Below are 115343 nucleotides of genomic sequence, written 5' to 3'. Positions count from 1 at the left end.
AATCATCCAAGCATTGGAGCAACGTATTTACAGCACGCGCCATCTCCTTGACTTCATCGTTGTTATCTCGAGTCCGGGCTATGGCATCGAATTCGTCCATAAACAGGACACACGGGAACGCGCTGGCATAATCGAATATTTTACGGATATTGCTTCCGGTTTCCCCCAAATGACTGTGAATGATCGCGTCCAAGCGAACCAAGACAAGTGGAAGCTCAAGGACCTTAGCCATGTAAAAAGCCGTTAACGTCTTACCTGTTCCGGGAGGTCCGTACATGACAATCTTGTTTGGAACCGGCACGCCATGCTGTTCAAACTCCTCCCTCATCCCTAAAATTTCAATAAATTCTTTCACAATTCTTTGATTGACTTCTGACAAAATGAGATGCTTTGCCTTTTTGGCACAGTCTTTGGGTGAATATAGATTTGCCATGTCAATTCCCTTCGCACGGGGAAGACGCTGGCTCGCATTACTTTTACTCATGAATGGCTGCTGCTCCTTCAGTGTATATAATCAGTTATGCAATCCAAGGCAATGGATTCTCAAAGCGCGCCCAATTCAAGCTCATTTCCACATCGGTAAGCAGACACTGATCCAACGCAGCCTCAATATGCTCTCGGTCCATATCGATCCCGATCATCACCAACTCGGTTTGCCGGTCTCCCCAATGGGTGTCCCATTTCACCCGTACATCCTCCTCGGTTCGTAAAATCTCCTCTCTTTCGGCTGCAGGAAGCGCGGCAACCCAATATCCGGCGGGTCCAAACTGAATCGAAGGGCCAGCTTGGCTTAAGCTTGCCGCAACATCTCCATCTGCAGCCAACCACACCAGTCCTTTGGCTCGAACAACCTGTTCAGGCCATTCCCCCATGAATTCAGCCAACCGGGATGGATGAAAGGGCCTTCTGCGGCGATACACGAAGGAGCTGATTCCATACTCTTCGGTCTCCGGGACATGCGCTTCTTTTTGCAATTCCTGGATCCATCCGGCTGACAAACTTACACGTTCAAAATCAAACAATCCCGTATTCAAGATCTCCGACGGATCGACCTGTCCATGCAGGGTACGAATGATCTTGGCGCTTGGCTGCAGCTTTCGAAGGACAGCTTCAAGCTTGTTCAATTCCGCGTCATCCACGAGATCACATTTATTTAGGAGCAGTACATCGCAGGTTTCGATCTGATCGATCAGCAAATCCACGACATCACGATCATCTTCGCTTCCCGCGCCCTGATTGCGGTCCAGAAGGCTCTGACCGGATGCGAAATCCTGCCAGAATCGATTCGCGTCCACGACGGTGACCAAACAATCGAGCTTGGCCAGATTCGTTAAATCGATCCCTGTCTCTTCGTCGGCATATGTAAATGTCTGAGCGACCGGGATCGGTTCGCTGATGCCTGTGGATTCAATCAGAATGTAATCAAACCGTTGTTCGCTCGCGAGTTTTTCGATTTCCTTCATTAAATCATCTCGCAGCGTGCAGCATATGCATCCGTTGGACATCTCAACCAGCTTCTCTTCCGTGCGGGATAAGGACGCCTCTCCCTTAACCAGTGCTGCATCAATGTTAATCTCGCTCATGTCATTTACAATGACAGCGACCTTCAGGCCTTGCCGGTTATTCAGTACGTGATTTAATACCGTCGTTTTTCCCGAGCCGAGATACCCGCTGAGTACCGTTACGGGGATTTGTTGTTGTGTCATTGCATTCTTCTCCTTGTGACTTGATATAGGACTTAAAATAGACTAATCCATCTTATTCGTAATGATTACGATTTATGACAACCCTAATATAATTGCTTTTATTCAAAATGTCAAACGTCCATATTTCGATACGGCACGTCGTTAGGATCACAAATCATCTTGGCTCCAAAAAAACCACAGGAATAGACCAAAGATGGTCATGGATCCCTGGTCTACCAGCCCTTGATTTTAAAAGCGTTGAGCAATTCCTCATCCTTCACGATGAACGACTGAATGGGGCAGGAATATGGGCGTTCCCGCCACAGGATCCTTCAACACCGTAGCGTGTATTCCGAACACTTCCTGCAGCACAGCTTCAGTCAGCACTCGATCCGGCGTACCATCCCGTACAATCCGCCCGTCCTTTAGAACAACCATGCGATCCGCGTATCTCGCCGCCTGATTCAAATCATGAAGCACAACAATGATCGTAGTCCCCCTCTCCTGGTTCAGCCTCCTAACGAGCTCCAGTATCTCCAACTGATGTCGAACATCCAGAAATGTCGTGGGCTCATCCAGCATTAACACGGGAGTCGACTGCGCGATCGCCATGGCAATCCACGCTCGCTGCCTTTCTCCCCCCGAGAGAGAATCCAGCGGCCGCTGCTCGAAAGCTTGCATACCGGTAACTTCAAGCGCTTCTTCGATCGCAGCATGATCCTGCTTTTTCAACATCCGCAGCGGACCTACATGAGGATACCGTCCCTGCTCTACCAGCTCTCTGACCGTAATGGCCATCGGAACCTCCGGTGACTGAGGGAGTATCGCCATCTTCCTTGCCAAGGACCTCGGAGATTCTTTTGCAATGGCATGCCCATCCAGATATACACACCCTTTCTGCGGCATAAGCAGCCGTGCCATGGTTTTAAGCAGCGTGGATTTGCCGGATCCGTTGGTGCCCAAGAGCGCAGTCACACCACCCGATAGGATATCCATAGACAGCTCTTTGAGGATGGGTTTGTCGTTATATCGCAGCTCTATGTTCTGAGCTTCCAGCAAGGGTTTTTGGGATTGATCTTCTTTCATCTTCGTCTCTGTCTCCTTGTTCGTTGAAACATTCAATGTGATTTTCTTTTTTGCTTAATGAGATACAGAAAAAAAGGAGCCCCCATAAAGGCGGTAACTGCCCCTACCGGAAGGGAAACTTGCGAGCTTAAACCGAATACATGCAGCTCGAACGATACGGCCTGGGCAATGACATCGGCGCCGAGCAGCAGCACGCCTGTGACAACCGTACTGAAAGGGAATAATCTTCTTGCATCTTGGCCTACCAGTCTCCTTGCAATATGAGGACCGATAAGACCAATAAATCCGATCGCGCCAACAGCTGCAACCGCTCCTGCGGTCAGCACTGCCGCCAGGATGAGCATCATCCATCTCATTCGACGAACAGACACGCCCAGACTAACCGCCGTAGACTGCCCCGATTGCAACGCATTCGCAGCTCCAGCGCTAAGAAGACCGAGAGGGATGATGACTAATGCCCAAGGCCAAAGCATATCCCAATGCACCCATACCCGGCCATTAAGGGAGCCGATCATCCATAACAAGATGCTGCCGACCGCTTCCGTATGCCGGAGCAGGATCAATGAGGTGCAAGATTGCAATACGCTGCCCGTTAGTATTCCGACTAACGCAAGCCTGGTGATATCCATTCCCTTACCTAGACTTAATGTGTTTACAAAGAGGACGGTGCCGATACCGCCCATCCATGCAACCAAAGGAAGATACCTTGTCGCATCCCCTAAACCGTCAGCAAATGTGATCCAAATGACGATCATCAACACCGAGCCTGCCGATACGCCGAGTAATCCCGGCTCTGCCAACGGGTTGCGGGTTATGGACTGAAGAATTGCTCCTGCCAAGCCCAGCATGGCGCCCGCTACAAGCGCAATCAAAGTCCTTGGCAATCGAAGCTGCCATATGATTTGTCGATGGTGTTCCTCTTCTTGTACGTTCGCCAAAGCACGCAGAATATGCTGCGGTGAAATCACCACTTTGCCAAATGCGATATGCATGACACACAGAATCAGGACAAGCAGCAAGGCTGCCAGGAGTCCGATCTTATATGTCATCTCATAGGGATTGCGATTACGGATCAGCTTGTTCATTCTGAAGGCCGCCCCCCAAGCTTACGCAAAAATAATGCGATAATAACAGGTCCGCCGATTAGAGTCGTCCAAAGCCCGACAGGCACTTCCCTGGGCATAAACATGGTTCGTGCCAGGATATCGGCCGTTGTTAACAGGACGGCTCCGAGCATTGCCGAGAATGGAAGAACGAACTTTGCGTCATATTGCTGTGATAAGCTCCGTATCAGGTGTGGAGCGATCAAGGCAATATAGCCAATAGGTCCGCACTGGGATACAACCGCTGCCGTCATCGCGCAGCATACGATGAGCAGATAAATACGCACCCGCATGACATGAAGTCCCAGCCCTTCGGCCGTCTCGCTCCCCAAGCGCAGTACGTTCAACGATCTGGCGAAGCTTAAGGAAAGGGGAATCGTAACGAGCGCCCAAGGCAACAGATGACCGACATGAGTCCAATTGCGGTTCGCCAAATTCCCCATCAGAAACGTAAACAAGAGGCTCGCACTATTGGATGACCCCATCGTAATCACCCATACCACCAATCCGTTCATGATCGCAGTGACAGCAGCGCCGATAAGGATAATATGTATGCCTCCATTTCTTCCTCCGGCTGCCAAAATAACCACAGCCCCGCCTATAAGTCCTCCAAGAAGGGCAAACCATGGCTGCATGCCATAGGAGACGGGAACATGTAAAACCGTAACAAGAGCCATCATAAACGAAGCTCCCGAAGAAACACCTAACAACTCCGGACCTGCTAATGAATTTCGAAGTCCATCTTGCAGAAGAACGCCGCATAACCCCAGCATCGCTCCGGCCATGCATCCTAATACGATTCGGGGAAGCCTGATCTCCAGAACGGACACCCTCTCGAGTTCGGTTCCCCCGTTAAAGAACAGCAGCTGCTGCAAGCTTGACCAGGACATTTCCGGGTAGCCATGCTTCATGCCTATTGATATCACAGCAGCCATCATGAAAAACAATGCAAAAAAAAGGGGCGCTCCCCCTATTTTTGCTCTCTTGATTATGGTGGGATCGGTACGCTGCAAAGCTATTCCACCGCTTTCTTATAAAGCTCGGGATACATGTGGCTCATCGCTTCGTCTAAAATGATGCCGAGCGACCGCGTTCCCCTGCCGCTGGCCCATACGGATGTACGCATCTCATGAACCTGTCCATTCTTCACCGCGCGGAGTCTGGACCACAGCGGGTTCGTCTTGAATTGCTCGGATAATGGCTGTGAGTCGGGGCTGAACGTGAAAGTTTCGACAAAAATATAATCCGGATCGTTCTCAAGCATCTTTTCCAACGAGTAAGCCATCCCCCCTGCTTGGTGGCCGCCGTCAGCCTCGGGTGCGGGCCATGGGTATTGCGTGACTTCCGCCAGCATCGAGCCCACAAGCGACCCGGCCGTATCGATACCGAAATTTACATCAGACCCGTACATCACCAATGCGGTCTTATCCTTCGGACTGTGTTCCTTGTAGTAATTGAATTTATCCAGAAGGTGCTTCTCGGCCGCTTCGGCTTCCGCTATTCGCCCTGTCAGCTGGCCCATATGCTGCAGGAACTCGATCGATTCTTGCATACTCCTAGGCTGGACGATGTATAACGGAGCAATGCCGTCTAAGCCTTCCCGCAATCCTTCATGGGTTCCTTCCAATCCAATGACAAGATCCGGTCCCGCCAACGAAATATCCTCCAAATTGGGTTCAAAGAAGCTTCCTCCGATTTTTCCGAGGCTTGCTGCTTCCTCACCATAAAACTCCGGTTCTGGCGCAAGTCCTCCCGCAGTTACCGCAGCAGGTTTCAATCCCAGCTCAACCAGGGCATCTACGCAGATCTCTGTTAAACACGCCACCTTCTCCACCGGCAGGGCAACGGAGATCTCCGTTCCGGTTACATCCTTGAATGTCGATTTGGAGCTTGTTCCTTCCTCATTTGACGCCGCCTCTTCAGCACTTGGCGTTGCTCCATCAGCATTTGGCGCTGCCCCTCCAGCATTTAGCGTTGCTCCATCAGCATTTGGCGCTGCTCCTCCAGCGTTTGGCACTGCCTCTTCAGCATTTGAATTCGTCCTGCCGGTTGCGGTCTCAGTCCCTGTTTCTTGAGGAACACTGTCGCAACCAGAAATGAGTGCTGCAATTATCAAAAATACGATACCTAGACGTTTGCGCATATGGTACATCCCCTTACCTATAGTTGTAATAATTACGAATTAGATGCATGAAAATCACTGAACTGCCCATGAAAATGATATGTATTCCCTCTTAATCACATTGATCTCCACCACCTAAAATACATTATCGAGGTAATTAAATTGTAATTATTACTATTAAATTCGAAAGAAATATAGCATGCCGCCATGAAATAGTCAACATATTTTTCCAAGAAGATTTGTCGCGGAATTAGACAAAAATCCCGATCGCTTACATACAAAAAAGCCGCGGCAACGCGGCCTCTTGGACTAATATGCTATTGTCTTCTCACCGTTACCGATCCCTCGCCTCTATTAAAACTTCCTTCAATTCTCCATTCTTCCGACCCGCCGACATCAGTGGCATGCTGATCCCGTTGTCCTTATTGATCTTGCAGTTTCTTTCCAATGGGGTCATCGGACAGATTTACCAGAATCGATAAATCGTTAATTAATTTGATCTTAACAAAAGAGTCATTCGCCGAATGGTTGATCCCTGACACATGTACGCTTCCTTTACTTCTCGGGTCATCGGGATTATAAATAAAGGAAACTTCATAATCGGAAGCCCCTTTTTTGTACACATAGTTATACACGTATTCATCTGTGTCATTACTGAATGAATGAACAAAAAACTGCCCCTCTTTCCCGCTTTGTCTAGCTTTAGCCAACCAATCACGGACCTGCTCACTATGCTCAGGTTCAACTTGATTTAACTCGTAAGAAAAAACCTTAGACATCCTATTGTCCAGATCAGGCACGTTGGCTTCTTTACCTGAACATCCCGTCATCAACAGCATCAGCAAAATGAAACCTATAATGTATTTCATCGCTCTCCCTTTCATCCTTTGATTCCAATTGTTTTCTCGAAGTCGCATCTTGGTGCAAAAACAGCCCGCCCCCAACGTAGATTAGCTCATCTAATGTCCGGGGTCGTGCCTTTCCAGCACGGAACCATTCACCTGAATGTAAAAAGTATTGAACCCACCATAGCTTTAATGGTGTTCATTTCGTTCAGTGCCGTTCAAACCTAAACACCGCCCAGCTCATACTTAAACCTCAACTCGGACAGGAGCAGGTTCCCTCAAGTTTCTCCGCTCATTCTACCATACTATAACGGATCTTGGGGAAATTACCATTCAGTAGCGATCGGAGGCACCATCCGCATGCGGAGTGATGAGCTACCTTCACACATCGGGGCCAGCACTTGCACGCTCCACTAAGCAACCTCCACTCAGCGAAGCCTGCACTTGCACGCTCCACCGAGCAATCTCCACTCATCAAGGCTAGCACTTGCACGCCCCGCTGAGCTACCTTCACGCATCGGAGCCCCACCAACAGCACAGCAAAAAGCCGCTCAGGACGTATACACCTGAGCGGCTTTCCCCCTTCCCCCCACTGATAGGGGTGAAGGGCCGCTTCCACCAACGGTTAGGTCTCGAACGGTAAGACTTCAACGGAGCAGGCGGAATGGGGCTGGAGAAACGTGAGTGGTCGCCTTTGTCTCCGGATTTCAGCCATTTCCCAAACCCATTTAAAGAAATACGGAGACAACAGCGATCGGAGGCACCATCCGCATGCGGAGTGATGAGCTACCTTCATACATCGAAGCCTGCACCCGCACTTCCCACTGAGCACCCCTAACACTTCGAAGCTGCACCTACACGCTCCGTTTGAGCATCCTTCAATAGTTCAGAGCCTGCACCTGCACACATCGTAGCCCAACCACCAGCGCAGCAAAAAGCCGCTCAGGACGTATACACCTGAGCGGCTTTCCCCCTTCCCCCCACTGATAGAGGTGAAGGGCCGCTTCCACCAACGGTTTGGCCTCGAACGGTAAGACTTCAACGGAGCAGGCGGAATGGGGCTGGAGAAACGAAGTGGTCGCCTTTGTCTCCGAATTTCACCCATTTCCCAAACTCATTTCAAGAAATACGGAGACAACAGTGATCGGAGGCACCATCCGCATGCGAAGTGATGAATTACCTTCACACTTCGAAGCTGCACCTGCGCGCACACTGAGCAACCTCCACTTATCGAAGCCCTGCACTTGCACGTGCTACGCCGAACAACCTTCACGCTTAACCCGCAATCTTCTTCCCACGCTCAAGCCGGACAATTTGCTCTTCACCACTGTCAGCCAGCTCACGGAACTGGTCGATCGTCTCCCGCATCTTCGGAAGGGCCTGCTGCTTAAAGGTGCTGATGGCCTCCATCGCCTCAAATGTATCGGCAAACGCCTTCTTCAGCACATCCACCGAAACACTGCTGTTAATGGCTTGTTTCTGGATGGCCACTCCTTGGGATTTCAACATCTTCGCCGTACCTTCGATGAAGGTGTTCGTCGTCTTATTCAGCGCTTCAATCTTCTCTAGCACAATCTTCTGATTGTACAGGGCGCTCGCGACCGTGACCGCGACACGCAATGCCGACACGGTAACCGTCTTCGCCCGATCTACCCCGCGAATCAGCTCCTTATTGTTGCGGATCAGAACCTCAAAGGCCAAATAGCCCTGTTGATTCACCGCAAGCATCTGCTGCATATCCATCAAACGCTGACGCAGAGGGAAGAGGACCTCTTCCGAGATAAAACGAATCTTCTCCGGATCGCCGCCGCGCTCCTGCTCCAAAGTCAGCTCCTGCTCAATCCGCTGGTCCATGAACATTCCGAGCTGAATCTCCTTCTGAAGCTGTTTCGTAAGATCGCGAAGGAACTGCTGTTCAATCTCAAGCGTCGTGTTATCGTTTTTGAGGGTTGCCTTGCCTTTATCCAAGGTTTCTACGATTTCCGAAATGACTTCATCCGCTTTCTTGAATTTCACAAAGTAGGCACGAACCGGATTAAAGAGCTTTCCGAGAAAGCCTGTTTTGAGAAAATCTATCCCGCTGGGATCCAGATCCTTCAGATGGAGATGAAGCTCCGTGAGTCCCTTGGCTACAGGCCCGCCTTCATCGCCGGCCTTCGACAGCTTACCGACGGTTACTTTGAGCAAGGAGTTTTTGTCAGAGGACTGGCGCATCGTGCCCATCCCGAAAGAATCGATACTGGTCAGAATACCTCGGCGCTGTTCAAGCGAGTCCAGGTCAATGTCCATCAAGGACTTTACATTGGTCTCGGCCTGCGTCATCAGCTGCTTCATTTCTTCATCGACAGGAGCGACTTGTTCCTCCAGCACCGTCTTGATTTCATTTTCATTTGGTACAGTCATTGTAAAAGTCATACAAAAACCCCCTTTAACCGAATATATAATGTGTTACATTTGCACATTCAGCAATTGGCCGATCTTATAGACAACGTCGTCGGTGTCGGCATTGATGCTTGCAGCTTCATTGATGCTTGAAATCTTCTGAAGGGCTTCAATGTCCGCGTTGTAGCCGATCGTGTAAATCGGAATTTTAAACGCCTCAATCAAGCCTTGGACATCCTTTAGCTTACTGCCCCGGTTCGTATCCCCGTCGCTCAGTACGAAAATGACCGGCTTCGTATTCGGATTCGCGGCGATTTCATCCTGCAGCAGCTTCATGGCTACGACAATCCCGTCAAATGTAGCGGTGTTGCCCTCCGGAACCAGGTTCTCGGCGGCACCGACGAACAGGGACTGCTGGTTCGTGTCATACTTCCCGATCGGGAGGTTGATGGTGACATCATCCGAATAGGAGACAAGACCGATGCTGTTCTGTGAACCCAGATACTTCTGACCTTGAATCAAGGATTGCCGTAAGCGATTAATCGGTTCACCGGACATACTGCCCGACACGTCGGTTACAAACACAGCCGTAATGGAGGCTCCGCCATTTTTCTTGTCCTTCCAAAGCTTCTGCGCCCGGGAAATGGTTCCGCCGTTCACGACTTTGGCTTCCGGTTTATAGTCTGCCAGCTGGTTAAAACCGTATTTGCTCGCGCTCTTCTGATATTTATCCTGAGCGGCAAAGTCGGCAAACTTCTTCAAGATTTGTTTCTTAAGCGCCGGGGTATCCCCAAGGGCATACAGCGGGCTGTCGTGTCTTACGCCAAACGGAACGAATTCATAGGCTGACCGAAGCTCGGCTTCATTAAAGAAGGTTTGATATTCCAGAACAAAAGCATCCAATCGCCCGGATTCGGCGGCTTCCCTCATCTGCAGTGTGGTTAATGCAAGGAATGGGACGTTGGCCTGGAATTTTTCAAATCCTTCGACGGCCTTGTCACTCAGCAGATTTTTGCTGTCGAACGCGCTAAGCGCAGCGACCAGGAAATTGAGTCCGGTCGAGCTGGCAAACGGATCCGTGTAGCCCATCGACAGCTCGCTGGCTGCAATCGCTTCCGTTACCGTTTTGATGTTAACCTCGCCATACTTGCTCTTCAGCTCATCATATTTTCCTTTATCGATCACGATGCCCGGAACATTCCCGTTCAGGCTCTTCGAGATCCGTTCGGTCTTAATACCGCCCGATTTGATCATCTCCATCCACAATTCATTGGATGGCGTAAAGGCATCCGGCACGTATTTGCCGGACTTTATGTAGTCTGCCGCAGTTCCCGAGTTAATGCTTCGGATCATCACAGACACTGGCTTTCCATTTACGGTGACTTTGGCTTTATTGAAATCCGTCGCCACCTCATTCAACCATCCGTCGACACCTGACCCTGCTTTCTCGGGTGAAGAGAAGATTTCAACGAAATGAGGTGTGGAGTTTTTGACCGAGACCGGGAACTTATCGATGTCGGGCAGGGATTCCGCCACGTCCACCGGATTTAAATCAATCTGTCCTTTAATGGGCTCTGGTGTTTTGACTTTAATCTTACTGTACAGCTTATCAAGCTTCTTCGCGGCCTCCTCAGGTGTTAGCGGCTGAGCCCCGCTCCCGAGATTCGAAGTGGCACTGATTCCGAAATAGACGACTGCAAAAACGACAACTACAATTGCGGCAAGAAAACCAATGACTTTACCTCTGCCGGACATTCCATGACCCCTTTCAGTCTTTGTACAGTTTGGTTTGGCTGATCAGAGCATCGATTTCTTTCATGCAAGCCATGTTTTCAATGCTCTCTAAATCCAAGCTTCCTAGACGAGCAATCTCAAGAAGGAGCTTATCTAGCTTTAATAAAATTTCTTCATTCGTATTTAAGGATTCATTCACAAAATTAAGGTACTCATTGTAAAGCTCGATCTTCTCCTCAATGATTCGCGCTGAGAGCTTTTTGTTCTTTCGCAAATCCGCAATCGCGGCAAAATCAGAGACGCTGAACACGCCAAGCTTATTGAGAATGCTTTTGATATTCATGTAAAACAGGTTCTCGACCTCATGGATTACGGAATTGAACTTTTTATAGCTCAATTCGGACGCATCAAATCGCTGCTCCAATACCTCCAGCAGTTTCAGCTTCCGGTTTTTCATCCGGTCCAGCTGATTTAACGCAAGCTCTACATCTTGCTTAAGCACCGCAATGGAACGGTAGCGGCTCATGGCCTCCACGTAATCCTCATGCGTAACAACCTCTTTCTTCGTCTTCACAACCGGCTTCGGTTTAAACAGGTATGTATAACTTCCATAAACTAAAGCGATCAAGCTCGCTGCAAGAAAAGCAGCCCCGAAAGCAACGATCAGGGGACTCTCGGCTCTAAGAGATACCCCAAGAAAGCCTCTGGACCAAACCAATATGTTTGTGACAATGACGATTGTGATCAAGAGGAAGAACTTTTTGAACTTAGGCTCGCTCAATACCCATCACCAACTTCACGCATCGTTATAAAACCACCCTTTTGATGTCCTGTTTTGTTAGCAAATTATACCATAGACAAGCCTACTTTTCTTTGCATTTTAATCGAGAATTGGAAGAAGTAGTCACTTTTTGGGGAGAAAACTCGAATGAACCTCTCCGCATTTACCAATATTATACGGTCCTCCTGCCCGGAGGTTTCCTGTTAGTTTCGTAATGGAAGGAAATCCGTCTTAACGGTATAGAGGAACCGCAACAATCTCCCAATAAAAATATAGAGCTGCACCCACCTGATTCAGAGGGCACAGCTCTATTCCATATTTAATAAATTCAGCTATCATCAACGCCGAAGATGATTGGCAAGAGCAGCTAAGCGATAATAAGCCGGCTTCGGCCTGTGCCGCTCATCGAACAGCAGCGGCCAGTTTTTGCGCCCACGTACCGGAAAATCGCTGAGCCAGGTGTGGTCGTCCGCAGCTCCCCAGAACGTCACCGCGCTAATTACATCGCTGTATTCCTTAAGCAGCTTGAACACGGCTTCGTAGAATTCAGCCTGCTGTTCCAGCATTCCCGGTTCAGGCTCGGTCAGATCGGCCCGCTTATCTTCGAAACGGAATACCGACACATCCAGTTCCGTGAGCTGGAGCTGCAATCCTAGCGAAGCATATTTTTCGATGGCTGCCCGGATGTCATCCAAGGACGGGTTGAACAGATTCCAGTGTGCCTGCAGGCCAATGCCGTGAATAGGTACTCCCCGGTCCAGAAGAGACTTGACCAAGGTATAAATTTTATCCCGTTTGCTTGGATGGGACTCATTGTAGTCGTTGTAGAACAACAGCGCATTCGGGTCGGCAGCATGCGCGTATTCAAACGCTTTGGCGATGAATTCGTCCCCGGCGATTTCCGTCCAGCTGGAGGTACGCAGCAACTGATCGCCGTCATCGGCAATGACCTCGTTCACAACGTCCCAAGCGTAAATATCGCCCTTATATCTGCCTACTACCGTTTGGATATGCGAACGGATTCTTTCATAAAGCACGGCTTTGCTCACGAGCTGATTCTGCTTGTCGCGGAACAACCAATCGGTGGTCTGGTTATGCCACACCAGCGTATGTCCGCGGACAGCCATCCCGTGTTTGCGCGCGAAGTCCACGATTTGATCCGCTTCCTCGAAGGTGTAAAGCTCTTCCTCTGGGTGAACGCTGGCGAACTTCATTTCGTTTTCCGCCGTAATGCTGTTAAAGTGATGCGTAAGCAGACTCTCCTGCGACTTGATCGTATTACTACTGACCGCCGCACCTATATGGAAGTCTTCCGCGAATATGTCTTTAAGTGCGGACTCGGCCGGTACCGATACATTCATATCTCTTCCTCCTTACCAATCCTGGTCTCAAACCAGTCAAAGCTGGCTGAGCCCGAAGCGGGTTTCCCATTACCGCTTGCGTAGAGTCCGATAAGCACTCCGGTAAAGCACATTTTGTTTACGAAATCCTCCGGTGACAGCGGCTTGGCGGCTCCCTTGCCGAGCCGGATCCACTCAAGCCCGTCCAGCGAATAGGACAACGAATAGCCGGTTACGTCCGAGCTAATCTTTAAATATACCGAGTCCGCATGGACCGGTACTTCCGCCGCCAATTTGGATTCGCCTCTTACGGTCAGTCTGGCGCCGATCATCTTCCGCCCATCTTCCTGCTTTAGAAAAATTTCATAATGGGCGTCCTCATCCCTTCTTGCGCATATCCCCGCTTCCTCGCCATCGCGGATCGCACCGAATTCAAGCAAAGTCCTCCATTCCGCCCGGACATGTTGTTGGCGTCTGCCTACAAAAGCAACCTGACCCACGTCATTTAAGCCGGCGGACTGTCCTCTCAAGGTAAGCCAGCCTTCTCGCTCGGTTAACGACCAGCTTCCTTCCGCCGGGTTCCGAAGGAAGGTCCAGCCATGCCGGAGCTTAGGCTCATCAAAATCATCCTTGCCTTCGAACAGGGCCATCGGCCCGGACTTTATCCTCTCTGGCGTCCCCGGTAACCGTTTTACGCGCATATCGAGATTTACGGTGCCTTCATTGTTGTCGATCATCGGCCATCCCTCGTCATTCCAGGTTACAGGAGCAAGAAATGTCTCCCTGCCGAGTACGCTGTATCCCGAATCAACAAGTCGAACGCCAAGAAATACTGCCCACCAATCACCGTTCATATCATCCACGAGGTCCGCATGGCCTAAATACTGAATGGGGTGCTCGATCCCCCGGTGTGTCAGAATCGGATGCGGATACAGCTCGAACGGCCCATAGGGACTCGCGCTCCGTCCGATAATTTCCCGGTGATCCTTCGCCGTGCCGCCGGAAGCGGACATAATGTAATACATGCCGTTTATTTTGTACAAGTGGGGCCCTTCCGTCCAGGGACCGCCGTCCCCCCTCCAGATGACTACCGGCTCGGACAACGCTTTCCCGGTGGCAATGTCAATTTCGTACTGGATGGCATGGGAGTCGTAATCAGCACCCTGCTGGGCGGTCACATATACTTTGCCGTCATCGTCGAAGAACAAAGAGGGATCGATCCCGCCATACGGGACCAGGATCGGATCGGACCATGGGCCGGCCGGATCCTGGGTGGTTACGTAAAAGTTCCCAATTCCATAAACATCCGTCGTAATCATATAGAACGTTCCGTTATGGTACCTTAGCGTCGGTGCATAGATTCCGTCCGAGCTTCGCCGTGCCCTCAAATCCAGCTGGCTGTCCCGGTCCAGCACATGCCCGATTTGTTCCCAATCTGCTAAATTACGACTGCGGAAAATCGGCACGGCCGGGAAATATTCAAATGAACTGCAAACCATATAAAAGTCATCCCCTGCCCGGGCGATGCTCGGGTCTGGATAAAACCCCGGAAGAACCGGGTTCGCATAACTGATTGCATGTATCGTCATGTTCTACTCCTTAACACTGCCGACATTCAGACCGACAACAAAGTACTTTTGCATGAACGGATAAACCAGCAGAATCGGAACCGATGCCACGACCGTTACGGCAGCGCGAATTGAAATCGGCGTTACCATGTTCACCGCAGCGTCCTGCGTTATCCCGGCTCCGGCAGCCACTGCCGGGTTGCTGTTCGCGTTCATACTGGATGACAGCAGCTTCATCAGCTCATACTGCAAAGTGCTCAGCTCTTGGCGTGAGGAGGTATAGATGAATGCATCGAACCAGGAGTTCCAAGCCCCCACGGCCACGAACAGCGCAATCGTTGCCAGCACCGGTTTACACAGCGGGAAGATGATCCGAATGAAGATTTTAAAATCTCCGGCTCCATCAATTCTTGCCGATTCAACCAAGCTTTCCGGAATCGTTCCGATATACGTCCGGATAACGATCATATTGAATGCGCTGATCATCGACGGGATCACATATACCCAGAACGAATTCAGCAGGTGCAAGTCCTTCATCAGAAAATATCCAGGAATCAAACCGGCGTTAAAGTACATCGTCAGAATAAAGATCAAGGTAATCGGCTTGCGGAATACATATTCCCGACGGCTCAGCGTATACGCCAGCATCGTGGTCAAGACCAGATTCAGCAGCGTTGAAAGCACCGTTCGTGCCACGGAAATCCAGAACGCGTCATATATCGTTCCCGAAGCGAATACCGCTTTGTAATTCTGCCAAGTAAATTCCCTCGGCCAGAGATAGATTCCGCCCCGGATCGTATCATTCCCCGCATTCAGGGAAACGACGATCGTGTTCAGGAACGGATATAATGTGACAACGACAAGACCAATCATAAACAAGGTATTGAACGTATTAAAAAGGATCGGCTCTACTCTTTTTTTTCTGACGGATTTAGGCGCTGCGGCAGCAGTTGCTGGCCCAGGGCTGATTGTTTGATTTGCCATTATAGCAGCCTCTCTTCCCCTAGCCGTTTCGCGACTCCGTTTGCAATCAATAACAGCGTCACGCTAACGACCGTTTTAAATATACCGGCAGCCGTTGCTAATGAGTAATTGCCTTGGGCAAGCCCGTACTTCAGTACGAAAATGTCAATCGTTTGCGACCAGTCGACAACAAGACCGTTGCCCAGCAAGTATTGAACCTCGAAGCCTGCTTCCAAAATGTGACCGACCTGCATGATCAACAGAATGATAATCGTTGGCTTAATGCCCGGCAAAGTGACATGGAACATTTTCCGATAGCGGCTTGCCCCGTCCATATCGGCAGCCTCATAAAGCGCCGGGTCGATGGATGCCATCGCAGCCAAATATATAATCGTATTCCAGCCGACTTCTTTCCAAACATGCGACGCTCCGACGATTCCCCAGAAGTATTTGCCTTCACTGAGCCATTGGATCGGCTCCTTGATGAGATGCAGCTTCATAAGGACATCATTGATGATTCCGTCCGAAGCCAAGCTCGTCGCCACAATCCCGGTTACGATGATCCAGGATAGAAAGTGCGGAAGATAGGAGATCGTCTGTACGGTTCTTTTCCAAAATACTTTCTTGATTTCATTCAGTAATAACGCAAGAATAATTGCAGTCGTAAAGCCGAGAATCATATTGATAACACTCATTGCGAGCGTATTGCGAAGCACTTGCAGGAAACTATCATCCTTAAAAAGAAATTCAAAATGTTTAAATCCTACCCACTTCTGTTCACTAAAGTCTCTAGCCGGCTTGTAGTCCTGGAAAGCCATGGTCCATCCCCAGATGGGAACATAGGCAAACAAGATGATGTAAGCCATCAGAGGCACTGACATATAGATCAACTGTCTCTGTTCTTTGAGGACGGCCCAGGTGATTTTCTTGTTTTTCTTAGGCTTCCGGACGGCAGAGTCTTTGACAAAGGTCTCTTCCATAAGTTTGTTCTCCCCAAAACCCCATATTTCGTAAACAAGGAAGGCATGAAGCCTTCCCGTTTCCGATTCATGTACCTTCCGCTGCCTTACTTAACAGACCAAGTGTCTCTTCTCCATTGCAGCACTTCATTAATCCGATCTTCATAAGCCTTGATGTTGAGCTTGCGGATTTCAGTGACGTACTCATCCCAGACGCTGTCGAATTCTTCCGGTTTAGCTAGAATGGCTTTCGGTAAGTACTTCGTGGACAACTCATTTTGCTTCGTATTCACGATTTTCGCTTCAGATCCGTCTACCAGGTCGACAGACCATGCCGGGTACGCGATGTCGTTCTCAGGAGCCGGACTGAAGAAGTCGACATAGCTGTTGAATCCGTATTGGGCGAGGAAGTTCTTGTCATACTCTTTCATGCCTGCCAGAATTTCTTCAGGCTGGGCAGCCGCATCTGTCGCGTTGCCGTCCGAGAATAAACCTTCCATTTTTGGGGCTTGGCCGTAGAAGGAATCGGCTTTATTCGCGAGCTTCCAGGTTGCATCGGTAAACTGGTCGCGCTGCTCTTGCGTTTTCATGAATCGGCCGTCTTTAACGATGTAATCTTCCCCTTCGATCCCCCAGGCCAAGATTTTTTGCCAATCTTCTTGAATCAGCGTATCCAACAATTTGATAATTCGGATAGCCTGTTCTTCGGATGCATTGACCGTAATCCCGAACCCGTTATTGAGGTTCAGAGCCGGGCGATCTTTGTAATGATCCCGGATGCCTTCATCAAAGACAAGCGGAAGACCGACATATGTTCTTTCATCTTTCTTCTGGGTAATCAGCGCGTTTTCAGCGCTTTGGAAGTTCCAGTGCTGGTCAAACATACCAAGGACTGCGCCGCTGGAGATTTTCGCCATATACTGGTCGAAGTTTTGAGTGAACGTTTCTTTGTCGATGATGCCCAGGGCATTCATCTCGTTCAGCTTTTTATAATAGCGTTTGGCATAGTCCTTATCGGCAAAAATTTCCGCCTTGCCGTCTTTAACGACTACGCCGCCATCGTTCGGATGACCGATCAAATGCTGAGGAGCATTGAACAGCCCCCAGTTTTTCCAGTCATAGTTCAGAATTTCAAAGCCGATCGTCGGCGTACCGTCGATGGTCGGATGCTTTTCCTTGTATTGTTTAATCAAGTCAAAATATTGATCCAAGGTTTTAACCTCTGGATATCCCGCCTCTGCCAAAACGTCCTTCTGAATCCAGAAGGCTGGGCCCGAATACCAAGACGAGGTAACGTCAGCATTCGTTACGCCGTAGTTTGGTAGATTGTAAATATGACCGTCGTTCGGGTCTTTCATCATGTTCCAGTACTTCTCATAATGCTTCTTCAAGTTTGGCGCATGCTCTTCAATCAAATCCTCGAGCGGGATAAAGGCACCGGCAGCTGTCAGCTTTTGATTCGCTGTCATCATGTCCGGATAATCGCCCCCTGCGATCATAACGCCGAGCTTCTGGTCAATATCGCCAGCTAGGAACTCGAATTTGAAGGATGCCCCTGTCTTTTCCCTGATTAATTTATAAATCTTGTTGTCAGGTGTTGGTTGCTGGTCGGGCTGACCGATGAAAACCGAAATTTCAAACGGCTCCACTCCATTCGCGACATTTTCCCCGGCTTCCTGTCCGTTATTATCGTTCTTGGCGGCTCCCTTGTTGTTACCGCCGCTGCAAGCCGATAGTACGAGACCGAGCGAAAGCAGCAGCACCATGCTGAACCGGAGTACCGACTTTTTCTTTCCCCCCATTTAAAGCACCTCCGAAATGATATGGTTACTCCAAGGACTGTAAGCCCTTTCAATAACTTATCTTTATTGTAAAAGCGCTGCCAAACGCGAACTATAACACAATTAAAGCTTTTCCCCTAAAAACTTTAGTTCCTGTTTTTGTATTCATTGGGGGACATCCCCAATCGTTTTTCGAATTGTTTCAGAAATTGGCTGTAGTTCACATAGCCTACCCTTTCCGCGATTTCGCTGTTTTTATATTGGTTTAGCCGAAGCAGCCGGGTGGCCTCCTCAATCCGGAGATTATGCACCCATTCGTTAAATCCGACACCGTTCTTCTTCATGAGCAATTGCCCAAGATACACCGGGTGCAAATAAAAACGCTCGGCCAGCTTCTTGATCGTCAGTCCCTCCCGGTAATGTTCCCGGATGTATTCGTTGATCTCCTGAATGATTCCCTGCGATTTACGAGCCTGCTCCCGGCTCAGCAAATCAATGCACTCGAGGCCGAAGTTAAGCAGAAGATCCAAAAGATCGTTCAGATTCATCACCGAATCGGCCAAAGCGGATACATCATATTTCGCCAGCACATCCGAAGCCTGCTCGCCGGATTCCTCCATATACTCTTTCATTTTGTACATCAAATGAATGACGGTCTTTTTCACCGTTTCAGGGGCGAGCCGCAAGTTGCGAAACCTCTCCGCTTCCGCAGCGATCGTATCTTGATAACCGGCGGCATTTAGAAGATTGAACGCCTCCATCACGCTGTCCACCAAGCGTATCGAGGCGTAACGATATTCCAGCTTTCTGTTATCGACCGATTCGTAAGAAATGACCCCGGCATAATCGGGGTCATAGAACTTATGCTTTATCGCCTCTTCCGCGGTGCTGTAGCAGCTGGCAAGACGCAGGATCGATTGTTCCGGTGAGCCCACGGCCATAAACACCCGGTGACCGGCGAATCGGGCAGACAAGTCAGCAAGCATCCGGAGCGCGGGATCCTCCTGACCGTCATCCGGCGAATACCCGAGAACGATGCCGAAGCGGTTCTTGTCCAGGTCAATCAAAAACATGGCACTTTGCTGCTCAACCAGGGAGCTGGCGATTCCCCTCAATTCCGCGTAACTCGTTGGCTCCGTTTGAACCAGGCAGATGTTCCATGCGTCCCGGCTGGCTGACAAAGGCTCCAGACCGTCCGGTCCGTCCCTATCCGGAGCCGGACTGTGCCCTAGCAGCTGACGGATCTTTGAAACTTGCTCTTCCCGGGAAGCAATACTGCTCCATTGTTGCTTCTCGGCTTCATGCAGCAATTCACGATAAATCTCTCGCAGTACGTGAGAGGCTTCTTCCGCTTCAATCGGTTTCAATAAATAGTGCGCGATTCCGTAACGCATCGCTTTTCTCGCATACTCGAACTCGCTGTATCCGCTAACGATGGCGAAGCTGATTGCTTTGTTGCCGTTCTTCTGCCACTCCCCGATCATTTCAAGGCCGTCCATGAGCGGCATATGTACATCGGTGACCACTAAATCCGGCGCAAGGGAAGCCATCAATTTCAGCCCCTCCGCGCCGTTGGCGCATGTGCCGCATATGTCAAAGCCAAGCTCCTCCCAATTGATCCATAATTGCATGCCTTCCAAAGCTCCAGGTTCGTCATCGATCAGCAGAACTTTAAATCTCAATTCCGTTCCCCTCCTTGCTCGTAATCCTGATGATCCAACAGACTGACAGGAATCTCGAAGAACACCGTCGTTCCCTGATCCGGTTTGCTGTAAATATCAAAGCGGACGAGGTCGTTGTAATATAGCTCAAGCCTGCAATATACATTGCGGATTCCGATGCTGGTGCCGGACGTATTCTCGTTGCGCATGGAAATAAGAACCTCTCGAAGCTTTTCCGGGACCATGCCTTTGCCGTTGTCCTGTACGGATACACGAAGGTTGCCGTCTATTACCGTCGCGCTGATTTTGACCACGCCTTTCCCATCCACAGCCTGAATGCCATGCTTGCACGCATTTTCCACCAATGGTTGGATACTCATCTTCGGTATTTTATAAAGCAGCGCTTCCCGGTCGATATCAAGCTCATACTCAATCTTGTCCCTGAATCTGAATTTCTCGATCTTCAGATACATTTCGATGAACAAGATTTCTTCCTCAAGCGTGACGATGTCCGCTTTCCAGCTAAGCAATCTGCGAAGCAGTCTGGACAGGTTCTTGATGATATCCGTCACGTCGGAATAATTGTTTTTCGTACAGACGACCAATATGGCATTCAGTGTGTTAAACAAAAAATGCGGATTCATCTGACTTTGCAAAAAGTTCAGCTCTGCCCGTACCCGCTCCATCTCCAGGTTCTTCTTCTGAATTTCGAGCTTGTACACATTGTTGATCAAAGAGTTAATCTCGGCTGTCATCCTATTGAAATTCTGGATCAAGCCACCGATCTCGTCCCGGCCCTCATCCATTCGGATCAGGTCGAACTTCTCGTTGGTAACCTTCTGCATATGTCTGGACAACCGTTTAACCCGATAATTGTATGATCTGAGCATGATGTAAATAAATATAAACGAAAACAGTGTAATGACAGCTGCGATCATCCCCACATAAAGCTGCATTTCGCGCATGGCTTGGGATAAACGGGTTCCCTGCGTCACGCCAACCAGCTTCCAGCCCTTTACGTAACTTGCCGTTCCGATGGAGACGACATGTACGTCTTTGTCCTTGTCGTGATCAGCAAGCTGAAACACAGGATAAGCATCGGTGACGTCCCGCTGGTACCCGCTGTCCGCAGACATAATGATTTGGTTATGCTCATTGACCAGATAGAGATTTAAATAGTCCTGCTCGCGCAGGATGACATCGTAAATTTTGTTTAAGTCAATATCGATCCGGAGCAATTTATCATACTTGCTATATATGTCAAAATAGTCCATTTTTTCGATAACACTCAGATAAGGGACCGTAGCTGTGCGGTTATTTGCTTCAGTCGCCCTGTAAGCCGCTACCATAACAGGGGACGTCGATTGTTCCCACAGCCGATACCAGTCGCTATTCTTCGCATTGGCATCGAGCACTTGATAATTCCCGCCGGGCATGATCGTATCATTCTCCGTAAATATGCTGATTCGCTGAATCTGATTGTTGACGGGAATATAACTGGTCACCCGGTTTCGAAGCTGTTCGTCGAACGTTTCGTAAAACTGGATCGGACTTTCGTAAGTTCGGTCCAGCGTTTCATACAGCAGCTTGTCCGTATTGAGCGCATGACTGACCGCTACACCGCCGTCAATGAACTCATGAATATCTTTTCTGGCCCGCTCCAGCGAGATCTGGAGGTTTTGTTCCTCGCGGTCTTTGATGATGCCGGTCATCCGGTCCATAAACGCGATATTGATAACCGCGATCGGGAGCAGCACGCCAATCACGTAGATGAGTATGAATTTATAGTTCAGCGGTATATCGTTAATAAATGATCGGAATCTGAAACGTTTTTTCATGATTTTGGCACCGTCCCGCCGTTCAATCAGCCGGCTCCCTCTCGGTTTTCTGCTTGTACGCCGATGGCAGCACTCCTGTAAGGCATTTAAATTTGATGATAAAATAGTCCGTATTCGGATATCCGACCTGAAGCGCAATGTCCGAAATTTTCATTTGGGTGCGTCTTAGCAATCGCTTTGCTTCCTCGATTCTTTTCTCGTTAAGATAGTCGTTAAACGGCTTGCCGGTCTCTTTTTTGAACAACTGGCCCAAATAGGCGGTGTTCATGTGAAACATTTTGGCCAGATCCTGCAGCTGAAGCTTGCTGCGGAACTCCCGGTCTACATATTGAATCACGTGAAATATCGTATTGTTCTCGTTCTTGGCCTCAAGCCTTGCCAGGATATCGGCCGCCTCCAAGCAAAGTTCAAGGACATAGGTTTTCAGTGCGGAATAGTTCCCGAAACTGTCGATGGCGCCATGGCCGTCGTGAAGTTTTCTCATCAAAGCATCCGGATCCCCGTTCATTTCTCCGATCCGCCTGCAAAGACTCCACTCCAGGTCAGCCACATGGGAAATGGCCTCTTTCAAATCAAGCATGCCTTCCAACATGGAGTCCAAAGCGGCTTCAACAGCAGCATGAATCTTGTTAGTCTGGTACGCCATCACGATCTCCGTAAGCTCCTTGAATTTCTCCTTTGCGAGCTCCTGCGATTTTCCGCCTTGCCTTAAATCCCTATAATGATACACACCTTCTCTGCCTTGACAACGTTTGCATTTATTAACCTCCAACGCCTGTAAATACAGCTCTCGAATCGACTCGATCCCTTGCAGAACGCCGCTGATCGTCACGATGACCGGCTGGCTTGACGGATCCTCAAGCTCCCTGTGGAGCTGCACGCTGAGCTCATGTACCCGGCAAGAGGGGAATTCATCATCAGGCAGAATCACCCCGATCCTCCCCGCGCTGTCCTCAAAAATACGATCGGGTTCCTGCTTGAAATATTTCTTAACCCGTCCGGCCAGAGCGTCGGATGGCCCGGAAGCTTCAACCACAACGCACCGCAGCTTCGAATCCTTCTGCAGAAGAAGGGCCTTTGCAGCCTGCAGCTTAAGTGATTCGTTGTCTTCGCCTTGAATTAAACGGATCAATAGATTGTTGGTAAACAAAAATTGCATGCGGCTATGGCATTGCTCCGCTTTAAGCTCCTCTTGAATTTTCGTGCGCAGGCGTATCAGGACTGCCTCAATTTCTTCTTCGTCGAATGGCTTGAGCAAATATTCCGTGACCCGCTGCTGCATTGCGGTAAGCGCATAATCGAAATTATCGTAACCGCTCAATATGACGAACTTCGGTGGTCTTGCCAGCTTTTGGTTTGAGCGCTCGATCAGCTCCAATCCATTGATCACCGGCATATTGATATCCGTCAGAACCAGCTCCGGTTTAAGCTCTTGAATCATACTGAATGCTTCGGAGCCGCTCGAAGCCTCGCCGCATATCTGGAAACCGAAATTTCTCCAATTCACCATCGTGCGAAGCCCCTCGATTACCCACGGCTCGTCATCCACCAAAAGCACATTCATCATCGATATCGCTCCCCTGAAGTTGGACTATAATGCTAATTTGTAAGCGCACTCATGATTTAGGCTAACTTATGACAACTCAAGAACAGGGAAATCTGTATCCTCAACCTATATTAGAACTTACGTAATCGTCTATAGCCGAAATAAAGGTCATACCCGGTAAATTTTAGTTTTCGCCATCATTTAAGCGAGCCTATTGCTGCTGCATACCGAACAGTACAGGCTTCATCCTATGGAATAATTGATGCGAATCTACCTTTTCGTAATTCCATAACATGATGATTCGTAAATCACTTGCAGGGTAGTACCAGATTTCTGAGCGAAATCCCGGGGTACCTCCCCCGATCAAGCGAAAGTCCGTCCCCAAGAACCAACCATATCCATAATTGAGGTTCGGGTCAAAGCTTGTAACATAGTAGGGCGTGAACATCTTATCCATAGTTTCCGGTTGAAGCAGCTCCCCCTTAAAAAGGGCCTCGCACCACCTGTCCAAATCATGAACCGTAGAATACAGCTCTCCCGGTGCTTCAATACCGCTTAATTTATCGTTGTCGGCATTGGCGATTTTGCCGTTCTCCAACGTGTGTCCGTATGCTCGTCCAGGGGTTATCTTCCGCGGGTTATCCAAGCCGGTGGAGCTCATCTTCAGCGGGGCAAAAAACCATGTATGCAATACTTCCTCATACTTCATCCCTGTCACTGCTTCTATTATATATCCTAACATGATAAACCCCGTACTGTTGTAGCTCCAGTGTTCACCCGGATTAAACTGCTGCTTAAGGCGCGTTAAATAATCGATAAAATCTTGGTTCTCCACTTGCAATCGACTCATCTCAAAACGCAAATTAGGCACGCCATAAATATCTTGCAGCCCCGACGAGTGGCTCAATAAATGGTGAATGTTAATCTTCGGGTGAAGAACGTTGAATTTTTCAACATATTTGCCAGGATGATTTTCAAGATCGATAAGCCCTTGCTCATAGAGCTTGAGGATGGCAGCGGCAATAACCATCTTCGTTACGGATGCAATATGGAACTTCGTATCCAGCATATTGGGAACCCCTAGTTGAATGCTCGCCTGACCGAAGGATCGGCTAAACTCCTCTTTTCCCCCTCTGGTAATCAATAGGTTGCCCGATACGTAACTTTCCTTACTAAACGCTTCCACGATTTCGTCTACATTTAGCATGGAGCTCCACCTCATTTTTTATTTTCTAGTTCACATTCTCTCTTCACCATACGGATAAGCCGGTTCTTGTATCGTTTGCATCCGTTATGTACCTTACATGATCGTATCCTCGATGCTGCGCATTCTTAAATAAGTCTTCTATCGACTTATTGTTCTTGCAGTAGATACTGACGAAGCAGCTATCAACCACCAGAAGCACGAGCTGACAATCACTATTTAGAAATTCCTCATATGTTTTTACTTCTACGATGTCTTTTCCTTGAGGAAAGGCTTTCAAGTCCTGGAAGATGATATAGTATTCGTTATCCTCTAGAAGCTTTTTTAAGGTTATTCCATCCCAAATCTCCCCCGCCCCTGCAAAGAGCGTTTCCTCAAATTGACCGTCAACGATGAAATAGGCTTCCTCACCACCAACAAGCCAGTTATACTCATCGGTTTCAAAGGGCTTTAATATTTCTCCAAGGAACCTGCCATACTTATTTGGTATTTCAAAGCTAATTCCTCTTATCATGTGGCTGTTCGCTTCCTTTTGACTTTTTGTGTTGTTTAAATGCTCTAATTATGTATAAGAATAATGCTATAACAAACAATGAAACAGATAAACCAATGAATATTTGTACTATCACCCGCAATCAGCCCCCGTCATGAAATTTAAAGTTCTCGCAGAATATACGGTTCGAACGAAACTTCCTCGAGTTCATTCAACTCTTTTTGCCATTAAAATATCTGGTTTTCCCATTCCATTTGCATCCGGTATAATCCCGACAATGACATATCCCAACTTGAAATAGAAATTTGCGGGATGATCTTCACTTCGAAATTCTTTAATGAACGCAGGAACATCTGTATAGATATTCCGATTAGACAAGTTCGTTTGATTATGTTCGTCATCCGAGCCTAGCATGATCGTAACTCCGCCTCTTTGGGCAACCTGCTTTTCAAAATCCAGAACCAGCCGTTTTCCATGCCCTTTTCTTCTATGAGCTTCACGGATTACCAAGGGATGGAGCTCCCATACATTTCCGCCATATTGACTTTGACCCCCGATCCACCCAATGACTTCACCCTCATGGCTAAGTAATACACGGCTAATTCTCTCTTCTTGTAATGAATCGATTACTTCATCCCTTGCCATTTCATATGTAGACCAAGCTTCGAAGCTCTCCTGTAAAAGGCTAGCTGTTTGATGGGTCCAATCCCTGTCTTCTCTAGTTAGATCCACTATTTTCATTCACAAGTATCCTTTCATTTTAAATTCTAGCCAGCTTCGATTGGAATTTAATAATATATGAATGTTTTTGAAAAAATCCCGATAATCCCATAAATAATAATCCGCTCCGGGTGTATTGTTTTGAAACAAACAGGTTTTAATACCTAAGAGCTTTCCAGGGATAATATCAATTTCCCGATCACCGATAACAAGGTCAATTTGATTTCTCTTATGCAAATACAGGTAAGATTCCGGATCTGACTTTCTCGCGAACCCATCATCACCTGCAACAAAATCCACAAAATATTCTTCCCATCCATAATGCTTTATAATAGACTCCACTTCCCTCCGAGGCTTATGAGTCATGATAACGCTCTTATTAGCCGCTGATAGTATGTTCTCTACATGAGGAAATGGCGGGGTTTGTTCAGGCAGGAGCCGTTCTTCTCTTCTAAAAATTTCCCGAATTTGCGATTCGGATAATTTAAAGTGCTTCACAGCATGGGTGATATTTATGATCGCACATCCCCCTTATAAGTAGTGGATTTATAGAAGCGGAAGCCAAGGGCCGTCAATTCATTGTTAATTTAGGCCACTACAACCATATAGTTAGTACATCGTAACCCTTATGCCATTCAACTTTCCATTATTATACATCCCATTGGCGAAGGGTGATAGCATTGTATGCATGAGCAAGATGTGTACATGGTCGTTCCTCACGATTACGATAAAAAAAAGGATTGGTGTTTACGCTGAAGCATAATGCCCGAAAGCTGACGGTGTTGCCTGTCCGGGGATTGACGAATATAATGTCCGTATCACAGAAAAGGAAAAGGATGCCTCCATATAGCGTGAGCCTGTTCGCGCAAGCTCACTGGAGACATCCCCTCACAAAACGTATGATCATTGTATCAAATTACGAGCTGGTTGAGAAGATCCCCGGCGTTTTTTGTTAGGTGTGCAGAAATTGTTCCTAGTCCTTGTTGCATTGCGAGTTTGACGGTGATCGGGAGCCGAAAACGGAAGCTTGTACATGCTACGGGAGAAAAGAGCGTCTTGGTCATCCGAAGACTACGTTGTACGGCTTGCCGGAAGATTCATCATGAGTTACCGGACTGCATTGTGCCTTACAAGCGTTACGAATCAGAATGTGTGGAGAATGTCATTGCGTCTGAACCCACGGAAGTAGATGTTGCCGCAGACAACTCCACACTGTACCGTTGGCGGACTTGGCTTTGCTCAATGGCTACCTACTGGTTAGGGTGCCTAGAGTCCATCGCCATTCGCTTTCATCTAGATGTTGTGAAGGAACCGTCCGCACCTTCACAAACTGCACACCATAGATTCGGACGTTATGTCGGAGATGCCGATGGATGGCTAGCAAGAGTTGTCCGACCTGTTGTGAATTCAAAATTGTGGGTACATACCCGTTCTGCATTCTTGTCCGAAGCCCTCTGAGATAGACTCGTAAACGAATCTACCAAAAGAGGTGTAAACGGATGAAAGATCAGAAGAAAGCGGAACAGATCGCTGCGGATCGTGTGCAGCTCCTTGCCCCGTTGCTTACGGAAGGGCTCGACCCGGCAAAGGCGAGGGAAATCAAGCAAAGAATTTGCGAGCAAATCGGAATATCGGAGAGAACGCTGCGGCGGTATTTAGCAGCCTACCGGCAAGATGGCTTTGGCGGATTAAAGCCGAAGAGCAAAGGAAAACAACCCACAGCCCCCGCCATTCCACCGGAGGTCTTGGAGCAAGCGATCTTGCTGCGGCGGGAAGTGCCAAGTCGCAGTGTTGCCCAGATCATTCAGATCTTGGAATGGGAAGGCCGCGTTAAGCCAGGTCAAATCAAACGGAGCACGCTTCAAGAGAAGCTCACTGAACGTGGTTATAGCACAAGGCATATGCGAATGTATGCAAACTCAGGTGTAGCGGCTCGACGATTCCAACAGCCACACCGCAATCGTCTATGGCACTCGGACATAAAGTACGGTCCGTATCTGCCCATTGGACCGGACGGAGCGATGAAACAAGTGTTTCTCGTTACCTTTATCGACGACGCGACGAGGTTTGTCCTGCACGGTGAGTTTTACCCGGTCATGGACAAGACGATCATTGAAGACAGCTTCCGAAAGGCCATTCAGAAGTACGGTGTTCCGGAAGCCGTGTACTTCGACAACGGGAAGCAGTATCGAACTAAGTGGATGACGCGAACGTGCTCCAAGCTCGGCATTCGCCTTCTGTTTGCTAGGCCATACTCGCCCGAATCAACCGGGAAAGTTGAACGCTTCAACCGGGTGGTAGATTCTTTCCTTAGCGAAGCAGCACTTGAAAAACCAAAGACGCTTGACCGCCTGAATGAATTGTTCGAAGTTTGGCTTTCGGAATGCTACCAGAACAAGCCGCATTCAGCACTTGACAAACGAAGCCCTGAAACCGCCTTTCGAAGTGACAAGAAGGCGCTTCGGTTTGTGGAACTAGAGATACTCGCCAATGCATTCCTTCATTGCGAAACCCGCAAAGTCGACAAAACCGGGTGCATCAGCTTCTTGGAGCGTAAATATGAAGTGGGGCTTCCGTTCATCGGATGTACCGTGGATGTCGTGTATGACCCGGCGGACATCACCGAGCTCGTGATCGAGTACGAAGGTCACGAACCATGGAAGGTAAAGGAACTCGTAATCGGGGAACGTGTCGGGAAACGTCCTCCACTGCCGGATCAACTTCAGCCGCTGCCGGCAGATTCATCGCGGCTGTTAAGCGTTGCTGAAGTACAAAGTCGCGGGCGCCGCGCTGAGCAAGTGCCGGCCATCAGCTTCCGTAAGAAAGGCAAGGTGAATGGCAATGTTTGAGGCATTCTATGAGCTTAGCCGTTCACCGTTCTCCAGGGACATTCTGCCTAGTGAGTTATATGAGTCGGAAATTTTGGAGGAGACGCTGGGGCGGCTAGAATATGCGGCAGAACGGCAATGGTTTGCGGTCGTGACCGGTGACTGCGGAACCGGAAAGACAACAACGATTCGGCGGTTTGCCGAAGAACTGGATCCTGCGAAGTTCAAGGTGCTCTATCTGTCGGATTCAAAACTGACACCGCGGCACTTCTACAAGGGGCTGCTGGAACAACTCGGTTGTGAATCGAAGTTTTATCGCGGGGATGCGAAACGTCAGCTGCATCGAGAGATCGAGCTCATGCGGGGAATTCATGGACTGCAGCCCGTCGTGGTCGTGGATGAAAGTCATCTTTTGGACCGAGAGATGCTGGAGGAAGTTCGCTTTCTACTAAATTTCAAGATGGATGCTCAAAGCCCAATGGCCCTCATCCTCGTCGGGCAAAGTGAATTGTGGGATCGCATTAACCTACAAGCCTACGCTGCGATTCGTCAACGCATCGATCTTCAATGCAAACTTCCGCATTATGACCGGGCCCAAACAGGAGCCTACATCGAGAGACACATGACTTATGCCGGTGCGGAACGAGACATCTTCACTGACGGAGCTATTGACGACATCTATCGTTACTCTGGCGGAGCAGCTAGGCTAATTAACAAAGTATGTACTCATTGCATGCTCTACGGCGCACAGAACAAACACCGCATTATCGACGATCATATGGTTAAGCGCGTCATTCAGGGAGAATTATCATAATTCTCCCTCTCGTATATCCGGATGCGGTCAGATTAACCGTCAATAGCAGGATAACTTACACCATCAATCTCCGGACATTATGCGTTAGCAATAACACTCTACCATTACTGCAGTCATATTCAAAACCAATCCCTATCCCTTTTTCTTCCTCAATCATTTTACATTCAAGGATATGAGCATAGTCAGCAATATATATTGGGAAATCCGCCATTGGAAGAGAAATCTCAAGCAACACGTCCCCAATATATTTTCTTGTAAGCTCGTACCCCAAATCATTGTAATATTGGCTTTCGGTTAACCATGCCGGCAGAGGATCAATAAAACCTTCAACAAGATGACATCCGAATAACTCTTCCGGTGGATCAGGACAAGCTACTTCACGTCGTGCCCACAGACCTTCAGCCATGATGTTTGGGATATTTCCTTCATAAGTATAATGATAAAAGGTAAAATAGCCCTCTGTACTTACATTTAATTTTGCCTTGTCGGTAGAATAATTTAAGTCTTTTAAGGTCCTTTTTCTGTTCTGCAAAAAGGTTTGGCCCAATCTCAAAACGTTCACTCTCCTTACGAGGGGATTACAGTTTCCACGAAAAGACCCAGCCTTAGATACTCTTACTCTTATCTTAGGCTGGGTTGTTTGTTGTCTGAGCTTCTTCCATGATTATACATCTGGCAGTCAAAGGGCGATAGCCCCTTAGCGTGATTATGGTACTATGCAAGAACAGCGGTGACCCAAAAACATATGGCCGTAATCACGGATAACGGTGTAAATATGTACTTCTCTTTTTTACTTTTAGATAAAGCGTTCATTACGGAATTGATGGATAAATATACGGCAAAGAAGAAACATAGCCCTTTTGTAATTCCACTTGAGAATATGAAGGGGATAAGTCCTGCTGTTTGTAACAGGATCAATATTGCAAACCATTGAATCAATACAGAAAAGGCACACATATATCTCATGCTGGTCGGCATAATTCTATATTTACCTCCCATGGCAAACTCTCCATAGGGCAATCCTAATGCAAGAAGAATATATAATATGGATGCGATAAAAAAAGCCACACTTCCTATAACTGCTGCTATCATACGATCCCTCCAATCGCTATAATATCTATTCGCATTGAACGTTGCGTATTCACAAGACCTGGCAAATGCCAAGGTGTCTGCTATGAACGCCTCGCTCCCGCCTCTCAGAGTCCATCTGTCTGATGCCTTTTCCAATGCGTAAATTCCTTTATTTAGTACAAAGGTCAATGTGCCGTTTTAGAGACATCATGATCCACTATAACTGCATTCGTTTGTTTAAATATTTGTTTTGCTCATGTTGATTTTCCTGATCCCGGAAACCCTGACATTTGTAAAAAGAACATAATGTTCCTCCTCACAAAAAATAAATGTGTTCAGGCATTAAATAGGTATCAGATGATGCTCCGGTCTTCCTTGAAATTCTATAAAATTTCCCCTAAATATGTTTTTATGTGGGTTCCTTTACTATAAGAATTAATAAGACTTCTGATTCCTACAGGAAACAACGGTTCTTCCATTATGTTTTCAATTTCTATCCATTCAATTCCTATCTGATTCTTGTCCATTACTGCCCCATCTGTTACACCAGATTCTTTCAGAATCCCACTAAATATAAATTCAACTCTATGAATATCTTCATCTAGAAAGCATTCCCTAACAAATAGCAATTCATGGACCTCTATTTCATATCCTGTTTCCTCTGTACATTCTCTGACCAGACATTCTTTAAGCATCTCGCCAGGTTTTTGCCCTCCTCCAGGCAATAAATAAAATACTTCATTCTTTTCTTCTAGCTTGGTTACAAGTAATTTATTATTATGTATGATTAGCCTTGGATGAATTCCTTATCTTCATTGAAATCTCCCTCGGTATATTTACTAAATTATTAGAAGAATGTGTTAATAACATGTTAACTGAAGCAATCCCCTTTTCGAATCACCCATCTAATCATTTGGATCCGGATAAACGGATTAAAGGCTTATGCCTTTACTGGACCAGATCCATTATTATGGGAAATTCCGTACAATTGATTCAACCCGCTGCTCAGAATACTGGTAATCATAAGTGCAATGGTTCGTGGAGATTGCTGCATTCCAGTTTCGATCCAGTTCAGAAGAATGCTGAGATTGGAGGCAGCCAAGTAAGCAATCATATAGTCCTTCGGAACGATCGTGTCGGCCAAATCAGGTCGGATATCGAGGATTTTGGAGAGATGGTGTTCTTTCAAAAATTCCTTAATTCGAACGGCAAACGCAGGATCTCCATTAGGACCAAGGATAACCTTGAAGAAATCGGCGTGCTCGCCGTAATATTCGATAACCTTCACCATTGCGGGATCAGGTTCATTTTTGACAGCGTAGGAGAGATAGTTGTAAGGATTCAGATTCTTCATCCTCTCTGACAAGCCCGCCCATATGTCAGCCTTCACCCGTTCGAGTAAATCGATTGCATCTGTATAGTGTAAGTAGAAGGTGCTGCGGTTTAAACCGGCATTCTCCGTTATATCACTAACGGTAATACGGGAGGGTCCTTTTTCCTCCAGCACCTTTATGAGAGCTTTGTATAATAGTGCTTTTGTTCTTACCTTTCGTCGATCCATTTTCTCAGCCATACCGATCCACCTCTGATTTTTTTTGAGAAAATCTACAGTTCTTATCGCAATTATCGATTAAGCGACAGATCTGAATATTATCAATGATTGAATAGGTCATTAATTTTTTTTAATATACAATCATACAATATGTTATTCAACAGTTTGTCGATTAACTCTGATCGATTTCCTAAAAATTCATGAATTGGAGGCAAGACTGACATGGGCGTATGGGATTACTTTACACCTGAGCAACAGGAAAGACTTAGTAAGAGAATAGAACAAGTCAAAAATGAGTTGGGACTGGAGGAATTTAAGCGATTAAGAAGGGAGTCAAATGAAGTCGTCTCCAAACTAATCAAAGGATTTGAAGAGGGAGTCCCTCCCGAAAATGAAGAGATTATAGCTTTAGCCAAACGTTTAGATGAAAGTCAGGCTATATTCAATGAACGAGATCCTGAGATTGAAGGAACGATTGAACGATTTCACATTGAAAACCCCGATGAGAAAGATCATGGGATGGATTTGAAAATCTACAGATATATTGAGAAAGCGAAGTCTTACATATAATAAGAGGCCGTCATGCCTCCTCTAGAGCATCCCATCATCAGAGTAGCTCCAGTGCAGCGGTGGCTGACGACCTTTTTTTCTATATAGTCACACTCGAGTCTGTCAGTTCAAAATACCACTCTAGAAAGGAGTTAAAGCTTTTCCATTGCGGATCCAATGTACCAGCAAAAAAATCCGCCATCTGCTGGCCTAATCCTAAGCCTAACACTGCGTCAGTGCTCTTATTATAAAAAAAGCCAAACTCCCCTTCAAAGTTATCTAACGGAATATACTCTTGAGGCAGCTTTAAAACAACATGAGTTCTCTCCATGCCTAACCTATAATCCGAAGAATTGATCATAAACCAACAAATCTGATAGATTTGACGTCGTCTACTTAAGAAAGTCGGCCCATCCTCTGCATGCAAATAAAACGCTGCAAAATCTGAATCCAAATCGATCCCTAACTTTACTAATGCGTGTTCATATTCCTCTGTAGTGTCTTCAAACCACCAGTTTTTGCTTTTGCAATAATTGATCACTTTTTCTGAAAGCATCTTCACTGCTCCTTCGATAATGTTATCGTTTATAGCCAGGCTGTTCTAATGTTATAGGCGTTGGATTGTTGAGCACCCAATGAACTGCCAGCTCGCACAATCTTGCAGGTTCATCATTTCCATTTCCGCTTTGAAGCTCCCTTGCTAATGTTACTGCCTCCTGAAGTGAAGCGGGATTTAACGGTATACCCAGGCTAAAGTAATGAATCAAACTACTGAGCATTTTACGAAAATGATTATCCCAGTTTATACCGCCATTATCTAAAATTTCGTAAGACACCTTACCCGTAATCCGGATAACTTCACCTTGTACGGTTGCCGCGTGGCCCTTTGAAGGTATAAGTAAATTCCAAAGTTCATGATGCTGCGCCTGCCATCCCTTGGTTGATACGGTTATCGTAGAGACGCCGTCATGCGTCTTTCGCTTCTTTACTGGGGGAACATCAAATAACTCATATAGTCGTAGAAGTGCCTCATCGGTCTGACTCAAATATTCTTTATTAAACCCTTCTCTGTGAAATTCAAAGTCGTTTCCGATTCGCTTAATCGAATCTTTCATTTCCGGCGTTACCGTTGTTCCAGCGTTCAGCAAAAGCTCGGCAACCTCCGCCATACTGACAATATCCGCATTCCTGCACGTTGCCAAAGCCTTTTCTAGTGGATTCTGTCTCATCTTATTCTTTGCGTTAATGTTTGCACCTTTAGTAACCAACGTGTGAACCGATTTGGATTTAAATGAACCGGCGGCTGCAAATAAAGGGGTCTCGTCTTGATAATCAGCGGCTTCTATGTCTGCACCCAAATCAATAAGCAATTCAGTATTACCGTTCCAGCTCATGGCATGTTTATGTAAAGCCGTTCTTCCGTAATTGTCCCTAGCATTTAGATCAGCCCCCTGTTCCACGAGCCATCGAACCAATTCATCCGGAATATTGAAAAAGCTCAAGGCCGTTGATTTGCTGTAGCCGCCGCGGGCATCCCATTCGCATTTGGTAAATACCTCTTTTAATGCCGCTATATCGCCTGCATCGATTAGCTCGTCAAAATTTCTTGGTAAGGTTTTTTTCTTCTTGCCCAATATGCTTTCTCTCCTTACGTCAGAGTTTATATATTTTCTTCATCACCATATAAACCCTACATTTTACCATCTTTTTAATTTATGTAGTATTGTTGTATTAAATATAAGACTTCATCTTCCTTATCAAAACGCAAACCAATGCAAAATTTTAGTTATGATCATTCCTTAAAATGTTCATAACGGACATAAAACGCTCTAATATAAATGCACCCTATTCTTGCTTTTCCATCAGGCTCAATAAAATAATCAACTTGAGCTTTGTCATAATGTGGGGTCCAATCGTAGCCCCCTTCAAGATACTTTAAGATGAATGAGTCGAAGTCAAAATGTATACAAGCACAGTTACCATCATCTATTGTTCCATGCTTTCTTATGTACTCAAATAATCTGTCTTTTTCTTCCTTAGGAATGACTGCGATAAAACCATAATCGAGTCCCATCAACTATCCCCGCCTAAGTCATTTTCTGAAACAGACATTTCTCAAAAATTCTGTATTCACGAAGCGAGCCTGCCTTAGATCCCTCTATACTTCTTTTGTGAACTAACACTATTTCCAGCCGTTAATTAAGTTATTTGTTTGATTTTCCTTGTGTAGAAAAGTAGATGATCGGATTGATTATCCCCATACCTGTAATTGCTAAAAAACTATAAAATAAAGCAGGGTCTCCATTTAATCCAATCTCGTCAACAATGATCCCACTACTATATAAAAGTTGGCCAGAAACTAGAATCGAAATCGCTGACAAACTAAGGACCGTGAAACCGTTAATCATTTTATTTTTTTGTTTAAGGATTATCATTATAAAAAATAAAATTAGGGATGCAACCAAAAAAGAGATAAAAATAGGTATTAGCATAGTGAGAGTTCCAATAGTTTCAATCGATTTATGTGTGTACATTTCTTCTACCTCTCTTCCAATACATATTCTTATACTTCAATTTGCTCTACCACCAAACTTATTAATGGAAGTCAAAGCGCTTTATCGAAGCAGTATGAATCTTTGTCATAACCATTATGTTCATAAAAGGCATGGGCATCTGTGCGTTTGAATCCACTACATAAGATGATGCTTGAAATTCCTTTTCTTTTGGAATATTCCTCAACATATTTAAGTAATTTTGTTCCTATTCCTTTATTCTGAAGCCCTTCTTGCACAGCAAGGCCCTGAATGTGTAAGTAACCAAATTCATCTCCAATTGATAACGCGTGTACCGTTGAAATAAAACCAACCACTTTATTTTCAAATAATGCTACAAATGTCTTATAGTTCCCATCTCTATTCATTTTCTCTAACGTCACTGAAAAATTATCAATATTAACCTTGCGGTTTCCTAACACATTAATCCATAACGATACTACCTCAGGATAATCACTTACTTCAATTTCACGTATTAAAACTTCCATATTCACACCGCCCAAAATATTAATAATAAAGGTTGCGAAGAATAATAATATACATTCTGGCAATGGTTATATTGTAGTTGAACTAGTTTCTTGAGATCTGGTATGTAAACATTTTAATCCCGGCATCCCGTATTCACGACGTTCCACCGATTTAAGCACCACCAGGGTCCGGCCACGGCGCAAATGTATCCCCTGAGCCTGCTTCTCTGACGATCGCTACAAGCAGACCGAGGAGTCAAAAAACTCGGATGCGTGAATATAATGTTAGGCGAATTGACTTTGCTTTCTATCTAATGCACTTTATAGTCTTTCTTAAGAAATGCATATATGACATTATCAACAAACCGATTCCTCCAAAAATAATGTTCCTTCAATAACCCTTCTTCTCTAAAACCGACTTTCTCTAATACCGTTCTTGATCCCACATTCTCTGGTTCTACAAATGCTTCAATTCGGTTCAATCCTAGATCATTAAATCCATATTCAATTATCTTTTCAATTGCCTCGGTCATAAAACCTTGACGCCAATATTCTGGCGCTAATTCATATCCTATTTCAGCTTTATAATGGTTTTTCTTCCAGCCATGAAATCCACATGTTCCGATTACTCTGTTTAACGACTTCAGAGTGATACCCCAACGAATGGCTTGACTTCTTTCAAATCTTTCATTCCATCTTTGAATTAGTTCTTCTGCTTGTCTTATGTTCGTAAAACTCTCCACATCATAAAATCTCGTTACTTCATCCAATGAAAAATATTGAAACATATCTACGGAATCATTTTTTGTTATCTGTCTTAGCACAAATCTTTCTGTTTCTAATTCAGGAAACTGAGGCATAGAACTTTCTCCTTTAGTGGTTTAGGTCACATCATCTATCGTTCCTGTATTCACGGACCCAAGAGTCTACAAGGAGCAAAACGACTGGGACGTATTCCAGGAAATCCAATGGCCGAACGGTCTGAAGCGTGAATACGATGTTATCAATTGCTAATACTGTCTCTGAGATACCTGGAAATAAGATTAAAATGTTTTATAGTGTTCTTTAAAATAGTGTTTTCCATTGGTTCAACTTCTTTGATTAAACCTGTCATCACATGGTTGGCCAGAATATATTCATCTTCTGTGATTTGATTGTTAGTTATGGCTTCTTCTAACTCATCCTCATCTTTTATACAGAAATCACCACTTGGAAAGACAATTAGATCTAGATAAAGATCATCCCAGAAAGGTATACCTCGCTCATTAATCCCTACGTTCTTGGATATATCGAAATACCATTGAACGATTTCTTTTTTCTCATTGAGCATTGTTGTAACACAATAATTAGAGCCAATAGGAAAGTGTTGCATCCAGTAGTACCCATTATCAACCAGACAAACTTCTTGGCCGCCTATTCTTCTTACTAGAGGTTCCTTTACCTCGTGAATACGAATTAATGATATATGCCCTTTAAAATCCCCGTCATCGAAAAACCTGCATATATAATCCCTCTTTAAAACACGTTTCCAATCTAAACGGTCAGCATATTTTCTCTTCATCTCGCACCTCTGAATTAGTTCGTCTCATTCTTGACTTACATTAATTTCTGTTAGTGTTCCAAGCATCTATGAACCTAATTACAAGTGCATTAGCCATTTGTGTTTTCCATTAACATGATTATACATCCGCGGCATCTCACAGGTATATGTTCTTGTATTTCAATAATTTGCCAATTCAGCTTTTACATGTATGTTCCGATAAACAAATCAAACAGCCTGCCACAGCGGCAGGCTTATTTGTCTGTTTTAAGCTTTTTGTTTTCAAGTTATCTGACTACTATGAAGAATAGTTAATAATTATGCCTTCCTGCGTACCTTCATCGTAAGCAATCCACAACTCATCCCCCACCACTACACCATATACTGGTTCAATAGTCTGTTTAATGTGGTAGGTAATTCCGTCTATTTCTGCGGTAATCATGGCCAATGGCCGTTCCCCTTGCGTTCCGTCATAATGAACGGAGAGAACCTTAGCCGCACCTTGCTTGCCTTGAAGTAAACGGGTTTCTCTCTGGAAATCTTCCTTCTGCATGTTAACCGGAATGACGGCGCCCACATTCACCGACAAATTTTCAGGTACAAAGAGACTATTGGCTTTACGGATTCGGTCTGCCCCTCTAGAAATCATGACTTCCAGAAGCATCAGCTGCTTATTTTCAATAATGATCGGCATTTTCTGCACATGGATCACTTCGCCCTGAAGAGAGAGTTGGTCCGTTTCCTTTACTGTGCTCCCATTGCCGCCGTACCTAAAGATTCTCGCCATTCCCTGAATCAAAATGAGTTTCGCTCTTTCACCCGTACGATATTCAAATCCGAAAGGTTGAACGACCGGTACGGTATAATCCCGTCCTTCGGCTGTGAAGTAAAGCTTAAGGGCTTGCCCCCGGTTCACTTTCCCATGTGGTTCAATACGAGTAAGTATCGCATTTTCAATGATGACCGGTTTAGACGACTGCGCTGCATGTTTAAGATCCTCCTCTGTGATAAATACAGCTTTGTGCTTCTTTCGGTCGTAACTGATCATTACGGTGTCTCCAATTTGAATAGGACTCAGATAGGAGATGACCTGCTTGATTTCAACCTCTTTCATCCGACCTTCATCCTCGAACTGAACGATAAATCGGACCTGTGGCTGTTCATTCACATATAAGCCTGATTCCTCCATATCTATAATCCGGCCCTGAATATGCTGGCCATCTCTCATTTTTTTCATTCTTGATCCCGCCAACATGCGAGGGGCGACTGCGACGCTTAGGAATGTGAGTAGAATGATGAAGACCCAGACCGACCAGTTAATAACAATCGCTCCGCCTTGCTTATAATAATTCCAGAAACTTTGAATCGAGACTTTGTTTTCGGCTTCTGTGAGCAACCATTTCTCGACCTGATCGCTTGATAGAACCTTAGCTTCCTGGAGTTCCATCTCAACATAACCTGCCGTTCGATCTCCACCGCGATAGTAAAGGACGTCACTACCTAAATTCTTATAAAATTCAGTATCGCTATTTTTCAAATTCTCGTAGGACAGCTGCTCCAGAAGAGCAGAGGCATCTTGAAATTGTCCGGATTTCTCATTGAGAACATATCCAATAACGGATCCATTTAATTCATCTTCTACAGTAGATCCGGCAATCAGAACTTCTTCGTCATTCAACAGGAATACGGAAGCTTGATATACCGGCTTTGGCGTTGGAACCGCAGCTCCCCAATGATTCTCGTTAGCGTTATAAAATGATGCTTCTTCAGGATAGTTCCCATTTTCGCGTACCAACTTGGCGTTATTGAACCCAAAGACTTTGGCGAAGCGGGCGCCAGCCCGATCCTGTGCAGCAAACGTCCCTTCATCCTTGTTCTGAAGCAGCACGGATAAATCACCGTTTTTGTCTAAAATCCCGCTGACAAATGCCGTTCTATCGTCCTTTAAATCCACTGTAAATACGGGAACTGCCTGGTCATTCTCAAAGCTCCCGTGCACTTCATCTATTCGAACTGGTCTGGACGGAAGTTGATCCTTCTCGCCTAAATTCACTTTATTCAGCTTTCCGTCCTTCACCTGAGCTATGTACCATTCTGAATTTGGCGATTCCCCTGCTACAATGAGTCTGCCACGCCAGGCGTAAACATTTGAACTCCATGAGGGTGGAAGGTGCATCGTACCCTGAGCCAACTCTTCAACCTTGCCAGTTGAATGGAAGTAATTGATTTGCAGCCCGTATGAATCGTCGTAGGTCGGGATGATGATTCCATCTTGCTGATAAGTCGCCGGCCCCAGCCCGGCTTGGAAATTGGTATGTATCGTAGTATCTGTAATTAAGTTTTCCTTATCGGGATCAAAAAGATAAACATCATACTGCTCTCCAACCGGGTGTTTTGCCAAGCCAATTAATTTCTTCCCCTCATCCAGCATATAGATGCGCTCAAAGGAAGGTTGATACTCATCAATGTATCTCTTGTAATCATTCCACATGAACACACTTAACAAAATGACTGGAATCAAAAATACCAAATTGCCGAGAGATATCGCTCGCTTTTTATTCAATCTGTTTCTCTCCTTTTTATATGTCCGTTGTTATTTGTTATGTAAAGACCTAATAATCGCGATGGTAGATACCACATTCTTATCCTGGTTCTTATGTTATAGCCACTTATATGAAATTGTTTATAAGAAGACAACCGTATTTCTCTTTGGGCGGGAGTATGTGCATGAGTTCGGCAAACAATAAAATAACCACTGATCAAACTTCAGTGGCTTGATGAGATTCATTCTATAATTGCCTTGATTCAATTCTTTACCATACCTGCTCCCTGTGAAAGCCCTATTGTTCAGAGTTTAATAAGATTCTCTATTATTCTACAACAAATTCCATATTTAAGGTATGGAGATACTTTAAAGGCATTTGGGTGCTTCAGATAGGTTTTCCATATTCACGATGTCCATTCACCCTTATCTGCATGAGACGTGCGAACAGGAAGACCTAAGCTGACCAAACCGTTTGAATGAGTAGGTTGTCAACTATATCTACCGCCATGATAGCAACCTTCAAAATGTACTTACTGAATGTTCTTAATATAAGCCCCAAACACTAAACTTATCAGAGAACTCGATAATTACTTCAAGTCATCAGGTATATACCGAAGGACAGCGCGGCTGGCCCAATGCGTGAGTTTGTTGTTAGAAGATGCTACTGCCTTTTATGAGTTGCTTCCGAGAATCCATATCACTGCTTCTTTAAGATCCCGTGCAATGTAATTCGGCTCAGTTTCTTTCCATTTGTGTCTATACGCGTTTAAGGATCCTTCGCCCCACCCGGTTCTTACCAGTATCTTACTTGCTCCGACAGCATGTGCTGCCAGCATATCGGTATCACCGACGTCGCCTATCACTATACATCTTGTTAAGTCCAATTTATATCTCTTTGCAGCTGCGAGGAGCATTCCAGAGCTTGGCTTCCTGCAATTACAACCATCATCAGGACCATGAGGACATATAAAGGAGTCATCGAATCCAAATGAATAAAACTGTTTTCGGAATTCATCGACTGTCGCTTGTCCACGTGATATCCTATGTTGATTGGTAAATGCAAATACCTTAAGACCTGCATCTTTGAGCTTATTGATCGCTTCTTGAGCCCCTTCAAATAATGTAAAATCTCGTGGATGCATGAAATGTCCTGTACCACCAATGGTTCCATCCCGATCGATAAATACAGCTTTCCATTCTATCAACATTCATACCTCCTCGAATGATTTTAATAATACACTTTTTTGGATTTCGCCTAACCTTACTGTATTTCATGGCACGAGTCAGCCTTAAATCGCTCTTTTCTTAGGCCAGCTCGTGTGTCGTTAAAGGTATCCTCCATAATTGGGATCGGACGAATCAAGGGGCATAAGGCCTGCTGCGTGAATATCCTTTATCTCCCCTCAAATTCTCTGTCTAGTATTCCATCAATATAAACTTTATATTTTGTCTTCCTAAATCCAGCCAGTACCAACTTTCTGATTTTTTCAACCTTAACTTGGTGTTTTTCTTCATTTCCAACTTCGAATTCATAGGTTTTAATCAATTTAAATGAGAACGTTCTAAAATCATTGATTCTATCGTTTCCGTCCACTTTAATACTCAGGTTTCCTAAGAATTGATTAAATTCAAACTCCACAATATGCTTTTCTGAATGTCCAACTTCGAATGAAAATTTCATTCAGCCACCTCTTCCCTGGATATTGATTTAATCTCCGAGATTTCAAAACACGCTATTTCCTGCCTCTATTTGGAATTGTATCCCATTCTCCTTCTTGTTTCACTTCTTAGACTTTGTTAAACAGCTTTATTTATTTTTTTCATTAAGATAACTGGCAGAATAGTTCCATGGATTGCATGAATGCCGCATGCGAAAGACAGAAAAAACGATTGACATTGGAGTTTACTCCAATGCTAATCTGAAGATATGGAAAAACAATATTCTATACAAGAGGTTTCACGAATGCTTGGTATCCCGAAGGATACGCTGCGGTATTATGACCGGATTGGAGTCGTATCACCGTCTCGGGGACATAATTCTTATCGCAAGTATTCGAGGGACGATATCGTCGATTTGATGAATATTCAAATCATGCAGTATGCGGACTTTTCACTAGAAGAAATCAAGGGGAAGTTTCAGTTCCACCGAATGCAGAGTATAGATCCTGCGTATTGTGAGGAGGTCGCTGACTTCCTTGAAACCAAAAAGGCAGAAGCACTCAAGAAAATCGCACATCTTGAAAAGGTCAGTGAGTTACTCGACGTAGCAGCTAAAACACTAAGGGACTTTAACCATGAAAATGACCAGCAGCTGGCAGTGTTCGTTCGGGAGATTTACCGGGATCTTCACAAGAAGGAACCTGAAATAACTAAGGAGGATTGTGATGGACATCAAAATTAAAAATTATTATTGCTTGATTGCTGGCGTTCTTGCCATACTTTTTGCTGTTACGCACGCATGGAACGGGCAATCCGTTGTACTGCCGACGCTCTTGGTAAATGATTTAGCCTTGAATGCACGGATAACATTTACGTATATCTGGCACATTATCACCGCTGAAAATCTGGCTTTCGGCATAGTATTCATTATCCTGTCATTTCAAAGCGAGAAATCGAAGATCCGGTTTGCTGCGTGGATTTTGGCGTCACTTCTACTCATTCGTCTGATGGTCATTCTCGGCGTAACGGCATTTTATGATGCTTCGGAACTTACGAATACGTTAATCGATTCTATTGCCATCTTAATCTATGCCGCTTTCATCATACTGAGCACGAGAATAAAGAAAAAAGAGTAAAGGGTAAGAAGGTTAATATTTGGATCTAGACCCATGCAAACAAGATAATTTAAGTAATGCTGTATCTTGTTTGACTTACTGAAACTTAAGTTGTACTTATCGGTCTTACAATGCTCTTTCCGGAGATTTCATCTAACGTTTCTTGTTTTCACGACGTCCATCTCCCTTATATGGCTCTTATCATAGGGAGATGGATGTTTTCGGGTGATTTTGATTCCTTGCTTATTCACTCCCACCAGCCCGAGAGCCACTAGGTTCAAAGCATGAATATGTTGGTTATCTTATGGATCGGCCTTCTTCGAATTATCTAAATTCACTAATAACTTTTATTTGTTGAATAATTTCCATGGTACTATTGGAGTCCTTAATGTCAAATAGATAATTCGCTTCATCCTTACTAGGTTGTATTACTGTCGAATTTTCTTGTCTCTCCAATACTTCCAAAAAGCTCGCAGCACTTCTAAATATAGCTTTACTTCTTTGAGTTTGTAGTACACGTTCTTTCAGTAAATCAGTTGGTAGATCAAAGTAAACGATAATGCTTTCAAATCCCTTGTCCTGAAAGTGTCGGAGTACATTTGCTCTTCCAGGTTTATTTAAATTGGAATTACTCAAGATAATGTGGAAATCGCTTTCCTCAATAGCGTACTTAACAATCGCATTAGTTACAGAGAACTTTAAAGTGTTAGGACCCTCTATAGGGCGAAGTTTCTTATAATGGCTATTAATAAATTCAGCATGATTATCTTGATCAATAACAACGGCTTGTTGTAATACAGATTCTAATTCTTTAGCAAAAGTGGTCTTTCCACTATGCGTTTTTCCAACCGTCATGATTACCAGGCGCCTCATAAAATACTCTCCAATCAATGATCTGATGAACACTATAATGTTTTTGCCAATCTTTCAGATAACTTCTTTGAATCAACTTTCAAGACTGTCATTGGGTGTCAATTTATTTTTAAAATAAATCTAAAATACAATAGAGTATGTAGGTTCACCATACGTAAGAGTGTTTTCTGAAGTAAATCCAAGCTTTGTATAAAATTTTATTCCGGCATCATTGTTAGGATGCACTGTTAATCTAATGCGATGACAATTAGGATGAAATTCTTTAATGAAATTAATTAGCGCGTTTATCGTTTCTGCTCCTATTCCCTTTCTTTGAAACCTTTGATCAATAAAAAAATGAAAGAGCCAATAATCTTCTTTACTAGCAGGTGTATAGTGCAAATTGAAGAAGCCTACCATTTGATTTTGTTTGTAGACCCCATAAGGTTCTACTATCCTACCATCCGGTCTGATATAAGCCTTCGCAAGAGCAATTGCAGCGGGAGGTGTTACCGAAGCAACAAATCTTTGTTGTTCCACACTTACAGTTAGTTCAATAGCTTCTCTCCAGTTCTCAGAAGTAATCTTTTTTAGTATGACTTGAGACATGACTGTTTTCCTCCAATAATAAAACCACAGTTGGGTTATTCATGTTATCGTTGCGCTGATTTCCGATAACCTAAAAACCTTAGATCAAGATTCCAACTCTATTTTTCACTTTGGTATAAAAACTCAACTTCACCATCTAGCAAATATCGATATTCAAATAATTGCATTGTTCGTTCCCTAATTCTCTCCCGTATAACCCTGCCTAGGCTTACCGATCCTTGTGATCCAAGGTTACCATTATTAATAAATGTCTTCTCTACAAATTTTGTTTCCCTTGAGTGATACTGTAACCATTCTTTTTGCGATTCAATTAGTGCTTTTCTTGGTTCTTTATCCAACTTAGAAAGAAGCTTCTTATATATTTGATTCAACTCTTTATCCCAAATCTCTGCATATTTGCTTTCCAACGCCCCCCATCCCAATGTTGTAATCTCTTTGGAACTTTGAAATTCATTAAATTCCACTTCATAATCATGATCTATAGGATTTCGAAGCATTTCATCATAAAATTCCCCAGTCAATTCATAGTTCCCAATGCTCATGGATAACACTTCATTGTTAGCAGGATCTGATCGACCTTCAGATATTTCTTTTGATTCTGTTTCATTACCTGTACTCACCACATCGGAAGGCAGTTCAGAATTCTTTATTGATTTAGTTTCGCTGTTCACGGTAGTCGATTGACTAATATTCTGACAAGATGAAAACACGATCGTAATAAAAAATATTAAGAGTATCTTACTCTTCATAACGATCTCCTTAAATATTATCCATAATATTTACCGGTAATGGCGCATAACGTCCCTGTGTTCACGCCCCCATACCGACATAAGTGACCGTAGAGAACGGCAGCGATGCGGTTAGTTGGTGCAGGGAAACCCGATAGACTTAAGGCGCGAATGCGCTGGGTCCTACGGAGTTTGCCTCGTGGGGTTGTGCGCTGAGGCTACCGCTCTGATTCCACTTCTCGCGAAACAAGGGCAAAGCCCTCAGTGTAGATACATTGTTAGACGAAGTTACTGCCTTTTTAGGATCATCATACACAAAAATATATTTATAATTCTTTATTCGATTTGTCATAAGCATGTATTTCAATACTTTCACCGCTATCATTCTTAGTATGAACATACCATAACTTCTTACCGTTAATTTCTTTACCCTCGAAATAAAAATCTAAAGGAATTAACCTTGCCTGAATGTTATTAACCTCGATCCTATCAACTTGTTCAGTTGCTAATCCAAATACGAAATCACCACCTCTAATATATCCATTAATCGGTTTTGAAATTTTATGATATATATTTAATCCACTGCCAGTACTTAAGGAATCAAATCTCCAACCAAACAATCCTTTAGATAATTGAACAGCCACAATATTATCCGAATTAGTTATATAAAAATAATCCGCATGATTATTTACTTGCGAACTGGCGAATATTTCTTTTACAGTGACCCCTTCCTGGTTTTCTGTTTGATGATAAATAGCTTCTAATGGAGTCGAAAAAGATCTTTGATTATCTTCATATAAAAAAATAATCCCTACCAAAGCAATAATAACTGCTGCTCCAATTATTCTATTTCTCATAATCTCTCCCAAAGTAAATAGGATTTGCAAAAATTTCGTTAACGTTTTTGTGTTCCTAATGTGAGTCTCCTTAGAAAGCTCTTATCTTAGGGACTCGATGTGTCTGTCAGGAGTCGCTTCCTCATGGTTTAAAAAAGATCTTTCCAGAAATCAAAAAATAATAAAGTGATACTTACTAAAATAGTAATTATCCCTCCCAACTTAACTGCTTTCGGATTTTTTGTACCTTGAACATGAAGCTTCATAAAGAGATCTGGATAAGTAATTTGAATTATTCCAGAAATAAGTCCTAAGATAGCAATCAAAGAAAGTGGTCCCACATTATTCCCCCAGGAAATTAAGATTCGTCTAATTCCTAGTCTATAATTAGAAGTTAACACAGTTTATAAGGTTACAGATCTATATAGTTTCTATATCTTTCATGCATGCAATCATTTCATACTAATCATTCCACATTCTTGTTACTTCTTTTAGTTCCAAGCCCTCGAATTGCATTTTATAAATATCTGGTTTCTTTAATTGATTCAAAAATTCTAATCCAAAATTTGGATCGAAATGATTCATCATCAAAGTCATTACCAGACCATGAGTCCCGATTACTATTTTCTTTTCTCTATGTTCTTTTAAAATGGCATTTACAACTGAGATTGCTCTTTTCTGACAATCAGCATTAGACTCTCCACCCGGCAAGGTATATTCAGGGTCATCAAAACTCTCTCTGATACTAGACATTAACTCTGCATTTTCAATAAAATCTGCTGCAAAATGACGCTCTCTAAGATCTTCAAATACTTTGATATCTATGTTTAGGTGCTTTGCCAATCCCTCAACACTAAGAATTGCCCGAGTATAAGGACTTGATATAATCATGTCTATTCCTTCACCTTTAAGTATCTTCGTTACTTTTTCAATATCGACCTTTCCTTTTGAGGTAAGCCCTCTTATTCTTTCATCTCCTTCATTGTAAGGTGATTCTCCATGTCTAACCATATAGACAGTTGTTTTCATCCAGGCCTCCTTTAGTTGCTTGCTTACATTAAAGATATGATTCCGATTTTCCATAACGTTCCTGCACTCACGAACCTCCGAAGGAGATTATCCGCGGTACCCGCTTACCTAAGATCCCGCCTGCCGACCAAGGGCCGTAAGGGCCGGCAATGTATCCGATGTCTAAACCTTCTTTGATATACTTACATATCGGTCTTTCCTGGTTTCCATCCAGTAACTTGACTCCATTTGCTGGCCCTGCTCATGATTTCCCAAATTATTGGTTCCTTGCCTTCTACATATCGATCCCGCTCATTACGATATTGTCCCATCAAATCATATTTCACTGCTGCATATTTTCTGCAATCATCTTCATTAGTCCGAAGGTAATCCCTAAATAATAGTGAACATTGTTCAGACCAACTTCCAAATTCTCTTATATGGATATGAATTCGTTTTCTTCCAAGCTTCTCACGGAAATATCGTTTTGTTAGGTCAGGATTATCATACCTATAGACAAATCCTATGTTCTCAAGCTTAGTTTTGTATATCTCTATCGGTTCGAATGATCGGACCGAAATCTGAATATCAATTATAAGTTTTGCATCTAATCCTTCAATAGAAGTTGAGCCGATATGATCTATTCGAATAGCTAGCTTGCCAAGTGCTTGTCGAATCTCAAAACCAATACTTTTAAACTCTTGTTTCCAAGAAGAATCATACGGTACTACAATAATCGGATCTGACATAATAACCTCCGATAAGATTTGTGTACTAGTTCCGCGTAGTGCAGGGTTGTCCACCTGATTCACTTCCTTGATAAACCCCGGGCGAACCCAGGAACGAAGGTGCCGCAGCGTAAATACGGTGTTAGACGTAGTTAATGCTCCTTTGCGGCTCTCCTCAAATAAGGGTTGATAATTTAATTTTTCACTAAGCTTTTACCAAGCCTTTCATCCACTTGATTCGTTTATGTATTTTCCAGGTTCACTTCTTTTTCCAATTGTGTTATCATACTTTTAAAGAAGCCGAGTGCGGCAAACACTCGGCTTGACAATTGGCTTGGATGGGAGTCCCCTTCTGAGTCGAATAGGAACAAAAACCCACCTGGGCGCTAACCTTTGGGTGGGTTTTTACTTTTTCTTGTTGTTGGAATTGATGTATGTTAATAGGGCAATGATAAACGATCCAAATAGAAACATGATCGTCAGTGCATCCTTAACTTCCATGGCTTCACCTCCTTTCGAAGGGAAACCATGCCCACCCAAGATTCAATTGTCCTTCCTATTGTACCATCATCTCCCAATAGGGTGAAGAACAATTGTTCGATATTTTTATGGTTTAGATATCGTTAATTTCTGATAACGTTTCCGTGTTCACGACCTCCCACTACCTTAAGGTCCGAAGGACCGGCCCCGATGCGGTTAGGTGGTGCGGATGTATCGCCTGAATCAACTTCCCTGTTTTATCTCCTGGCTACCGTTGCGGCTTGTCCGGCCGATGCGTGAACATATTGTTATGTGATGTTCGGGCTATCTTCGAGTTTTCTTACTAATTCTATTATTGGTTTTGTATAGTTATCGAATATTTTATTATCATCAATTGATAACCATTTGATCTCTATAATATCGTCGTTGTCCTTATTGCTTTTATCGAGGTGTATTCTGCCTTCAATATCTGTCACTAGATATGTATATTCCCCCTCTTGGTGTTGGATTAATTTTAATGCTTTTACATCGAGTCCAGTTTCTTCTTTGACTTCTCTAATACAAGCCTCATCAGGGGTTTCACCTTCTTCGATTCCCCCACCAGGAAAATTCCAGACGATAGCCCCTCTTTGCACAAATTGACGGACCATCAGTATGTATTTGTCTTTAATAATGATTGCCTGAGCTATGATTAGGATCATCTCCAGAGTTTTTTCTCTTACTAGTCCGAATTTCACATAATGTTTCCGCATTCCTGACGTTCAAGCAGCTTAAGTGACCAAAGGGAACGGGTCGTCAGACTTAGCTGGTTGAATGTATCGCCTGATTAACCCCCTTGGAAATCCTTCTTAGCGATCAAGGACGAATGTTCGTAGTAGGAATGCAGTGTTATCCGGAGTACTCGAATTCTCGTCTAATCTATAGAGTTTTTTTATTTGCTCGAATTACTAACAGAGCTTCCCTCAAGTTATCTGCTACATCTCTTCTATTTAGCAATTCAAAACTAACCCTATCTACAATTAATTCGTAATCTAATGCATCACAAAGCATGTTGATTCGCCCATAGCCTGGTGCCATGGGAATAGCATTACTCTTACCAGGCGCTGCGTGTTTAGCCATATTAATTCTATATAATTCAACCATTCGATATACCGGTTCTAATTGACCCCAACAATATTCAACCTCATCCCTGAATGACTGATCATCTCGATATTTCTCAAGTTGTTTCCTTCGATCTTGTAAAGTTACGTTCATATCATCATCAGAATTTAGCGATTTTAATTTAAGATCAATCCCTCCGTTTTTGTGAAGCTTAGAGAATTCGTACCTTCTGTCTCGCCATAAACGTAAAACTTCATATAATGCGAAAATCCACATCTGAGAGAATGCTCCTACAGTCATGGCTTCAAATGATGGGGTTCTCTCTTTCTTAATATACGTTTCCAGTAATCTATACTCATATTGAGTAATGTCAGGATCAGTAATACCGATATTCATCGCTTGCATTCCAAGAAATAATCATCTCTGTAAAAAGGGAGGACTCTAAAATCATTAGATATAATTGAAAAATCAATCTCTTCAAGTCCTAAATAGTCTCCACCATGCCTAATAATTACTTCTTTCATTAAAGATCACTCCTTCGATTATGTATTTCTATTCTAAATTTGATTTTCGAATATTTCGGATCACGTTCTTGTGTTCCTGACGTCGATTCCCCTTAGATAGCTCTTAACTGAGGAAAATCGATGTGTCTGCCTGATTAAGCTTCCTTGAATTCCATCGGGCAGACCGAGCGGCGTAAGCCGCGAAGCTGGAACAAATTGTTATCCGATGCCCCCTGCTTATTTGAGTCGATACATACTATTTACGATTATTTATTATTTTTGAATAATGATTTGATAATAATTTCTGCACATTCTTCTGGCGTATTCAAACTCGTATCGACTGAGCAGCTATAGCGAATGTTTTTTGACATTATTTTATTTTGCTCATCTGATTGATCTTCTCTTCTGTCACCACGTTCTATACTTCTCTTACGACAAAGATCTAAAGGACAATACACCTCAACTATATCTAAAGGATACCCATTAAAAATATCTTTGACCTTATCGTAATGTGGATTTAACTCAGGTCTTTCAATAAGTATCCCATCGATTAAAACATTCTTTCCACTATCCGAATATAATCTTGCTGTGTAATACATCATTATTATTACTTCACTTAAGTACTTCCAGTAGTCTTTCCGCAGATGTTTATCACCAATCGTATTTTCAAAAAGATCATTGGCAACAACATAAAAAAATGGTTCAGAGTAAGTTTGCATAGCTTCTACTATTGAAGTTTTACCTGAACTTGTTACGCCATTCAAAAATATAATTCTCCCTTTATCCATATTTGTCATCTTCCTTTGTTATGTTTTATAAGATTTCGGGGGTTTCGGATAACGTTCCCGTATTCACAAACTCGAAAGGCTTAAGTAAGCGTAGCAAACGGGTCGATAGACTTAGCCTTGCAGGGTTGATTGCCTGGTTCCGCTTCCTCGCCCCTTTATCTTCGGGCAATCCAAGGGCCGAATGGCATGCAGCGTGAATATCTTGTTAACTGAAGTCCTATCTTCTTGAGAATACTCTGGAATAATTTCCATTTCTCCTTTGCTTAGCTATATCTAATAAATTTCATAAATTCCTTTCCAAAATCAGTTATATAGAGTATATTAAGTCCTTCTTGCCCAGCTTCTTTATAAGTATTGCCAATCATTTTTGTGTCTACAAGTAGAGATTTGGATATTAAATCACATATATAAAACTCATATCTACCATGAACTTCAATAGTGCTTAAGTAACTTGCTTCTCTCCTAATTAATTTAATAATTCTCTCTTTATACGATGCACTTGTTAATATACTTGTAGCACTGTCAGAACCATCTCCAATATCCATACTTCCCTCTCTTCCGGTATTTTCATATAGAGTCAATATTTTTAGTTCTATATAGTCTAATCTGGTTACAAGATCTAAATATGTTTCTTTGAAATCAGATTGATAATCCATTGTTATTCCTGAAATCAATATTGTTATTGCTAACGCATAATGTCCGGAGATTGATGGTGTAAGTTATCCTGCTATTGACGGTTAATCTGACCGCATCCGGATATACGAGAGGGAGAATTATGATAATTCTCCCTGAATGACGCGCTTAACCATATGATCGTCGATAATGCGGTGTTTGTTCTGTGCGCCGTAGAGCATGCAATGAGTACATACTTTGTTAATTAGCCTAGCTGCTCCGCCAGAGTAACGATAGATGTCGTCAATAGCTCCGTCAGTGAAGATGTCTCGTTCCGCACCGGCATAAGTCATGTGTCTCTCGATGTAGGCTCCTGTTTGGGCCCGGTCATAATGCGGAAGTTTGCATTGAAGATCGATGCGTTGACGAATCGCAGCGTAGGCTTGTAGGTTAATGCGATCCCACAATTCACTTTGCCCGACGAGGATGAGGGCCATTGGGCTTTGAGCATCCATCTTGAAATTTAGTAGAAAGCGAACTTCCTCCAGCATCTCTCGGTCCAAAAGATGACTTTCATCCACGACCACGACGGGCTGCAGTCCATGAATTCCCCGCATGAGCTCGATCTCTCGATGCAGCTGACGTTTCGCATCCCCGCGATAAAACTTCGATTCACAACCGAGTTGTTCCAGCAGCCCCTTGTAGAAGTGCCGCGGTGTCAGTTTTGAATCCGACAGATAGAGCACCTTGAACTTCGCAGGATCCAGTTCTTCGGCAAACCGCCGAATCGTTGTTGTCTTTCCGGTTCCGCAGTCACCGGTCACGACCGCAAACCATTGCCGTTCTGCCGCATATTCTAGCCGCCCCAGCGTCTCCTCCAAAATTTCCGACTCATATAACTCACTAGGCAGAATGTCCCTGGAGAACGGTGAACGGCTAAGCTCATAGAATGCCTCAAACATTGCCATTCACCTTGCCTTTCTTACGGAAGCTGATGGCCGGCACTTGCTCAGCGCGGCGCCCGCGACTTTGTACTTCAGCAACGCTTAACAGCCGCGATGAATCTGCCGGCAGCGGCTGAAGTTGATCCGGCAGTGGAGGACGTTTCCCGACACGTTCCCCGATTACGAGTTCCTTTACCTTCCATGGTTCGTGACCTTCGTACTCGATCACGAGCTCGGTGATGTCCGCCGGGTCATACACGACATCCACGGTACATCCGATGAACGGAAGCCCCACTTCATATTTACGCTCCAAGAAGCTGATGCACCCGGTTTTGTCGACTTTGCGGGTTTCGCAATGAAGGAATGCATTGGCGAGTATCTCTAGTTCCACAAACCGAAGCGCCTTCTTGTCACTTCGAAAGGCGGTTTCAGGGCTTCGTTTGTCAAGTGCTGAATGCGGCTTGTTCTGGTAGCATTCCGAAAGCCAAACTTCGAACAATTCATTCAGGCGGTCAAGCGTCTTTGGTTTTTCAAGTGCTGCTTCGCTAAGGAAAGAATCTACCACCCGGTTGAAGCGTTCAACTTTCCCGGTTGATTCGGGCGAGTATGGCCTAGCAAACAGAAGGCGAATGCCGAGCTTGGAGCACGTTCGCGTCATCCACTTAGTTCGATACTGCTTCCCGTTGTCGAAGTACACGGCTTCCGGAACACCGTACTTCTGAATGGCCTTTCGGAAGCTGTCTTCAATGATCGTCTTGTCCATGACCGGGTAAAACTCACCGTGCAGGACAAACCTCGTCGCGTCGTCGATAAAGGTAACGAGAAACACTTGTTTCATCGCTCCGTCCGGTCCAATGGGCAGATACGGACCGTACTTTATGTCCGAGTGCCATAGACGATTGCGGTGTGGCTGTTGGAATCGTCGAGCCGCTACACCTGAGTTTGCATACATTCGCATATGCCTTGTGCTATAACCACGTTCAGTGAGCTTCTCTTGAAGCGTGCTCCGTTTGATTTGACCTGGCTTAACGCGGCCTTCCCATTCCAAGATCTGAATGATCTGGGCAACACTGCGACTTGGCACTTCCCGCCGCAGCAAGATCGCTTGCTCCAAGACCTCCGGTGGAATGGCGGGGGCTGTGGGTTGTTTTCCTTTGCTCTTCGGCTTTAATCCGCCAAAGCCATCTTGCCGGTAGGCTGCTAAATACCGCCGCAGCGTTCTCTCCGATATTCCGATTTGCTCGCAAATTCTTTGCTTGATTTCCCTCGCCTTTGCCGGGTCGAGCCCTTCCGTAAGCAACGGGGCAAGGAGCTGCACACGATCCGCAGCGATCTGTTCCGCTTTCTTCTGATCTTTCATCCGTTTACACCTCTTTTGGTAGATTCGTTTACGAGTCTATCTCAGAGGGCTTCGGACAAGAATGCAGAACGGGTATGTACCCACAATTTTGAATTCACAACAGGTCGGACAACTCTTGCTAGCCATCCATCGGCATCTCCGACATAACGTCCGAATCTATGGTGTGCAGTTTGTGAAGGTGCGGACGGTTCCTTCACAACATCTAGATGAAAGCGAATGGCGATGGACTCTAGGCACCCTAACCAGTAGGTAGCCATTGAGCAAAGCCAAGTCCGCCAACGGTACAGTGTGGAGTTGTCTGCGGCAACATCTACTTCCGTGGGTTCAGACGCAATGACATTCTCCACACATTCTGATTCGTAACGCTTGTAAGGCACAATGCAGTCCGGTAACTCATGATGAATCTTCCGGCAAGCCGTACAACGTAGTCTTCGGATGACCAAGACGCTCTTTTCTCCCGTAGCATGTACAAGCTTCCGTTTTCGGCTCCCGATCACCGTCAAACTCGCAATGCAACAAGGACTAGGAACAATTTCTGCACACCTAACAAAAAACGCCGGGGATCTTCTCAACCAGCTCGTAATTTGATACAATGATCATACGTTTTGTGAGGGGATGTCTCCAGTGAGCTTGCGCGAACAGGCTCACGCTATATGGAGGCATCCTTTTCCTTTTCTGTGATACGGACATTATATTCGTCAATCCCCGGACAGGCAACACCGTCAGCTTTCGGGCATTATGCTTCAGCGTAAACATCAATATGTCTCGGAAAATTCTAAGTTTATATTCACTTTTTGTATCAATAACTCGTTTGATTACTGCAAAATATATATCATTAAACTCTTCAGAACTTAAATCGTTTTCATCAATTTTAATCCCTAATGTGCTCAAATGAAGTAAAAAGTTCTCCACAAAATTGTTTATGCGTTGCTGTGCAATTCTGCTCCTATAATCGAATAAAAGCTCATTTAATGCCCCACCAACATATGGTAATGTTGACACACTTGCTTTGGCTATACTTGTAAGCATCTCTTTATGTTTATAATCCATAAAAGTACTCCCCCATATTTTATATACTTTATAGGATTTCAGTTAACGTCTTACGCACTCACGAACCTGAGAGGCTTAAGTTTCCACTGCGATAAAACGAAGTGATCGCCTCGCTGGGTCGAAGACTTCGCCTCGCAGGTGTTGCCGCTGAACTGAAGCTGCTTCCCCGAAATGCCTCCAGTGGACCGAGGGGGCGACAGCGACCGATGCGTGAATGCGTTGTTAGGCGATGCCAACCTGAAATACCCACATTATATCTTCTTTACTGGACAATATATCTTGATTTCATTCTTCTCATTATCATTTTCTATTATTGTTTTCTCATCGTATTTCTCAAAGTAATATGCCATATCATCATACGTATATCCATTCTTATGTATCCATCTTGAAGTATACTCATATGCAGTTTCTGTCTGACTAATCGGACCAACGTAGTGTGTTAATGAATAAGTTCTAGGAAGTAGATGGATATGTACCATCTCATTGGGCAATTTACTGAATGGCTCTACTTCATAGCAGCAATAGAAGTCCACGAGTCCCTGGTTCTTTTTATAGTTTGGCGGAGTTATTCCAAAGGTGACATTCGGATTCTTAACGTTTGGTATTTCTTCCCTTCTTCTCGTTAATTCAAGGAAACCTTTATTTATATTCTCTCCCAGCATAGAGATATAGGCAGTTGCTCGAATCCCAACATATGTTGTGATATCTTTTGTTTCTATGATTTCTACCTTCATTGTGACCACCTCATCGTTATTCTTCTGGCGGTTTCGCCTAACGTTCCTGTATTCACCACGCACGGGTGTGTCCGGCTGAATCTATTTCCTAGAAACTCATCTGCAGGACCGTGACTTGTCCGAAGTGTGAATGTACTGTTATATGTCGGTGTCTTGAGTTACTTGTATTAGACTTCTCTGTTTAAAAATAACTCCATCATCTCTACTTCTTTAAGAAAATGAGCTTCTATATTCTCCTCATGCTTTTCATACTCATCTAGATAATCTAGCACACCTTCAAGCATTCCAATTCTCATTAGAACAGACATATCACTAAACGAATCCTCTTCTTCTAATAAAGTTCTTCTTAGCTTCTCCAGTTCCACTTTCCTTTCAATTAGCTCTCGAAATCCTTTTAAGGATTTATCTTTATTATGTGTAAATTTTCTTCGTAGATTTATGTTTTCCAATTGCTCTTTATACTCACTGATTCTTTCAATCCTCATCTTTACAGCATGATCATATCTTAATTGATCAGGACCAAAACGAAATTGGGTTCTCCAAGCGACAAATGTTTTTTCAGGCACGTCTAATATTTTAGCTCCGTCCCATTTATCTAATCTTCTATCCACACACAAATCATACATTACTTCTTTTAAGGACTTACCATACTTGGCTTCTACTAGCTCTTTGTATTCTTTATTTGTCATCACGAGTTCCCTCCTTCAAATTCTATAATCGCATTGTCATATAACGTTTCATATTCACGACTCAGCCCATGCTGAGTGTACGGCTGATTGTCGGACCAAGGGCGTATGCCCGCAGCGTGAATATTATGTTATACGGAGTCATCTTCTTCTCGAGAAACATGCACTAATGTCCATGCATTTCTTGAAAAAGCATTATCGATAGCTATGATATTTATTAAGTTATATATCTCCATCGGGGCAGAATATAATTGCATGAATTTATTAACTTTGACAGGCAAGAAATTCTTGGTCGAGGCGTGCCATGACCACATATTTCTATCTTTAAATTCTTTCATTATATTCAATTTAGTTTCGCAAATAAATCTATACGAGTTTCCTCTCCATTCTTCTGGGAGATGAGTTAATATTTCATTCAATCCAGCAGCAATCCAAATCAGAGCTTGTTTTTCATTATTTTCTTTGTTTTCCCATAACATCTCAGCAGTTCGGTTAAAACCTACTACCGTATCCCAATCAGCACCTAGGATACCTTTATCATTTAACTTTTTTGTTCTATATTCAATTTCATTAGTCGGCCACCAATCTATTATTTCAGTTCCAATGTTAAGATTAGGATTCGATTGTGCTTGTATTTGAACTTGTTTGAAGATCGGGTCTTTAATTGATTTATAGCTATAATTTTCAACAAAATATTTCCAAGACGAGTAGACTTCTGTCCATGAAAAATTTTCAGATTTCATTTTTGATCTCCCTTTGGTAAAATGCTTTTCTATGAGATCATTTCGCATAACGTTTTGTATTGACGACGTCCTGACCTCTTAGAGTCGCTACTTATAGTTGTGAGGCTTGCCGAACACCTAATGCAGTGACGTCCCAACGGGCTTAGGGGCTGGATGTGGCCACTCGCTTCTCAGAGTGACCAGGAGCGTCAATACGTTGTTAGCCGAAGGAAGTTTTGGAAGCAGCCATTGCATTTAAGGCGTTCTCAAAATAGCTATATACTTCATCTGCAATTCCCAGAAACTCTTCAACAAGTACTTTACTATCCAAGTAACAAGCATACAGATAATCAACTAAAGCGCAGTCAATCTCACAATAGTTTAATATGGCATTCTTCATCTTAATATTGTCATCTTGCCATACACCTGTATCTTCTAAAACCAGAGAGTATAATGCACGAATTAATCTCTTAGAGTAACCATTAATATATCTAGTTTTCATTGTGTTATCACTAGCATTAGAAAGTAAACGATGTATACGATCTACTTCCTCCTTGGTCTCTGTATTTAAGTCTAAAATGAACTCTGGAGAAATAATTATCGGTGGTACTTTTTCACCAACGTCATCACCATATATGCAAACACAAATTATCTTAACCCAAAAACCCCACTCATTTGGTTTACTTAATACATCGTCAATCGAGCAAATTATCGTATCAATCTTAGTTACTAATAGATATTCCTCTAAAAGCCTGTCTTTAATATTTGACAATCTTTCGTAATCAATATCTTTGGGATTTACACATACAATAGTAAAGTCTGCATCTGACTAAAAAGGTTTAGCAGTTCCTTTTGGAATCGAGCCACACATATAAATGCTATGAATCTTACCTTTAAATTCGGTAAGTATATTATCTATATACTTATCAACAAAATCCTTATATTCACTTTGTATTATAATTCTATTAATAACTTTTTCTAATATCATTTAGACTCCTCCTAAACTAAGAACTTCTTTCGGCTAACGTTTCCGTATTCACGATGTCCCACCGACTTAAGACTGCATCAGCAGTCGGCCATGATGCGGTTAGTCGGTGCGGATGTGTCCGCTGAGTCTACTCCTCTGCCGATCACATCTCACGGACCAAGGAGCCAGCAGGCTCCGATGCGTGAATAATGTGTTACATGATGTCAATGCCCTCTCGAATTAGCCCACAAAATGATCTTTGATTAATTTCATTTCGATATTATTCCACCTGCGTCCTGCTTTATCTTGATATACATTCTCCATACGATTCATCTTTTTAAAACCAATATTCTCGTAACATCTAATTGCCGATACATTAAAATCAAATACGTTTAAATTTATTGCTTTTAATCTGAATTGTTCAAATCCAATCTTTACAATTTCTTTTAATGCCTTGCTTCCAATTCCTTTTCCTCGATTTTGCGTTTCACCAATTAAAAATCTTCCAATTGCAGCTTCTTCAAGTTCTTTATTAAACCTGCATAGTTGTATTGTTCCAACAAATTGCTCTGCCTCTTTGATCCTATAAATAAAAACATCCGATTCAATCGTATTTATTCCTTTAATGTAATGTGCCTTCAATTGTTCAATGGTTAATGGATAGGAATATGTTAAACCTGCCCATTGTACGATGAAATCTTCATCTTTTCGATTTATCCATTCTATGATCTTTGTAAAATCTTGTTCTGATAATGCTTCTAAATAAACCTTCATTGAATGATCCTCCAAAATAAGCAGCATTGATTTCATGTAACGTATCTGTATTCACGACATCGATCTCCCTTAGATAGCTCCTTTCTTAGGGAGATCGATATATGTTGTTATCCGATTTCCATCTCTTCTGCGAATACATGCCAATTTTGTTCAGTTACAATTTTTTCATTTGTTTGTATTGACTTTATAATCTTGAATAGATTCATCGTAATCAAAACTTTGATTAATCGGATAATCATTCCCAACAAACGACATGAATTTTTCTATTTCAACTAATTCAATATGATAGAGTTTCTTATTACGCATTCTATCTGAACAAAAGTAAAATCCATCAATAGCTTCTGTACCATCTATAGAAATAAGAAAAATATAACTATGTATGATTTGATTATAAAAATGATTTACTTGCATTTTTTCATTCTTGGGATTATTCAAATCAAACAAATCATCAATTTTATGCCAGTTTAGAAGCGTGACATTTTTTAGGTTTTTGTATGACTTTACTTCTAATTCAATCCTTGTAGTATGTGAGGTTAATTTACGGGCTTCTTCAAGTTTTCGGATAGAATACAGCGCAATCATTATATCTTTTTCTAATTCAACAGCTAGTTCCTCAGAAAAAGGACTTTTTCGATACTTAGTAGTAATCCTCCCCGAAAGTGCCAATAGATCTTCTTTCCAATAAGATGAATCCCAAATCATTGATGACTCTCCTCGATTTTTTTGTGGTTTAAGTGGTTTCGGATAACGTTACCGCATCTATGACGCAACCCGGCCTTAGATAGCTCTTACCTTAGGCCGGGTCGTGTGTTGTCTGAAGTTACGCCTATAAACTTGCTTCTGACAACCAAGGGGCTAATGCCCCGCAGCTTAGATGCATTGTTAAGTGATGTTACTGCCTTCTCTGTATTTACATTCTCATATTAGTTTTACAGATATATACTGTTACTTATGTATTCTAGTTATTTATAGTATTTTAATGGTATTTCATCATGTCTTATATGTTATAATTTTCTAGTACAATATACGGCTTTAAGGGCGGTCGGCTAATCTCCCAGAAGGGAGGTGATGCCCATGGAGGTCAAAGATGCACTTTCCTTAATGTTCATGTTCGGCATGTTCATTCTGGCATTGCTCACCTACATGAAAAAGAAATAGACCGCCCTCGCTAAGGTAACGGTCTATTTCTCGACCTAACTCCTGTGGCCGACTGCTCTTTATGCAGTTATTGTGCTTAGGAGTCGTGTTCCAGCACGGCTCCTTACTTATTCTTACCTCAGTATAACTCAATTTATAACGCTTTTATAGGTTTTGTTGATTATTTTTATTTATATAAGGTCTGTAATGTTGTCTAAAGTAATTTTACTTAACGTTCTTGTATTCACGAACCCGAGAACCTTAAGGCAGCTTTGCTGCCGGCCGCGACGCGGTTAGGTTCGCAGGGTTGTCTGCCTGACATTACATCTTCGGCTTATCTTCTGGCAGACCAAGGGATCGTAGAGACCACTGTGTGAATACGGTGTTAGATGAGGTCGCTGGCCTCTTCGAGTTAACTCCCAAAAAGTTCTTCAAAATATCTAATTCTTCTTTCGCTTTATTAAAAATGCCTTATCCGCTCTTTCAAACCCTATCTTCTCGTAAAATCCTACTGCTTTTGGGGCTGAAGTTAAAATATATTGAATTTCTTCTTCTCCCAATCTGTCCCTTAGTATTCTTATTAGTTCTTTACCGATTCCTAGTCCCTGATAGTCTTTATCTACTGCTATATCTGATATGTAGCAGCAATACGAATAGTCAGTAATAGCCCTTAAGAATCCAATAAGTCTCTTTCCATCCCGTACCGTAATAATTTCGTCCGCATTATCGATCATTCTCTGAATTCGATCGCTATCTCCTATGGGTCTCCTAATACCTGATTTAATAAACACTTCTTCTACTTCCGTAACATCACAACATTCATTGATTTTATATTCTAGCCCCACTGTTTGCACCTCACAATAATAAATATATGGTCTCTGCGATTTCGATGCGGTTAGGTAGTGCGGATTGTCCCGGCATTACGTTCTCCGACTTATCTTCCGGGACCGAGGCGGCTTGTCCGCCGATGCGCGAACACATTGTTAGGTGATTTTAATGCCTTCTTTGAAATGCCCATCCCAAAATTGCACTTTAAGGATTTTAGAACTATAATAACATTAAATTGGTAAAAGGAGGAACGAGGGTATGGGTCTTATTTACTTAAATCTTGATCAAGAAACAAGAAGACTTATGCAATTGGAACTAGATTTTGATTTAGCGCAAAAAAAAGTTTACTTAAGTCCAAGATTGAATAGCTTTGGTAGGTCGAACTATATTAATGTCTTAAAGCAAGCGATTTCTACCGGAAATGATACATCATTATCGAGGGAATTAAGAAATGGATATTTAGCTGAAACTGAACAGAGAAAAACAAAAAATGGCTATAGTACAGTCAGAGTACCTGTTACTGCTCCCGATACCTTAGCTGAAGGAGAATTTAATAGATATTATATTCGTGCATTATGTAGACGAGCCCTAGAGGATACAAAATTTGACTTAGTCGTTTATCGCGCTAAAGAAGTTTCTGATCCTCGACCATCATCTGAGGCTAAAATAGGAGAAAGTTATAATCCTAAGCAATTACTTGATGATTTAAGAAATAGTACCGGAGTTGATACAGCATTAGGATTACCACCGGGTCCGAATTCCGGACTCAGTGTACAACTTAAGGATAAATCACAAGAAGTTACTGCATAAAGAGTAGACCAGAGCTTGCACATACTGTGCAAGCTCTTTTTTTGTTTTAATCTGCATTAATTTCACCTAACGTTTTTGTATCTACGAACCCGAGAGGCTTAAGGGAGCGCCAGCGACGGGTCCGACGGACTTAGACTCGCAAGGTTGTGAGCCTTGCGAACCACAGGGCGTAGCCCGCAGCGTAGATACAGTGTTATCGGATGGATGAGGACTTCGAAGATCAAACCTGACATAATTCTGCTTTAAATAATTATCTGAAGCTCTTCTAAAAAAGCTTTTATATCTATGTTCATTTCATAATATTCATGGGAAAATTGGAGATCTTTTTCGAGAATAAATCCTAATCTTCTAAGAATGAGCATCTCTGAATCGATGTAATATCTAGCATCAATTTTAAATTTTTTGCAGGTTTCACTAATTGAATGGCTTTTCCCTTCTTTAATCCCCCAGCGAAATCTTAATGCATTCATTTTTTTCTTTATATTAATAAATGATTCTTCACTTGTTAACAACTCCACAACTTGTATAACCAAGAAAAACATAAATTTGTCAGTTTCCACATCTTCAGATTTAATTATTTCACAGAAATCTGTTTCTGTAGGAGAGGTACCATTTTTGTTTTGCATATAAAACCATAACGCTACTAGCCTTAATAAATCTTCAAACATATCAAGATCTATTGGCAATGGTTCGTTAAATATTTCTTGGAAAACAGGGGTTAGATATTCATCTTCAAATTTATTCCCTCGCTTTTTATTACATGCTTCACAAAGAAGTCGAATGTTTCTTTCGTCTGATGAACCACCCTTAGACCAAGGAATTATATGATCAAAGTTGATTTCGTCAAAAGCCACGTTTTTACCGCATTCTTGACAAACTTGATTATCTCTTCTTAATACTTTAAATTTTACTGACTGTGGTATGTTTCTTGTTATATTTCGTAATTTTTTTGTTTCAGTGAATGGTTCGGCTACCAAATATACTGGACATACGTGACCAAAAATACTACAACGATATTCTTCGTTTTCAATAATAGGAAATTCTTCAACAAGAGGTCCGTAAGGGCAGTAATTTAACTCCCAACAAGGTTTACATATAGCTTTAATACGATTATCCTTTACTGTTTGCTTCCAAAGTTTAAATGCTTTATCCATTCTGTTTTCCATTATTATTCCTCCGAAAGTGTCATTGCTCTTTAATGTGGTATCTCCTCATCTTTCCGATAACGTTCTTGTATTCACGACGTCGATCCCCCTTGGATAGCTCTTATCTTAGGGGTGATCAATGTATCCGCCTGACTTATCTCCCCTGCTCATACTCCTGGCGGACCAAGGGCCGAATGGCCCGCAGTGTGAATATATTGTTATGTGATGCCCGCGACATCTTCGATACACTACACAAAGTCTTCATGGATTAAAGATCTAATAGATCTTTGCATTAACCCTGTGGAGTATTCAAATCATCGTCATTGATTTCAACCATTTCAGATTTAGTGCCTTCATATACCTCAACTGCACTTCTTACAATGTAACTTAAGTCTTGTGGAATAATTGTACACGCCCATAATCCCGCTTCACCTTTCGAAAATATCTCACCTGTTTCCAAATAGGACAGAACTCTGCATAATGTAAGTATCCCATATACAGGTATAGTTCTCATAACACTCACAGCGTATCCTACGCCACTAACAATGGAGGAACGAAAATCAGACTCTGGTATATCAGGAAATGCCTCTGAAATTGAAAGACCGTATATGCATTATTTATTAATGTTAAATGACATGCTAAGTCGCTATCAACAGGTGTCTCAGACCAGAAACTTTTATCATCGAGAGCGACTCGTTCTTCATACCGCTTCCCCCAATATTCACTACTGTGCAATTCAAAAGGTGTTGGATGTTTCCACGGCATAATAGCATCTTTAGTAATTAAACTGATTTCTATCGGTGATGGTTTATTTGATAATATCAAAAAATTGAAATCTTATATGTACATCAATATTCTCATTTAAGAGAACGATTACATCAATATCGCTACTTTTTGGGTTAAAACTTTGAAGAGCGAGTAAACCATGGATATATATTCCCAAATGGTTATTTCCTAGATGCTCAATTAAAGTTGCATTCAATTTTGAGATCCGATTTTTTACTGCTTAAGGGCAATTGTCCCAGCCAAAAATATTTATAATTCAATCTCCTTTGATTTAATACGTTTTTCGCGGGTTTCACATAACGTTCCTGTATTCACGACCCAGCGCATGTTGGATGTCCGGCGAATGCCGGACCAAGGACAAATGTCCGTAGCGTGAATATCATGTTATTGGATATCAGTGACTTCTTTGAATTACTTAAGTAATTTTCAAATCACTATTTTACTTTAAAATAAACGGACTTAATTATGCTGATCTATATAAGAAAACATATTTTCAAAGTCTTGTTTCGAATCAAAAGTATATTTAATTATATGTTCATTATTAACTTCAGCCTCTTCACTCCAAAGCCTAAAACCCAAACCGCTTGTATCTAATTCTACCATCACATAATCGAGACCTAGTTCATAACACTCTTTGTATTCATGATCTGATGAAGGAAAGTTATTTTTAAATTTATCGTTATAGATGGGCTTAAAGTAATTAATTAAAGCAGCTTCTGCAACAGCAATATTTTGTTTGTCGGATATTCGTAAAAAACTAGTATTATTCTTTTTTGATTCAACTAGGTCATGGATGTAACTTCTTAGGTCATCATTGGATTCATTGGGATCGAAGAACGCAATTGAATTGGGACTAAATTTCCAAGCTGTCAACCAAATATCAGTGTCCCAACTTCTTTCACTATAAATTTTTTGTACGGTTTCATGCTGTTGTAGTCGATCAAAAACATTACGAGTTGGTGTTTCCTTAGAGCCAAAAGCGCGACCAATATATAATACTTGAAGATCCATGAGGGAAGAGTCCATTTCAGATTGAGCAAGAAATGTTTGCAATAATAACGCAGCATGAGCTTTAAAAGCTGGTTGTGTAAGGGTTTCAATTATAATATATTGATCATTCATCTCAAAGCTCACCTTAACGATCATTTCATCCATAGGTATTTGAATACTGACGTTCTTAAATGTACCCTCATGAGCGATACGGATATTTCCTTTAAAAATGGACCCTGAAGTTTCGTATGAGGATGTATCAAACATCATTAGAGGTCTTTTACCAACCATATAAATGTGAAAATTATCTTTATCCTTGTACTGTTCCTTTAGTATCTTAAGTTGATCCTGTTTAAACGTGTAAGCATAGTTTTGAACTAACGAGATCCCTTTACTATTTATCGTAAACAGTCCTTCCGTTTGACTTAAATATGATTTTTTAAGTATAAATAAAATGTTATTCTATTCATCAACTTCCTGTTAACTGAATCTCTAGGAAGGAGATTTATAAGGTTTATTTGTGATTTTCGATGATTTCCAATAACGTTCTTGTATTCACGAACCCTCATCACCTTAAGGCCGAAGGCCCGAAGGCCGGACGCGACCGCGCTTAGGTGATGCAGGGTTGTCTGCCTGATACGACCACCCTCGAAATGCCTCGGACAGACCAAGAGAGCGTCAGCGACCGCAGCGTGAATACGTGGTTATATGAAGGACAAACTTCATGAGATACCCTCAAGATATTTTTTTAAGACGGGAATAATTTCTTTAGCAATCAAATATATATCTTGGTTCTTATTTCTCACTAAACCTTTAAGGTCTCTTAAAAATCTAGGAATTTCAGTTCGTATGTCAATATCATCTGATATTATACTTATAATTAAGACATCATTATCACCAGAATGCCTGCTTAAGAAATTTCTTCTTTCAGTCTTACACCAGTTTGAGTTAAGAAAATCTTTAGTTATCCAAAAAATAACTGCACCCGACTTATCTATACCTCTTTCAATCGCTTCAGTAATTGATTCACCATAATCAATACTAATTTTATCAAACCAGACTGGAAGCCCAGCACCATTTAAATAAGGAATAAGGTCTTCAATGTCTGGCTTATCTCTTGAGGAATGACTTAAGAATACGGGAACTTTATTACCTAGCGGTTTAATTACATATCCTTGAGACTGAATATATTCTTTTTCAGCAAATACAAAAAAACCAGAACTGAATTTAAATTCAACCTCATCTCCGTTTGAAATTGTTACTAAATCAAATCTTCTATTTCCTAGCTCTGAAAGTAATTCATCATATGTAATATCAGGTCTGTATCGTAAACCTAATCCGGATAATTTATCTATCATATTATTTATATGTCCTTCTTGAGGATTGTCATAACTAATGACCAAGTAAAACTCCAAATAATAAGGTATGTTGTTTACTAATAGACTTACCATCTGTAATGATGAAGCATCCTGCTCGTATAATAATTCTCTTAATACAGGAATTAATGGTTTTCTGACTCCGTAGTCACATTCCCAAACATAATCTCTATCTAACTTCATCGAGTTTACTTCCTTCCATTTTTATTGGCTTTGTATAACGTTCTTGTATTCACGAACCCGAGAGCCTTAAGTGAGCATAGCGAACGGGTCGAAGACTTAGGCTCGCAGGAGTTGATCGCCGGATTACACTTCCTGGCTTCTTATCTTCTGGCGATCCAAGGGCCAAACGGGCCCGCAGCGTGAATACGGTGTTATCAGATGTAAATGCCTTCTCTGAACTACTACAAATCCACATCTTTGTAAAATCGATCTTTGAAAACGGGAGTAAGATAAATACTCCATCAATCTGTCTAGTAACTTTGTTGGTGCAAAAGAACCACCTGTATACCCAAAGAAGGTACCAGTAATTTCTCTAATGAGCCCAGTTCTTTCGAGCCTTTTCAATTGAAAGTATAAGTCATCACTATCTTCAATCCCTAATGTTGAAGCAATAATTTTTTGTGCTTCTAACCTAGTTGCTCGTTGTAAATTGTTTTCAGATTCTGTTGTTCCGGTGTCGTCCTTATAAATTTTATGGAATAAAGCTACAATACGAGATTCAATTGGAGATAGTTCAGCAACAAGCTTCAAGTAATCTTCTGGATCGATTACACTACCAGTTTTAACAGTCAAAATATTGGATAAGATCATCACATTCATGATTATTTTGTTTTTAGTTCTTGAATTAAGAGAGGACTCAATTGCTCTCCATACGCTATCATGAAACTCCTCAGTTTCAGCAATATGTAAATCAATTCTACCTTCAAGTTTCTGGACTGCTTCAAAAAGGGTACTAATAAAAAACTGAAGGCGCTCTTCTCTAATACGGGTACCTGGCATTGCCAAAAATACGTCAAGTATTGGGCCAATAGTCGGTATAGACTGCATAATTACTCTAAGAAGGTCTGCACTTGAATAAGCTTCAGCTATTGATCTGCTATCTGTTAATTGAGTCTCGTTAGGTTTTTGATTCTCTGTCATGGAAAATCCCCCTTCGTCAATGCATTGATTTCTGAGAACGTTTCTGTATCTACGAACCCGAGAGGTTTAAGCCGAAACGCGCCGGGTCCGAACGACTTAGCCTCGCAGGGTTGTCTGCCGAAATCTCTACCCCAAATCACATCTTGCAGACCAAGGGCCGAACGGCCCGCAGCGTAGATACTTTGTTATCAGAAGTTCTTGTCTTCTTCGATAACCCATTCACAATTCAATAATGTATTATATATTATTGTGAAAAACCTCATCAATTTATCAACAACTTCATTACAAAACTCCCTAGATAATCTCAGTTCAAGATAATCGACTAAACTCTCTTCTAAAGACAGTAGTGGATGCTGATTAATAATGTTTATAAGTTCTTTAGTCTTTCCAGTTATCCCTATCTTTGAAACATTGCTATCTAGCTCTTCCATAGTTATTGGAAACCCTAATCCATCGTGTACGAGATAATTTCTAAGAATGTTATATTTCTTTATTTCATGCCAAGATTCATCATTGTCAGGAAACTCAATATTAGCAACATTTTTCAAATAATTCTGAGCTTTTCTTATACTACTTCCTTGTAGATCATTGATTGAAAGAGATAAGTCTAATTCTTTTTTTAGTTTATTCGCTAAACTAAATAACTCAACCTCAAGAAAGGAGAAACTGGATTGTCAACAGTAAATCAGACAGCATTTTTAAGGGCTGCATGGCGATACTGAACCGGTGTCATGTATCCTAGTGTTCCATGAATCCGATGCTTGTTAAACCAGTTAACATAATCGTATAATTCCAGTTCCAGATGACGAAGACTCTGGAAGTTCATCTGGTTCACGAACTCTGTTTTCATAATCTTGTAGGTCGCTTCCGCCACAGCGTTGTCGTAGGGGCAGCCTTTCATGCTCAGGGATCGGCCAATTTCAAATGTCTCCAAAAGTGCATCCATCTTTTGATTTTTAAACTCACTGCCACGGTCGGTATGGAACCATTGAATCTGAGATAAATCACCCTGAACCGTTGCAAAGGCACGAGAAACCAACACGGCATCCTTATGAGGGCCTACACTATGGCCGATGATCTCTCGATTGAACAGGTCGATAAGTACACAAATGTAATGCCACCGGTTCTGAACTTTCACATACGTCAGATCGCTGACAACGACTCGTTTAGCCTCCGTTTGATCGAATTCGCGATTCAGCGTATTGGCTGTAGACGCTTCATTACACGCGGACTTAAGGGGTTTATATTGCGACACGGTGTACGTAGAAACAAGTCCCTGCTCTTTCATGATCCGGCCAATTCGACGTCTGGAGACGACGAAACCACGTTCCTGGAGCTTGACTTTAATCTTGCGTGTACCGTAAGCTTTTCGATTCTTATGGAAAATGTCCGCAATCGCTTCGGCGACATCGTCTTCGCTCGTTTGTTCTTTCGCTTCATAGTAAAACGTACTTCTTGCGATTTGCAGGACGTCGCACATTGCTGATACCGAGTATTTATCACGGTTGTTCTGGATGATAGCTACTTTCGTCCCATGATCAGCGCGGCTTGCTTTAAAATATCCACCTCCATTTTCAGACGCTGGTTCTCCTTTCGCAAGGCAATCAGCTCATTGTCTTCGGAGGAGCGATTGTCCTTCTCCTTGAAGGAACCCGTTGTTTGGGCTTGTTTGATCCAGCGGTCTAAAGCGGAGGCTGTGAGGTCATATTCCTCCACGATCGCTGCTCTGGATTTTCCGTTTTCATAGAGTTCTACCATTTGTTTTTTGAATTCTGCTGTAAAGGTACGTCGTTGTTGTTTTGGCATTGTAGAGATCCGCTCCTTAGGATGATAGGTTTATTCTACAAGCCCTCATTTTTATTGTCCAACTAAGTGTAGACGATCCAAACACTTAATAAAGAGAGTAACTCTTAATAAATTTGGAAAAACATCCTCTAATCTATTTATCTCATTTCCATATTCTTTAACATAGATACTAAACGATGCATCATCATCTATGTCTGCTGTCTGTTTCTCGAATTCATTCTCTTTACCCTCTAGAGAAGCTTGTAAAAATTCTTCAATTTTTAATGAGTATGCTCTGTAAGCATTTAATTCTTCCTTGATAAACATAAAATATAAGCGGATGTCTCTTTTACTTTTTAATTTTTTGAATGGTTTCAATTGTTTACTCCTTCATTCACAAGAATTTCTGATAACGTTTCTGTATCTACGAACCCGAGAGGCTTAAGGCGCATCGCGCAGTGTCCAACGGACTTAGCCTCGTAGGGTTGTCTGCTGATCCATTTCTCCGGACAACTTCGAGCAGATCAAGGGGGGGCTTGTCCCCCGCAGCGTAGATATTATATTATAAGATGTTCGGGCCATCCTGATTAACTAAATAATCTTTCGTTCATCATATCTTTATAGGTAATTTTTCTTTTATATTTATTTGCAATATTAAACAATACAGATTCGAACACTAATTCTTTCTCATCTTTATCATATACATCAAAAAGGTATGAAGGGAGAGAACCATTCATTAGTAGTTCTTCAAAGTATCTCTCCCCTAAAGGATGAAAATCATATAAGTATGAATAGATCTTCTCAAATTCATACCCGTAAGCATTCCATGTCCAATGTATTAAATTGACATCTTTCATTTCCTCTATTGCTGATTTAATAATTGTAATTTGTTCAATGAGATGATTTTTATAACTCAGTACTATGTTATTTATTAAAGTCTCACTTGTATTTTCTTTGGCATTTAATAATCTGCGAATATGATCCAGCTCCTCAGAATAGCCATAACCCTCACCGAACCTATATTCGTTTTCCCTTATCAGAATTTCTATTTGCATTGTAGGGGCATTATTCAGATGAATTAATTTATTGACATTGTTATTATGATGTTCGTTTAGATAAAACTCGACTTTTTGAATTAGTACCTCTAATAGCCTATATCTTTTCTCTGCATACTCGTTGATGTCACTAATTCTTAATCCAAATTCATTTAAGTTATCCCTTTCTGGATTATTACTATATAGATAGACAATGTAATCATTATCCTTCATTACTCCTTTAGCGGGCCAACTGGCATAAAATCTCTCACCATCTTCTTTCTTTATTCCATCAAGACTATCTAAATTTACTTGATGAGTACCGAAGACAGCCCGAATATGTTTAAAAAATCTATCATCACTGATTTTTCTTTGCTTGAAGATTGAATGATCATTTTTTAATGGATAGCTTTTATTTGAGTCAAGCACTCGAAATAATTGCATTATTGCTTCAACCATAATATCTATGGCAACGATATATTGCATCAAGTTCATTGAATCTAAGTGATTAGTACCAAGCCCATTTTTGTATTTAAGCTCTATTGCTGGTAATCCTTCAGTAGTGACATCTATCCAGTCCATACAGGAACAAATAATATTCCAATGATTTTTACCACCTATATTTTTATATACAGAACGAAAAATAGATTTTTCATTCACCTTATTTCTGAATTTATGAATAAGTGAAGAATCAAGATTTATCGACAATTGATCACCTTTTTCATTTAGTATCTGATTGAATTTCGCCCGAATTTCTTATAACGTTGTTGTATCTACGAACCCGAAAGGCTTAAGGGAGCGCACGCGACCGGGTCAGACGGACTTTGCCTCGCAGGGTTGTTCGCAGAGTCCATTACTACGCCTACACTTCTTGCGAACCAAGGGCGTAGCCCACAGCGTAGATACGGTGTTAGGCGATGCCGCCTTGAATATACCCACAATACTTATTTACTGCTGTATTTTCCTTTGCCTTTAGCATTTATATAATGTCCTTCTTTTGTTTCAATTGCAATATTCTCTGATGTTTCTAGTCCCTTAATTTTATATAGTTTTGTTCCTACCTGATATTTATTTGAAAATCCATCTGAGTAAATGCCCTCATAATCAGAGTACTGTTTTATTTCCCCTATCGCTTCCTCAATTTCACTATTATTTACTTCTTCATTTAGCACTTCATATATGTCCCCGTTCCAGACAACAAAGTTATAAGCCCAGTCGGCTGAACTCCCCTCAGAGCTTGGACTTTCTTGAGATCTACATCCTGAAATCATAATAAATAGAAGTATAAAACACAAAAGAATTCGTTTGTTTTTCATACTAATTCACCTCTCATGTTTATCTACTTGGCGATTTCGCCTAACTCCAAATCTATGCACTTCGCTAATACTACCATAATATGAATATTACTGTATTTCGTAAACACCTGAATAGTTGCAGAATTAGCGAAGCTAATCCATTAACGAAAAGCTACTCCATATTTCAAACATTCAAAATCTGGTCCTACCTCATCCTACATGTCCAGCGGACTTCGTATTCTCCGTGCATCTTTTAGAGTAACGTGTGTATATCGTCGACTGCTCTCGTGCCCCAGTAGCTCCTGAATGTAACGCAAGTCCGTGCCTGCTTCTTGCAAATGGGTCGCAAAAAGAATGCCGTAGTGTGTGCAGGCTGGCCTTTTTTTGCAAGTTGGATTGCAGCAGTGCTTGTTCAAACACCTTCTGTACCGTTCTTTCCGTTATGTGTTTTTCTGTGGTTTGGCCGGGAAACAGCCATTTCTGAGGAGTGTGTTGTTCAATGAATTTCTGAAGAACATCAAGCGCAGATTGCGAAAGTATAGTATAACGGTCCTTTCTTCCTTTTGCCTGCCTGACTTTGACTAAATAACGATCCACGTCGATGTCTCCTGGTTTTAAACGAACCACCTCACTAACCCGTAGGCCGGAGGAATACGTCAGATACAATATGGCCTTATGTTTCAGGTTGTGTACGTGTCCCAACACCAGCCGCACTTCTCTAGGGATAGCACGTTTGGTAATTTCCCCTCCTTCTTTGGTCTCACATATGCATCACCTGCCAGGGGTTCGCCAAGAACATGTATTGTATAGAATTTCAATGCGCTAACAGCTTGATTGACATACGCATGCGAATAATGATTACTGAGCAGATACAGCAGATATTGTTGAATACAGATTGCATTTCCAACAGGCGTCACGTGTTCCTCTGCATATTGAACATAGCGACGAACATGCCCAAAATAGGTTTTGATGGTTCGCCTGCTGTAACCTTTCAACATTAAAACCTCTTTCATTCGCTGTTGCTCTTTCGCAATCCCACCGTACATGCTGGTGAGCGCCTAGCGGTTCGGCTTGGGATCGAACCCTATTCTCAATTACCGTTTCATTTGTATGGCTGCCAGCCGTCACACTTTTCTCGTATAACTCTTGAATATCGGTGAGGGCCGAATCGATCGAAAATGCCAAGTGTCGATCATCCCATCGGGTTATTACCATTTCCACCCTATCCTCCTCCTTCAAAATCTCCTCAAATCCACCCCTACACAAAAAAGACCCACAGCCCATCATATCCATGACCGGGCTGCAGGCCTTCCGTGCTTCGAAGCCTCTGCTTATCTATATAAGTTGAACTATTGTTTGGATGCGATAGGGCAGCCGTGTGAAATGTTCTTACGATCGCTGTTGTTCCCGGATTTCTTTTGATTGTATTAATTCAAAATCAATAGAAATCCGCTCACAAAGTCGACCACTACCGTTTCTTCAGAATCATTTTCCACTCTTCCTGACTCGCTCCTTTCTCTAGTTCATCTTATTTAGCTTACATGATGATCAAAATAGCTTTCCCATTTACGAAGGAAACGATATTGAAATTGGAATATCCCCAGGTTTCAATCGTTTTTCCGCCGCCGGAGGTTATGTCTTTGGCAGCCGGGTTGCCCCATGACAGCTGTACCTGCTCCTTCGTCATGCCGAGGGAAACCTGTCCGGCCTTAATCTGCTTCCAGATGGACGCGGACCATTTGTATTTTTTATAAGGGTCGTAAGTTAATAATGAGGAACGGTCTGCAAACAGCTGCGTCACTTCCGAAGAACGCATTGGATAGCTTTTTACCGTCTTCCCTGATGCCGTCTTGAAGATGACGTTGAATTCACCCTTGTCGTCAGGCAAAATGTCGGTTACCGTCAATTTTGAGAAGCGTTCCAGGTCCTCGAATTCGTTCACCCAATACGTACGACCGATGAACTTAACCAAATTGCCCTGCATCGCTTTTTTGATCAATCCAGCCGTTTCGCTGGAAACCACGGTCAGGGTCGCATCCTTGCCAAGGGAGATATGCGCTTGCTTCCACTTGGCATCCCAGGTAGTTTTAGCCCCCAGCGCGTCGGATAATACCGAGGCCGGGATGAGCAGCTCGCCCTTGTCGTTCATGGGCGCAGCTTTGAGACGGATGGAGCTTTCATTCAGCTTGGCCTGGCTGCTGCCTGCTTTGAACGAGAGCACGGTCTGTCCGAACTTCGCCTCCACGCCTCCGCTTTTGGCCGAATAGGTTCCGCCCAATGCCTGGATTACGGATTTCGCCGGAACCATGACATTGCCATTGACCTGTTTCGCGTATTTCAAATTGTTACGCAGGCTGGACGACACCGTTACCGATTTGGACTGGCCGCCCGATGTTACCGTAATCTGCGTCTTGCCGACTCCGGCAGATTTCAACGTGCCGTTCTTCTGCACGCTCAACAAATACGGCTTCTCGATCTCGATGCTTGCATCTTTAACCGGCACCTTGATCTTGGCCCCGTTGGTGTAGTTCTCCTGGATGCTCACTTCCAGCGACTCTCCTACATAAGGGGTCGCATTGGATATCGCAACGGATAAACTTTTAACCACCGGTACATCCACATTCTTGTTCTGCCCATCCTTATGGTGTACCCAGCTACCGTCACTTCGCTGCGCATAGAAGCCTTCCGACAAATCCTTCGCATTCCCGTAAATGGATGTCCTTACGATCCCGCTAAGCCCCGAGATCTGCTCCTTGAGCTTCCAGCGGTCTTTATACGTTCCGGTGGTCCACACGGTTCCGTCCTGGAGTGTCACGATCAGAAGATCCGTCGGTTCATTCGATACATAAACGATATGAGCTGCCTGTTGAGCCACGGTAACCGGGATGATCCGCCCGTTATCGTCGAAGTTGGACGTCTCATATACAACCACGTCACCGTTATCATGCAGCAGGGCAACGCGTCCGCTGTGTACGGTCATGGATTTAACGGAAGCCGGGCTTTCCACGATTCCTAGCTTTTTAAATTGATCGTTCTTGTAGTTATCCTCGAGCAGCAGCTCTCCGCTTGAGGACAATGCAGCCAGCTCCTGATCCGCATTGGCAATCAGCCGAATGCCGCTGAGATTGTTTACTTTTACATTGCCGCTCCATACGGTACCATCCGACTTCAGCCAGTAGGAACCCGAAATCTGCTTCACGCCGCTTGTACCCGGAACGACCTGGGGTCCCTTGCCGATGCCCCATTCCACTAAGCGGCCATCCTGCGTCATCCCGATGCCCCCGTACTCATAACCGCTAATGGCTGCGACACTACCTGGCGTACGAATGCTATGGCGCCCGTCAATCAGGGACCACATGGAGCCGTCACTCATCAGATAGGTATTCTTTCCCGCAATGTCTTTGATCTGGAGCTCGGCCCCTTCGGCAGAGACGCTGCCTTGGTTCGTCCCCGCCAATCCGAGTCCCACCAGCAAGCTGAACAAAACGAGAACATACAACGTTCTTTTCACTTCCATGACCTCTCTTCACTGTCTAAATAGGAATATTTTTCTAACAACCTCGATTGATTTCGACAAAATAGGTATAAATTCCTGCATGAAACAGCGGGACATTAATTAAAAAGTACCAAAAAAATAACGCTCCCTTTTGGGGCGTTTTGCAGATTACGCAAGATGCATGTGGGAAAGTCTGCATGTGTTCGAAATAAGCCCACTAACTAGAAAGTCCGGAACAAAAAAGGGACGCAGTCCCATCCAGTATTCGATTCGCATTCAAGCTAAACGAAAAAGCCAGCCACCGGTTAGATACCGGCGACTGGCTGCTTAAATGTGACGATAGTCTTTGTTTACTTAATAAGGGAGCATGCCGAAATCGGCTGCTTGTTCCATCATTTATAATAGCGAGGTTGCGAACTTCATCTCGGGAAAGCGGCTATCCGGTCCTTTCATTAAGTTTCCACCTTCATTTTTCAGATGCATGTCGAAGAAATCCAGCATATAGGCATTAATGACGGAGCTCGCTCTTTCGGGTGAAATTTTTCCTGTAATGCCTAGTATTTTGAAAATAGGAGAAATGAACTGGACATCGGTAAAATTCAAATGCTCCGCATTGTCGATATAGAGGACTTGTCCCCCTTCGCCGACCGTTTCGCGCATCCGTTTAAGCTCCAGCTTTTTATCTTCCGTTACTTGATCCATCCACTCTCTTGTTGAGCCCATACGGTCAAGCTCTGCATCCGTGTAAACCCGGTCATCCCTCACCATTTTTAATCGTTCATATTCGGTTTCCGAGTGGATGAATAAAAACGGCTTTTTCAGCCCCTCTCTGTCACGCAGGCGGTAAAGCCCTCCGTCCAAGTTTATCCCAGCCGTGATTCGCGGATCGAAAGCAGCGTCATAGGCCGTCGCTCCGCCGATGGAATGACCAAACACCCCGACATGCTTGAGATCCATTTTCCCTTTAAAACGACTTGGAATCTGGCCCGATTGGATAAGCTCGAACTGGTCCAGCACAAAGGCCACATCGTCTGTTAAAACTTTTCCCAATTTGTCGCGATTTCCGCTTTCGGTTCGGTAATCGTGGTCGGGCGAAAATAAGTCGTTGGTTGTGCTGGTCGTAATTCGACCGTCCGGAAACTCTGTTGCAAATGTATTGAAGGTATGGTCGATCACGGCGACGATATATCCGTGACTCGCGAGATTTTCGGCTTGCGACGTATGGAGGAACCTGGAGGAGCCAAAGCCGGGATTCGCAAGGATCAGCGGGTATGTAGTCTGTGCTGAAGAGACTTCGGCCTCGGAATAAGCATGACTGGATACGTACTTCAAGTGTTGAAAAGTAAACCCGGGAAGGCCGTAGTTCGCCGCCATGTAACTTAGAATCCGGGTATCAGGGATAAAAGGAGCGTACTGCCCGGTGCCGGCTTGAGCCGGATACCATACCTGAACCATCAATTCCCTCTTCCCTGTCGCGGTTGTGCCGAATGTCTCATCTCGACTTGAATCGATGAAATGAAAGACTTGTGTACCTACCTTCAGCTCGCCAGTTGGCTCAGGAACGTTAAATACGGGAAACACAAATAGGAAGCATCCCGTTGCGATTAACCCAAACGCGATAAAGAGTCGGCCCAGCAGCCTACGGATTCGCGAAGCAGTCTGAACGGCTGCCGGTGCTTTGAAAGCGTCAATCAGTGAAAGAATAAGCATCAGGAGCGTAAATCCGTATAAAAACAATAGCTGAACCCTGTATCCTTCGACAAGCAAATGGATCACTACAAAAATGGAGCCTGCTCCGCTTGTCAGGAGCAAAGCTGATCTTCGGATACGTGGATTGACTACGAACTGGAATGCCAACAAACACGCACTCAAAAAGAATAGCAGTATTTCAAAAAACCTCACGCCAACTCCCCCTTAACAATAAATCCTATCCAGGGAGTATTTTAGAGGAACAGCCAGGTTGGTACCATTGATTTAGATGACATTTCCCTTACACGCTTGTAAGGATGCACGATGATGTGCGGGAAAGGCCCGGATCATCCATGGATTTTAACGCCGATGAGACGTTCTTTAGTCATTAAAATAACCCGCGCCAGGCGCGGGTTCCAATGGACGATTTCCTTGTCTATCGACAGTCTTGAATGCGTTCGACGAAATGCAGAGGTATCCACGTAGACAAGGATACGTATAAAGATCGGTATTTGATCGAATACATTCTTAATAAAACGAAAAATAATCGGCGCTTGGCAACCCGCAATGGCAAGACAGCGTTTCACGACCCTTCCCTAATCAAAATAAACCGTTTTTCCTGTTTCCGCCGATATATATACCGCTTCTAATATTTGCGAAACAATCATCGCTTCCCTCGGTTTAACCAGGGGCTCGGTATCGTTCACGATACTGTGAATCCATTGTTTGGCTTCATATTCGAAATCCGTTAATTCTTCTCCCCTGAACAGCTCTCTTGCATTCGGATTCACCTCGATTTTATTGAGGAACAAGCTTCCGTCCCGCTCGCCGTTGATCCGCAGTTCATTTTTGGCAAAATCCGCCCCGCCCTTCGTTCCGCACAGCAGGTTGCCGCCGCTCTCCGCAATGTTGAGGGCCCAGCTGGTTTCAATGATGACCGTTGCTCCATTTTTAAATTTCACATACCCGAACGCCGAATCTTCGACCTCGAATTCGCTCGGATCCCAGGATCCCCATTCGTTCGCGGCATTTTCGGTAAACTTCAGCTTATGGAAGGTACTACCGACGACGCTCTCCGGCTCATAGTTATCCATCAGCCACAGGATCAGATCCAGGGAGTGGGTTCCAATATCGATCATCGGACCGCCCCCCTGCTTCTCTTTATCCAGAAACACGCCCCAGGTAGGCACGCCTCGTCTTCGGGTAGCGACCGCTTTGGCAAAATAGATATCCCCAAGCTCCCCGTCGGCGATCATCTTCTTTAGCAGCTGGCTCTTGGCGTTGGAACGGTTCTGGTATCCGACGGTGAGCTTCTTGCCTGTTCGCAAGTGGGCTTCGTACATCGCTTTGGCCTCGGCACCTGTGACGGCCATCGGTTTTTCGCACATGACATGCTTGCCGCTTTCAAGCGCATCAATGGAAATTGCCGCGTGCGAGCTGTTCGGTGTTAGCACATGAACAACCTCAATTTCCTCCATCGCCAGTAGATCCTTGTAATCTGTAAACACCTTTGCGTCCGGCGTGCCGTATTTTTTGGCGGCTTCCTCGGCTCGTTCCGGCTTCAAGTCGCAGAAGGCCACCATCTGTACGTTATCTAACTTGGACAAGCACGGCATATGCTTCCCGCCTGCAATCATTCCGCAGCCGATAATCCCGACTTTTACGGTTCTCATGGAATCCCCTCCCCGCGTTATTTGAACTCCACCGTTCGGTTTTCCTTATGTGCGATATATGCCGCTTCCAGCAGCTCCGTCAATTTCGTCCCGTCCTCCAGTCCGAAGGGCATCGGCTTGTCATCAAGCAACGCATCCGCCCATTGGATGATCGGAAGCGGCTGCTCTTTAGGGAGCTGAGTCGGTGAGATCCATCCCGAAAAAGGTAGCTCGAGCTTCTTCGAGATGATTCGAACGGAATCATCCGAGATCATCAAGGTGCCCTCCGTACCGTAAATCTCAAGGGCCGAAGGGGTCCTGTACGTCACAAGGCTCGTTTCGACCAATGCGACCGCGTTGTTGACGAACTCAATGGAGCACTGCGCGTTATCCTCTACTGCCCGATGGGTGAAGTAATGGAACATGGATGTGATTCTTTTGGGCTGACCCAACATCCAACTGGCTAAGTACATCGGATGACATCCCAAATCCATCATGGCTCCGCCCCCGGTTTGCTTCTCATCATACCAGTAGTCGGGTAGCCAATTATTCAGAGCACCGTCGTGGCCGTTTCGAATGCGCAAAAGCGTCACGTCCCCTAATACATGGTCATCGATCAGCTGCTTCGCAAACAATTGGTGCGGCCTTGTACGGGCGGGAAAAGAAATGCAGAACTTGACGCCTGCTTTGTGTACCGCGGCAGAAATCCGATTGCATTCTTCAACAGTAAGAGCCATCGCTTTCTCGGTAAAAATATGCTTGCCGGCCTCCGCGGCAGCGACCATGACGTCGGCGTGCATGCTTGTAGGGGCATCCACCACAACGCCGTCGATGTCTTCCCGCCGCAGCAGCGTATCCAAATCCGCTTCAAAATCCGCTCCCAATCGGGCAGCCCATTCCCTTCCGCGTTCAGGCTGTTCGTCCCAGACGGCCGCGAGCTTCACGTTACCGTGAGATTGCAGCTTTCTTGCATAATCCTCTGCATGCACATGCCACTTACTTAGCATCGCAACGTTCAACATGCTTCTTCCCTCCGTAACCGTTTATATTTTTTCACCGAATTTTACACACTCAAAGGGAGGCGGCGATATAAACAAGGTTAAGAAAGTGATTGGGGATGGAGCGGCACCATCCACACCATCCCGCAATCTTCCTTCATTAGAACCCTACATCATCCCGTTCCGCAGCTTTTTGAGCCACGAACTCCGCCATTTCCTCCACGCCGGCCGCTCTGAATTTTTCCTGAACACTATGAAGCATATTTAGAGCCTCTTCATCGGACGCCGCAAAAAAGGCCTTCTTAAATTCCTCATCAAAATTCAAACTGCTGGTTTTATCGATATATTCCTGATATTTAGGCCACTCTCTTGCAAGGTAGCTCGCGCTTACTTTATCTATGATTTTGATCGGCATTCTTGCTGAGAAGCTCTCCTCCAGCTTTTGCCACTCGGTTTTTTGATCCTCAGGCGTAGGCCAAGTGACTTCCGAGGAGAAGGCCCCGATAAATCTTCCCGGAAGATAATTGAGCCCTGCGTCTCTTTTCAGATCCGGGTTGTCATCGAATTGCTTTTTCACATCCGGAATCCATTGGGGGACCCCGTTTTCCATGGTATAGTGCGTTCCTTCGATGCCGAAATACGCAAGCAACCGGCCCTCTTCGCTGTTGACATAATCAATGTACCGCAATGCCGCATCGGGATCTTTGATGTCCGCGCTTAAGAACAGGACAGGGAACCCGGAACGGCCCGGCTTTTCCACTTGCGTTCGAATGTTTCCGCTCTTGTTCTTCATCGGTCCAAGCAGCTCATATTGCATTTCCGGATTCGTCTTATACAGCGTTTTTTGTAAATCCGCCAGCATCGGCTGGGCTCCGAATACGGCAAGCTTGCCGGTCGTCAGCTTTTCATTCGCCGTTGTGCTCGTATTGTTAAAGGCTTCAAGATCGAACAAACCTTCCGTTATTAATTTTCTCATGTATAACAGTCTGGCTTCATGATCCTTGGATTGCGTCCAGTGGATCAGTTTTCCGTCGACTTCACGGTAGTCCGAAATCGTGTAATCCGTCCACCCGGCAAGGAATTGGCCGTAATCCCATCCATTCCACATGGTTCCGGCCGGGATAACCGGCTTTCCGCCAATATCCTTGAAACCGCCATCCCGGATCTTGACCAATAGCTCATATAGCTCTTCCTGCGTATCAATATCCTCCGCTTTCACATTTAAGGCTTTCAGGATATCTCCCCTGGCAAACAGGCCGTAGTTCCAATTATGAATGCTCTCCGGGGTTCCGTCCGGGGTCTCCGTAGGAATGAGATATGTCTTGCCCTCAAATTCGGGGCTGTTGAGATCGAACTCGGCAAAATCCTTCGCAATCCCGGTCGTCACAAGTCTTTTTACATTCGGGTATTTATCGAGATAAGGGGTTAAATCCAGAAGCTGTCCTTCCGTGGCCGCCTTCTTGATGACTTGTCCTTCTCCTCCTGTCGTAGACCAGAAAGGTGCGTTTACGATATCCGGAACCGTACCGGAAGCAAAGATGGTGTTCAGTTTCTCGACTTCGCTCGTTGTAATGGATTCAAGTTTTAATGTGACCCCGGTTTTCTCCCTGATCTGCCCGGCAACGGGATTATTCTCCTGGTCCTGCGGGAAACCGGCTCCGCCGCCATTCCAGGCACTGAGGAAAGTCAAGGTGACCGGCTTTATTTCTTCAGTCCCTGACTCTTTTGGACCCGGTTCATTCGTGCCTGCTTCCTCTTTTCCGCCCGTTCCTGTGCATGCCGTCATTGTCATGAAAAGCAGCAAAGCGATTAGTGCCATGCCAAGAACACTCCTGCGCTTGTTCTTTCTCATCCTACAATCCCCTTCCATTGGAAGTTTTATATAAGAGGCTTTGCCTTTTATACCAACTACTCCTTAAGAGAACCGACCAACACGCCTTTGACAAAATATTTCTGAAGAAATGGATACACACAGATGATCGGGGTCGTAATAATGATGACGAACGTCATCCTCAAGGCTTCCGGCGTTACGCCTCGCAGCTCCATCTGGGTTTCGGTCATGTTCTGAATCGCAGATCCGCTATTTCCCGACGACGACGTCATCGACTGGAAGGACGCTTCGCTGATCATCTTGTTCAGGAACGTGGCGGCAGGCTGCAGGTTCTCATTCTGTATGAAAAACTGCCCGGTAAACCAGTCATTCCACACGCCCACCCCGACAAACAGGGCAATGGTAGCAAGCACCGGCATCGAGAGAGGCAGGATGATTCTTGCAAATACGGACAACTCGCTTGCTCCGTCGATTCGGGCCGATTCCGAGAGCCCCTCCGGGATCCCGTCAAAGAAGGTTTTCATAATAATCGCATTGAAGAAATTGTATAGCGAGGGCAGCACCAGCACCCAAAACGTATCCAGGATGTGGATTTGCCGGAACAGGATAAACGTCGGGATAAGCCCTCCGCTGAACAACGTGGTGAAGAAAAAGAAGAATACGATATATTTTCTTCCGGGCAGCCCTTTCCGCGAAAGCGCGTAGGCTAATAAGGCCGTCAGAAATACGGAGACTACCGTTACGACAACGGTTCGGGTAATGGAAATGAAGAACGAATTCAAGATCAATGAGTTGCTGAACGCTTTCGCATAGTTTTCTAATGTAAACACTCTAGGAAAAAAATAGATTCCGCCCTTCATCGCATCGTAGCCGTCATTGAAAGATAGGGCCAGGAAATAGATAAATGGATATAGCGCCGTAGCGCAGAATAAAAACAGCACCGTATAGTTGAGCGTCATGTACATTTTATCTGCCGGCGTCAGCCTCCTCGCACCCATACACACACCTCCTTATCTTGAGTGCCAGCCTATTACCATAGCGATACGTTACTCACACGTCTGGATATATTGTTGACAGCCACAATGAGCAGCAGCGAAATCGCGGACTTGAATAATCCTATCGCCGTGGAATAGGCGAGTTGCCCCTGCTGGAGGCCGGTTTTTAAGACATAGGTGTCCAAGATCTCCGAGACGCTTAAGGTTGCCGGGGACTGCATCAGCCAGATTTGGTCAAAGCCGGCGTTCAGGATTCCGCTGAGGGAGAAGATCAGCAGTATGCCAATCGTAGGAGTAAGACATGGCAGCGTGATTTTAAATAGCTTGCTCCACCTTCCAGCCCCGTCGATTTCGGCTGCTTCATACAAATGCGGATCGATATTCGTTAACGCGGCTAAATAAATGATCGAACCCCAGCCTACACCCTTCCAGATGTCGGAGATGATAACCAAGGGATAGAATAATTCCGGCTTTCCCATAAAAAAGATCGGATCCAAACCCATTTGGAATCGAATGTCATTGATAAGCCCTACGTTCGGAGACAGGATTTTTTGAAGCAAGGTCACGACAACGACCCACGACACGAAGTGCGGCAGATAGGAAATCGTCTGAAACACTCTTTTGATTCTTTTGTGCATGACGGCATTGAGCATTAAGGCCAGGATCAATGGCGCCGGAAATCCGAAAATAAGTTTCAGGGCGCTAATGGATAACGTATTTCGGAGCACATCGTAAAAGCTGGAATCGTTCAAAAACTGTTCGAAATATTTAAAGCCTGCCCACGGACTCCCCAAGATCCCCAGATTGAATTTGAAGTCTTTGAATGCGATTAAGATGCCGTACATCGGATAATAGGCAAACACCAGAAACCAGATAATCGCAGGAAGCAAAAATAAATAGATGTGCCTGAATTGCCAGATTTTAGAGAGCTTCTTATTCTTTTTTAATTGCTCAAATCCAGGGATAACAGCACCTTTGAGTACCACTCTCCGAACACCTCCTCTACCTTCGTCGGATCGGATGGTTACGAATCCATTCCCGATCGATTGGGAATAGAGCCAATGTCATTGGCTTCGATTTTCGATTATATATATCGACTGCCCCCCTCCTTACTGCAAGCGGTTTCATTAAACGTTAGTTTAAATATATTCAATATACTGTTGGAATCATTCCATAATTTCTTCATTCCGGTAAAAGTATTTTTTGGCCGATAAAATACGGGTGGTTTCGTTGATTAATAATCGGGGGTTACATCAAAAAGAAGCTGCTGGTGGCCTAGAGTGACCTCCTGTTCTTTAGGTTATTGAGAAATGGGGGGGGCTCCTTCTCCACCTTTCAGGCATTCCTTAAGCGAAGGCACATTATATTCAATATATCCACATGAAATTGTGTGATCAAAAATGTGGTACGAAGTCAAACAGACTGGACATGGTTGGGAGGGCTTCTGCTGAATTTCTTTATGGAGCTAGGACTTCTTATGGGAGGATTTCATGGGATGGAGTTGCAGATGACCTAGTAGAAGAGTCCGGAGAGCCGTCGCTTCCATGGTCAGATTCGATCGAAAGCGCGTCGGACTCGTAATTAGGTTCCTTTTATATAGAGGAAACGGGGGTTGATATCACAAAGCGGAGAAGACGTTTGTTCCCGTCGTCTCGCCAATCACCAATTCCGGCTCCACGAGGGTTTTGAAATATTTTCCTTGATGTCCGTCATCACCGTTAATGACCTCAAGCAGGGTATAGGCCGCTCGGTAGCCCATGTCCCGTTCAAACTGTTTAACATGCGTAAACGTGCTGTAGCCTTCGATGATGGAAGTCGGATCGTCAAAGCTGATGATGGAAATGTCCTCCGGCACCTTCAATCCAACCTGACGCGCAATCTGGTAGATTTTTACGGCAAGACTTCCATTTAGCGTAATATAGGCCGTTGCCATCCGGTTTTTGATATAGCGGTACAGCGGATGGGTTTCCGCTTGCTCCAGACTTCCGAGTTCAAAGCCGGTTACGATGTGGGCTGGGTTAATGAGTGCTCCCTTTTCCTTGAAGGCATTCATATATCCATCGATCCGCTCTTGGACGGTAACGGTTTGTATGGGCGAATCGGAGCAGATGGCGATTTCACGGTGCCCCAGCTCCCACAGGTAATTGACCGCCATGTTAGCGCCGAGCCTGCCGTCTGATGCTATATAGTGCGTTTCCACCCCGGGAAGATAACGGTCAATGAGAACAAACGGAAACCCCGCAAATTTCATGCTTAGGATTTCCTCGTTGAATAATTCCTCGTCAACCGGGAAGATCAATAAGCCTTCCACTCCGATGCTACTGCATGTCTTGATCGCTTCTTTTTCCTTATCAATATCGCCCTCCGACAAATAGATCACGCAGCGGTAATCGTTCTCGTTGAGTGCTTGCTGAATGCCTTGTATAAGCCGAATCGTAAAATAATCATAAATGCTGGGCAGAATCAGGCCTATTAGCCGCGTCCCCATTTCTCCGCTAGCTTTATCGACAGGCTTCACGGAGTTTATTGGAAAAGTCGCCGACATTTCAGGTTCAGGCTCACTTACAAAAGTCCCCTTCCCGGGCACCCTGGTTATGATTTTTTCGTTAACCAAGCCGGCCAGGGCATTCACAACCGTAATCTTGCTGACTCCGAAACGCTCCATGAGGTCTTTTTCCGTAGGAATACGGTCTCCAACCTTCAATACATTCGACGATATCAAGTCGCGTATATACTCTTGAACCCTCTGATACAAAGGCATTCTTTCCGTAGAGCTCAATCGAATCACCACATTTCATTGAATATGTTTAATATATACATTACGAATGGCGCAAGCGTTTTATTCCAATAATTGAAACAGCGGCAGCCATGGACGAGAAAATAAAGTCCTAGACTGCCGCTGTTTTTATTGAACTATCGTATTCGTTAGCTTGCGTGAGAAAATGCTTAAAAAAAGGCACCAGAGCCGTTTCAGCCTTACGTTATATATTTGAATCTATAATAAATGCCCGTTGTAATTAGTTTTGTCACTAAATTAGGTTTCAACAAGACCTACTTGTACGATCATAATGTCAGTAATAATAACATATCTTTCACTTTGCATTGATCAGTTTAATTGATACGGAGGAGGGGATTTTTACCACATAGATAGTCGAGATGTTTCTCTACTTATTAATTTGAAGCATTGTACCCCAATAGAGCTGCATCGGCTCTCCCACAATATCTCCACAACTTCGGCTAGTTCACATAAATAATGCAAAAAAGAATGTAAATACTCACCTTCTTCAACATCCAATATTCCAAATGCAAGTTCTGTAAACCAATTTCTAATACTTTCCCCCCCCATGCGCGATATCCTTAGCTTTCGCAACTTCCCGCTGAGTCCACTCATCCTAACCATGCTCTTAGGCAGAATCGGCCGATTATGACCTCCTCTCACCGTCATCAAAAATATTCAGGTTGCGGTAGATGAGGCTCTTCTCGATCTTCAGCTGCACCTTCTCCACGACATCGTCCGTTCTCCGAACCAAGAATGTCGATGAGCGTAATCTCATTAATGTTAGGGGGGTATCAGTGTTAATATCTTCCCTAGTGCCATAAGGGGTTCTAAATTATCCCCGTTCTTCTCGTTTCAACGCATCTCCAGTGTCCGCCCCAAAAATAATAAGAATACCCATCATAGTTCACTTGCCCTTCCATCGAATTGGGAGGCAATACGGTTACGTTCACAACACCATCCGGACTCTTAGTCAAAAGCCCATTGATTCGCCATTTCTGCAGCTCTTCATAACCTGTCGCCATCTCGATGATTTCTTTGGGTATGCAGTCTGGAATTGTCCTGTCCCAATCAGGTGGTCGCAACTTCTTTGGCTATGAGGGTGATAAAATGGTGATGATTGCACAGACATCATTCCTCCATATACAAAAGAGCGCCGCTGGCGCTCTTAAAGGTTCATGCATATTGATGGTTCTCTCGAGGCGAATCTTCAACTTCGGAATCGTCCGGTACGTCTAACTTTTTATTTTCTCTCAGAAATTTATTGACGTTTGAGTAAATTTTATCGAGCTCTTTTTCATGTATTTGCTTCTGTCGCAACATCCTCCGCAGTGCATTTGAATAAGAGCTTTCATCAATCTTACCACGTTCTGTAGAGAGCTCGAGGATCTTCTTTAGAAAAGCTTGTTCATCTCGAATCATCCTTATCACTCCTTTGCTTTATATTATAACTCTATGCTAGCTCTTCATCAAATGATGATTCACTGTCAAAAAAGTCTTCATCAGTTAAATCATCTTCGGAAAAAATGAACAGCTGTGATGAAACAATCACGAACAAAGCTGCATATGCTTCGCCAATTTCAATCGAATCCTTAATCATGGGATTCATTGCATCAATAGTTAATACCCCAAATGGTACAACTGGTATACTTACAATCGATTTATAACGACTTAATGAATCTGGATTTCTTGACCATTCCATTGAGTCTTCAACATTAGGTTCGTAAACAGTTTTTCGTAGCCTGTAAGCTCTCCCTGCGATTGATACATCAACATCAAGCGACCTAGAATTTATGTAGTTTGAAGGAAATCCCGAACTCGCATGTGACAACACAAGTTTTCTGTTTTCATTATCATAAAGCCAAAATCCACATCTATGCTTTTCTCCTGGTGTAAATTTAACATCTGCTGCTAGAGAGTCAGTCATTCTCCCTAATAGATTTGATAATTTGTATCTAGCTTCACTTGGTGTGTCGGACAGTACTCTTATAGCATCAAATGTTTTGATATGAGTGGTAAGGTTCTCTACTGCAGTGCTGAATTGAGAGGATATGCCCTTCAAATATTCATTTTCATTCTCAAGTTCTCTAATCTGTTCCTGCATTTCTTTAATATTATTTTCCTTATCCAACACGCTGGATATCTTACGAGCCCCCTTGGACAATAAATATGAAACATAAAAAAATAAACCAACGATACCTATTCCGATAACGCTAAACACCCAGCTAGGTATCTTTTCTATAACTGCCTTAACTAATTCGCCGCCCATTTCAACCCCCGAAAGTTTTATTTTTATGATAAAGGATATTCCTAGATTTGCCAACAAAAAAGCGTCAGGATAACGGGAGACTAATGAAATCAACTCGCTTTATCCTCGATCACGGCTTCCTTCTGCGCATTATTCTCATTCAAAAAGCCCGTACCACCAAGGTACGGGCCTATAACACTTTAAATTTTACATTTTTTAAAATATAAAACGATTTTTGTCATCAATCCCCACTTACGAACACTTGCTATACCCGCAGTTCCCGCAAGTCTTACATCCCTCGATGTTGATCAGGGACGCGCCGCCGCAGGACGGGCACAGGTCCAGGGACATCGAGCCGCCGGTGTGAGCGCCGCCATGGCCATGGTCGGCTGCTGGTGCGCCGTGGCTGGCAACCGCAGGCTCGGCCGGAGCCATGGTGGCCGCAACCGGCGCAGGATCATGGTCATGATCCGGTGCTCCGCTTGCCACATGCGTCTCCAGCGCCTTCGCTACGGCGTCCGCGATGGACTCCACGCGGTTCGCGCCGAAGCCGATCGCGCCGGTGCCGCCGATGCCCTTCAGATGCTTGATCAGCAACTCCACCTTGTTGCCATGGTCACCATACCGCAGGAACAGGGAGCAGACGCGTCCAAGCGCCTCGGCCATCGCGAACACGTCCGAACCGGCTTTGCCGACGTTCAGGAAGATTTCGCTCGGGATGCCGTCCAGGTCGTTGATCGTAATGTACGCCATACCGAACGGCGTATTCATTTTGTACGTTGCGCCGCGCAGCACCTGTGGACGCTTCTTGTACTGCTTATCGAGTCCGCTCTTGCTTCCAGCCGGTGCCGCAGGGGCAGCTGCCGAAGGTTGAACGCTGGCGGCATCCTCTGTTGCTTGACCTGCCGCGCTTTGCTCAAGCGCCGTTTCCTGGGAAGACGCGGTTACAGCTTCCGCTGCTTTGTCTTCTTTCTTCTCGGTCTGCAGCACTTGGATGTCGCGGCTGCCGTCGCGGTAGATCGTTACCCCTTTGCACCCAAGGTCAAAGGCCAGCTCATAGAGGCGCTTCGTATCCTCAACCGTGAAGTCTGCCGGGCAGTTGGCCGTCTTCGAGATCGAGCTGTCTACCCAGCGCTGGATGGCTGCCTGCGCCCGGATATGATCCTCGGCGGACAGATCCATCGCCGTCACGAAGTAATCCGGAAGCTCTTCACCCGGATGGCTGTCCAGCCACTCCTGAGCGATTGGAACGAACTGCTCGTCGAAGCCAAGACGGCTTTGACGGAAATATTTGAAGGCGAAGTACGGCTCGATCCCCGTCGAGGTGCCGACCATAGTGCCGGTACTGCCTGTAGGGGCTTGCGTAATGACCGTAACGTTCCGTGCGCCTTTGGCACGTACAGCCTCAGCCACTTCCGGATAAACCTCCGCCATATTTTTCATGAATCCGCTCTGCAGGTACAGCTCAGCATCGAACGCTTCGAACGAGCCCTTCTCCGCCGCGATGTCGGCGGATGCCAGATACGCTTCGCGGGCGATGAAGCCGTACAGCTTATCGAGGAATTCCAACGATTCCGGGCTGCCGTAGCGAATTTTCAGCTTGATCATCAGCTCGGCGAGACCCATCGTTCCAAGGCCGACGCGGCGTTCTTTTTTCTGGTTCGCCTCGTTCTCCTCAAAATGGTAAGGCGTCCGGTCGATGACGTTATCCAGGAAGCGAACGGAGTAACGCGTCGTTACCGCCAATTCGTCCCAAGCGACGTCGTGCTTCTCCTCATCGTAGAACTTCGACAGGTTCATCGCGGACAGATTGCACACGCCCCAGCCCGGAAGCCCCTGCTCGCCGCAAGGATTCGTACAGATAATCGGGTTGAAGTACCAGCTGTTCGACATTTGGTTGTAATATTCCATGAAGACAACGCCCGGCTCGGCCGATTTCCAGGCCGATTCGATAATCGTATGCCACACTTCGCGCGCTCTTACCGTACGGTATGGAATGACCTTTCGTCCGGCCTTTTTCCATTTGTCCAGATCGCCGTCCCACACCTCGTCGTAATCCGGATCGGTCGTGTCCGGGAATACCAGCTCCCACTCCAGATCCTCCTTCACGGCCTTCATGAAGCCGTTGCTGACGCATACCGACAGGTTCGCGTTGGTCACCTGGCCCATCGTCTGCTTCACCGTAATGAAATCCAGCACATCCGGGTGCCAGTCGTTGATCATGAGCATCAGCGCGCCGCGGCGGCTTCCGCCCTGCTCGATAAGTCCTGTCGTGTAGCTGAACAGGCCGCCCCAGGATACGGCGCCACTGGAGGAACCGTTGACGCCCTTGACGATCGCGCGGCGAGGACGCAGCGATGACAGGTTAATACCTACGCCGCCTCCGCGGGCCATAATTTCGGTCATCTCGGTCAACGTCTCCATAATGCCCCCACGGCTGTCTTTTGGAGAAGGGATGACATAGCAGTTGAAGAGCGTCAGCTCGTCGCTGGCTCCCGCGCCTGCTGCAATCCGGCCGCCCGGAACAAGCTTCCAGTCGTCCAGAATGTAACGGAACTTCTCCCGCCATTCCTCCTGCAGCTCCGGTGTTGCCTCAACCGATGACATCGCGGCCGCAAGCCGATCCCACATTTCCTCCGGCGTCTTCTCGATGGTCAGCGTCAGCTTCTCCACCTCCGACTCCACCAGCTCGCCTTTGCGCGTACGAACCGTTACCTTCCGTCCTTCACGAGCCACGATTTCGCCGACTTCCTTCGTCGGGAACTTCGGGTCGTCCTTCGTCAGAACGAGCACCACATCGCCGACCTTCGCATTATTGGTGTCCGCATCCTTCCACGCATACCGGTCCAAAAAGATCTTCTCGCTCAAACCTTCCAGCCGCTGACTTTGCATCGTACTCAAGAGCAACTCCTCCTAATTAAAATATAACGATTATAAATAAAACATTGATCGACGTTCTCTAAGAAGACAGACCGCGTTTAAAAACGAACCGCCCTGAGCGGTTATCCTGCGTCGATATCAGATGCCGTGATCATGCACCGATCCAGGCAATTTCCGATAGGACTGCCAAAACTTCCGCAGTTATGCCGCAGCAGTAAAGATCCCCGTGCAGCTGCCGCTTTTTCACGAATACTGCTAGCGGGTTCACCATCAACATAACCTCATATGTAGCGGATCAAACATACAAAACGCCGAAACACACCATATATAGTGCAATGAATTCATTATACTACACTATATATAGTAAAACTATGCCGATAATGTGAAAATTAAGGGCGAAACCCCATGCTTGTCCGCTCCTGCTTCCGCTTTCTTCGTCCCGCTCTCTTTTTCACCCGTCTCCTATGAAAAACACGTTGAAAATTGCCAATTCCAGCAGCCGTGCGCTCTCTCCGCCCTTTCGCACCCCATAAAGGGAGGTGCAAGTTATGAAGACTTCTTTTTTCGTCCATACTACTCATACACCGCTGTCCGGAAACTTTCATAACAGGAGGGGATCACCATGAATCATCAGCCATCCACTGCCGGTCCAGACATGACGACGGATCCGCGCCTGCCCGTACCGCTTCAGATGGACCGTTCCTGGCTGGACGATCTCGAAGGGCGCCTTGAGAAAGGCGGTCCGTGGGGGGACTTCAGGCTGTCTCAGCTAGCCGTTGAGGGCGAGCTATCCCGCCTGGTGACGAGCTTCGAAGAGCTTCAGTGCCTCAAGCACCTGGGTGATTTGTCCCCGCTTCCGCATCAGACCGACACCGCCAAGCGGGTGCTGTTCGAGATGTCGGGCCGGGCGATTCTGGCCGATGAGGTTGGACTCGGGAAGACGATTGAAGCCGGTCTTATTTTAAAAGAATATATTCTCCGCGGGCTCGTATCCAGAGTGCTGATTCTCGTACCTGCTTCCTTGGTGCTCCAGTGGGTCCGGGAGCTGAACTCCAAGTTCGGCATTCCGGCCATCGCGCAGAAAAAAGCCTATTCCTGGGCGAATGACATCGTCGTCGCCTCCATGGACACCGCCAAACGGGATCCGCATAGCGAATATCTCCTGAATCAGGAATACGATATGCTTATCATCGATGAGGCCCACAAGCTCAAGAACAAGAAAACATCCAACTACCAATTCATTCAGAAACTGCGCAAAAAATACTGCCTGCTCCTTACCGCTACGCCTGTACAAAATGACCTCAGCGAGCTGTTCAACCTGATCACGCTCCTGAAGCCGGGCCAGCTTGGCGGCCAGGGGCAGTTTGCGGCCAATTTCGTTGTGGATAAACGAAAGCCGAAGAACCAGGAGCAGCTCAAGGACGAGCTGTCCAAGGTCATGATCCGCAACCGGCGGGGCGAAGGCGAAGTGAAGTTTACGAAGCGTTCCGTCCGCAATGTCGGGCTGACTTTATCGCCCGAAGAACAGTCATTATACGACGGGGTCACGTCCTTCGTCAAAGATCAGTATCAGGCAGCAGGGGGAAATTTAAGCAGCATGCTGTCCCTCGTCACCCTCCAGCGCGAGGTGTGCAGCAGCCGGGATGCGGTCTTTGTTACGCTCGTCAATCTGTCCAAGAAGCTGCCGGAGGACTCCCCGCTCCGCGATAAAATCTGGGAATTGGTGTATCTGATCAAAGCGATTAAAGCCAATACCAAGGCCGAGAAAACGATCGAGCTCATCCGCCAGATGAACGAGAAGGTGATCGTGTTCACCGAGTACCGGGCCACCCAGGAATATCTGCTTAACTATTTCCGGGATCACGGACTCATATCGGTGCCGTACCGGGGCGGCATGAACCGGGGGAAAAAGGACTGGATGATGGACCTGTTCAGGGGGAGAGCTCAGGTTATGATCGCAACTGAAGCCGGGGGCGAAGGAATTAACCTGCAGTTTTGCCACCATATGATCAATTTCGACCTGCCCTGGAATCCGATGCGAGTGGAGCAGCGGATCGGACGCGTGCACCGTCTCGGCCAGACCAACGATGTGCAAATCTTCAACCTGTCCACTGCAGGTACGATCGAGGAGCATATTTTGAATCTGCTGCATGAGAAGATCAATATGTTCGAGATGGTTATCGGAGGACTGGATGTCATTCTGGAACGCTACGAGAAGAGCGAGTCCTTCGAGAAGAGCCTGTACAAAATCATGCTGGAGTCCGGCAACGATGAAGAGATCCGGAGGCGCATCAATACGCTCGGCGACTCGCTGCACCATATCAAGCAGGATATCGAGCAGGAAGCGAGCGGAGAAACCTTAAGAGAGGAAGAAGCCTGATATGACCATGACGCCGCAAGAGGTGCAGAAGCACTTCATGGCCTATTTGGAAGCCACCGAATGCACCGTCATTGAAAAATCACCGGAGCATGTTACCGTGAAGCTGTCGCCCCAAGCCGACAAAATGCTCACCAACCGCCCTTATTACTGGAGCTTTGTGGAACGTACCGGGGCGCCGGCCGAGACCCTCTCCTTCCAGTTCGTGTTCGATCCGGAAGCCTACGACGAGCGGATGGCCAAGGCCAAGCTCGCCGAGAGCAAGGCGCAGCTGTCCGCACCGCAGCAGGACCCGCTGCTGGCCCGCTTTTACGGCAACGCTCCCGTGCTCCCCGTGCTCGGTCCCGGCCGAATCCAGCGCGAGAACGTCAGCTACGGAAGCAGCAGGCTGGCTCAAATCTGGAACGCGGCCCGCGAGGAAGGCAAATGCGTGTATCTGTTCCAGCAGCCGGTCACGGAGCCGCGCCCAAGGGCAAGGTCAACGCCGTACGAGCAGTGGCTCGGCGTCTGCTTCAAGGTAGAGTTCAGCTGCGATCTGAAGCGCGAGGAACTCCATTATGTTGGCATCTCGCTGTCCACCCGGAAGATCGTGACAGATTTCCCGGCTGTGCTTAATGGCCGCGAGCTGACGCCCCGCCTGCCCGAAAGCGTGCACGTCCGCCCTGCGGCCGTTTCGCTGCGCGAGGCGGCGGGGCTCCTCGAGGAGCATCTGATCGTCAGCTTAAGCAAGCTGGATTATACGTGGGCATCCAAGGCCCGCGAACGGCTGGCGGAGGAACTTGCGGTAATCGACAGTTATTACGAGGACCTGCTGAAAGAGCAGGATGAGGAAAAGAAAGCTCAAATCGAGGAACAATACCGGAACCGGAGGTCGGAAATGCAGTGGCAGTATGAGCCGAAAATCAGCTTCTCCGCCATAACCTGCGGCCTCTTTCACCTGTGTTCGCCCGTGAGCGCGTCCTCTTGACGCTCCTCTACAAAACAAGGCAAAAAAAGAACCGTTCCCTTCTGTCCTGGCGCGACACCTTGCAACAGCGTTTGCACAGCTTGTCCGATATGATAGAACCACCATATCCCCCATCGCTTAGGATAGCGGGAAGGAAAGGCGGTTGATCCATTTGTTGCATTGGCATAAAAATAACGTCCTCCATGGAGGCTCTTTCAATAACGATAACGACAGCCGGTCCAATCGATCCCGCGCAAGGTCTGCCCTGCTGCTGGCGGCCTTATGTACGGCGACCCTCATCCATCCGCTTGCGGTCGCTGCGGCCGGCAGTGAAGCGGCGATAATCACTCCCGCTTCCGCCGATCCATCCCTCTCCCTCGCGGATGACAGCTCCATTCGGAAGTCCGCGGTCTCCGCCGCGGTTCCGCAGAGCTTGCTCCATTTCACGGAAGACACCGTGGAGCAGCTCTCGGCCCATGTGCCGTTTACAGCCTGGAGCGAGGCCGAGCTGGAATACACCCCGCTCGGACCCGGGACGCACGGCTGGCTGGTCACGGTAACCGATGAAGGTTTGCCTCAAGGTTACCTCATTATCAGCGCCTCCGAGGATGGAGGGTATGTGCTCAGTGAATATGGAATCGGCGGTACCCTCCCCTTCAGCTTGGGACCGCTGGAGCAGCGTCTAGCCGCCGAGGGGCTTACCGATCCCGAGGGATCTCTCCCGCAAGGCAGCTTGATTCGTAAACGATATACGGGAGCTCCTGTATGGGAGGTCACCCTTCCAAACCAAGATACGCTTTATATCAGCGGCTTCAATAGCGAGCTGCTCCCGAACGTCTCGCTGGCCTCCGGCACATTGGACCGCTCCGGCATCAGCAAAGGAGTTGTTGCAGCCGGATCTGCACATGGATGGTCGGCGGACGCTCCGTCCATCACGGAGCATCGTCCCGACCCGTATGATAATCTTCAATGGCTGACCTCATCCAGCCTCACGGCCCGAAGCAGCAGCGAGCTCAGAAGGCTGCTGCAAAAGCACCCTTCACTGGTGTTTAAATCGAAGGGCGATGGCAATGCCGCTTTCGGTGCCCCGTTCAGCTTGACCGGATGGCAGCGCTGGTCATCCGTCTCCGGCAGCGCTGCTGATGCTGCAGCCATCTATGTAGCGATTCCGCTCCGGAATACGGACACTACCCGGTTTCTGCCGGCACCCCGATTAGTGGGTCAAGGCAAGTTCTATGTTTATCCAGGATAATCGACATGAGCAATTTACTGATTTTTATTTTTGACATTTCATTGATCATTACGAGCATTCATTTAATAATTAAGGTAACATCCTTGGTTTGGGAGATGATTGCCCGTGGATTTGAAGGAAATGAAAAAGCATGCCGATGCCTTGGACGATAGCAAAAAACGAGAGCCGTTGAAAAAAGCCAAAAGATCACCCAAAAGATTACTTATAGGTGCATTTTTACTTCTTCTGGGGTTCTTCGCGTTTTATTTTAATGATACTCAGCAATTATATGGAAACGATGAAGAATCTATTTTGAAAGTAATTCATTCAATTGAAGGGTATGAAAATAATTCAATAGAAATTGTAGAAATTAAAGACATGAATGACCGAAGATATGCTGCCGGTTTCTTATCTGACAATAATCCAGGCTACATTCAATTTCAAAAAAACAAAGACGGAAATTATAAGTGGCAGCAAATAGAAGTAGACGTTAATGAAGCATTTAGCGTCTTCGCCCCAGAACCTCTCTTGTTTTTGATTGTCACTAATGAGGAAAATAAAATAGCGAAAATGCAGGTAAGCGTAAATGGACAGGAAATAGAACAAGAGTTTACGCCTTATAAGGCCAGTGTCACCTGGATGTTTCCCCCTAAGACTGGAAAAAGTCATTATTCATATAAGTATTACGATAAAGATGGAGAGCTAATTTATTATTTTAAATAAGATGTTTTTAAACATGCTTGCGGATTTAGGTAAATCAGACAAAAACAAACACCGGAAAGCATCCATCCCTGTGTTTGTTTCTTTGTCATGAGGGAGCCGACGTCTCATCGTGTGCTATTGCCCATCCATTGAACGGTCCATATCACCCTATTTGGTTTTTCGCTTACGCTTGGACGATATGTCCTCTCTCCACAGCGATACGGAGAACGGAATCATGCCGAACCATTTCGTTGTCCACGATTCCTTCACCTTGGACTGGCGGCGGATCTCCTTCGGCGTATCTATATAGGTTACGAATCGCTCCGTAATGTATTTAATCAGTTCATCTCCGCTGGCCATCTCATCATCTCCTTTGGATCTTCTTAGGGTTTATCCGCATCCCGTTATCAGTTTGCTCCGTTTCAATCGTTTCTAGACTCACAGCTTTAGGAATCGGGATGATTTTCCGCAAATTGCACATTCTAAAGAAGTCGAAATCCACGAGAAAGAAGGAGTCCATCATGGTTAAGGCAGCAGGAATATGGATGCTTCTCCTGGCATTGGCATGCCCGGATCATATGGCCGCAGCTTTCCATTCGGAGCATGTTCAGGCCGTGGGGCAGGCCGCAAGCCATAACAATCGCACACAGGCCGCCGCCCGCAGCCTGCATATAGAGATCCCAGAATCCCCTGTCTCGTCAGGCCGGGAAAACAACCAGCATCACACACGCCATCTGCATCCTTTTGCCCAGGACGTCGTACTGATCGATGCGGGGCACGGCGGCATCGACGGGGGAACCTCCCATGGCGATATTTTGGAAAAGGATATCAATCTTGAAATATCGCGCAGGCTGTTTATGCTGCTCCGGCAGCAGGGATATCCTGCCGTGCTCAATCGCGACGGCGATTACGCTTTAAGCGACGACAACCGGTGGCACAGGACGTCCTCCAGGCATCGGCGCGACCTTTCGCAGCGCAAGCAGCTTAGCGAAGAGATCCCGACCGAGCTTGTCGTAAGCATCCATGTGAACTGGGGCCGAAACAGCTCGAAACGCGGCGGCATCGTGCTGCATCAATCGGAAGGGCGCAGCAAGGCTCTGGCCGATGCAATCCAACAGCAGTTGAATCAAGTATACCGAAACCGCAACCAGATCATGGTCGGCAAGCCGTACTATTTGCTGAATACGACCGACGTTCCCGCCGTCATTGTGGAGACCGGCTTCATCAGCAATCCCGAGGACCGGCAGCTGCTGACGAGCCGCAACGGGCAGATGAAGCTGGCCGAAGCAATTGCGGCAGGCATTGTCCATTATTTAACAGCCCTGTGAGTCGGCCCGGGGCCTGCCTCATGACCATGGGCCGAAGACGATCCAGCAAAAATAGACCGGCGCCCGCTTAAGCGGTACGCCGGTCTGGTTCATGTCATTTCTTTATTAAATCATCCAGCCGGACGGTGTGCCCCTTGGAGACATTTCCGGAATGGTCCACGGCTGCGAAGGTGACGGTATGGTTCCGGGGATTTTTCACCTCCGGCAGGAGCGCAGTCTGAATCCCGCGCCTTACCTCAAGCGTATCGCCGACCTGCTTTTTGTTCTTGAACAGGCGGATCTGTACAAGCTTGCCGTCCATATCGTACGGCCCATCCCAGTACAGCCGGATGTGCCCGTTCTCCCGAAGGGCCCGGACGTTCTCCACCTCGCCCGGCGGCACATCGTCCGGCACAGGCGCCGGCGGAGTAGTCGGGGCCGTAAATACGGCCGGATCGCCGAACGTAAATTTGTCCAGGTTATACAGCCAATCCGAGCCTTTGAAAATCAGGAAGACGATATGTTTGCCGGTGACGGGTGTCGCAATGTTCGCCGAGAACACTTCAAAGTTATGCCAGCCGCCGGTGCCGTCGACCTTAGCGGCGGCAATCAGCGGGCCGTTCATGCTGTCGATTCGCACTTCAATCGTGCCGCCGCCCGTATCACTGGCCGCATGAACATGGAACTGTTCCGGGCTCGTATCGCCAAAGTCGACGTAGTTGTACATCGCGTAAGGCTGGTTAGGGCCGAACAGCCCCGCCAGATACGTCTGCCCTCCGCCCTGCTCTGTGCCGAACCCGTTGCCGATCGTATAATGTTCGGCTTCGAGCTTGCCGAAGGCATCCCGGTCCGTGCCTTTGACCGTCGTGAAATTGAACCAATCGAGATTGCAAGGATAATCCTGGCCGTCCGTCCCGTGAAAAACAAGATACACGTCATGAATGCCGACAGCCTGTTCCCCATCTACGAGCGCCATCAGATCAACCCAGTCGTCCCAGCCGCCCAGGGCAGGAATCCGGGCAACGCCGACCGTCGGACCGTCCAGACTATCCAGCTTCACCTCGATCGAGCCGCCTTTATGGCCGCTGGATACGCGCATCGTTACGCCGGATGCACCACTGCTGCCGAAGTCGATATCCCGATAGATGGCATGAGCGCCGTCCGCAATTCCCTCCAGGTAGCCGTGTTCGGCGTTAACGCTTAAGCCCGAGCCGCCATCCAGCTGACCGGCCCGCAGCTTGGCATAGGCATCGGTTTGTCTCGGATCGTTCTCGGTAAACCGAAACCAGTTCAAGTTAAACAGATATTCGTCGTCGACTTGGTTAAACACCAAATATACGTCATGCGTGCCAGTTACGGTCACAGGATTCCCCTGCTCATCCTCAAGCACGCCGACTGCATCGATAAATTGATGCCAGCCGCCGGTGCCTTCCACGCGGACCGTGCCGACCCGCGGTCCATCCAGCCCATCCAGCCGGATGTCGATATTGCCGCCGCCCGCCCCGCTGGCGGCCCGGGCAATAAACCCGATCGCGCCGTCCGTTCCGAAGTCAACGTTCTTATAGGCAGCGAAATGGCCGGAACGGATGCCGCCGAGCTGCAGCGTGCCTTCCGGGCCCCCCTCCAGCACGAACCCTTTACCGATATTGTATTTTTCCGCTTCGATTCTTGAATAGGCGATCCTAACCGGATAACGCGGAGCAGCCTCCTGCGGCTCCACAACCGTAAGTGCCTGAACCGCGCCCGCGGACGACCAAGACTCATAGGTGCCGGAGAGCAGTTGTCCCACCCAGTTGCCGTCAACGATCCCCTCTTCGCCGCGATGACTCCAGGCCGTAGCCGTATTAAAGGCCAGCCAGGCGTCGAATTCACGCTCAAAATCGTCATAGGCGCGGTCATCGAGATCGTCCAGCGTCTGCTGCAAATAGGCCAGGTTGCGGATCAGAATCGTTTTGCCGCCTTTCAAATCCCCGTTCGGCCCTTCATAATTGAGCAGTCGGTTGTCGTCCACCAGCCGGTCCATCGTAAACCGTGCACCCTTCACGGCATCCTCCAGATACGTCTCGTCCCCGGTTGCCCGGTACAGCCCCACCGCCGCACCGACGAATGTCCCTTGATTATAATGCGTGGAATCCGGCACCGGGCCGCGCTCCAGCTCGATCCGGTCGAACACTTTGCCGTTCCCGTCAGTCAGCATCGTTTTGCCCCAGCTGAAAATGCGGGTCGCCGCCTCGAGATAATGCCGATCTCCCGTAATTTCGTACAGGAATACAGCCGCCTGGGCAGCCGGGAAATTAATGCAGGCGTTCTTCGTGTTGTGCTCGCTGTTCAGCCACCAAATGCCGCCGCCCGCAAACTCGTCGTCCCACTGCGTATCGTACACGAAATCGAAGTAATACTTGGCCTTCTCCAAATATCTGGCTTCGCCGGTAATCTGATAAGCCCGCGCGCTGCCCATCGCCCACCACATGATGTCATCGTTAAACGGATTGTTCGTCCAGTCCTCGCCGTGCTTGGCCACCGTGCCGTCAAAGATGTCGTCGATCTGGGTTCGAAGCTCGGCCTTCAGCTTCGGGTCTGATGTGTGCAGATAGGCGTCCATCACCATTTCCCACAGCTCCGCTTCGACCCAGAAGCTCTGGTAGTTGTCGCCGCGGTTCGAATTGGCCCAGAAGTACTTCGCTTGCGGGTCCCAAAAGTTGGCGTTGAACGCTTTAATCGCCGCGTCCGCGTCGGCCGGTCCGAACGAAGCGGCACGGACCGGGGCGGCCCCGATAACTGATGTCAGCAGAAGGGCCATGATCAATGGCAATGCAGTCAACCTCAATAACGACCTTTTTCCCGGATTCCCTTTCACGACATTACCTCCGTTTCGATTTCCTATTTCAAAACTATCGCATTTTGATTTCCAAACCGCACAGGCTTAACACAAATTCAACGAACATGGCGTTGGACCAGGAGAACCACTCCCGCGTAAATTGCTGCGGATTATCTTTATGGAAGCCCTCGTGGACGAGCCCCGTATCGGCATCCGTCCGCTCGAACATGCCCAGAATCTCCAGCTTCTCCGCTTCCCCGGTCGCCGTGATGCCCTGAATGGACAGGGCGATGTGCCAGATGTAGTCCTTCGGCGTATGCGGGCTGCCAATGCCTCTCGCATAAGTCCCTTCGTAATAATAAGGATTGCGGCGGCTGAGGATCAGCTTGCGCGTATTCACATAAACGGGATCGTCTTTGGCGCAATAATCGAGATAAGGCAGGGACAGCAGGCTGGGCACATTGGCATCGTCCATCAGATTGACCCCGCCAAGTCCGTCAACCTCATAAGCGTAGACCTGACCGAACTCCGCATCCTCAATCAAGGCATGCTCCTCGATGCCCTGCCGGATGTCCTCCCGCAGCGCACGGACCTCCTCCGCAAACGCCTCGTCCCGGTAAAACTGCTCGTTTACCTCCAGCAAATACCCCAGCACCACGACTGCAAACATGTTGGACGGCACCAGATAACCGTACTCGCACGCGTCATCGCTTGGGCGGAAGCCCGACCAGGTCATGCCGGTATAGGCGGTTTTGCCTGGCAGCGTATTCGTAGGGCCGCCACCCGGCCGTTCAAACGTATAGGGAGACATTTCCTCATGCCGCTGCTCCGTCCGCCACGTGCGCACAATCAGCTCGGCCGCCTGCTTGAACGCTGCCGTGAAATGCTTTGTCTCTCCGGTGTTTTTCCAATATAAATAGGCCAATTGAATCGGATAGCACAGCGAATCGACCTCATATTTCCGCTCCCAGATCCAGCCGGACATGTCGGTGAGATCGTCATGGTGGCCGTGGAAGTTCTCGAATTCATTAAATGCATTGGCATAGGGATCCCGCAGGATGCACTCGAACTGCCTTTTCAGCACGCCTTCGATAATCTCCCGCAGTCCCTCGTCCCCGGCTGCCGGAATCAGATACGGCCGCAGCTGATTGACGGAGTCGCGCAGCCACATGGCCGGAATATCGCCGGTCAACATGAATACGGTGCCGTCTTCATGACGGCGGATCGTCGTTTCCAGCGTATTTTCGTAACAGCGTTTAAACATGTCTACAATCTTCGGGCGATGCCCCATCGTATGTTCAACCAGGGCGATAATCTCGGTTTGACTAAGGGGTTTGGTCATGCTCATTCTCCTCTGCTCACTTCCATTATTCTTTTACCGACCCCAATACGATGCCATGGATGAGATACCGCTGCAGAAACGGATAGATCAGCATAATCGGAATCATCGACACAAGGATTTTGGCCGAGTTCAAGGTCGTATTGGAGCACATTCATCATCCCGCCATCTCCTTTCACGGTTGATCACTTCCCGCCTCCAGCGCAGCCGCTGCCTCCAGCAGCATCAGTCCGCTAAGCTGGACGCTGAGCTGCACCGGCAGACGCGGCGGCTTATCCCAGCCTGGCCCGCACATCAGCGGCGAAGGCTGCATGCCTTCGCGCCACAGGCGCTCCGCATTGGCCGCGATGATGCCGCGGACGCGGGGAACCTCCGGGTCGAGCCGCAGCAGCTCCAGCAAATAGCGGATCAGGATGCCCTTGAACAGCCCGGTATCGTCGATCCCTTCATCGGGCAGCAGGCCGCTGTCCGGATCGGCAAGCTCGTCAAAACAAGCTTGCGCGGTCCGCCGGGCGTCCTCCAGATATTGCGCGCTGCCGGTACACTGGTACAGCTCTACCCCGGCACCGATGAACACGCCCTGGCAGTAGGTGAATTTCCAGTCCTTGTCGATCCGGCCGTCGCCCAGCCGGTTGAGGCCGTCCCAGACAAAGCCTGTCTCCGGATCGACAAGATGAGCCTTGTTCCAATCGTAAATGCGCTTAGCCCAGGACAGATCCGCTTCATCGCCGAAGCGCCGGTAGAGTCTTGCCGCCAAAATGGCGGCCGGGGCGTTGGCCGGAGTGTTTTTGTAATCGAGCTGGTCTTTCTTCCAGGCCATTCCCCCGCCGCAATGCCCGTTCCACGCGGTTTGGATGTCCGCCCACAGCTCCAGTGATTTTTTCTTGTACCACGGGTCGCCCAATGCGTCATAGGCCCGCAGCAACGCAAGCGCCGTCCATTCCATATCGTCGTAATAATTATGCTTGAACGTACCGCCGTTATAGCTTTCCAGACTGCGGCAGAACCGCCCAATCCGCTCCGGCAGTGCCGGATCGCCGCTGCGCTCATAGGCGTCCACCAGGACGTCGAGGACATGCGCCTGCCACCAGTAGTAGAAGTTGTCGCCAGGCCGGTTCTCCGAACGGGGATACCATTGATCGAGAATACCGGTCTCATCGTTCATATAGGAGGTGAACATGTCCTGATGCATCCGGGCCGCCCGCTCCGCCCAAAGGGCGGCCTGCCCGGCCGCCAAACGCCCGCTTCGCTGTGCTTCCATCCCGTTCCCTCCTCTCCCTATCCCCGCAATCCGGGCTTTAGCTCCGCTGCCGCTTCCAGCAGCATCGCGCCGCTAAGCTGCGCGCTAAGCTGCACCGTCTCGTCCGGCTCAGGCCTGCGCCCCCAATCGGTGCCGAAGAGCGGCAGCTCCTCCGCATCATCCTGCGACCGCCAGGCCGCCTCCGCCTGAGCCGCGATGAACGCCGCAACGTCCCCCGCCTCCGGCGCGGATCGGGCCAGCTCTGCCAAATAACGGATCAGGATGCCTTTGAACAGCCCGGCATCCCCGCCGCCTTCATCGGGCAGAAGGCCGGTCTCCGGTGCGGTGAATTCGCTTTGCACTACACAGAACGTCCGCATGGCCGCCCCCAAATAGGCGGGCTGCCCGCTCTCCCGGTACAGCTCCACTGCAGCCCCGATGAACACGCCCTGGCAATAGGTGAATCTCCAATCCTTGTCGATCGCTCCATTCCCGGTCCGGTTCATGCCATCCCAGACGAGTCCCGTCTCCGGATCGACGAGATTCGCTTCCTGCCATTCGTAAATCCGCCTACCCCATGCCAGATCATCCGGATTGCCGAACTCCCTATGCAGCCGCATGGCCAGAATGGCCGCGGGGGCATTGGCCGGGGTATTTTTATAATCCAGCTGCGATTTCTGCCACGCGATCCCGCCGCCCATCTGCTCGTTCCAGCCGGTCTTGATGTCCTCCCATAACGTCTGTACCGCTGATTTGTACTTCGGCTCGCCGGTTGCTTGATACGCCCGCAGCCAGGCAAGCGCCATCCATTCCATATCGTCGTACAGCTCGTTGGGCCAGACGCCGCCGTTCCGCGCCAGAATGCCTTCATGGAAATCCCGCAGCCGCTTCGCATATCGCTGATCCCCGGTGCGCACGAGTCCGTCAACCAGCACATCAACCGCATGGGCCATCCACCAATAATGAAAAATATCATTGCACTTCCCGCCCTCGCACGGCGTCTCAATGTTGTACATACGGATCGACTCGTTCCAGAACCGCTTATCGAGCGCCCGCTGAACCCGGTCCGCCCGCTCTTGCCATACCTCTGTCATCGCTGCATTCATCTTGATCTCTCCTATCTCCTAACCCTTGATTCCGCTAAATGCAATGCCCTGGATAAAATACCGCTGCAGCATCAGGAACAGAACCAGGATCGGCAAAATCGCCACCAGCGCCCCCGCCATCATCGGTCCATAATCCGTCTGATAATTGTAAGAGAACGCCTGCAATCCCATCTGAATCGTCGCCTTGGCCGGGTCGTTCAGCACGATCATCGGCCACAGGAAGCTGTTCCATCCTGCCTGAAAGGTGAAGATACCCAGCGTAGCCAGTGCCGGCTTCGTCAGCGGCAAATAAATTCGCCAAAATATTTTGAATTCGCCGCAGCCTTCGATCCGGGCCATCTCCATCATGTCCTTCGGCAGCGTCAGGAAGAACTGGCGCATGAAGAACACCGCAAACGTCCCCGAGGCTCCCGGCAAAATAATGCCCCAAAACGAGTTCATCAGTCCGTGCCCCCCGCTGCCAAACAGGTCGTTCCCGCCGACAAACGGAATATGCCGCAGCACGTACACGCTTGGAATCATCGTCACAATTCCTGGAACCATCATGGACACCAGCAATATCCGGAAGAACGGCTGGTTCATCTTGAAATCCAGTTTGGCAAACGCATAGCCGCTCAGCGAGCCGAAGAACAGGTTGAGCAGCACCCCGGCTGTCGCAAGCACAAAGGAATTCCAGAAATACAGGCCGAACGGGACCGTTGTAAACGCATTGTAGTAATGCTCGAACGTGATATTGGTCGTTATCCATTTGATCGGCATGCTGAACATCTCGTTATCCGGTTTAAAGGAGGTAAGCACGCTCCAGTAAAAAGGCAAAAACATCATCACGGCAATCACGCTGCTGATCAGGTAAAAAATAAAGTTCAGCCCTCTCTTTCTCGCCGGCGCTCCCAGCCTTTCGGTTCTCGGCCGGGGACGCCCGTTCGATTGAGGAACATGTTCCGCAATCATCGCTTTCGACCTCCCTTCCGCTGCCGGCTCATACGATCGGCTCCTCCGCTTTGGTCAATCTCATGCTGATGATAGAAAACACGAGGATCGCCATCGCCAGCACAAATGCCTGCGCCGAAGCATAGCCCATCTGCAATTGGTTGAAGCCCTGCTGATAGATCAGGTAGACCGGCGTCTTGGTCACGTTGGCCGGACCGCCCTGCGTCAGGACGAAGGCCTGGTCAAACAGCTGCAGCGCACCGATGATCGCCATGACGCTGACGAGAAACGTGGTCGGGCGCAGCTGCGGCCAGGTGATGTAGCGGAAGCAGGCGAACCGCGACGCGCCGTCCAGGCGGGCCGACTCGTACAGATAATCCGGCACGCCCTGCAGGCCGGCCAAATAAATGATCATATTGGAGCCGACCGATTGCCATAGCGTCATGACGATGATCGACAGCATGGCCGTTTCCGTCTGCGATACCCAGGCTGGTCCCGTCATGCCGAAGTACCCCAGAAGCCCGTTGATCAGGCCATATTCCGGGTGCAGCATCCAGATCCATACGGTCGCGGCGGCAACGGCCGAGGTCAGGGTTGGCAAGTAATAAAATGTGCGAAACAGCTTGACCCCGGCTTTTCTTTTGTTAAGCAGCATCGCCAGCAGCAGGGAAATCATCAGATTCAGCGGCACAAACACCACCGCGTAGTACATGACGTTCAGAAACGTCTGCCACAACAGCGTATCGCCCGCCAGCCGCCGATAATTGTCCAGCCCCACCCAATCGTGACTGCTAAGCACGTCATAGTTGGTAAAGCTGAGATAAAGGGCCATCACGACGGGAATGACCATAAACACGGCGAACAGCAGCATCGTTGGCGTAATGAACAGATAGGCCATTCGGGCTTGATGCCGCCCCAGCTTATTGACGGATGCCATAGTTTCCTCCCCTTTCATCGGCCCGTTTTATTCCACGGACGCATTGTCCGCCAGCAGCTTGTCGCCTTGCTCCTGGGCTTTTTTCAGCGTATCCTCGAGGCTTTGCTTGTTTTGCATGAACAGCTCCAGATTCGGGATCACGGCATTCTCCTCCATCACGGAGTAGCCCGGATGCGTCGGACGTGTCTTGGCAAACTCCAGCGTCTCCGCAAACGGCTTCCACAGCGGGTCCTCCGTAAAGAACGGATCCGCAAGCGCCGGCTTGAAGCCAGGCATATTCAGACTGGTCTTGGCCCACAGCAGCGCATTGTCCTTGTTCGCCGTCCACCATTTGATGAACTCCCACGCTTCATCCGGATGCTTGGAGCCTTGCGGGATCACCAGGCCGAAGCCGCCCATCACGCTGCCCCGATCCCCGTTTGGCCCGCTCGGCGGCGGCACGATGCCGTAATCAAGGTCCTTGCCGTATTTGTTATAGGTGCTCATCATCCAAGGTCCAGTGTACAGCATCGCCACTTTGCCGGTAACAAATGCGTCGTTGCCTTCGCCAAGCCCCTCTTCAAAGCCGATTTTGTACACTTTGTCCTCGTTCAGCAAGCGCTGCCAAAACTCCAATACCTGCTTGCCCTGCTCGTTGTTGAAATTCGTCTTCCCGTCCTCGGTCAGCATCTGGCCGCCGGCCTGCTGCAGATACATGTTAAACAGTCCCGGATCGCCCATCGAGAAGCCGGCGACCTCCAGCTTGCTGCCATTCCATTTCGTCAGCGTCTTGGCCGCCTGTTCCAATTCGTCCCATGTTGTCGGCGGCTGTAATCCCACGTCCGCAAACATCTTCTTGTTGTAAAACAGCGCGCGTGCATCAACCGTTAACGGCAGGCCGTAGAGCTTGCCATCATGCGTGAGCTCCTTTAACGATTCCTCGTAAAAATCATCCGGGTTCAAACCATCCCTGGTCATGTACTCGTCAATGGGCCGCAGCACGTTCTTCGGGGCGTACAGCGATGTTCTCCAGCGGTCCCAGAACAGAATGTCCGGCGCGCCGCCGCTCGTTGCAGCCGTCAGAAACTTGGTGACCATATCCTGCTGCAGCATATATTTGACCTCAATTTTATCCTGCGACTTGTTGAACGCATCCACCATCGTCTCAAACTGCTTCTGTCCCTCTCCGCCCCAATCGCCCCAAAAGGTCAATTGAACCTTACCGCCGCTCTTACCGTCGCCCCCGTTGTCCCCGCTGCTGCTCCCCCCGCTTCCTCCACAACCGGCGAGCAGCCCTCCGAACATCACTATCGTCAGCATCATGATCAGCCACTTTCTCATACATAAACCTCCCTTTTGATTTAAGTTCATAAAGATAATTATAAAGCGCTTTCAGTAAATATAGTATATTAACAGCATATCATTATGTCAATAAAGAAAAATGAGATTTCCCTGGTATAAAAATGAATATGGTGAGTATGTTATTACATCCGTTTATGTAATTTTGCTGCTTCTGCAAAAATGGCACAGGGGACTTTCAATGGATCTTGCTAACAGAAACATAGACACAGAAAGAAAATAAGCCTGGCTGCAAACCAGTCTGAACATCATAGGCATATTTATATCATGTTATATAATTGGTATGTGTTAAAGGAAGGCTACCAAATGAGCGAATGTTTGACGGAAAGGGGGATCTGTAGAAGTTTTAATTAAGCGAGACACTAAACAAGTTTAAGTCTGGGGGCTTAAGAAATGCGGAATCGGAATTATTTATAATGCTGGCCATAATTCTTGAATTAAGGATCTATCACATGAAATATGGAATAACGTGCATCACATAAGATTAGGATTGAAAAGGGGTGACTTCAACAATCGAAGCCCCCCTTTTAACTTCCGTTATGAGGATACTTGTATGCCGCGCACCATGTGTCCGACCCTCTAGAGCAATCGCTAGATAACTTGCTACTTGCCCTGATCGCGGGCAGGACCGGTGGATTCCCCGGGGATGAGCTGTGCAGGAAGCTTGATTTTGTTCGCGACCGTTTCCTGCTCCATGATCGCCAGCACGTTTTCTACGGCCAGCTTGCCCATCTCCTCCTCGCTTTGTCGCATATGCGTGAAGGCATACCCTTCTCCGATGCGGAATTGCGGGCTGTCAAAGCAAATAATCGAAATATCTTCCGGGATGCTGAGTCCAAGGCGGGTTACCGCTTCTTTCGCCAGCAGAGCGATATAGTATTCGATGGCAAAAATAGCCGTAATCGCCGGCTGCTCCTGCAGATGCTTCATAATTCTCCCGATATCCCGCTCGATGTTCTCGTCGTTGAACGAGTTGGGCAGCGTGGAGGTCAGATCGCAAATCCACAAGCTCCGGTCTGCGGCCACGCCGCGGCCGGCATGGGCTTGGACGAAGCCCTCAATCCGATCCTCCACCGCAGACGTATCCACCGGAGGCGGGGACAATAGGGCAATATGGGTATGCCCCAGATCGAACAGATGCTCCGCCGCCTCCGTTGCCGCCTTCGTGTTGTCGGTGCTGATCGACGCCGCGGCCACTCCCTTGATCTCACGGTCGATCAGGACAAGCGGGAATCGCTCGATCACCAGCTTAAGGATCTCGGCATTAAAGAACTCCCCTTGCGCGGGAAACACGATCAGTCCGTCCACCCCAAGCTGCAGCAGCTTGCGGATCGTGTCCTCCTCGTTCTCCTGAACGCCGAATGTCCGCCGCAGCACCAGAAAGCAATCCCGTTCGCGCGCGGCATCCTCCATCCCGTAGATCAGCCGGGTGCCGTAGCTGCCGGCAAAATCGGTCAGCACAACGCCGATCAGCTTCACGGCCTGCTCCTGGCCATGCCCGTTTACTCCCCGGCTTCCGTCCTGCCGCCCGGGCGCTGCCGCCTCCTGCATGCCTGTCTCCGGATCGGCGACAAACGAGCCGCGCCCCGGCTTCCGCACAATCATCCCTTCGGCTGCCAGCAGCTCCATCGCCTTTTTGCTGGTAATCCGGCTCACATTGTACGCTTCAGCCAGCTCCTTCTCCGAAGGAATCCGGTCCCCGGGTCTATAGCTATTGGACATAATTTGGTGCTTCACATCATCGAATATCTTCTCGTACATCGGTTTGGACGAGGTCGTTTCATTCATGACAATCCTCCCGTGTTTCCTCCAAAAGAAATTGATATATGTTATAATATATCATGATATATTATCGTTGTCGAATCGTTGCGAGCAGCCAGCCGTATCTCCCATGTTAGTGAAAACGGGGCGACAAGGAGTCAATCTTCCAGGAACATCGTGTGAAAAAAAGAGGGCCGTGACTTGGCTGAACCTTGTCACAGACCCTCTCGTTAATTCCCTGCTGAAGCCCCCGAGCTGTGGCGCTTATGCTCACTCTGGTCGAGCCTTAACTTCATCACACTCCGCTGGCATGGTTATCAGCAACTTCATAATCGAACCAGTCAAACGCCGCAGGCGTGGTTCCATTCTCACCGTGTGCATACATCGCAATAATGACGCCTGTAAAGCCGCCGGCAACTTCTGTCGAAAGCAAATGGCTCTCGCCTGATCCCATATCGATGACATCGGACGCGTTCTGCTCAATGGAGAAACTGAAGATCTCGGGCTTTGCGTCAATCCTGAATACGACAGGTCCCTCTGAGCATCGCCGGGTCTGCTCTGAACGGAGCGAGCCTACTGTTCGTCTGAAGACGACGGATTTCTCCCCGTTAATCAACTTTACAGCAAGATCGTAATGATACCTTTCGTTCATAAACACCGTTAATCCTGCTTCCTCCCCCTCGTACGCAGGCTCAAAGTCCAGTTCGGCAGAGATATGGCTGGAAAAATGGCTTAGCCGTCGCCCGACAAACGCCGGGGAGCCTGCATCGTTTAAAGAGGATGCGTTGCCCCGAAGCACCAGAGAGCCCGGACGCTCGCGCAGCGACCAGCTTCCTTGTTTAGGATTGCGCAAGAAGATCCAGTCCAGGCCCAGCGCATTACTATCAAAATCATCCCGGATCGGCTTTCCTGGCCACCGGCATTCCGGCAATTGCGGACGTTCCATCGTCTCTTCAACCCGCCCCTCGATGCCGATGCTCGGCCAGCCGTCGTCCGCCCAGGTTACAGGAGCCAAGAAAACCTCCCTGCCAAGATGATGGCGCATCGGGTATGAAACAGGCCTGATCCCCAAGAAAACGGCCCACCACGTGCCATCCTGAGCCTGTACCAAATCCGCGTGTCCGGTCGCGTGTATGCTGCTTCTCCGGCTTCGATGGGACAGGATGGGATTACGGGGACATGGCTCAAACGGTCCGTAAGGATGATGGCTGCGCGAAATCGTAACCATATGACCATACTCGGTTCCGCCCTCGGCAATCATTAAGTAATACAGGCCATTTATTTTATATAAGTGCGGGGCTTCCGGGCTGGCTCCCCCCGTTCCTCTCCAGATTAAGCGGGTCTCCGTTAATTTCCTGCCGCTTGAAATGTCAATTTCACATTGGTAGATTCCCTCTCCCTCGTCGCCTAAACAGGCTGTCTGAAAATACACGCGGCCATCGTCGTCAAACAAAAGCGAAGGGTCTATGCCCTGCTGGGCGACGGGGACCGGATCAGACCACGGACCGGCTGGGTCCTTGCTTGTGACTATAAAATTGCCGACTCCGTTAACATTGGTGGTTGTCATGTAAAACCAGCCCTCATGGTAACGAAGGGTCGGCGCATAAATGCCTCCGGAAGTCGAAGCATTCGCAAGCGGCAGCTGCTCTGCCGATGTCAGGCAATGCCCGATTTGATGCCAGTTTACCAGATCCCTGCTATGAAAAACAGGAACGCCTGGAAAATATCCAAATGTGCTCGTGACCAAGTAATAATCTTCGCCAACGCGGCAGATGCTCGGATCAGGATAAAAGCCGGGTATAATCGGGTTGTTGAATTTCACGAAAGAAAACACTCCTCTGCATGCCATATTTATGTCTAGACACAATTGCCAAATCACTCGGCATAAAAAAGAGGCAGCGAATGGCCTGCCCCTGTATATCAAACGGATCAGTTATTCCACAGCTTCACCCGGTCACGGACCAGCTCCGAATATTCCCGCTCCATTTTTTCCGCCCCGGCGTTGTTCAAATCTTGGATGAACTGATCGTAAAGCGTATCGAACTGGGACGGGTCCGCAAGGATGATCTCCGGGATCCGTTTGCGAACAATCTCTTCAACCCGCTTGTAGGTGATCGTAATATTGGAGTCAACCGGCGGGGAAATGAGATATGCCGCTCCCCACGGCTTCTGCGGAAATTCCTCCGATTTCGGCCAGAGATCCTTCCACATTTCCGCACCATAGGCTTTCAGCGTTTCTTTGGCGGATGGCGTATAGTTGGCCTTAATTTGTTCCGGGAAATTGGTCGTATAATAATTGCCGGTCGAATCCATCACGCCGTCGCCGTAACGCGGGAACAAACTGTTGTATAATCCAATTCCACTCTCTTTGGTAAAGTTGGCATTATCGTTAACTTTACGGTCCTGCACGTCTTCCGGGATCACGCGCTTGCCATCCACAACTTGGTAGTGCTCTCCTTCAATCCCCCAGTTCATCAAAACTTGCCCTTCCTCGGAAGCCAGATAATCGAGGAACTTGATGATTCGCACCGGATCCTTCGCGGATGTTGTGATCCCTACGCCCCAGCCAGCCGCATAACCTGCATCCTGGAACGAAGCATCCTTGGTCGTCTCATCCAATTGGATCGGGAATCTTGCATAGGTGCGATTCTCTTTGCCGGCCGTTCTCAGCGCATTCGTCGGGTTTCCAAATCCCCAATCGGCGTCAATGACGCCAAGGACGCGGCCCGAGGCGATTTTCGCTTCGTATTGGTCCGTCTTCTGAACGAACGTTTCTTTATCCAGCAGGCCCGTGGCGTTGAGATGATTCAGCCAGCGGAAATACTCCTTATCCTCCGGGCGTCTGTAGTGCAACTTCGCCTCATACGTTTCCGGATCAATATAATACTCCCCATCCCCAGACAACCCCGTAGCAATGACGGCTGCATCCGTGACGGAGATCATGAACCGCCAGCCGTCTGCATTGAGTGTGAGCGGAATCGTCGGTTGACCGTCGATCGTCGGGTGTTTCTCATAATAATCCTCCAACGCCTTCTCAAAATCCTTTACGGTCTTAATTTCCGGATAACCGAGCTCTTTCAGCACTTCATGCTGAATATGAAAGTTTCCTCCGGCATCCAGCTGCTGATGATCCACGGCATTCAGTGTCGGAAGGACATAAATCGACTCATCCTCATTGTTCCACTTCAAACGGTTCATGTAATCCCCATAGAGCTTTCTCAGGTTCGGTGCATGTTCCTCGATCAAATCCGTAAGGTCGATAAAAGCGCCCGAATCAACAAACAGATTCGCATCGCCTTTAGCGAAAACGAGATCCGGATATTCACCGCTCGCTACCATCAACGGCAGCTTCTGATTGGAGCCGTCGACCGCGAATTCGGCCTGGATCGTGACACCGGTCTTCTCCGTCAGCTTCTTGCCGACGGCATCCTGCATATTGGCCCAGTTGGCATTCGAATCCGCGCTGAAATAAGTGATTGTAATCGGTTCCAAAACATCTCCTTCGCTGCCTTCCCCGCTGCTCGCGGACGTTGCGCCATTGCCTTCATTACCGCTGCTGCATGCAGCTAGACTAAATGCGGCAAGCATGATCATTACAAGAAATAGTGACAGTCTCTTCTTGTGTTTCATGGATTTACCCCCATTCCAAATATCTTAGCGATCAGGTCATACTCGGCTCCCGCTTCTCAAGTCTTTCTAGGTATGAACCGTTCAGAGCTTCACTTCACGAAATCTATTATAGTGATAGCAATGTCCTCAATCCTTGATTTTAGAGTCCAAAAATAGCATGATAAGGACATCATAAAATGCAAGACCTGAGTGGGAGGGAGGGAAATCAAATGCGAAGCGTTCCCCTGAATTGGTTTACAGACGATGAGGAGTTTAAGTTTTTTATTCAGTACGGCAAGCATGAAGAGGATATGTATGTGCATCAGCATGTTGATTTCTCCGAGCTTGTGATCGTTTTACACGGCAATGCCACCCATATCGTCAACTCCGAGGAATCGTTCATCAAGAAAGGGGACGTATTTGTCATTAACGGCGAAACCTCCCATGGATATAAAGACCCCCATGAGTTTCGTATCTGCAACATCATGTATAAACCCGAGATGCTGGAATCGGCCGGTCCTGACTTCAAAAGATCGAACGGGTATCAGGCGCTGTTCGTTCTGGAACCGTATTACCGCAATATCAACCACGCCTTGAGCAAGATGAGCCTATCAATCTCAAGCCTGGAATACGTAGCATCCGTCGTTGACTTCATGATTGAGGAATACACGAACAAGCAGCAGGGCTACCAGACCATCCTGCGTTCGCGTTTTATGGAGCTCGTCGTCCAATTGTCCAGGCAGTATGAGAACCAGGAGCGTCAAGGGGTCCAACATCATCTGATGCATTTGGCCAAGGCCATTTCCTTTATGGAGGATAACTATTTGCAGCCAATTTCACGCGAAGAAATTGCGGCCAAATCGAATATTTCCGTCAGGCATTTGAACCGGATTTTCCAATCCTATTACAAAACGACCCCTTCCGCCTATCTCCTGCAGCTTCGCTTGGAGCATGCGTGCCGGCTGTTGAAGTCGACCAACCTTCCCATTTCGGAAGTGTCTTATCAGAGCGGATTTAATGACAGCAATTATTTTACTCGTCAGTTCACAAAGGTAATTGGCCTATCGCCAAAAGTATATCGAAAGAGGAGATAAGTGCTATGAGCATCGCCTGGCAGAACACCGTCTATATCCACCCGCCGCATGCGGAATTCTTCCTGGACAATGGCATGGGCCCTGTTACCAAACCGATTATCCAGGGGTACTGTAACGATTGATGACAAAGAAGCCGGAGCATGTTCCTTCCTGCTCTAGCTTCTGTTTTTGCTGCCATACGCACAGCTGGTTAAACTAAGATTCGGCTTATGCAGGTCCAAGTTGGGTCATACTGAGAATATACACTAAATGAATCATTCAGGAGTTCTGCCATAATCCCTGCAGGGAAGAATTGAATAAACGGCGAACTGCAGTACAATATAGATGTAGTATTTTTTTGGAAAAGCTATAAGAATTGAAAGCACTGCTTAAATTGATCATGAATAAAAGGGAGAGATGTATCATGTATGCAACCATCGAACAATTTCTGAACGATTGGAAACAGGAAGCTGATCTTACTCTGCAGGTGCTGGACAAGCTGACAGACGACTCATTGAGCCAGGCGGTGTCAGAGGCACAGCCGCGAACGCTCGGCGAAATCGCATGGCATATCACCCAGAGCATCAGCGTATTCTTTAATCAAATCGGGCTGGAGCAGGAGATCCCGGCAGCCGAGGGAAGCTCCGCGGCGGCCATCGCCCAAGCTTACCGCCGTACCAACGAATCGTCCATTGCGGAATTCCGCACGAAATGGGAGGGTCAGGAGGACAAGCTGCAGGAGCCTGTTAAGCTGTTTGGCTTCATCGACACCACCAATGCCGGCATATTGGACAAAATGGTGCGTCACCAGATCCACCATCGCGGCCAGCTCACGATCCTGATGCGTCAAGCCGGACTGGCAGCGCCGGGCGTGTATGGACCGAATGAGGAAGAGACCGCAGCGATGAAAGCGGCAAGAGGGCAGTCTTAAGTTTTGTCGCTGTGGCAGGAGCAGTGCTCACTGCTTCGCTGTTTTAAACGGATTGCTATATTAACGCTGGAAACAAGGAGGGCTGCCTTGAGGCAACCCTCCTTGTTGCTGCTGCAGGGGGCATGGAATATTCCGGTGGGGAAAAGTTAAGACTTTCGGTGTATTATCACTTGCTTCTGTACTGCTATTTACTGCAAAACTGCGAATCACACAAAAGAAAACCAACAGCTTTTTTATAAAAGCTATTAGCTGGATACTGGAATAATAAGCGCAGGATTGCCGCTGTTACGAGTTGCAGCTGTTCCTCCGGTCGAGCGCAAAACGCTCTATCGAAGCTCAATTCTCAATCACATGAATCTTCTTCCGCTCAGTTTCCAATTCGTATACCTTACTGCTGCCGTCTCCATGATGAAGTCTAATTTCAGTGGCTGCCGAGATCTCGTATACGCCCGGATTGTTAAACCGATAAGTATGCTTCTCTACTATTACCTCTTTCATATCTATAGTCCGTACAATTCCGACATCCGTTCTAGTTATCGTATTTATGGACTTCCCCGTACTGTCTCGAATGATATAGTAAAACACTGGATCTCCAGTAGTAATTTCAAGCATTTCATCCGCTGTATTTTTAATTTCCGCATCCATCGTAAAAGACTCGTTAACCCCCACTTGCTCCGGAACAAAAACATCAACCGCAACCGGATACTGCTCTGCTTCTGCCGTAGATGAAGGAATGGTCTCTGCCTTATCAGCCAGGGATCGTTCGGATTCAACAGACTGACAACCGAGTATAAACAACAGGAAGATCATAGCGAACTTTTTCAAGATTAAACACCTCCTAATCACACTGACGTAATAAGAGGTGGTTTTGTTTTCAAATGGAATATAAAAAACAGATATTTGTTATAGTTTGGGTAATCCCTTCGAAGAAGCTGACAAGAGCCTGCCCGGAAGGCAGACTCTTGGATCAGATTTATGGATTCTGAGATTTACTCGATAGGATGCTCTCCGCAATCGATACGAGCGCTTCTTTCGTCAGAGGACTTGTCTTATAGGTAGAAATCTCGTATTCCAGCCCTTTTTCCGTGTCCTCCCATGTTAACTTCGTGGAATAAAGAGCGTTCGAGTTTGTAGCGTATAGAGCATCGACCCCTTCTATGCTCAGCCTTTCAAACTTCTCGCCTTTCCCCGGCACCCGTGTAATTTCGGTAATGAACGGGTATACTTTTTTGGCACTGATGCGGATAACATCTGAATCTTTCGAGAATAAAAGCGCCGCTCCCCCTGCTTCGCTCCATTTTACTTTTTTCGCGTAATATTTCTTCCCTTTCGCCTCAGCCTTGAGTTCCTTTAGCAAATCTTGATACGGTTCGCTATAAGAATCGTAGTATGGAGGGACGATATCGCCGGATTGAAAAGCATACCCTTCCGGAAGCCATTCCGGCTGCTGTAAAGCCGGGGCTTTGTATTTAGACACCAGCTTCAAATAATCATCGTAATCCGTGCTGGTTATGGAGTAAAAGCTAAATGAAAGCGTATTGTCAGTCCCATCATACATAACGGTTAACTCGCCCGGCTTCTTCGCTTTAGAGTGTATGGCCAACGCTTCTTTTTTTTGCTGCTCGAGACGCTCCTTACTCGAAGCGGGCTGGGCTTTGGATGCTTTCTGCGGTGCGGCGGCAGCACCCGCCGTATAACCGCTCGCCGAGCTCAGCGCAAGCAGGAAGCTTGCGGCGACAATAATCGTTTTTTTCGTCAGATTCATGGGTAAATCTCCTTTCGGCCCAAACAGGCACATGGTTTATTTCGGGATATTTGCAAAACCCTTACTTGTATAACACCTTTACCGCCTGAAAAGGGACACTTTGGAATAATGTTATTCGACCATGCTTGCTGCGGTCCGGATGAATTCGGACTTGGACAGAGTGCTGCCCTGATTGTCGAAAACGCTATAAATGACCTCATTCTCCTCATCCAGCCACTCCAATTTATGTTTATAGAAAACTTCATCTACCGATGCAGCCGTCGACGCCTCCATATATACCATCTCTTGCCCGCCTTCCGTCACCTTCTCGACGGATACGCCCTTGTGATTCCTGAATACGACCGAGGAGGGTTGTTTTTTTCGTACGAAGGCGGTGATATAGATCGTATCCTCCCCGTTGGTATAGCTGACATTCGCACTGCCCGCTTTATTCCAAGCCAACATTTTGATGAACAATTTGGTGTCGCTGAGGGAGGATTCCGCCATCCGGATAAATTCCGGCTCCAGCTTTTTCAGATGATCAAGACTGGCCTCCCCTTCCGTAATACTCGGAAATAACTTCCCTGCCGCAAAGCTGTATCCTTTAGGCAAATATCGGGGCTCAGGAAGCAGCGGCCCGGCCGTGATTTCAAGCTGCTTCTTCAATTCCGCATAAGTTTTGTACACAATCGGTTGATATACGGTCTGAACCCTATTGCCTGTATCGTAAGCATTCAGCGTTTCGTCATGGACATAATAAGCCGCCAGCTCTCCTGGTTTGAGCTGCTCCAGGACATGCTCTTTGTACGCAGACCGCATTTCCATATATGTCTTGGCATGCGGCGTATACTTATCTTCTCGAATTTCCTTCGTTTGAACGACCACTTCCCCTTTGGAGTTCAAAATTTGCACATACCGGGAAGCCGCGTAGCCGGTTAAGGAGGTCAGCACAAGAATAAGACAGGTAATTGTAACGACAGCTCCAGTCCGGTGCCGAACCTTGTGTTTGCCGCTGCGCCGCTCATGAATCTCCTGAACCCGTTCCATCACGTTTAGGCGTACATCGATGGGGTCC

The 115343-nt window shown here is 46.3% G+C and carries 110 protein-coding genes and 3 pseudogenes (2 of these 113 only partly in view); 15 read left to right on the top strand and 98 right to left on the bottom strand.

The genetic code is table 11. The annotated features are described in order from the left end of the window. The 22 genes from NSQ46_RS09775 to NSQ46_RS09670 form a co-directional block, all read right to left on the bottom strand. On the bottom strand, nt 1–484 hold the 5' portion of the coding sequence (locus NSQ46_RS09775; RefSeq protein WP_342576723.1) for an ATP-binding protein. Its footprint begins 332 nt before the window's first position; only the first 484 of its 816 coding nucleotides appear in the window; its start codon is at nt 482–484; its stop codon lies off the left edge, out of view. A gap of 34 nt (nt 485–518) precedes the next feature. Then, nucleotides 519–1706 (bottom strand): GTP-binding protein, encoded by a 1188-nt coding sequence (locus NSQ46_RS09770; protein ID WP_007127870.1) that lies wholly within the window; start codon nt 1704–1706, stop codon nt 519–521. 249 nt (nt 1707–1955) lie between these two features. Then, the gene (locus tag NSQ46_RS09765) at nt 1956–2771 is read right to left on the bottom strand and encodes an ABC transporter ATP-binding protein (RefSeq protein ID WP_028404706.1); all 816 of its coding nucleotides are present in this window, start codon (nt 2769–2771) and stop codon (nt 1956–1958) included. 32 nt (nt 2772–2803) lie between these two features. Next, the gene (locus NSQ46_RS09760) at nt 2804–3856 is read right to left on the bottom strand and encodes an iron ABC transporter permease (protein WP_342576722.1); all 1053 of its coding nucleotides are present in this window, start codon (nt 3854–3856) and stop codon (nt 2804–2806) included. Next, nucleotides 3853–4809, bottom strand: coding sequence for an iron ABC transporter permease (locus NSQ46_RS09755; protein WP_342576980.1), 957 nt, complete (start codon nt 4807–4809; stop codon nt 3853–3855). Before NSQ46_RS09755 ends, NSQ46_RS09760 begins: the two co-directional genes overlap by 4 nt. Nucleotides 4810–4889: 80 nt before the next feature. Continuing rightward, nucleotides 4890–5891 (bottom strand): ABC transporter substrate-binding protein, encoded by a 1002-nt coding sequence (locus NSQ46_RS09750; protein WP_342576721.1) that lies wholly within the window; start codon nt 5889–5891, stop codon nt 4890–4892. Nucleotides 5892–6418: 527 nt separating this feature from the next. Continuing rightward, on the bottom strand, nt 6419–6865 hold the full coding sequence (locus tag NSQ46_RS09745) for a hypothetical protein (protein WP_007127865.1): 447 nt from the start codon (nt 6863–6865) through the stop codon (nt 6419–6421). A 1251-nt stretch (nt 6866–8116) separates the two neighbouring features. Further along, nucleotides 8117–9256: a toxic anion resistance protein gene (locus NSQ46_RS09740; protein WP_007127863.1), complete on the bottom strand. Its 1140-nt coding sequence runs from the start codon at nt 9254–9256 to the stop codon at nt 8117–8119. A 33-nt stretch (nt 9257–9289) separates the two neighbouring features. After that, the gene (locus tag NSQ46_RS09735) at nt 9290–10978 is read right to left on the bottom strand and encodes a VWA domain-containing protein (protein ID WP_210094784.1); all 1689 of its coding nucleotides are present in this window, start codon (nt 10976–10978) and stop codon (nt 9290–9292) included. 13 nt (nt 10979–10991) lie between these two features. Then, a complete protein-coding gene (locus NSQ46_RS09730; protein ID WP_342576720.1) occupies nt 10992–11738 on the bottom strand; it encodes a hypothetical protein in 747 nt (248 codons plus the stop codon). 338 nt (nt 11739–12076) lie between these two features. Beyond that, nucleotides 12077–13099: an endo-1,4-beta-xylanase gene (locus NSQ46_RS09725; protein ID WP_342576719.1), complete on the bottom strand. Its 1023-nt coding sequence runs from the start codon at nt 13097–13099 to the stop codon at nt 12077–12079. Next, a complete protein-coding gene (locus NSQ46_RS09720; RefSeq protein ID WP_340899998.1) occupies nt 13096–14667 on the bottom strand; it encodes a glycoside hydrolase family 43 protein in 1572 nt (523 codons plus the stop codon). Before NSQ46_RS09720 ends, NSQ46_RS09725 begins: the two co-directional genes overlap by 4 nt. Nucleotides 14668–14670: 3 nt before the next feature. Beyond that, nucleotides 14671–15630, bottom strand: a complete 960-nt coding sequence (locus NSQ46_RS09715) for a carbohydrate ABC transporter permease (RefSeq protein ID WP_342576718.1) — start codon at nt 15628–15630, stop codon at nt 14671–14673. Next, a complete protein-coding gene (locus tag NSQ46_RS09710) occupies nt 15630–16589 on the bottom strand; it encodes an ABC transporter permease subunit (protein ID WP_007127857.1) in 960 nt (319 codons plus the stop codon). The genes NSQ46_RS09715 and NSQ46_RS09710 overlap by 1 nt, the downstream gene beginning before the upstream one ends. An 86-nt stretch (nt 16590–16675) precedes the next feature. Continuing rightward, nucleotides 16676–18370, bottom strand: a complete 1695-nt coding sequence (locus tag NSQ46_RS09705) for a hypothetical protein (RefSeq protein WP_007127856.1) — start codon at nt 18368–18370, stop codon at nt 16676–16678. A gap of 125 nt (nt 18371–18495) precedes the next feature. Further along, nucleotides 18496–20031 carry a response regulator gene (locus NSQ46_RS09700; RefSeq protein ID WP_342576717.1) on the bottom strand — a complete coding sequence of 512 codons (1536 nt, stop codon included), beginning with the start codon at nt 20029–20031 and terminating at the stop codon, nt 18496–18498. Next, nucleotides 20028–21848, bottom strand: a complete 1821-nt coding sequence (locus NSQ46_RS09695) for a sensor histidine kinase (RefSeq protein WP_007127854.1) — start codon at nt 21846–21848, stop codon at nt 20028–20030. The genes NSQ46_RS09700 and NSQ46_RS09695 overlap by 4 nt, the downstream gene beginning before the upstream one ends. A 22-nt stretch (nt 21849–21870) precedes the next feature. After that, nucleotides 21871–23415, bottom strand: coding sequence for a response regulator (locus tag NSQ46_RS09690; protein ID WP_342576716.1), 1545 nt, complete (start codon nt 23413–23415; stop codon nt 21871–21873). A gap of 190 nt (nt 23416–23605) precedes the next feature. Continuing rightward, nucleotides 23606–24601 (bottom strand): serine hydrolase domain-containing protein, encoded by a 996-nt coding sequence (locus NSQ46_RS09685; protein WP_342576715.1) that lies wholly within the window; start codon nt 24599–24601, stop codon nt 23606–23608. Between the two features lie 43 nt (nt 24602–24644). Beyond that, nucleotides 24645–25112 carry a DUF2691 family protein gene (locus NSQ46_RS09680; protein WP_342576714.1) on the bottom strand — a complete coding sequence of 156 codons (468 nt, stop codon included), beginning with the start codon at nt 25110–25112 and terminating at the stop codon, nt 24645–24647. Nucleotides 25113–25298: 186 nt separating this feature from the next. Then, entirely contained in the window at nt 25299–25832 is a 534-nt protein-coding gene (locus NSQ46_RS09675) for a GNAT family N-acetyltransferase (protein ID WP_342576713.1), read from the bottom strand. Then, on the bottom strand, nt 25833–26309 hold the full coding sequence (locus NSQ46_RS09670; protein WP_342576712.1) for an HAD hydrolase-like protein: 477 nt from the start codon (nt 26307–26309) through the stop codon (nt 25833–25835). Between the two features lie 504 nt (nt 26310–26813). On the opposite strand from NSQ46_RS09670, the gene NSQ46_RS09665 reads away from it, so the two are divergent. From NSQ46_RS09665 to NSQ46_RS09655, 3 genes are read left to right on the top strand one after another with little or no spacing between them, the layout of a single operon-like run. Continuing rightward, on the top strand, nt 26814–27269 hold the full coding sequence (locus NSQ46_RS09665) for a DUF6431 domain-containing protein (protein ID WP_251537693.1): 456 nt from the start codon (nt 26814–26816) through the stop codon (nt 27267–27269). 41 nt (nt 27270–27310) lie between these two features. Then, the gene (locus NSQ46_RS09660; protein WP_251537694.1) at nt 27311–28660 is read left to right on the top strand and encodes a DDE-type integrase/transposase/recombinase; all 1350 of its coding nucleotides are present in this window, start codon (nt 27311–27313) and stop codon (nt 28658–28660) included. Next, complete coding sequence (locus NSQ46_RS09655; RefSeq protein ID WP_251537695.1) at nt 28653–29453, top strand: AAA family ATPase; 801 nt, start codon at nt 28653–28655, stop codon at nt 29451–29453. Before NSQ46_RS09660 ends, NSQ46_RS09655 begins: the two co-directional genes overlap by 8 nt. A 55-nt stretch (nt 29454–29508) precedes the next feature. Here the strand turns inward: NSQ46_RS09655 and NSQ46_RS09650 are convergent, their stop codons facing one another. The 5 genes and pseudogenes from NSQ46_RS09650 to NSQ46_RS09630 all read right to left on the bottom strand — a co-directional run bounded on the left by NSQ46_RS09650 (nt 29509) and on the right by NSQ46_RS09630 (nt 32097). Then, a complete protein-coding gene (locus NSQ46_RS09650; protein WP_342576711.1) occupies nt 29509–30006 on the bottom strand; it encodes a hypothetical protein in 498 nt (165 codons plus the stop codon). Between the two features lie 161 nt (nt 30007–30167). Further along, complete coding sequence (locus NSQ46_RS09645; protein WP_210094787.1) at nt 30168–30545, bottom strand: hypothetical protein; 378 nt, start codon at nt 30543–30545, stop codon at nt 30168–30170. Nucleotides 30546–30686: 141 nt separating this feature from the next. After that, nucleotides 30687–30829 (bottom strand): annotated as a pseudogene (locus NSQ46_RS09640) (ATP-binding protein); the annotation flags it as partial. Nucleotides 30830–30907: 78 nt separating this feature from the next. Next, the gene (locus NSQ46_RS09635) at nt 30908–31309 is read right to left on the bottom strand and encodes an NUDIX domain-containing protein (RefSeq protein WP_244152639.1); all 402 of its coding nucleotides are present in this window, start codon (nt 31307–31309) and stop codon (nt 30908–30910) included. Between the two features lie 155 nt (nt 31310–31464). After that, a complete protein-coding gene (locus NSQ46_RS09630) occupies nt 31465–32097 on the bottom strand; it encodes a TetR/AcrR family transcriptional regulator (protein WP_007127807.1) in 633 nt (210 codons plus the stop codon). Nucleotides 32098–32298: 201 nt separating this feature from the next. On the opposite strand from NSQ46_RS09630, the gene NSQ46_RS09625 reads away from it, so the two are divergent. Beyond that, nucleotides 32299–32646, top strand: coding sequence for a TipAS antibiotic-recognition domain-containing protein (locus tag NSQ46_RS09625; protein WP_007127806.1), 348 nt, complete (start codon nt 32299–32301; stop codon nt 32644–32646). A gap of 79 nt (nt 32647–32725) precedes the next feature. On the opposite strand, the gene NSQ46_RS09620 is transcribed toward NSQ46_RS09625, so the two are convergent. The 10 genes from NSQ46_RS09620 to NSQ46_RS09575 form a co-directional block, all read right to left on the bottom strand. Then, nucleotides 32726–33181, bottom strand: a complete 456-nt coding sequence (locus NSQ46_RS09620; RefSeq protein ID WP_007127805.1) for a hypothetical protein — start codon at nt 33179–33181, stop codon at nt 32726–32728. A 22-nt stretch (nt 33182–33203) separates the two neighbouring features. Then, nucleotides 33204–34259: an ankyrin repeat domain-containing protein gene (locus NSQ46_RS09615; protein WP_007127804.1), complete on the bottom strand. Its 1056-nt coding sequence runs from the start codon at nt 34257–34259 to the stop codon at nt 33204–33206. Nucleotides 34260–34417: 158 nt separating this feature from the next. Next, a complete protein-coding gene (locus tag NSQ46_RS09610; protein ID WP_138919302.1) occupies nt 34418–34702 on the bottom strand; it encodes a hypothetical protein in 285 nt (94 codons plus the stop codon). 127 nt (nt 34703–34829) lie between these two features. Next, complete coding sequence (locus tag NSQ46_RS09605; RefSeq protein WP_007127802.1) at nt 34830–35159, bottom strand: hypothetical protein; 330 nt, start codon at nt 35157–35159, stop codon at nt 34830–34832. A gap of 71 nt (nt 35160–35230) precedes the next feature. Next, nucleotides 35231–35665 (bottom strand): GNAT family N-acetyltransferase, encoded by a 435-nt coding sequence (locus NSQ46_RS09600; RefSeq protein WP_007127801.1) that lies wholly within the window; start codon nt 35663–35665, stop codon nt 35231–35233. A 290-nt stretch (nt 35666–35955) separates the two neighbouring features. Then, on the bottom strand, nt 35956–36504 hold the full coding sequence (locus NSQ46_RS09595; RefSeq protein ID WP_007127800.1) for a GNAT family protein: 549 nt from the start codon (nt 36502–36504) through the stop codon (nt 35956–35958). A 143-nt stretch (nt 36505–36647) separates the two neighbouring features. Further along, nucleotides 36648–37205: a DUF402 domain-containing protein gene (locus tag NSQ46_RS09590; protein ID WP_007127799.1), complete on the bottom strand. Its 558-nt coding sequence runs from the start codon at nt 37203–37205 to the stop codon at nt 36648–36650. Nucleotides 37206–37482: 277 nt separating this feature from the next. Continuing rightward, the gene (locus NSQ46_RS09585; protein ID WP_007127798.1) at nt 37483–39747 is read right to left on the bottom strand and encodes a hypothetical protein; all 2265 of its coding nucleotides are present in this window, start codon (nt 39745–39747) and stop codon (nt 37483–37485) included. Between the two features lie 653 nt (nt 39748–40400). Further along, nucleotides 40401–40937: an HAD-IIIA family hydrolase gene (locus NSQ46_RS09580; protein WP_210094789.1), complete on the bottom strand. Its 537-nt coding sequence runs from the start codon at nt 40935–40937 to the stop codon at nt 40401–40403. A gap of 185 nt (nt 40938–41122) precedes the next feature. Further along, nucleotides 41123–41410, bottom strand: a complete 288-nt coding sequence (locus NSQ46_RS09575) for a hypothetical protein (RefSeq protein WP_007127796.1) — start codon at nt 41408–41410, stop codon at nt 41123–41125. Nucleotides 41411–41692: 282 nt separating this feature from the next. On the opposite strand from NSQ46_RS09575, the gene NSQ46_RS09570 reads away from it, so the two are divergent. Beyond that, nucleotides 41693–42130 (top strand): MerR family transcriptional regulator, encoded by a 438-nt coding sequence (locus NSQ46_RS09570; protein WP_007127795.1) that lies wholly within the window; start codon nt 41693–41695, stop codon nt 42128–42130. Beyond that, complete coding sequence (locus NSQ46_RS09565; protein WP_342576710.1) at nt 42114–42524, top strand: hypothetical protein; 411 nt, start codon at nt 42114–42116, stop codon at nt 42522–42524. The genes NSQ46_RS09570 and NSQ46_RS09565 overlap by 17 nt, the downstream gene beginning before the upstream one ends. A 303-nt stretch (nt 42525–42827) precedes the next feature. Here NSQ46_RS09565 and NSQ46_RS09560 read toward each other — a convergent pair whose 3' ends face one another. From NSQ46_RS09560 to NSQ46_RS09450, 23 genes and pseudogenes are all read right to left on the bottom strand, one after another. Then, a complete protein-coding gene (locus tag NSQ46_RS09560; protein ID WP_342576709.1) occupies nt 42828–43376 on the bottom strand; it encodes an ATP-binding protein in 549 nt (182 codons plus the stop codon). Between the two features lie 120 nt (nt 43377–43496). Continuing rightward, nucleotides 43497–43964 (bottom strand): GNAT family N-acetyltransferase, encoded by a 468-nt coding sequence (locus tag NSQ46_RS09555; RefSeq protein ID WP_251537692.1) that lies wholly within the window; start codon nt 43962–43964, stop codon nt 43497–43499. Nucleotides 43965–44062: 98 nt separating this feature from the next. Next, nucleotides 44063–44713, bottom strand: coding sequence for a lysozyme inhibitor LprI family protein (locus tag NSQ46_RS09550; protein ID WP_342576708.1), 651 nt, complete (start codon nt 44711–44713; stop codon nt 44063–44065). A gap of 305 nt (nt 44714–45018) precedes the next feature. Further along, nucleotides 45019–45549 (bottom strand): hypothetical protein, encoded by a 531-nt coding sequence (locus NSQ46_RS09545; RefSeq protein ID WP_342576707.1) that lies wholly within the window; start codon nt 45547–45549, stop codon nt 45019–45021. Between the two features lie 128 nt (nt 45550–45677). Then, nucleotides 45678–45869, bottom strand: a complete 192-nt coding sequence (locus NSQ46_RS09540; RefSeq protein ID WP_342576706.1) for a hypothetical protein — start codon at nt 45867–45869, stop codon at nt 45678–45680. A gap of 121 nt (nt 45870–45990) precedes the next feature. Beyond that, nucleotides 45991–46557: a histidine phosphatase family protein gene (locus NSQ46_RS09535; protein ID WP_342576705.1), complete on the bottom strand. Its 567-nt coding sequence runs from the start codon at nt 46555–46557 to the stop codon at nt 45991–45993. 182 nt (nt 46558–46739) lie between these two features. Further along, complete coding sequence (locus NSQ46_RS09530) at nt 46740–47285, bottom strand: GrpB family protein (RefSeq protein WP_342576704.1); 546 nt, start codon at nt 47283–47285, stop codon at nt 46740–46742. A gap of 384 nt (nt 47286–47669) precedes the next feature. Continuing rightward, a complete protein-coding gene (locus NSQ46_RS09525; protein WP_342576703.1) occupies nt 47670–47765 on the bottom strand; it encodes a putative holin-like toxin in 96 nt (31 codons plus the stop codon). Between the two features lie 287 nt (nt 47766–48052). After that, a complete protein-coding gene (locus NSQ46_RS09520; RefSeq protein ID WP_342576702.1) occupies nt 48053–48481 on the bottom strand; it encodes an NUDIX hydrolase in 429 nt (142 codons plus the stop codon). Between the two features lie 181 nt (nt 48482–48662). Beyond that, entirely contained in the window at nt 48663–49241 is a 579-nt protein-coding gene (locus NSQ46_RS09515; protein WP_342576701.1) for a hypothetical protein, read from the bottom strand. Further along, nucleotides 49238–49369, bottom strand: coding sequence for a hypothetical protein (locus NSQ46_RS09510; RefSeq protein ID WP_342576700.1), 132 nt, complete (start codon nt 49367–49369; stop codon nt 49238–49240). Before NSQ46_RS09510 ends, NSQ46_RS09515 begins: the two co-directional genes overlap by 4 nt. Before the next feature lie 245 nt (nt 49370–49614). Beyond that, nucleotides 49615–50136, bottom strand: coding sequence for an AAA family ATPase (locus NSQ46_RS09505; protein ID WP_342576699.1), 522 nt, complete (start codon nt 50134–50136; stop codon nt 49615–49617). Nucleotides 50137–50399: 263 nt separating this feature from the next. After that, on the bottom strand, nt 50400–50792 hold the full coding sequence (locus NSQ46_RS09500; RefSeq protein ID WP_342576698.1) for a hypothetical protein: 393 nt from the start codon (nt 50790–50792) through the stop codon (nt 50400–50402). Nucleotides 50793–50909: 117 nt separating this feature from the next. Further along, nucleotides 50910–51710, bottom strand: coding sequence for an AAA family ATPase (locus tag NSQ46_RS09495; RefSeq protein ID WP_251537695.1), 801 nt, complete (start codon nt 51708–51710; stop codon nt 50910–50912). Next, a complete protein-coding gene (locus NSQ46_RS09490) occupies nt 51703–53052 on the bottom strand; it encodes a DDE-type integrase/transposase/recombinase (protein WP_251537694.1) in 1350 nt (449 codons plus the stop codon). Before NSQ46_RS09490 ends, NSQ46_RS09495 begins: the two co-directional genes overlap by 8 nt. Nucleotides 53053–53093: 41 nt before the next feature. After that, the gene (locus NSQ46_RS09485) at nt 53094–53549 is read right to left on the bottom strand and encodes a DUF6431 domain-containing protein (protein ID WP_251537693.1); all 456 of its coding nucleotides are present in this window, start codon (nt 53547–53549) and stop codon (nt 53094–53096) included. A gap of 46 nt (nt 53550–53595) precedes the next feature. Then, nucleotides 53596–54102: a hypothetical protein gene (locus NSQ46_RS09480; RefSeq protein ID WP_342576697.1), complete on the bottom strand. Its 507-nt coding sequence runs from the start codon at nt 54100–54102 to the stop codon at nt 53596–53598. Nucleotides 54103–54353: 251 nt separating this feature from the next. Continuing rightward, nucleotides 54354–54836, bottom strand: coding sequence for a GyrI-like domain-containing protein (locus tag NSQ46_RS09475; RefSeq protein WP_342576696.1), 483 nt, complete (start codon nt 54834–54836; stop codon nt 54354–54356). A gap of 167 nt (nt 54837–55003) precedes the next feature. Beyond that, the gene (locus NSQ46_RS09470; RefSeq protein ID WP_342576695.1) at nt 55004–55525 is read right to left on the bottom strand and encodes a hypothetical protein; all 522 of its coding nucleotides are present in this window, start codon (nt 55523–55525) and stop codon (nt 55004–55006) included. A 128-nt stretch (nt 55526–55653) separates the two neighbouring features. After that, the gene (locus NSQ46_RS09465) at nt 55654–56265 is read right to left on the bottom strand and encodes a hypothetical protein (RefSeq protein WP_342576694.1); all 612 of its coding nucleotides are present in this window, start codon (nt 56263–56265) and stop codon (nt 55654–55656) included. A gap of 199 nt (nt 56266–56464) precedes the next feature. Next, nucleotides 56465–57232, bottom strand: a pseudogene (locus NSQ46_RS09460) (nucleotidyltransferase domain-containing protein). Between the two features lie 219 nt (nt 57233–57451). Further along, complete coding sequence (locus tag NSQ46_RS09455) at nt 57452–57985, bottom strand: GNAT family protein (RefSeq protein WP_342576693.1); 534 nt, start codon at nt 57983–57985, stop codon at nt 57452–57454. Nucleotides 57986–58150: 165 nt separating this feature from the next. Then, nucleotides 58151–58687 carry a hypothetical protein gene (locus NSQ46_RS09450; RefSeq protein WP_342576692.1) on the bottom strand — a complete coding sequence of 179 codons (537 nt, stop codon included), beginning with the start codon at nt 58685–58687 and terminating at the stop codon, nt 58151–58153. A 372-nt stretch (nt 58688–59059) separates the two neighbouring features. Here NSQ46_RS09450 and NSQ46_RS09445 point away from each other — a divergent pair, with 372 nt between their 5' ends. Continuing rightward, nucleotides 59060–59143 (top strand): putative holin-like toxin, encoded by an 84-nt coding sequence (locus NSQ46_RS09445; protein ID WP_220687457.1) that lies wholly within the window; start codon nt 59060–59062, stop codon nt 59141–59143. Nucleotides 59144–59562: 419 nt separating this feature from the next. Here NSQ46_RS09445 and NSQ46_RS09440 read toward each other — a convergent pair whose 3' ends face one another. Beyond that, nucleotides 59563–59967 carry a GNAT family N-acetyltransferase gene (locus NSQ46_RS09440; RefSeq protein WP_342576691.1) on the bottom strand — a complete coding sequence of 135 codons (405 nt, stop codon included), beginning with the start codon at nt 59965–59967 and terminating at the stop codon, nt 59563–59565. A 241-nt stretch (nt 59968–60208) separates the two neighbouring features. Here NSQ46_RS09440 and NSQ46_RS09435 point away from each other — a divergent pair, with 241 nt between their 5' ends. Further along, complete coding sequence (locus NSQ46_RS09435) at nt 60209–60760, top strand: hypothetical protein (RefSeq protein WP_342576690.1); 552 nt, start codon at nt 60209–60211, stop codon at nt 60758–60760. 242 nt (nt 60761–61002) lie between these two features. Here NSQ46_RS09435 and NSQ46_RS09430 read toward each other — a convergent pair whose 3' ends face one another. From NSQ46_RS09430 to NSQ46_RS09325, 22 genes are all read right to left on the bottom strand, one after another. Further along, entirely contained in the window at nt 61003–61926 is a 924-nt protein-coding gene (locus tag NSQ46_RS09430; protein WP_342576689.1) for an HNH endonuclease signature motif containing protein, read from the bottom strand. Nucleotides 61927–63150: 1224 nt separating this feature from the next. Next, a complete protein-coding gene (locus NSQ46_RS09425; protein WP_342576688.1) occupies nt 63151–63813 on the bottom strand; it encodes a hypothetical protein in 663 nt (220 codons plus the stop codon). Nucleotides 63814–64403: 590 nt separating this feature from the next. After that, nucleotides 64404–65240, bottom strand: a complete 837-nt coding sequence (locus tag NSQ46_RS09420; protein ID WP_342576687.1) for a toll/interleukin-1 receptor domain-containing protein — start codon at nt 65238–65240, stop codon at nt 64404–64406. A gap of 123 nt (nt 65241–65363) precedes the next feature. Beyond that, nucleotides 65364–66200 carry a hypothetical protein gene (locus NSQ46_RS09415; RefSeq protein WP_342576686.1) on the bottom strand — a complete coding sequence of 279 codons (837 nt, stop codon included), beginning with the start codon at nt 66198–66200 and terminating at the stop codon, nt 65364–65366. 188 nt (nt 66201–66388) lie between these two features. Beyond that, nucleotides 66389–66748 carry a hypothetical protein gene (locus NSQ46_RS09410; RefSeq protein WP_342576685.1) on the bottom strand — a complete coding sequence of 120 codons (360 nt, stop codon included), beginning with the start codon at nt 66746–66748 and terminating at the stop codon, nt 66389–66391. Between the two features lie 137 nt (nt 66749–66885). Next, nucleotides 66886–68006, bottom strand: a protein-coding gene (locus NSQ46_RS09405; protein ID WP_156124786.1) for an IS3 family transposase whose coding sequence is annotated in 2 segments (ribosomal slippage) — nt 66886–67757 and nt 67757–68006 — 1122 coding nt in all. Because the reading frame shifts where the segments join, the coding sequence is not laid out codon by codon here. A gap of 51 nt (nt 68007–68057) precedes the next feature. Continuing rightward, nucleotides 68058–68363, bottom strand: a complete 306-nt coding sequence (locus NSQ46_RS09400) for a hypothetical protein (RefSeq protein ID WP_342576684.1) — start codon at nt 68361–68363, stop codon at nt 68058–68060. A gap of 209 nt (nt 68364–68572) precedes the next feature. Beyond that, nucleotides 68573–69727 (bottom strand): hypothetical protein, encoded by a 1155-nt coding sequence (locus tag NSQ46_RS09395; RefSeq protein ID WP_342576683.1) that lies wholly within the window; start codon nt 69725–69727, stop codon nt 68573–68575. A gap of 236 nt (nt 69728–69963) precedes the next feature. Beyond that, entirely contained in the window at nt 69964–70335 is a 372-nt protein-coding gene (locus NSQ46_RS09390; RefSeq protein ID WP_342576682.1) for a hypothetical protein, read from the bottom strand. 189 nt (nt 70336–70524) lie between these two features. Next, complete coding sequence (locus NSQ46_RS09385; protein ID WP_342576681.1) at nt 70525–71019, bottom strand: tyrosine-type recombinase/integrase; 495 nt, start codon at nt 71017–71019, stop codon at nt 70525–70527. Beyond that, nucleotides 70995–71360 (bottom strand): phage integrase N-terminal SAM-like domain-containing protein, encoded by a 366-nt coding sequence (locus tag NSQ46_RS09380; RefSeq protein WP_342576680.1) that lies wholly within the window; start codon nt 71358–71360, stop codon nt 70995–70997. Before NSQ46_RS09380 ends, NSQ46_RS09385 begins: the two co-directional genes overlap by 25 nt. Nucleotides 71361–71851: 491 nt before the next feature. Next, nucleotides 71852–73831 carry a stalk domain-containing protein gene (locus NSQ46_RS09375; RefSeq protein ID WP_342576679.1) on the bottom strand — a complete coding sequence of 660 codons (1980 nt, stop codon included), beginning with the start codon at nt 73829–73831 and terminating at the stop codon, nt 71852–71854. A gap of 375 nt (nt 73832–74206) precedes the next feature. Beyond that, complete coding sequence (locus tag NSQ46_RS09370) at nt 74207–75667, bottom strand: dienelactone hydrolase (protein ID WP_342576979.1); 1461 nt, start codon at nt 75665–75667, stop codon at nt 74207–74209. A 428-nt stretch (nt 75668–76095) separates the two neighbouring features. Beyond that, on the bottom strand, nt 76096–77172 hold the full coding sequence (locus NSQ46_RS09365; protein ID WP_342576678.1) for a Gfo/Idh/MocA family oxidoreductase: 1077 nt from the start codon (nt 77170–77172) through the stop codon (nt 76096–76098). Nucleotides 77173–77189: 17 nt separating this feature from the next. After that, a complete protein-coding gene (locus NSQ46_RS09360) occupies nt 77190–78173 on the bottom strand; it encodes a Gfo/Idh/MocA family oxidoreductase (protein ID WP_340899951.1) in 984 nt (327 codons plus the stop codon). 136 nt (nt 78174–78309) lie between these two features. Next, on the bottom strand, nt 78310–80001 hold the full coding sequence (locus tag NSQ46_RS09355; protein WP_342576677.1) for an extracellular solute-binding protein: 1692 nt from the start codon (nt 79999–80001) through the stop codon (nt 78310–78312). A 56-nt stretch (nt 80002–80057) separates the two neighbouring features. Then, nucleotides 80058–80978 (bottom strand): carbohydrate ABC transporter permease, encoded by a 921-nt coding sequence (locus NSQ46_RS09350; RefSeq protein WP_007127767.1) that lies wholly within the window; start codon nt 80976–80978, stop codon nt 80058–80060. Between the two features lie 32 nt (nt 80979–81010). Further along, nucleotides 81011–81961 carry an ABC transporter permease subunit gene (locus NSQ46_RS09345; RefSeq protein WP_341342249.1) on the bottom strand — a complete coding sequence of 317 codons (951 nt, stop codon included), beginning with the start codon at nt 81959–81961 and terminating at the stop codon, nt 81011–81013. Between the two features lie 632 nt (nt 81962–82593). Then, nucleotides 82594–83736 (bottom strand): GntR family transcriptional regulator, encoded by a 1143-nt coding sequence (locus NSQ46_RS09340; RefSeq protein WP_341342647.1) that lies wholly within the window; start codon nt 83734–83736, stop codon nt 82594–82596. Nucleotides 83737–84927: 1191 nt separating this feature from the next. Then, nucleotides 84928–85173 (bottom strand): hypothetical protein, encoded by a 246-nt coding sequence (locus NSQ46_RS09335; RefSeq protein WP_340899947.1) that lies wholly within the window; start codon nt 85171–85173, stop codon nt 84928–84930. A gap of 31 nt (nt 85174–85204) precedes the next feature. Next, on the bottom strand, nt 85205–86113 hold the full coding sequence (locus tag NSQ46_RS09330; protein ID WP_340899945.1) for a hypothetical protein: 909 nt from the start codon (nt 86111–86113) through the stop codon (nt 85205–85207). A gap of 138 nt (nt 86114–86251) precedes the next feature. Then, nucleotides 86252–88900: an adenosylcobalamin-dependent ribonucleoside-diphosphate reductase gene (locus tag NSQ46_RS09325; RefSeq protein ID WP_340899943.1), complete on the bottom strand. Its 2649-nt coding sequence runs from the start codon at nt 88898–88900 to the stop codon at nt 86252–86254. Nucleotides 88901–89501: 601 nt separating this feature from the next. Here NSQ46_RS09325 and NSQ46_RS09320 point away from each other — a divergent pair. From NSQ46_RS09320 to NSQ46_RS09305, 4 genes are all read left to right on the top strand, one after another. Further along, entirely contained in the window at nt 89502–91259 is a 1758-nt protein-coding gene (locus NSQ46_RS09320; RefSeq protein WP_342576676.1) for an SNF2-related protein, read from the top strand. Between the two features lies 1 nt (nt 91260). After that, nucleotides 91261–92223: a YqhG family protein gene (locus NSQ46_RS09315; protein WP_210094793.1), complete on the top strand. Its 963-nt coding sequence runs from the start codon at nt 91261–91263 to the stop codon at nt 92221–92223. Nucleotides 92224–92365: 142 nt separating this feature from the next. Continuing rightward, nucleotides 92366–93454, top strand: a complete 1089-nt coding sequence (locus NSQ46_RS09310) for a hypothetical protein (RefSeq protein ID WP_340899942.1) — start codon at nt 92366–92368, stop codon at nt 93452–93454. Nucleotides 93455–93559: 105 nt separating this feature from the next. Next, nucleotides 93560–94156, top strand: coding sequence for a hypothetical protein (locus NSQ46_RS09305; RefSeq protein WP_342576675.1), 597 nt, complete (start codon nt 93560–93562; stop codon nt 94154–94156). A gap of 147 nt (nt 94157–94303) precedes the next feature. Here the strand turns inward: NSQ46_RS09305 and NSQ46_RS09300 are convergent, their stop codons facing one another. After that, entirely contained in the window at nt 94304–94495 is a 192-nt protein-coding gene (locus tag NSQ46_RS09300; protein ID WP_340899939.1) for a YqzE family protein, read from the bottom strand. A 161-nt stretch (nt 94496–94656) separates the two neighbouring features. Here NSQ46_RS09300 and NSQ46_RS09295 point away from each other — a divergent pair, with 161 nt between their 5' ends. Further along, complete coding sequence (locus tag NSQ46_RS09295) at nt 94657–95463, top strand: N-acetylmuramoyl-L-alanine amidase (protein ID WP_251537722.1); 807 nt, start codon at nt 94657–94659, stop codon at nt 95461–95463. A gap of 94 nt (nt 95464–95557) precedes the next feature. On the opposite strand, the gene NSQ46_RS09290 is transcribed toward NSQ46_RS09295, so the two are convergent. From NSQ46_RS09290 to NSQ46_RS09240, 11 genes and pseudogenes are all read right to left on the bottom strand, one after another. Further along, nucleotides 95558–98254, bottom strand: a complete 2697-nt coding sequence (locus tag NSQ46_RS09290; RefSeq protein ID WP_341342254.1) for a carbohydrate-binding protein — start codon at nt 98252–98254, stop codon at nt 95558–95560. Nucleotides 98255–98333: 79 nt separating this feature from the next. Then, the gene (locus NSQ46_RS09285; RefSeq protein ID WP_341342255.1) at nt 98334–99602 is read right to left on the bottom strand and encodes a glycoside hydrolase family 125 protein; all 1269 of its coding nucleotides are present in this window, start codon (nt 99600–99602) and stop codon (nt 98334–98336) included. Between the two features lie 25 nt (nt 99603–99627). Beyond that, nucleotides 99628–99747: pseudogene (locus NSQ46_RS09280) on the bottom strand (carbohydrate ABC transporter permease); the annotation flags it as partial. Nucleotides 99748–99774: 27 nt separating this feature from the next. Continuing rightward, nucleotides 99775–100779 (bottom strand): glycoside hydrolase family 76 protein, encoded by a 1005-nt coding sequence (locus tag NSQ46_RS09275; RefSeq protein WP_342576674.1) that lies wholly within the window; start codon nt 100777–100779, stop codon nt 99775–99777. Nucleotides 100780–100877: 98 nt separating this feature from the next. Next, nucleotides 100878–101945 (bottom strand): glycoside hydrolase family 76 protein, encoded by a 1068-nt coding sequence (locus NSQ46_RS09270; protein WP_342576673.1) that lies wholly within the window; start codon nt 101943–101945, stop codon nt 100878–100880. A gap of 18 nt (nt 101946–101963) precedes the next feature. Then, on the bottom strand, nt 101964–102896 hold the full coding sequence (locus NSQ46_RS09265; protein ID WP_342576672.1) for a carbohydrate ABC transporter permease: 933 nt from the start codon (nt 102894–102896) through the stop codon (nt 101964–101966). 28 nt (nt 102897–102924) lie between these two features. Further along, nucleotides 102925–103812: a sugar ABC transporter permease gene (locus NSQ46_RS09260; protein WP_028406317.1), complete on the bottom strand. Its 888-nt coding sequence runs from the start codon at nt 103810–103812 to the stop codon at nt 102925–102927. Between the two features lie 27 nt (nt 103813–103839). Next, nucleotides 103840–105132, bottom strand: a complete 1293-nt coding sequence (locus NSQ46_RS09255; RefSeq protein WP_342576671.1) for an ABC transporter substrate-binding protein — start codon at nt 105130–105132, stop codon at nt 103840–103842. A 621-nt stretch (nt 105133–105753) separates the two neighbouring features. Then, nucleotides 105754–106938 (bottom strand): GntR family transcriptional regulator, encoded by a 1185-nt coding sequence (locus NSQ46_RS09250; RefSeq protein ID WP_213614627.1) that lies wholly within the window; start codon nt 106936–106938, stop codon nt 105754–105756. A gap of 268 nt (nt 106939–107206) precedes the next feature. After that, nucleotides 107207–108733, bottom strand: coding sequence for a glycoside hydrolase family 43 protein (locus NSQ46_RS09245; protein ID WP_342576670.1), 1527 nt, complete (start codon nt 108731–108733; stop codon nt 107207–107209). Between the two features lie 107 nt (nt 108734–108840). Beyond that, a complete protein-coding gene (locus NSQ46_RS09240; protein WP_342576669.1) occupies nt 108841–110541 on the bottom strand; it encodes an ABC transporter substrate-binding protein in 1701 nt (566 codons plus the stop codon). A gap of 209 nt (nt 110542–110750) precedes the next feature. Between NSQ46_RS09240 and NSQ46_RS09235 the strand changes: the two genes are divergently transcribed. Continuing rightward, nucleotides 110751–111614 carry an AraC family transcriptional regulator gene (locus NSQ46_RS09235; protein ID WP_028406322.1) on the top strand — a complete coding sequence of 288 codons (864 nt, stop codon included), beginning with the start codon at nt 110751–110753 and terminating at the stop codon, nt 111612–111614. A gap of 403 nt (nt 111615–112017) precedes the next feature. Next, entirely contained in the window at nt 112018–112524 is a 507-nt protein-coding gene (locus NSQ46_RS09230) for a DinB family protein (RefSeq protein ID WP_034273939.1), read from the top strand. A 336-nt stretch (nt 112525–112860) separates the two neighbouring features. Here the strand turns inward: NSQ46_RS09230 and NSQ46_RS09225 are convergent, their stop codons facing one another. The 3 genes from NSQ46_RS09225 to NSQ46_RS09215 form a co-directional block, all read right to left on the bottom strand. Next, nucleotides 112861–113349, bottom strand: a complete 489-nt coding sequence (locus NSQ46_RS09225; RefSeq protein ID WP_342576668.1) for a hypothetical protein — start codon at nt 113347–113349, stop codon at nt 112861–112863. A 148-nt stretch (nt 113350–113497) separates the two neighbouring features. Continuing rightward, the gene (locus NSQ46_RS09220; RefSeq protein WP_341032733.1) at nt 113498–114289 is read right to left on the bottom strand and encodes a hypothetical protein; all 792 of its coding nucleotides are present in this window, start codon (nt 114287–114289) and stop codon (nt 113498–113500) included. A 111-nt stretch (nt 114290–114400) separates the two neighbouring features. Next, nucleotides 114401–115343, bottom strand: partial view of a DUF4367 domain-containing protein gene (locus NSQ46_RS09215; RefSeq protein WP_342576667.1) — the 3' portion only. It continues 65 nt past the right edge of the window; only the last 943 of its 1008 coding nucleotides appear in the window; its start codon lies off the right edge, out of view; it ends in the stop codon at nt 114401–114403.

Origin of the sequence: Paenibacillus sp. FSL M8-0142, from assembly GCF_038597315.1 — a bacterium.
Lineage (GTDB): Bacteria > Bacillota > Bacilli > Paenibacillales > Paenibacillaceae > Paenibacillus_AQ > Paenibacillus_AQ lactis.
This window is presented reverse-complemented; position numbering and strand designations above follow the sequence as displayed.

Excerpts from the sequence above, each read along its gene's own strand:
- NSQ46_RS09645 (WP_210094787.1), bottom strand. The coding sequence starts at position 30,545 with ATGATAGCAGCAGTTATAGGAAGTGTGGCTTTTTTTATCGCATCCATA.
- NSQ46_RS09425 (WP_342576688.1), bottom strand. The coding sequence starts at position 63,813 with ATGAATGATCAATATATTATAATTGAAACCCTTACACAACCAGCTTTT.
- NSQ46_RS09295 (WP_251537722.1), top strand. The coding sequence starts at position 94,657 with ATGGTTAAGGCAGCAGGAATATGGATGCTTCTCCTGGCATTGGCATGC.
- NSQ46_RS09380 (WP_342576680.1), bottom strand. The coding sequence starts at position 71,360 with ATGTACGGTGGGATTGCGAAAGAGCAACAGCGAATGAAAGAGGTTTTA.
- NSQ46_RS09375 (WP_342576679.1), bottom strand. The coding sequence starts at position 73,831 with ATGGAAGTGAAAAGAACGTTGTATGTTCTCGTTTTGTTCAGCTTGCTG.
- NSQ46_RS09525 (WP_342576703.1), bottom strand. The coding sequence starts at position 47,765 with ATGGAAGTTAAGGATGCACTGACGATCATGTTTCTATTTGGATCGTTT.
- NSQ46_RS09725 (WP_342576719.1), bottom strand. The coding sequence starts at position 13,099 with ATGAATGTATCGGTACCGGCCGAGTCCGCACTTAAAGACATATTCGCG.
- NSQ46_RS09340 (WP_341342647.1), bottom strand. The coding sequence starts at position 83,736 with ATGCCTTTGTATCAGAGGGTTCAAGAGTATATACGCGACTTGATATCG.
- NSQ46_RS09435 (WP_342576690.1), top strand. The coding sequence starts at position 60,209 with ATGGGTCTTATTTACTTAAATCTTGATCAAGAAACAAGAAGACTTATG.
- NSQ46_RS09560 (WP_342576709.1), bottom strand. The coding sequence starts at position 43,376 with ATGAGGCGCCTGGTAATCATGACGGTTGGAAAAACGCATAGTGGAAAG.
- NSQ46_RS09710 (WP_007127857.1), bottom strand. The coding sequence starts at position 16,589 with ATGGAAGAGACCTTTGTCAAAGACTCTGCCGTCCGGAAGCCTAAGAAA.
- NSQ46_RS09600 (WP_007127801.1), bottom strand. The coding sequence starts at position 35,665 with ATGGAAGTTTTAATACGTGAAATTGAAGTAAGTGATTATCCTGAGGTA.
- NSQ46_RS09450 (WP_342576692.1), bottom strand. The coding sequence starts at position 58,687 with ATGATTTGGGATTCATCTTATTGGAAAGAAGATCTATTGGCACTTTCG.
- NSQ46_RS09690 (WP_342576716.1), bottom strand. The coding sequence starts at position 23,415 with ATGATGAATGTGCTTTTGGTGGATGACGAGCCGTGGGTAATCGAGGGG.
- NSQ46_RS09235 (WP_028406322.1), top strand. The coding sequence starts at position 110,751 with ATGCGAAGCGTTCCCCTGAATTGGTTTACAGACGATGAGGAGTTTAAG.
- NSQ46_RS09490 (WP_251537694.1), bottom strand. The coding sequence starts at position 53,052 with ATGAAAGATCAGAAGAAAGCGGAACAGATCGCTGCGGATCGTGTGCAG.
- NSQ46_RS09430 (WP_342576689.1), bottom strand. The coding sequence starts at position 61,926 with ATGGAAAACAGAATGGATAAAGCATTTAAACTTTGGAAGCAAACAGTA.
- NSQ46_RS09590 (WP_007127799.1), bottom strand. The coding sequence starts at position 37,205 with ATGAAGAGAAAATATGCTGACCGTTTAGATTGGAAACGTGTTTTAAAG.
- NSQ46_RS09265 (WP_342576672.1), bottom strand. The coding sequence starts at position 102,896 with ATGATTGCGGAACATGTTCCTCAATCGAACGGGCGTCCCCGGCCGAGA.
- NSQ46_RS09705 (WP_007127856.1), bottom strand. The coding sequence starts at position 18,370 with ATGGGGGGAAAGAAAAAGTCGGTACTCCGGTTCAGCATGGTGCTGCTG.
- NSQ46_RS09255 (WP_342576671.1), bottom strand. The coding sequence starts at position 105,132 with ATGAGAAAGTGGCTGATCATGATGCTGACGATAGTGATGTTCGGAGGG.
- NSQ46_RS09625 (WP_007127806.1), top strand. The coding sequence starts at position 32,299 with ATGGGCGTATGGGATTACTTTACACCTGAGCAACAGGAAAGACTTAGT.
- NSQ46_RS09535 (WP_342576705.1), bottom strand. The coding sequence starts at position 46,557 with ATGAAAACAACTGTCTATATGGTTAGACATGGAGAATCACCTTACAAT.
- NSQ46_RS09480 (WP_342576697.1), bottom strand. The coding sequence starts at position 54,102 with ATGGATTATAAACATAAAGAGATGCTTACAAGTATAGCCAAAGCAAGT.
- NSQ46_RS09630 (WP_007127807.1), bottom strand. The coding sequence starts at position 32,097 with ATGGCTGAGAAAATGGATCGACGAAAGGTAAGAACAAAAGCACTATTA.
- NSQ46_RS09715 (WP_342576718.1), bottom strand. The coding sequence starts at position 15,630 with ATGGCAAATCAAACAATCAGCCCTGGGCCAGCAACTGCTGCCGCAGCG.
- NSQ46_RS09620 (WP_007127805.1), bottom strand. The coding sequence starts at position 33,181 with ATGCTTTCAGAAAAAGTGATCAATTATTGCAAAAGCAAAAACTGGTGG.
- NSQ46_RS09770 (WP_007127870.1), bottom strand. The coding sequence starts at position 1,706 with ATGACACAACAACAAATCCCCGTAACGGTACTCAGCGGGTATCTCGGC.
- NSQ46_RS09285 (WP_341342255.1), bottom strand. The coding sequence starts at position 99,602 with ATGACCAAACCCCTTAGTCAAACCGAGATTATCGCCCTGGTTGAACAT.
- NSQ46_RS09365 (WP_342576678.1), bottom strand. The coding sequence starts at position 77,172 with ATGAGAACCGTAAAAGTCGGGATTATCGGCTGCGGAATGATTGCAGGC.
- NSQ46_RS09250 (WP_213614627.1), bottom strand. The coding sequence starts at position 106,938 with ATGAATGAAACGACCTCGTCCAAACCGATGTACGAGAAGATATTCGAT.
- NSQ46_RS09565 (WP_342576710.1), top strand. The coding sequence starts at position 42,114 with ATGGACATCAAAATTAAAAATTATTATTGCTTGATTGCTGGCGTTCTT.
- NSQ46_RS09570 (WP_007127795.1), top strand. The coding sequence starts at position 41,693 with ATGCTTGGTATCCCGAAGGATACGCTGCGGTATTATGACCGGATTGGA.
- NSQ46_RS09465 (WP_342576694.1), bottom strand. The coding sequence starts at position 56,265 with ATGAAATCTGAAAATTTTTCATGGACAGAAGTCTACTCGTCTTGGAAA.
- NSQ46_RS09740 (WP_007127863.1), bottom strand. The coding sequence starts at position 9,256 with ATGACTTTTACAATGACTGTACCAAATGAAAATGAAATCAAGACGGTG.
- NSQ46_RS09355 (WP_342576677.1), bottom strand. The coding sequence starts at position 80,001 with ATGAGAAAGAACAAGCGCAGGAGTGTTCTTGGCATGGCACTAATCGCT.
- NSQ46_RS09510 (WP_342576700.1), bottom strand. The coding sequence starts at position 49,369 with ATGAAAGAAGTAATTATTAGGCATGGTGGAGACTATTTAGGACTTGAA.
- NSQ46_RS09275 (WP_342576674.1), bottom strand. The coding sequence starts at position 100,779 with ATGTTCACCTCCTATATGAACGATGAGACCGGTATTCTCGATCAATGG.
- NSQ46_RS09735 (WP_210094784.1), bottom strand. The coding sequence starts at position 10,978 with ATGTCCGGCAGAGGTAAAGTCATTGGTTTTCTTGCCGCAATTGTAGTT.
- NSQ46_RS09755 (WP_342576980.1), bottom strand. The coding sequence starts at position 4,809 with ATGGCTGCTGTGATATCAATAGGCATGAAGCATGGCTACCCGGAAATG.
- NSQ46_RS09500 (WP_342576698.1), bottom strand. The coding sequence starts at position 50,792 with ATGGATTATCAATCTGATTTCAAAGAAACATATTTAGATCTTGTAACC.
- NSQ46_RS09415 (WP_342576686.1), bottom strand. The coding sequence starts at position 66,200 with ATGACAGAGAATCAAAAACCTAACGAGACTCAATTAACAGATAGCAGA.
- NSQ46_RS09680 (WP_342576714.1), bottom strand. The coding sequence starts at position 25,112 with ATGATAAGAGGAATTAGCTTTGAAATACCAAATAAGTATGGCAGGTTC.
- NSQ46_RS09575 (WP_007127796.1), bottom strand. The coding sequence starts at position 41,410 with ATGAAATTTTCATTCGAAGTTGGACATTCAGAAAAGCATATTGTGGAG.
- NSQ46_RS09545 (WP_342576707.1), bottom strand. The coding sequence starts at position 45,549 with ATGAGAAATAGAATAATTGGAGCAGCAGTTATTATTGCTTTGGTAGGG.
- NSQ46_RS09390 (WP_342576682.1), bottom strand. The coding sequence starts at position 70,335 with ATGAAAAACAAACGAATTCTTTTGTGTTTTATACTTCTATTTATTATG.
- NSQ46_RS09445 (WP_220687457.1), top strand. The coding sequence starts at position 59,060 with ATGGAGGTCAAAGATGCACTTTCCTTAATGTTCATGTTCGGCATGTTC.
- NSQ46_RS09580 (WP_210094789.1), bottom strand. The coding sequence starts at position 40,937 with ATGTTGATAGAATGGAAAGCTGTATTTATCGATCGGGATGGAACCATT.
- NSQ46_RS09495 (WP_251537695.1), bottom strand. The coding sequence starts at position 51,710 with ATGTTTGAGGCATTCTATGAGCTTAGCCGTTCACCGTTCTCCAGGGAC.
- NSQ46_RS09595 (WP_007127800.1), bottom strand. The coding sequence starts at position 36,504 with ATGCCTCAGTTTCCTGAATTAGAAACAGAAAGATTTGTGCTAAGACAG.
- NSQ46_RS09660 (WP_251537694.1), top strand. The coding sequence starts at position 27,311 with ATGAAAGATCAGAAGAAAGCGGAACAGATCGCTGCGGATCGTGTGCAG.
- NSQ46_RS09360 (WP_340899951.1), bottom strand. The coding sequence starts at position 78,173 with ATGTTGAACGTTGCGATGCTAAGTAAGTGGCATGTGCATGCAGAGGAT.
- NSQ46_RS09515 (WP_342576701.1), bottom strand. The coding sequence starts at position 49,241 with ATGAATATCGGTATTACTGATCCTGACATTACTCAATATGAGTATAGA.
- NSQ46_RS09720 (WP_340899998.1), bottom strand. The coding sequence starts at position 14,667 with ATGACGATACATGCAATCAGTTATGCGAACCCGGTTCTTCCGGGGTTT.
- NSQ46_RS09335 (WP_340899947.1), bottom strand. The coding sequence starts at position 85,173 with ATGATTCGAGATGAACAAGCTTTTCTAAAGAAGATCCTCGAGCTCTCT.
- NSQ46_RS09230 (WP_034273939.1), top strand. The coding sequence starts at position 112,018 with ATGTATGCAACCATCGAACAATTTCTGAACGATTGGAAACAGGAAGCT.
- NSQ46_RS09320 (WP_342576676.1), top strand. The coding sequence starts at position 89,502 with ATGAATCATCAGCCATCCACTGCCGGTCCAGACATGACGACGGATCCG.
- NSQ46_RS09300 (WP_340899939.1), bottom strand. The coding sequence starts at position 94,495 with ATGGCCAGCGGAGATGAACTGATTAAATACATTACGGAGCGATTCGTA.
- NSQ46_RS09470 (WP_342576695.1), bottom strand. The coding sequence starts at position 55,525 with ATGACAAATAAAGAATACAAAGAGCTAGTAGAAGCCAAGTATGGTAAG.
- NSQ46_RS09420 (WP_342576687.1), bottom strand. The coding sequence starts at position 65,240 with ATGAAGTTAGATAGAGATTATGTTTGGGAATGTGACTACGGAGTCAGA.
- NSQ46_RS09260 (WP_028406317.1), bottom strand. The coding sequence starts at position 103,812 with ATGGCATCCGTCAATAAGCTGGGGCGGCATCAAGCCCGAATGGCCTAT.
- NSQ46_RS09695 (WP_007127854.1), bottom strand. The coding sequence starts at position 21,848 with ATGAAAAAACGTTTCAGATTCCGATCATTTATTAACGATATACCGCTG.
- NSQ46_RS09655 (WP_251537695.1), top strand. The coding sequence starts at position 28,653 with ATGTTTGAGGCATTCTATGAGCTTAGCCGTTCACCGTTCTCCAGGGAC.
- NSQ46_RS09240 (WP_342576669.1), bottom strand. The coding sequence starts at position 110,541 with ATGAAACACAAGAAGAGACTGTCACTATTTCTTGTAATGATCATGCTT.
- NSQ46_RS09555 (WP_251537692.1), bottom strand. The coding sequence starts at position 43,964 with ATGTCTCAAGTCATACTAAAAAAGATTACTTCTGAGAACTGGAGAGAA.
- NSQ46_RS09505 (WP_342576699.1), bottom strand. The coding sequence starts at position 50,136 with ATGGATAAAGGGAGAATTATATTTTTGAATGGCGTAACAAGTTCAGGT.
- NSQ46_RS09685 (WP_342576715.1), bottom strand. The coding sequence starts at position 24,601 with ATGCTAAATGTAGACGAAATCGTGGAAGCGTTTAGTAAGGAAAGTTAC.
- NSQ46_RS09315 (WP_210094793.1), top strand. The coding sequence starts at position 91,261 with ATGACCATGACGCCGCAAGAGGTGCAGAAGCACTTCATGGCCTATTTG.
- NSQ46_RS09530 (WP_342576704.1), bottom strand. The coding sequence starts at position 47,285 with ATGTCAGATCCGATTATTGTAGTACCGTATGATTCTTCTTGGAAACAA.
- NSQ46_RS09270 (WP_342576673.1), bottom strand. The coding sequence starts at position 101,945 with ATGAATGCAGCGATGACAGAGGTATGGCAAGAGCGGGCGGACCGGGTT.
- NSQ46_RS09605 (WP_007127802.1), bottom strand. The coding sequence starts at position 35,159 with ATGTACACACATAAATCGATTGAAACTATTGGAACTCTCACTATGCTA.
- NSQ46_RS09475 (WP_342576696.1), bottom strand. The coding sequence starts at position 54,836 with ATGAAGGTAGAAATCATAGAAACAAAAGATATCACAACATATGTTGGG.
- NSQ46_RS09220 (WP_341032733.1), bottom strand. The coding sequence starts at position 114,289 with ATGAATCTGACGAAAAAAACGATTATTGTCGCCGCAAGCTTCCTGCTT.
- NSQ46_RS09350 (WP_007127767.1), bottom strand. The coding sequence starts at position 80,978 with ATGGGTGCGAGGAGGCTGACGCCGGCAGATAAAATGTACATGACGCTC.
- NSQ46_RS09760 (WP_342576722.1), bottom strand. The coding sequence starts at position 3,856 with ATGAACAAGCTGATCCGTAATCGCAATCCCTATGAGATGACATATAAG.
- NSQ46_RS09550 (WP_342576708.1), bottom strand. The coding sequence starts at position 44,713 with ATGAAGAGTAAGATACTCTTAATATTTTTTATTACGATCGTGTTTTCA.
- NSQ46_RS09745 (WP_007127865.1), bottom strand. The coding sequence starts at position 6,865 with ATGAAATACATTATAGGTTTCATTTTGCTGATGCTGTTGATGACGGGA.
- NSQ46_RS09765 (WP_028404706.1), bottom strand. The coding sequence starts at position 2,771 with ATGAAAGAAGATCAATCCCAAAAACCCTTGCTGGAAGCTCAGAACATA.
- NSQ46_RS09455 (WP_342576693.1), bottom strand. The coding sequence starts at position 57,985 with ATGAAGGTTTATTTAGAAGCATTATCAGAACAAGATTTTACAAAGATC.
- NSQ46_RS09675 (WP_342576713.1), bottom strand. The coding sequence starts at position 25,832 with ATGAAAATAGTGGATCTAACTAGAGAAGACAGGGATTGGACCCATCAA.